Raw genomic sequence first — 113,242 nt, 5'->3', positions numbered from 1 at the left:
TCTCCGGCACTGGTGTTTCCACCCTTGCCCTCATGTTTCTCGTCCATCCTCTGCTCCTGTCACACGGGGTTTCGGGCAAGCGTGCGCCTTGGCGGACGCGGTGCCCTCCGGTCCCCGAACCGGACAGCATCGCCAGAGTTCCAGCAGATGTTCCGATCGCCCGAGGGACTTGCCAACCCTCCGCGACATCCCGATAACCACGGAATGGCTTTCACGCTTCGCCAGCTTCAGTTCTTCGTCGCCGTTGCCGAACAGGGGTCGGTCACCCGGGCAGCGCAGAACCTGTCGATTTCCCAATCGTCGATCACGGAAGCGATCAAGGAACTCGAAAGCGATCTCGGCGTCACCCTTTTCGATCGGCATCCGCGCGGCCTTCACATCACCCATAACGGCCATCAGTTCCTGCGCCACGCGACGAAGATTCTGGCCGGCGTTCAGGATGCTCGCCGCTCGTTTGCCCAAGCGCCGGAAACGGCGACCGGCAAGCTCAATCTCGGCGTGACGTCGCTGGTGGCGGGCTATGTTCTCTCCGATCTTCTGGCACGCTATCGGCGCGCCTTTCCCGCCGTCGATGTCAGCGCCATCGAAGATAACGGCTCCTATCTCGAGCATCTTCTCGTCGGCGGAGAACTCGACGTCGCCGTCATGGTCATCTCCAACCTGCGCGATCGCATGGCGCTGCAGGCGGAGATCATCGAAACCTCCCCTTACAGGCTCTGGCTGCCCCTCGGCCACCGGCTCGTCTCGGCCGACATCATCTCCATATCGGACGTCGCGCAGGAACCGTTGATCATGCTGACGGTCGATGAAATCGAGGAGAACACCGGAAAACTTCTCGCCGCCCTCGGCGCCCGCCCGCATGTGGCCTTCAGAACGCGGTCGGTCGAAGCCGTCCGCAGCCTTGTCGCCACGGGCGCCGGCATCGCCCTTCTGCCCGATCTCGTTTACCGGCCGTGGTCGCTGGAAGGCGACCGGATCGAGAGCCGCGACGTCTCAGGTGCCCTGCCGGTCGTCCAGGTCGGCATGGTCTGGCGCAAGGGTTCCAGCCTTCCGCAGTCTGCGCGCGATTTCATAGGCGTCGTGGAAAACCTGCGCAGCAGCCGTGGGCGCAACTAGCATTCGGTAAAACCGATACCGACTATCTGTTTAATGAATTTGCGAATGCGGCAGAAGCGCGGCACCTTTCCTTCCGGGAACAGACGAGCCGAACAACGGCCGAACCGGGAGACCACAGATGATCAAGATTCTGAAGTCCTGCACCACTCTTGCCTTATCGCTCGCTTTCGCCACCTCTGCTATTGCACAAGAACCTTTGAAGGCGCTTGGCACGGGCGAAGGCGAACTGTCGATCGTGGCGTGGGCCGGCTATATCGAGCGCGGCGAGACCGACAAGGCATATGACTGGGTGACCGATTTCGAGAAATCGAGCGGCTGCAAGGTCTCGGTGAAGACGGCCGCGACCTCCGATGAAATGGTCGCGCTGATGAACGAAGGCGGCTTCGACCTCGTCACCGCATCCGGCGACGCGTCGCTCCGCCTTGTGGCCGGCAAGCGTGTGCAGCCCATCAATACAGACCTCATTCCCAGCTGGAAGACGCTGGATGCGCGGATGCAGGATGCCCCCTGGCATACGGTCAAGGGCGTCCACTATGGCACCCCCTATGTCTGGGGTCCGAACGTGCTGATGTACAATACCGAAGCCTTCAAGGGTGATGCGCCGAAGAGCTGGAAGGTCGTCTTCGAGGAGATGACCCTGCCGGACGGCAAGTCCAATAAGGGCCGCGTTCAGGCCTATGACGGACCGATCCATGTGGCGGATGCCGCCAACTATCTTATGGCGCACAAGCCGGAACTGGGCATCAAGGACCCTTACGAGCTGAACGAGGAGCAGTACAAGGCGGCACTCGATATTCTTCGTGTCCAGCGCACGCTGGTCGGCCGATACTGGCACGACGCCATGATCCAGATCGACGACTTCAAGAACGAAGGCGTTGTCGCCTCCGGCTCGTGGCCGTTTCAGGTCAATCTCCTGACGGCCGAAAAGCAGCCGATCGCCGCCGTCTTCCCGGAGGAAGGCACGACCGGCTGGGCCGATACGACGATGCTGTCCTCAGAAAGCGCTCATCCGAACTGCGCCTATATGTGGATGGAGCATTCGCTTTCGCCGAAGGTGCAGGGCGATGTCTCCGCCTGGTTCGGCGCGAACCCCTCCGTCGGCGCGGCCTGCAAAGGCAACGCGCTGCTAACGGACGAAGGGTGCAAGACCAATGGCTACGAGAACTTCGAGAAGGTGAAGTTCTGGAAGACGCCGGTTGCCAAATGTGCCAGCCAGAGCGAATGCGTGCCCTACCACCGCTGGGTATCCGACTATATCGGTGTCATCGGCGGGCGGTAGGTCGCGGCGTGGTCGAACGCTGCCTCTATAAGCACGGCTCAGGTGTAGGCGGGGTCCTCTGCCCCTCACCCTAGCCCTCTCCCCGCACGCGGGGAGAGGGAACGTGCCACGCTCGTCGTCAGAGCAAGGGTTTGCCTCATATGCCCTTCTCCCCGCCCGCGGGGAGAAGGTGGCGGCAGCCGGATGAGGGGCGCCTCCGCATGCGAGCATCCCACTCCTGACTTTCCTAGCCCCAACCGGACGATCCCATGACACCAGCCATCCTCTTCCAGAACGTCTCGCGCCATTTCGGCAGCGTGCGCGCCGTCGATGGCGTCGATCTCGCGGTTGCGGAAGGCGAGTTCTTCGCCATGCTTGGCCCCTCCGGCTCCGGCAAAACGACCTGCCTGCGCCTCGTCGCCGGCTTCGAGCAGCCGACCTCCGGCCATATCGAGATCTTCGGTGAGACGGCGGAAGGCGTGCCGCCCTACCGGCGCAACGTCAACACGGTCTTTCAGGATTATGCGCTGTTTCCGCACCTCTCGATCCTCGACAACGTCGCTTACGGGCTGATGGTCAGGGGCATGGGAAGGGGCGAGCGGCGACGGGAGGCGGAGGAAGCGCTGGCAATGGTCGCCCTGCCCGGCTATGGCGCGCGCAAACCCGGCCAACTCTCCGGCGGTCAGCGCCAGCGCGTGGCTCTGGCGCGAGCTCTCGTCAACCGTCCGCGCGTGCTGTTGCTCGACGAACCCCTGGGCGCGCTGGATCTCAAGCTACGCGAGCAGATGCAGGAAGAGCTGAAGACGCTGCAGAAGACGCTTGGCCTGACCTTCATCTTCGTGACCCACGACCAGAGCGAAGCCCTGTCCATGGCCGACCGGGTGGCCGTTTTTCATGAGGGCAAAGTCCGCCAGGTGGGTACGCCCGAGGAGATCTATCGCCGTCCGAAAACCCGGTTCGTTGCGGATTTCGTCGGTTCTTCCAACGTTCTCTCCCGCGCCCAGTGCCAGCGGCTCGGCCTCGACGCGCCTGCCGCCAGTCTGCGTCCGGAGTCGATCCTATTGGGAACGCCAACCGATGGCCAACTCGGCCTCACCGGCACACCCATTGCCGCAAGCTTTCTGGGCCCCATCAACCGGGTGACGCTCGATTGTGCTGGAGAGCGCATCGTGGCCTCGCTCCCGGCCGGCACGCCCGTCCCAGCCGCTGGCGAGCCGGTGACGCTCGCCTTCAACCGGCAGGACCTCCACGTGATGGAGGAAGCCTGATGGCGATGGCGGCCCACCAGACGCATGCCCCAACGACGTCGGACGGGCATAGCCTCGGCCGCCTGTCGGATGTCTTATGGCGGCATCCGAAACTGTTTCTGGCCTTGCTTCTCTGCCTGCCACTCCTCTGGCTGGGTGTCGTCTATCTCGGGTCGCTTGCGATCTTTCTCGTCCAGAGCCTCTTTGCTATCGACGATTTCTCCGGCCTCGTGACCTACGAGCCGACGCTTGCCACATACCGGCAGCTCTTCTCGGACGCGAATTTCGACATCATCCTGCGCACGGTATTGATGGCGGCGAGCGTGACGCTGGCCTCGATCGTCATTGCCTTTCCCATCGCCTACTATGCCGCACGCTATGCCCAGGGCGTCTGGAAAGCGGTGTTCTATCTCGGCGTCATGCTGCCGCTCTGGTCGAGCTACCTCGTAAAGATCTACGCCTGGAAACTGATCCTTGCGAAGGAGGGCATCCTCACCTGGCTGTTTACAAAGCTGCACCTGCTCTGGCTTCTCGACTCTTGGCTTGCAATACCGGTCATCGGCGGCAACTCGCTGTCGGTCAGCTACACCGGCACCTTCATGGTCTTCGTTTATGTCTGGCTGCCCTTCATGATCCTGCCGATCCAGGCCGCGCTCGAACGCGTGTCCGGCAGCCTTGTCGAAGCTTCGGCCGATCTCGGCGCACATCCCCGGCAGACCTTCCGCCACGTCCTGCTGCCGCTTGCGCTGCCGGGCATCGTTGCCGGCTCCATCTTCACCTTCTCGCTGACGCTCGGCGACTACATCATCCCGCAGATCATCGGCTCCTCCCGCCTCTTCATCGGGCAGGCGGTCTACGCACAGCAGGGAACGGCCGGCAATCTGCCGCTCGCCGCCGCCTTCACGCTGGTGCCCATCGTCATCATGAGCGCCTATCTCTGGGCCGCCCGCCGCATGGGAGCTTTCGATGCGCTCTGACCGTCTCGACCGGGCACCGCTGCCCCTGAAGATCTCGGCCTGTGTCGGCCTGCTGTTCCTGCATCTGCCGATCCTGCTCATCTTCCTCTACGCGTTCACCACCGAGGAGAAGAGCTATCGCTTTCCACCGCCGGGGCTGACGCTTCAATGGTTTGCCGTGACCTGGAACCGGCCGGATGTCTGGGCGGCGCTCATGCTGTCGGTGAAGGTGGCCAGCCTGGCGACGGCCATCGCCCTCGTGCTCGGCACGCTCTGCGCCGCTGCCGTTTCCCGCTCCGCCTTCTTCGGCCGCGAGGCGGTGTCGCTGCTCGTCATCCTGCCGATCGCGCTGCCCGGCATCATCACCGGCATTGCGCTCCGGTCGGCCTTCTCGATGGCGGATATTCCGTTCTCGTTCTTCACCATCGTGCTTGGCCACGCCACGTTCTGCATCGTCGTCGTCTACAACAACGCGGTCGCTCGCTTTCGCCGCTTTTCGGGCTCGATGGTGGAAGCGTCCATGGATCTTGGCGCGGACGGCTTCCAGACGTTTCGTTACGTCATCCTGCCGAACATCGCGACAGCGCTTCTGGCCGGCGGCATGCTCGCCTTCGCGCTATCCTTCGACGAGGTCATCGTCACGACATTTACGGCCGGACAGCAATCCACATTGCCGATCTGGATGCTGGAAGAGTTGATCCGCCCCCGCCAGAGGCCGGTGACCAATGTGGTCGCCATGGTTGTTGTGCTGGTCACGCTTCTGCCCATCCTTGCCGCCTACTTCCTCACCCGCGATGGCGACCGCATTGCCGGCGCGGGCAAATGATACGAACCTGAACAGGAGATCGACCATGGACACGGACCTTTTGATCGGCGCGCGCTTCGAAGCCGGCACGGAGGCGGAAGAGCAGATCCTCAACCCGAAAACCGGTGCGAAAATCCTTGCGCTTGCCGAGGCGTCGCACGGGCAGATCGATGCGGCGGTGGACGCCGCCGAGCGCGCCTTCACGTCATGGTCGCGCACGACGCCGGCCGAGCGTTCGACCTATCTTCTGCGGATAGCCGACGCGATCGAGCGCGATGCGGATGGCTTCGCGAGCCTTGAAGCCCTGAATTGCGGCAAGCCTCTGCATGCCGTGCGCAACGACGAGATCCCGGCGATCGTCGATTGCTGGCGTTTCTTTGCCGGTGCCATTCGTATGCTGAACGGCCCGGTTGCGGGCGAATACCTGCCCGGGCACACGTCGATGATCCGGCGTGACGCTATCGGCGTCGTCGGCTCCATCGCGCCGTGGAACTACCCTTTGATGATGATGGCCTGGAAGCTCGCACCGGCACTGGCCGGCGGCAACACGGTTGTCTTCAAGCCCTCGGAGCAGACGCCGCTGACCGCCCTGAAGATGGCGCGGCTCGTTGCGGACATCCTGCCGGAGGGCGCCGTCAACATCATTCTTGGCCGCGGCGAAACCGTTGGCAATGCGCTGATCAACCACCCGAAGATCGCGATGGTTTCGATCACGGGCGACATTGCGACCGGCAAGAAGGTGCTGACGGCCGCTGCAAAGACCGTGAAGCGAACCCATCTGGAACTCGGCGGCAAGGCACCTGTCATCGTCTACGACGATGCCGATCTTGATGCCGTCGTTGCCGGCATCCGCACCTTCGGCTTCTACAATGCCGGACAGGACTGCACGGCCGCCTGCCGCATCTACGCGCAGGACGGAATCTACGAGAAACTGGTCGCCGACCTTACTTCCGCCGTCTCCAGCATCACCTTCGGATCGGAGAACGATGCCGAAAACGAGATCGGCCCGCTCATTTCGGCCCGCCAGCGCGACCGGGTATCGAGCTTCGTGGAACGCACCAACGAGGCGCGGCACATGGAAGTCACGACAGGTGGCGCGCGAGGCCCGGGCGATGGTTTCTTCTTCCAGCCGACCGTTATTGCCGGGGCGCTGCAGGACGACGAGATCGTCCGCCGCGAGGTGTTCGGCCCGGTCGTCTCCGTCACACGCTTCCAAGAGCCCGAACAAGCTGTGACCTGGGCAAACGACAGCGACTATGGCCTTGCCTCGTCCGTCTGGTCGAAGGACATTTCGCGCGCCATGCAGACAGCCGGCCGTCTGCAATATGGCTGCACCTGGATCAATACGCACTTCGCTCTCGTCAACGAGATGCCACATGGTGGCCTGAAACAGTCGGGCTACGGCAAGGACCTCTCGGTCTACGCGCTCGAGGACTACACTGCCGTGCGCCACATCATGATCGCCCACGGCTAAACGCGAGGCCGGGTGCAGAGCCCGGCCCGTCCGCCATGATCAGGGCCACGCCCCGCCGCCGAGGCGGGAGGCATCTCTTGTCAAAGACCTAGTTGAGGATCCGGGAAAGGTCGTTCCGCACCCGAAGAAGCGGTTCGAGACTGTTTTGCGCAACGGCATTCACCGTGTCCGACGATGCGGGAAAGCCGGTATTCAGCGCTGCGACCACCTGCCCGCGAGCGTTGGCGAGCGGAACCGCAATTGATCGGAGACCAAGTTCCACCTCCTCGCTGACGGTCGCATATCCCTGTGTGCGAACCGTCTTCAGTTCGCTCATCAGCCTCTCGATATCTGTCACCGTGTGCGGCGTCCGCTGGATGAGCGGCGCTGAGCCGAGGAGACGTCGTGCCGCCTCTTCCGGCAGAGCCGCCAGCAGGACCCGTCCCATGGAGGTACAATAGGCCGGCAGGCGCGAGCCCGGCATCAGCGCGATCGACATCACCTTCCGTTGCGCGGCCCGTGCGACATAGACAATTTCGCTTTCGTCGAGGATGGCGACCGATGTGCTCTGGCCGATTTCTTCGGAAAGCTTATCCAGCCATGGCTGGACGATGCGGGGCAGCGGCATGGTCGCGAGGCAGCCGGTCCCCAGCCGCAGGACGCGCGGCGTGACCGTAAAGAACTTGCCGTCATAAGCGCAGTAGCCGAGCTCGGCGAGCGTCAGCAGGCATCGCCGCGTCGTCGCCCGGTCGAGTCCGGCAATCGCAGCGGCTTCGGAAATGCTCAGGCGCGGCGTATCCACCGTAAAGGCCTCGATCACGCGCAACCCCTTGGCAAGCCCGCCCATCATATCGCTCTGCTTCGTCTCCACCATCGGCTCCATTCGTGCGATATTGCAACAACAAAACGATATCGCACATTTGCATTGCCGTCGATAGTTGCTCGCGTTACCCTTTTGGTGTTGCCGGCTTCGCAAAAGCCGGTTTCAGGCGGAGGATACAGTGGACAAGACGGTCAGCAGCACGGCGGAAGCCGTGAAGGATATCGGCGACGGCGCCACCATCATGATCGGCGGCTTTGGAGGCTCCGGCGCGCCGATCGAACTCATTCATGCGTTGATCGACAAGCGCCCGACCGGGCTGACGGTGATCAACAACAATGCTGGTAACGGCCGCATCGGCATCGCCGCCATGATCGACGCCGGCATGGTCCGGAAGATGATCTGCTCGTTTCCCCGCTCGTCGGATCCTCGCGCATTTACAGAGCGTTATCTCGCCGGGCAGATCGAGCTGGAACTGGTGCCGCAAGGCACGCTTGCCGAGCGCATCCGCGCCGGAGGAGCCGGCATCCCCGCCTTCTACACGCCGACCGCCTACGGCACCGAACTTGCCGAGGGCAAGGCGATCGCAGAGTTCGACGGCCGTCATTATGTGCAGGAGCGCTGGCTGAAAGCGGATTTCGCCATCGTCAAGGCCCATCTGGGCGACCGCCACGGCAATCTGACATACAGCAAGGCCGGCCGAAACTTCAATCCGCTGATGTGTATGGCGGCGACCACCACGATCGCGCAGGTCTCCCGGATCGTCGCGCCGGGAGAGATCGACCCGGAGCATGTGGTCACGCCAGGCATCTTCGTGAACCGCCTGACCGAGGTGGAACAGCCACAACAGGAAGAAGATCTCATCCGAGCCGGAGTATCCTACGCATGAGCACCGGCGATATCGACGACATCAAGCTTTCCAATGCGCAGATCGCGTGGCGCGCCGCGCAGGACATCGAGGACGGCGCCTATGTCAATCTCGGCATCGGCTTTCCGGAAATGGTGGCGCGCTATCAGCCTCCTGGCCGGCGGGCGATCTTCCACACGGAAAACGGCATTCTCGATTTCGGCGAGCCTCCGGCGCCGGGCGAGGAAGACTGGGACCTGATCAATGCAGGCAAACGCGCTGTCACGCTTAACCCGGGGGCAGCCTTCTTCCACCACGCCGACAGCTTCGCCATGGTGCGCGGCGGCCATCTCGACGTCGCCATTCTCGGTGCCTATCAGGTGGCCCAGACGGGTGACCTTGCCAACTGGCGGGTCGGCTCCAAGGGCGTGCCTGCCGTCGGCGGCGCGATGGATCTCGTGCATGGCGCAAAGCAGGTCTTCGTCATCACCGAACATGTGACGAAGGACGGCAAGCCGAAGCTGGTCGATGCCTGCACATTCCCGCTGACAGGCGTCGCCTGCATCACGCGGGTCTATACCAGCCACGCCGTCATCGACATTGCCGAAGGCCGCTTCGTGGTGCGCGAGAAGCTTGCCGCCGTGTCGATGGATGATCTTCAGGCCATGACCGGCGCACCACTTCATGTCGCCGCACCGGTCGTCGATCTCGTCGTACCCGAACTGTGAGGGGATTGAGCCATGCCAGACGCTTTCATCTGTGATTATATCCGCACACCCATCGGCCGCTTCGGCGGCAAGCTTGCTTCCGTTCGCCCCGACGATCTGGGCGCCGTCCCTTTGAAGGCATTGATGGCGCGCAACAGCGCGGTCGACTGGGAGGCAGTCGATGACGTCATTTTCGGATGTGCAAACCAGGCGGGCGAAGACAACCGAAACGTCGCCCGCATGTCGCTCCTGCTTGCAGGCCTGCCGGTATCCGTCAGTGGCACAACGCTCAACCGGCTTTGCGGCTCGGGTATGGATGCTGTGATAACGGCTGCGCGGGCGATCAGCGCCGGCGAAGCCGACCTGATGATAGCGGGCGGCGTGGAGAGCATGAGCCGGGCGCCCTTCGTGATGCCGAAGGCCGAAACCGCCTTCTCCCGCCAAGCCGAAATCTACGACACCACGATTGGCTGGCGCTTCGTCAATCCTCAGATGAAGGCGATGTACGGCGTCGATTCCATGCCGGAAACCGGCGATAACGTCGCCGCTGATTTCCATGTCTCGCGGGAAGATCAGGACGCGTTCTCGGTCCGCTCACAGGAACGGGCTGCGGCAGCCCAGGCCAATGGCCGCCTCGATCGGGAAATCACGCCGGTCAGCGTTCCCCAGCGTAAAGGTGAAGCTGTTGTCGTGGTGAAGGACGAGCATCCTCGTGCGACCAGCATCGAGGCGCTCTCCGGCCTCAAGCCGGTGAACAGGACCGGGAATGGCACCGTAACCGCCGGCAACGCTTCCGGCGTGAATGATGGCGCGGCAGCCCTGATCATCGCGTCCGAAGCGGGCGCGAAGCGTCATGGCCTCACTCCGATCGCAAGAATCATTGGCGGCGCTGCAGCAGGTGTGCCGCCGCGGGTCATGGGCATCGGGCCCGTGCCGGCAGCGCAGAAGCTTGCCAGGCGCCTCGGCATCTCGCCGACCCAGTTCGACGTGGTGGAAATCAACGAAGCCTTCGCCTCGCAGGCCATTGCCGTGCTGCGGGAACTCGGCATTGCGGAGGATGCCGGGCATGTGAACCGAAACGGCGGCGCTATCGCGCTCGGCCATCCGCTCGGAATGTCCGGCGCACGCATTGCCGGAACCGCAGCCCTCGAATTGTCCCTCGGCACGGGCCGCCACGCTCTCGCTGCCATGTGCATCGGCGTTGGCCAAGGTATTGCGATGGCGTTCGAACGCGTCTGAGGGCTTTCTTCCGATCACGGCCCTCTCTGAACTGTCGATGCGGAACGAATTCTCGTTTGCAGTCGCAGCGGCGTCGTCGGCTCTTCAAATAGCGATCCTGAGGACTATGTCCAAAAGCGATCGTTGATGGAGAGTGACGGATGGCGTGGATTTCAGGCGGCGCTTCGGTGTTCGGATCGGAAGCCCGTCCTTGGAAGCGCTGATCTCCGAATTCGGCATATGGGCCGTTCTCGTCGGGGCCGGGGTGGAGGGCGAGGCGGTCGCTTTTCTCGGCGGCGTCCTCGCCCATCGCCGTCTTCTCGTCTATTGGCAGGTGGCGGCCGCTGCGGCTTTCGGTTCGTTCATTGCGGACCAGCTCTTTTTCTTCATCGGCCGCCATGCTGGGCGCTTGCGGTTCGTGGAACGGCTTGAGGCGACGACGGCCATGCGCCGTGCGACCGACCTGCTGGAGCGCTACCCGGTCGGCTTCGTTCTCGCTTTCCGCTTCATATACGGCATGCGCATCATCAGCCCGCTGCTGATCAGTCGTACGGGCATTTCCGCACTCCGCTTCCTCGTCCTGAACGGACTTGCGGCCTGTCTCTGGGCCATGGTCATCACCGCCGTCGGATATCTTTTCGGGAACGCCGTCGAGATGGTGTTCGGACATCTGCGCCTGCACATCCACCTTCTCATTGCAGTTGCCGTTCTGGTTGCGGGGATCGTTGCGACCGCAATGTTCGCTCGCTCCCGATATCCGTGATTTTCCTGCTGTGGTTCCGCACCACCGCCAACCCCAGCGCACACGATGGAACAGAACATGCCCGAAGCCCTGGAAGCGCCGCCCCTCGACCGCGCCACCCTGCAGGAACTCCTCGGTGGGCTCAGCGAGGGGGTGATATTCCTCGACAGTCAGGCCCGCATCATCTGGGCGAATGAAGCGGCAATCGCAATGCATCGTGTGGAGTCGATCGAGGAACTCGGCGGTGATGTGAAGGGATATAGGCGGGCCTTCACGCTGCGCTATCGCAACAACCATCCGCTCGAAGAAGGGCAGTATCCGATCGAGCGTCTTCTGGCGGGAGAAACGGTCGAGGACGTCACGGTCGAAATCTCGCCGGCAACGGACCTGGATACGGTCTGGGTGCATACGAGCCGGAGCATGAGGATCTCCGGCAAGGCCAAAGGCGACGAGGTTCTGGCGCTGGTCCTTCGCGATGAGACGCCCCGCTTCGAAGCCGAGGAGCGGTTCGAGCGCTCCTTCAATGCCAATCCTGCCCCCGGTCTTATCTGTCGGCTGGACGATCAACGGTTCATCCGCGTCAATCAGGGATTCCTTGAGATGACGGGTTTCATGAAGGAAGACATCATAGGGCGGACCGTGGAGGCCATCGGTCTCTTCTCCCATTGCGAAAGCGGCGAGGATGCCTTGGCGAAGCTTGGCGAGGGCCGCGTCATTCGTCATCGCGAGGCGCTGGTTCCCCTGCCCGCCGGCGGTGATCGTCTGGTGATCGTGGCCGGGGAGCCGATAGCCGTCGTAGAAGAACCTTGCATGCTCTTCACCTTCGCCGATCTGGATGCGCGTCGAAAAGCGCAGAACGCGCTCCGGCAGAGCGAGGAACGCTTCTCGAAGTCCTTCCGTCTTTCGCCGGCACCCGCCGCCATCTCGCGGCTGGACGATTTCGTCTTCACCGAGGCGAACGATGCGTTCTTGCAGATCTCCGGCTACGGCCTGCCGGACGTCGTCGGCCGGACGGCGGGCGAGTTGCACCTGTGGGACGATATCGCTGCCCGCAAAGGACTTGAGCAGAAGCTACGCGACAACACTTTCGTGCGCGACGAGCCGATGCGGATGAAGCAAAAGGACGGTGCTTTCGCCGAGTGCCTCGTGTCCGCCGAGCGTGTCGAGATCAACGACGAGCAATGCGTCATCTGGGCCCTGCAGGACGTGACCGAGCGTCGGCGAAGCGAGGCGCAACTGGTGGAGGCGATCGAGAGCGTGATGGCCGACACCTCCTGGCTCAGCCGCTCGATCGTCGATCGTCTCGCGACGTTGAAGCAAACCTCGACCGCGGCTCCGACGGCACAGCTCGTAGCCCTGAGCGACCGTGAGCGGGAAATCCTTGGCCTGATCTGCAGCGGGCAGAGCGATGCGGATATGAGCGATACCCTCCATCTTTCCAAGAACACGATCCGCAACCACGTCGCCTCGCTTTACGGAAAGATCGGCGTCAACCGCCGCGCCGCCGCGGTCATCTGGGCGCGGGAACGCGGCTTTACCGGCCTGCCGGATGCAAAGCTGAGCAAACAGCCGCCGCGGCAGAAAAACAGCACAAAGCCTGCGAAGACCTGAAAAAAGGTCATTTGCTACTAGGCTGACTGGTAGTTTCCGATCTGAAATACATCAGCCATTCTGCTTATCTCCCGTCTCATGACAGCGAAACGGTCGCTGCCATTTGAACCTGTGTTGAAGGAGAACCGGAATGGACAAGAACCGTATCGAAGGTGGAGCAAAAGAAGTGAAGGGCACCGTGAAGGAGGCTATCGGCAAACTGGTCGGCAACGAGCGTCTCGAAGCAGAAGGCAAGATCGACAAGGCGGAAGGCGAAGCGCAAGGCGCGATCGGCAAGGGTAAGGACGCCATCAAGAGCGTTCTGAAATAGGCACAGACAGCTTCCAGCTCTCGACCACGGGATGCTGGACGCTGGCAAGAGAAACCCCTTGAGAACCCGACCTGGAGGCAGAGCCATCATGTTGTTTCCCGTGCTTTCAAATACCGTCCTCACACCTGATCTGGGGTCGACGGAAGCAACGATCGCTTGCGTGCTTGCCTACACCTACGGACTGGAAGATTGCCGGATCGACGTTTCGGTGACGGACGATCACGTCCTGCTCTCCGGGACGGCCCCGAGCAGCGAGGCGATCGAGATGGCCATCGGCATCGCCGCCGATCTCTCGCCACGCCGGGTTATCAGCGACGTCGAGATCGTTCCGCCCGTTGCACCTTGCTGAATACGCGCACGTCGAGCGGAACGCACCGAACAACATATAAACGTTTGGAGTATCCTTATGAAGAAGACCATCACGCTTGCTCTGGCTGCAGTCCTTGCACTTGGCACCACCGCATCGGCAGCCGACATGACGCCGTCGAGGAAGCATCATGCACGGCAGCAGGTTGCTGACGAGCCCCGCGAGCGGCTGGGCACGCTGTCCTGTGAGGTTGCCGGGGGCATCGGCCTGCTGATCGGGTCGAGCAAAGCTGTGGACTGCACGTTCAGGCAACGCGGCGGAAAGACCGAGCGCTATACCGGGACCATCGGCAAGCTCGGCATCGATGTCGGCGTGACGGGGAAATCCTACCTCAGCTGGATCGTCGTCAACACGGTCCCGACGACGATCGGTGAGGGCAGCCTCGCGGGCACATATGTCGGCGCTTCCGCCAGTGCTGCGGTGGGCCTTGGCCTCGGCGCAAACGCGCTTGTTGGCGGCAATGCCAGGAACTTTGGCCTCCAGCCGCTTAGCACGCAGGCGGGCACCGGCCTGAATGTCGCTGCCGGCGTATCGCGACTGCAGCTCCGGTCCGCAAACTGATCCGTACAAACGTTCTCTGAAGATAGAAGAGGCGGCACCGAAAAGTGCCGCCTCTTCTGCATGTGAGGCAGCAGGCCGATCCTCGTCAGCGCTTGAGATGATCGATGAGGGCCCTGAGCTTTGGCGCCATGTTGCGTCGGTTCGGATAATAGAGATAGAAGCCCGGAAAGCGTGGGCAGAAGTCTTCCAGCAACGGCACCAGTTCGCCGCGCGCGACCGGCAGGCGAAAGCTTTCCTCAAGACCGAACGTGATGCCTGCGCCGGCCATAGCCAGTCGGATCATCAGCGCCATGTCCGTCGAAGTGATGGCATCATCGACCGCTACCGAGAAAGCCTTTCCGTTTTCCTCGAATTCCCACCGATAGGGCGCAACGCTCAGCCCCGGGCGCCAGCCGATACAGCGTCTCTCGGCCAGCTCGCGCGGATGTCTCGGCGCACCGTTTGCGCGCAGATAATCCGGTGACGCAAAAGGAAGCTGTCGCTGGTCGGCGGATACCGGCACCGCGATCATGTCCTGCGCGATGACCTCGCCCAGCCTTACGCCTGCGTCATAGCCTTCCGCCACGATATCGAACTCCTCGTCCGTCACGGTGACATGCAATTTCACCTGCGGATGGGCCTGCGCGAAATCTGCGAGCAAAGGTCCGCTGAGAAAGCTTTCGGCTATGGAGGAGACCGCGAGGCGCAACTGCCCACGTGCAGGGCCGGCCATGTTGCCGGCATTCTCCGCGGCGGCACGCATGTCCGCCACCGGCGATGCAGAACGTCGATAAAGATCCTCGCCCGCTTCCGTCAGCGTCACGCTCCGCGTCGTTCGCGTCACCAGAGCGATCCCGAGTGTCGCCTCGAGCTTGCTTATCGTTTGGCTCACTGCCGACCGGGTAACGCCGATGCGGTCTGCGGCCGCACGGAAACTTCGCTCTTCGGCGACGATAACAAAGAGCGCGAGGGCATTCAGGTCCAGGTTCATTGGTTAGCTATCCTAACGGGTGAGGAAATGAATGAGCGGCTTATCGATACAATTCAGCAGCCGTATATTGAACGCATCCAAACCTGCAACAGGAAAGGCAGACAAATGGAAAAGATCGTTCTTATCACTGGCGCATCCAGTGGCATCGGCGCCGGCATTGCACGTGAGCTTGCCAGGACGGGCGCAACCCTCGCTCTCGGCGCCCGGCGTCTCGACCGGTTGGAGAGCCTTGCCGAAGAGCTTCGCGCAGAAGGCGCGACCGTCATGACCCGGTCCCTCGACGTTACCGACCGTGCCGATGTGGCAGCCTTCGCCGATGCAGCGCGCGAGGCTTTCGGTCGCGTCGATGTCATCGTCAACAATGCCGGCATCATGCCGCTCTCGCTGATGGCGTCGCTGAAGGTAGACGAGTGGGATCGCATGATCGATGTCAACATCAAGGGCGTTCTCTACGGCGTCGCCGCCGTCCTGCCGGAAATGGCGACGCGGGGTTCGGGCCACATCATCAACATCGCCTCGATCGGCGCCCTGAGCGTATCGCCCACCGCAGCCGTCTACTGCGCCACCAAATTTGCTGTGAGGGCGATTTCGGACGGGCTGCGGCAGGAGCACGACAATCTCCGCGTCACCTGCATCCATCCGGGCGTCGTGGAAAGCGAACTGGCGGGAACGATTACCGATCCTGTCGCCGTGGATGCCATGAAGGCCTATCGAGCCGTTGCCCTGACCCCGGACGCCATCGGCCGAGCCGTTCGCTTCGCAATCGAGCAGCCAGAGGATGTCGACATCAACGAGATCGTCGTCCGCCCGACGCGCTCGCCCAACTAAGGAAGGCCAGAGCAATGGAACACGAGAGCCACCCCTATGTCGGCCTTTGGCAAACGGAGGACGGCCACATTCGCCATCGGCTGCTGCCGAACGGCCGATATGACGAAGCCCGGGGCAAACGCGAGAGTGCCTATCAGGGACGATACGTCCTGACCGGTACGCACATCGATTATAGAGACGACACGGGCTTCACTGCCGATGGCGACTTCGTCGATGGCGTTCTCTACCACGCCGGCATGGTGCTGCGCCGCCGGGATGCCGGTTCGGATAGGTAGGACGTCTCGTTCTTCAGAACAGGTTGGCGGCGAACTACGACCATGGCGATGCCGCCAATCCACCCTCCTTCGCTGTCATCCGGCAGAAAGTCGAAAGATTCGATTTGACGGGCAGCACAAATAATGGAATGAAAATTCCAAGAAAGCCTTATATAGTATGTTTGTGACGTTAACTGCTCATCCCTGATTCCTTGACGTCGGGCTCTACCTTTTTCACGGTCCGAGCTGCTACCAGGATGAATCAATGAACCTATCTTCGTTACCGCCATCGCGATCAATGTATACCGCCAGAATAGACGTTCCAAAGAATGATACGCCACGCCCAACCGTTCCGATAAAGGCTGCGCGGCGCTTGTCCGCAACCAGCTTCCCAACAATCATCACCACGACTGCGAATAAACTGATCGGGAGACAAATATGAAAGCTTTAGGTGTCGGCCTGATCGGAACAGGATACATGGGGAAGTGCCACGCGCTTGCGTGGAACGGCGTTCGGCAGATCTTCGGAGACGTGCCTTCTCCCCAGGTCGTCTACCTTGCCGAGGCCAATGCCGACATGGCGGCAAGCCGCGCCAGCGCATTCGGTTTCCGCAAATCCACCGGGAACTGGCGCGACCTTCTGGCCGATCCCGACGTCGATGTCATCTCGATCACGACGCCCAATGCATTCCACCCGGAGATGGCAATCGCGGCGCTCGAAGCGGGCAAACATGTCTGGTGCGAAAAGCCGATGGCTCCCGCCCTTGCCGACGCCGAAGCCATGCTGACGGCTGCCCGCAAATCGGGCAAGACCGCCATTCTCGGCTACAATTACATCCAGAACCCCGCCATCGCCCAGATCCGCCGCCTGATCGAGGATGGGGCGATCGGCGCGGTGAACCATGTTCGCGTCGAGATGGACGAGGATTTCATGGCCGACCCGGAAGCGCTCTTCTACTGGAAGAGCGAGGCTGCATCCGGCTATGGCGCTCTCGACGATTTCGCCGTTCATCCTCTATCGCTGCTCTGGCATCTCTTCGGCCATGTGCAGGAGGTCATTGCCGACCTCGGCAAGCCGTATGCCGACCGTCCTGCCAAAGATGGCACGCGCCGCGAGGTCGAGAACCACGACATCGCGAGCGTGCTCCTCAAACTCGAAGGCAACATCTCTGCCGTGCTGATGGCCAATCGCTCAGCCTGGGGCCGGAAGGGCCGGATCGCGCTTCAGATCTTCGGGTCCAAGGGATCGATCCTCTACGATCAGGAGCGCATGAACGAATTCGAACTCTATACGACCAGTGGCCCGGAAGCGACGCGCGGCTTCGCTCGTGTTCTCACAGCCCCGATCCATGCGCCCTACGACCGCTTCATCCCCGCTCCCGGCCATGGCCTTGGCTTCAACGACCTCAAGATTATCGAGTGCCACCAGCTCATCAACGCCATCGCCGGCAACCCGTCTACCGCCGTTACCTTCGAAGATGGTCTGCAAATAGAACGAAGTGTGCACGCAATGGCGCAATCCTATCGGGAGCGTCGGTGGGTCACGGTTTAGGGCCAACCGCCCGGACCTTCCGAGCAAAGCAGCAAAGGATGTTCGACGAAGCGCGTTCCAACACCGTGTCGGCGTTGCAGCGGGCCGCATCCGAACGCATCGTTCAATAGCGCATATTACGTTTTCGCTCCAAGATGAGCGATCGAGTCCAGCGTCTGAAGCGACAGACGCAGCGATGCCGCCGTTGCCATGACGATCTGGGGAAGGACCAGCCATTCGAGTGTCCAGGCAGCGCCGGAGCGCTCCTGCTCATGCACCAGAGACTGGTGAAGGGCGGAGACCTGAACCGCATTGAACCGGGCGAGCGCGACCAGCGTTTCCGCGGCAATCGGGTTCTGCTTGTGCGGCATGGCAGAGGATGTGCCGCCACCGGAAAGAGCGATCTCGTCGCCGCCCTGCGCAAGCAGGGCAATGTCCTGTCCCATCTTTCCGGCGGCCCCTGTCACGAGGGACAGGAGATGACCGATATCGGCGATATATCCGCGCTGGCTCTGCCATTGCAGCGTGTCTGTCAGCCCCATCTCCTGCGCGATCAAGGCACGCACGGCCTCCGCTTCCGTACCCAGCTTTTCCAGCGTGCCCGCAGCACCTCCGAACTGGAGCGGAAAGACTTGGCACGCCAGTCTGTCCCTCGCGTGTGCGAAGGGCGTACGCCAACTGTGCAAACGATCGGAAACCGTCATCGGGATCGCCGCCTGCATTCGGGTACGGCCCATGAATGCCCGGTGGCCGTAAGCTTCGTCCAGAACATGAAGTTTGCGAACAAGACCATCCAAGCGGTTGACGAATATCGAGAAAGCAGCTTTCAGGCGAAAGACCAAGCTGCTGTCGATGACATCTTGGCTCGTCGCGCCGACATGCACATGAGCTGCCGCTTCACCACCAACCGCCTCGCGAAGCTGCCGCACGAGTTCGGGAACGACGACGCCGTCGGTCGCCGTCGCCTGCTTCAGCCGGACGATATCCGGGTTGAAGGTCCCGCAGATCTCGCCGATCCTCCGAGCGGCAACAAGCGGCACGAGCCCCCGCCCCGCCTGCGCCCGTACCAACGCAGCTTCGAAAGCCAGCATTGCCCGGATGTCCGCCTCGACCGAGAGCAGAGCCCCGACCTCGTCATCGCCGAGAAGACCGGAAAGGAGGGGATGGTCGAAGGCGGCGATGCTCATGTGTCAGCTTTCCCCAGGTTCCCGAAGACGCATCCTGTCGCTATGCAAACAACAGGCATACGATATCTCCGGCGTATGCTCGTCATCAGATATCGAGGAACACCGTCTCCGACGACCCTTGCAGGTGGATATCGAAAATATAGTCGTTACCGCTCCGCTTCGCGATCATCGTCTCGACACGAGCCCTATGTTCGATCCGAAGCAGAAGCGGATCGGCCGCATTCGCCTCTGCGTCCTCCGGGAAATAGAGCCGTGTGTGCAGGCCGATATTGATCCCACGCGCCACGATCCACACCGTCAGATGCGGCGCCATCAGGCGTCCGTCCTTGAAGGGCACGCGACCGGGCTTGATCGTTTCGAAACGGAAGACGCCGTCTTCCGAGGACGTTGCGCTGCGTCCCCATCCGGTGAAGTTCGGGTCTGCGGTCCCCCGTCGTTCACCTGGACTGTTATAAAGCCCCGCACTGTCGGCCTGCCAGATCTCCACGATGGCATCGCGCACTGGCGCGTCCGCTCCGTCGAAGATGCGACCGCTGACGGTGATCCGCTCGCCGAGCGTCTTTTCGTTGACCATCGTCGTTCCGAGATCGCCCGCATAAACCCCCTCGATACCGCAGCTGTTGGGCATGAGGCCGATATGGACGTAGGGGCCGGCCGTCTGAGAGGGCGTTTCCCTCAGCACATCGCGTGACCGAAGCATCAGTTTCCCTCCAGCCGGTTTTCGAACAGTGTAGAGCGGCGGCCCCGCAGGATGATATCGAAGCGATACGCCCGCGCATCCATGGGGATCGTGTTGTTCCAGTCGAGCGGCGCGATCAGCTGCTCGACGGCGGCCCTGTCGGGGATGGTGTTGACGATCGGACATTTCCAGATCATCGGATCGCCCTCGAAATACATCTGCGTGATCAGCCGCTGCGCAAAGCCATGACCGAACACGGAAAAATGGATATGCGCCGGGCGCCAGTCGTTGACGCCATTCGGCCAGGGATAGGCGCCGGGCCTGACCGTGCGAAAGGCATAATATCCGTCATCGTCGCAGATCGTGCGGCCGCAACCACCGAAATTGGGATCGAGAGCCGCGAGATAGGTTTCCTTCTTGTGCCTGTAGCGCCCCCCGGCATTGGCCTGCCAGAACTCGAGCAGAGCGCCGCGCACCGGCTTGCCGCGTTCATCCAGCACGCGGCCGTGCACCACGATCCGCTCGCCGATCGCGCTTTCGCCGGGTTTTGCGAAATTATGGATGAGATCGTTGTCCTGCTCTCCGATGATCCCGTGGCCGAAGACAGGCCCGGTCGTTTCCGACAGCGTCCCATCAAGCGACAGAAGCGCCCGCTGCGGCGAGCGCAGCACGGATGTCTTGTAGCCCGGGGTCAGCGCCGGAGCGTGCCATGTCCGGTCACGTCCGAAGAAAGCGCCGGTTTCCGGCTCCTCACGAGATGGCATCGGCATCTTATCCTCTTTCCGCATGCGCCGCTTCTGCATCCATTTCGGCATACGTGCGCTTGGCAATCTTGATGGCGTGGTTGGCGGCGGGTACGCCGGCATAGATCGCGACATGCAACAGCGCCTCGCCGATATCCTCACGCGATGCACCGGTGTTCAGGGTTGCCCGGATATGCATGGCGACCTCCTCGTCCTGACCGAGCGCGGCCAGCAGCGCGATGGTAACAATCGATCGTTCCCGCTTCGTCAGCGTATCGCGCGACCAGACATGGCCCCATGCCGCCTCCGTAATGAGGGCCTGAAACGGCCGGTCCATCTCCGTGGCCGCGGCCTCTGCACGGTCGACATGCGCGTCTCCCAGCACCGCGCGGCGCGTGGCCATGCCCTGCCGGTATCGCTCCGAATTCGTTGCGGACATCATCAGGCCTTTTGATCGAGAGAATGGAGGAAAGAGCGTAGGATTTCGCACAATGCGTCCGGCTGCTCGACACAGGGGATATGCCCGGCATCGGCGATGATCTCGAACCGGGCACCCTGGATCAGGTTTGACGTAAGGCGCACGAGGTCCGGCGGCGTGGAGCCATCCTGATCGCCGACGATGCAGATCGTGGGCACCGCGATGCCGGCGGCAGCATCGGTGTAATCCGCATCACGGATCGCCGCGCAGGCGGCCACGTAACCTGCCGCCGGTTGGCGGGCCAGCATGGCGCGATAGCCGGCATAGGCGGCGTTTTCCGGATTTCGGAAGGCAGGCGTGAACCAGCGCTCCATGACGGCATCAAGGATACTCTCGATCCCGCCCTCCGCGACGGCCTGGATCCGCGCGTTCCACATATCGGGCGTGCCGATCTTGTGGGCGGTTGCGCAGAGTATAAGCGCCCGAACCAGATCCGGGCGGCGCTGGTAAAGCGCCTGCGCAACCAGCCCACCGACGGACAGGCCGCAGATGACGGTGCGCGTGATGGAGAGACGATCGAGAAGGCCGGACAGGTCGGCTGCATGATCCTCGATGGTCGCGGCCCCGCCACCGTTGCCCGAAAGTCCATGTCCCCGCATGTCGTAGAGGAGTACGGCGAACGCATCTTTCAGACGATCCGTGACGTCGTTCCAGATGCGGAAATCGGTGCCGAGCGAATTGATGAAGACGAGCACGGGTTTCGTCGCGGGATCGCCGACGACCTCGTGGTGGATCGTTACATCGTTGACGTTCATAAATCGCATAGGCACCTCCCAGGTTCAGAATGGTGCCTTGCTCCGCATCTGTAAAATGATAATTCAGATGGGATCGATAACCAATGAGTTATGCGTCCATGAATGAATCCGGCATCAAGGTTCGCCACCTGCAGACATTCGTCGAGGTCGCCCGACAGAAAAGCGTGGTGAAGGCGGCGACCGGCCTGCACATCACCCAGCCGGCCGTGACCAAGACCATCCGCGAACTCGAACAGATCCTCGGCGTTGCCGTGATCGAGCGCGAGGGACGCGGTATCCGCATCACGCGGCACGGCGAGGTCTTCCTCCGGCATGCCGGAGCGGCGTTGACGGCCCTGCGGCAAGGCATTGACTCCGTCTCCCGTGAACGCTCCGGCGAAGCCCCGATGATCCGCATCGGCGCCCTGCCCACGGTATCGACCCATATCATGCCGCGCGCGATGCAGCTCTTCATGAACGAGAAGACCTGGAGCCGCGTCAAGATTGTCACAGGCGAAAATGCCGTGCTTCTCGAGCAGCTTCGTGTCGGCGATCTGGAACTGGTGATCGGACGTCTGGCGGCAGCCGAGAAGATGACCGGATTTACCTTCGAGCATCTCTATTCCGAGCAGGTCGTCTTCGCCGTCCGGGCCGGACATCCGCTGCTGTCCCACAAGGGATCGCCGCTTTCCCGTCTCAGCGATTACACGATCCTGATGCCCACGCGGACCGCGATCATCCGCCCCTTTGTCGATAATCTCCTCATCGCAAACGGGACGGGACACCTTCCCGACCAGGTCGAGACCGTCTCGGACGCTTTCGGGCGGGCGTTCATCCAGATGAGCGATGCCGTCTGGATCATCTCCGAAGGCGTGGTCGCCAACGACATCGAGAACGGGCTGCTGGCAAAGCTCCCGATCGACACCCGCGAGACGCGCGGACCCGTGGGTCTGACGATGCGCGCCGACGCGATAGCGTCCTTGCCTCTTTCGATCCTGTTGCAGACGATCCGAGAAGCGGCTTCGGTCCTGCACCCCTCGGAGCGCTTTCCGAACGGAGGCGTGCAAGACCGGACACCATGAGGCCCTTCAGCGGACTCGTCTTCATGATCGGCGCGGTCGCGAGAAAATCGGAACCGCGTCGATTTGGCTACCGCATCGCCACCCGCCGCGCCGGAGCCTCCGTGCGCTGATAGGACGAGGCAGACTGTGACGAAGAGAGGGACGTCCTCGTCGCATCCTGTCCGAGTTCGAAATGCTGGATCAGGTCTCGCAGCGTGGCGGTCTCCTGCGCCAATGTGGCGCTGGCCGCATTCGTTTCCTCGACCATAGCCGCGTTCTGCTGTGTTACCTGGTCCATCTGGTTGACGGCGGCGTTCACCTCGGAGAGACCCGTCGCCTGCTCGCGCGCGGAGCTGGTAATGGCCTCCATATGTTCGTTGACCACAACGATGTTGCCGCGGATGGTCTGCAATGCTTCCCCGGTCTCGCTTACCAGTTTGACGCCGGTGCTGACCTCGTTCGAGGAGTTGCGGATAAGCTCCTTGATCTCCTTGGCCGCCTGCGCGGACCTCTGAGCAAGTTCGCGCACCTCTTGGGCGACGACGGCAAATCCCTTGCCTGCTTCGCCCGCACGCGCGGCTTCGACGCCCGCATTCAAAGCGAGAAGGTTGGTCTGAAACGCAATCTCGTCGATAACACCGATGATGTTGGAAATCTGGTTGGAGGATGCCTCGATGCGAGACATGGCGCCGACCGCATCGGCGACGACATTGCCCGAGCGTTCGGCATTCTCGCTGGCTGTCGAGGCGGAACGACGCGCCTCTTCCGCACGTTTGGCGGCGTTGGAGACATTGACCGTGATCTCATCGAGCGCTGCCGCCGTTTCTTCGAGAGAGGCTGCCTGCTGCTCCGTGCGCCTCGACAGATCCTCGGCGCTGCGGCTGATTTCCCGCGTTCCCGTGTCGATCTGTGCAGTCGATCGGGCAACGGCCCCAAGCGTGTTCCGCATCTGGCTCAGAGCGACGTTCATCGTGCTGCGGAGGCTCTCGAAATCGGATGCGAACGGCTTATCGAGGCTGAACGAGAGATCTCCGTCCGCAAGTTTGGTCAGGGCCTCGCGGATGGCACTGACGGCTTCCACGCGTTCGGTCACATCCGTCGCGAATTTGACGATCTTGGTTACCTTGCCCTTCGCATCCAGGATCGGATTATAGGACGCGTTGATAAAAATGGTCTTGCCGTTCTTGCCATAGCGGGTGAACTCGGCAGCCTGCACCTCGCCTCGCCGCAGCGCATCCCAGAAGGCCTTGTATTCCGGCGATTGCGCGTAACAGGGCTCCACCAGCATGCTGTGCGAACGTCCCTTGATCTCATCCATGCTGTAATTGAGGGCGTTCAGAAAATTGGCGTTCGCCGAGACGATCTCTCCCTGAGTGGTAAACTCGATGATGCCCTGGGAACGGCTGATGGCGACCATCTGCGCCTGGTAGTCCAGATTCTGAAGACGTTCTTTGGCGTTGCCCCACTCGACGACGAAGCCTGTCGTCTTCGCGCCGTTCAGGAGCGGCGTGACAATCAAGTCGAACGCTCGCTGGCCGATCCAGATCGTCGCGCGATGCTGCGTCTTGAGGGCCGCAAGCATGTTGCGCTGGTGAGACGGGTTCTTGTGGAAAATATCGATATTGCTGCCGATCAACTTGTCGAAATCGAACCGTGGCAGCTCCTTCTTCAGGTCCGGCCCGGCCTCCTTGAGCAAGTCCATGACGGCGTCGTTCATATAACGGATGTTGAGGTCCACATCCGCGATCATGATGTTCGCCGTAATCGACTTCATCGATTGCTGCTGCATCTTCGAAATATCGTACTTCTTGAACATGACCTCTGCCGCCCCCAGATCTTTGCATCCCGTCAAGCTATTTTAGACCGGATAATGTATGAATATAAATGAAGATGATTAAAATTTAGTTTTAGTCTTACCGATGGCACGATACGTTTGCTGCGTCCCCAGAAACGCTGCCGCTTCCGGGAGTAAAACTTGATAGTTTTTGTTAGCTAACCCGATTTTTGGGATGGTTTCGAGCAACCCGGCGTTCATCACAGTCCTACGGAATGTGGATATGCTCTCTACATGAGGAGACCGATTATCCGGTCAGCACAACACAGTATCTGGCAAGGTGGCCTGACGCTGGAAGCGGAAGAAGGCGGCCGGTCTCCAAATTTATCTACTCGCCCCAGGGAAGCGTTCTCTTTGGCAGCCATCCTCCAAGGGCTGAAACGATGACGACCAGAACCAATACCAGAAGCATGGACAGAAGTGCCACCGCCGCGGCCGCTGTGGAATTGCCTTCGTATTGCAGGGCGAAGACCATGACGCCGATCGTTTCGTTGCCGGAGGACCAGAGGAGGGACGAGACCGTCAACTCGTTGAGCGCCGTCATGACGATGACGACAGCACCCGCCACCGCCGCCGGCAGAACGCCGGGGAAGAAGACCGACAGGATGCGACGAGCGAGCCCCGCACCTGCGACGCGCGCCGCCTCGTCGAGCGAGGGGTCGGCCGACTGCGCAGCTGCGACGATCGGTCTGAGGACCAGCGGCAGGAAGCGCGCGAGATAGGCAACGACCAGAATGGTCATCGTTCCATAGATCGAAACGCCGATCAGCGGCAGAGGTCTGAGGAACGCGAGGATCATGCCCAGCCCTACGACCGTGCCAGGGACAACCCAGGGCACCTCGATCGCCGTGTCGAGAATTTTCAGCACGGGATTTGTCCGGCGGATGCAGAGAAAGGCGAAAGGAACGGAGACGAGCCCGCAGAGAAGAGCGGTCACACAGGAGAGCAGGAGTGAATTGGCAAAAGCGCGCCGTACGGCATCGTTGCCGAGCACGGCACGGAACTGGTCGAGGCTGACGGTGTCCGCGCCAAAGGGGACACCGACGGCTGGCAGAAGCGCCGTCATCGCGAGGGCTGCAAGCGGTACCAGCGACAGCGCGAGCACCGCCAGCCAGAGCAGGACCTCGATAGCGGGCGCCGCCCGGTTTGGCACGAAAGGCGCGCCTGCCGGAAGCGGAACGGCAAAACGTTTCGTAACGAGATTGCGCGAGAAAATGGCAAGCGCTGCCATCAGCGTCAGGATAAGGGCCAGCGTCGCCACCTGACCGGCGGCGGCCGGGCCGAAGCCATTCAGACGCTGATAGATTTGCGTCGTCAACACGGGAATTCGACCGGGAATGCCAAGCAGGGCCGGCACCCCGAAATTGCCGATAGCGGCGGTAAACGCGATCAGACTGCCAGCCAGTACCGCCGGCATGACGATCGGCAGCACGATATTACGACCAATCCGGCCTGCTGGAATGCCGATGATGCGGGCTGCCTCGACCAGATCCGCCGGCAACGCCCTGAGCGCCGCGCGTACCGCAATGAAGACGAGCGGCATATGCTCGATCCCCATCACAAGTGCGATACCGCCTGTCGAGTACAGCGGATTGGCGGCGCCCGGCGGCGGTGCCAGCCCAAGCGGCTTCAGGATCGGCGACTGCGCTCCCAGAAGCTCGATCCAGGCGAGCGCCATCGTTTGCGATGGAACGATCAGCGGCATCAGGATGAGGAAGGTCAGGGCCGATCGCGCCCGCAGCTTCAAAAGGCTGACGGCAAAGGCGAGGATAACGCCGAGCAGGGTCGAGATGACAACGGATAGGACCGACGTCTGCAGGGTGCCGGACAGGGCGCGCAGCGTCGAGCGGCTGGAGAGCGTCGTCAGCATCAATCCCAGCCACGCGCCGTCTTCTCCCGGCTGCAAGGCATTGGCAAAGAGCCGCGCGAGAGGCCAGAGCGTCGTGATGGCAACGTAGACGACGAGAAGGGAGACGAGCATGCGCTCGCCTCCCGTTGGCCTCGGACGGATCATCGAGCGGATCAGCCGCCGAAGAGTTCGGCAAATGTCTCCTTGCTCTCGGCGTCCGCCTTGAGCATGGCGGCGCTATCGGCCGGCAGGATCTTCAACGTGTCGAGAGCAGGATACCCCTTCGGCTGGGTTATGCCCGGCACAACCGGGAAATAGCCTTGCGCGCTTGCCTGTTCCTGAGCCGTCTTGGAAAGCTGCCAGGCGACAAAAGTCTTGGCGGCTTCCACCGTGTCGGATGCCTTCAGGACGGCGACCGGCTGCGTGATCGAGCTCACTCCCTCGCTCGGGAACACGAAATCGACAGGCGATCCCTTCTTCTTGGCGTTTAGGGCCATGTATTCGATGATGATGCCATAGGCTTTCTCGCCACGGGCGACGGCTTCGATCACGGTGCCATTGCCCTGCCCGGCAACCGCGCCCGCCTTAGCAAGCTTTTCGTAGTAGCCCCAGCCGAATTGCGGCTGTTGCGTCATCGTGCCCACATGAATCACGGCAGCGCCGGAATAGAGCGGGCTCGGCATGATCAGGCTCTTCGCGACGTCGGTGGCCAGCAGGTCGTTCCAGCTCTTCGGCGCCGTCTTCACGAGGTCCGTGTTGTAGACGATGCCGGTGGTGATGACCTTGGTGCCGAAGTAGGTCTTGTCGGTGTCGATGAAAGCGGGATCGATGCCCGTCACCGGCGCATCGGGGATGGCGAGCAGACGGTCATCGTTCTTCAGCTGCGTCATGGCAACCGTATCGGCGATCAGGACAACGTCTGCCGGGCTCTTGCCGGCTGCATATTCAGCCTGCAACTTGGCCATGATCTCCGTCGTGCCCGACCGGAAGAGTTCGACCTTGATATCGGGATGCTCCGCGTTGAATGCCTTGACGACCTCGGTCATCTGGTCCTGCGGTTGCGAGGTGTAGACAGTGATCGTCTCCTCGGCTTGTGCGTGGAAAGCAAGGCCAGCAGCGATTGTGGTGGCGAGAAGCGTGCGGATGAACATGTGGACCTCGCGGAAAGGCGCGCGTGGCGGACAGGGCCCGCCCGGACGGCAGAGTACCTGCAGGGCTGCAAGCGTGTTTCCGGGTAGCGCGGGCAGATGACAGCGAGACGACAGTTTCTTGATCTTCGTGTGACATGCGCCGGGCACGCGGACATCCGCAGACGGCGCCTGACGATGCCGGCGGTGGCCTTGCCCTGTCAGGTCGCCCGGACCATCCTCGCAGGCACGTCAACGACCCTGTCTGTAGTCGTTGAGCCGTCGCGTTCTATGACCCAGCCGCCGGAAATCGCGAGGTTGATCGGCGTGCCCGACGCAAGGCGTTCGGGCAGCGGCAAACCAAGAACGTTGCCATCGATTTCGGTCGGCAGGCAATGGCTGAGCCACGCGCCGTTCTGAAACACCTGACTGACAAGCTCCGTCCTGAGATGGCCGCGACCGGACACCCGTTGGAGATCCGATGCATGGAGGCAGAGCCACCCATCGCCAACGGGAGCGGAGCCTTGCAGCTCCAGCATCTCCTCACCCAGCATGACCTTGTTCATCCCTTCCTGAGCGCCAACCACACGCACGGGAAGCGTTCTACCGCGTCCGATGAAGCGGGCCACCATCGGCGAGGCAGGGCGATGGTAGAGGTCTTCAGGCGTCCCCAGCTGTTGCAGGCATCCTTTGTCCAGGACGGCGACATGCGTCGCCACGGCCATCGCCTCGTCCTGATCATGCGTGACGAAAACGAAGGTCGCATCGGTCAGGCTGTGAATACGACGGAACTCGGCCAGCATCGCCTCTCGCAGATGCGCGTCGAGATTGGCAAGCGGCTCATCGAGAAGGATCAGTTTCGGCCGCATCGCAAGAGACCGCGCCAAGGCCACGCGTTGCCGCTGACCTCCTGAAAGCTCATGCGGCCGCCTGTCTTTCAAACCGTGTAGCCCGACGACCTCCAGAACGTCGTCGATCCGCCGCTCTCGTTCCCGTGCGCCAAGGCCCGCCACCTTCAATCCGAATTCGACGTTGCCGCGAACGGTCATGGTGGGCCAGAGTGCATAGGACTGGAACACCATGCCGATGCCCCGTTTTTCCGGAGGCACGAAAGCTCCGTCACCGGCCACCACCTGATCGTCGAAGAGTATCTTCCCCTGATCCGGTATCTCCAAGCCGGCGATCAGCCGGAGCAGCGTCGTCTTTCCGCAGCCGGACGGGCCGAGAAGGGCAAGGAAAGCCGTGTCGGGAATGGCAAGCGAGACACGGTTCAGCGCCCACAGACTATCGAAACGCTTGCTGATGGCGCTCAAGCTCAGGCGGGGCAACGACATGATCTCCCGTTCATGTCCTCCCATGCCACCGCGAGATGACAAGAGCGTGACATTTATTCAGCGCCCTCGCGCACCATAATCAAGGGACGACGTTTGTGCGTATGCGGACGACGAAAGACTTATCGAAAGAGCGGCATGGACAGAAGCAGCGCTGGAATCGCCGGATCGTCTGCGTCCGTCACCAGCAGCAGCTCGGACTGTCCGCCGACAGATGCGACGGTGATACCTTCGACCTTGTAAGGCCGCTCCAGTTGCTCGAGCAAAACCAGATGCCCGCTTGCATCGACGATGCCGATGGCGGCGCCAACGCACATGCCGTCCCGATAGGCATCTTCGGTGTCCTCTGCGACGGCGCTGACCGCCATCCGGCCGTCCGGCAGCATGGTCGCATCCGTCAGACCGAGGGCCACGCCGTCGATCGTGCCAAGATCGAGCCGGGTGATAGCGGAGGGTAAGAGCGCGCTCCCGTTCTCGCCGAAAAGGCAGTGAAGCGCTTGTGCGAGGGAATAATGGACAACGGCATTGTCGCGCCGGCCTTTGTTCCCCCGCTGTATCAAGCGAAGTTCATCGCCCGCGATCACCGCGCCTTCGATGTTCAGGTCGGGAAACATCCCGGACAAAGGCGCAAGAAACGGTGCTAGATCGAGGACACGCGGTGCGCCGGATACGGCTCCGCCCGCATCGAGACCCAAAAAGACCCCGCGCTGCCGGTTCTTCCGAGAGCCGGAGCCAAGAGCAAGCAGCGCGCCGTAAGGATAGGCCCCGAAAGCCGGGAGATGCACGAGCGCTTCGAGATCGGGCTTCCGACGCTTCCGCTCCGCCTTTTCCTCCGGCAGGACGCCATCGAACAAACGGACCAGACGGCCGGGCTCCGGCATGGTGAGCGGGAAGATGCCGAGGTGCAGCGCATCATCCGCCACGACGTAGAGCGTCGTACCCAGGCACACGAGCCCACTCGCGGCACTCAGATACGTGCTCCCCTGCCCTGGCTCCGGCTGGTCGATCGTCAATTCGCGAATTTCGGTCAAGGCGATCATGGCCGCTTTCTCTCAGGAAGGGGCAGGCCATGGCTGCCTGGCGTGAGGCGTTTTCAGCCGACCGTTTCCGACAGGAAGGCCAGCGTGCGCTCAAGGGCCTTCGCGGCGCTCGGCTCATCGAACGAAGCTCTTGCGTCGCAGTTGAAGCCGTGCCCGGCATCATAGGTGTAGATCGGGATATCGGGCAGCGCAGCCTTGATGGCGTCCACATCGCTCATCGGAATGTGGTCGTCATGTTCGCCGAAATGCAGGATCACCGGCACCTTGGGCTTGGTGCCGAGCGACTTGGCGATGTTACCGCCGTAATAGCCGACAGCCGAGGCTATGCCATCGATGGAGCAGGCTGCATTGTAGGCGAGCGACCCACCCCAGCAGTAGCCGACGACACCCACCCTGCCGCCTTCGGCCGCTGCGGAGACGGCCGCTGCAACGTCGAGCGGGGTCTTTCCATGATCGACGCGCTGGACGAGAGCGACGGCGGATGGAAATTCTTCAGCGGAATAGCCAAGTTCGACGCCCGGCTCGACGCGATCGAACAAGGCCGGCGCGATGACGAGGTAACCTTCTCTCGCAAACCGGTCGGCGACCCGTTTGATGTGCGCATTCACGCCGAAGATCTCCTGCAGGACGACCAGACCGCCGCGTGGCTTGCCCGCAGGCTCTGCCCTGTAGGCCTCGATTGTCACACCGTCGGCGGCAGTCAGCTTGATCATCTGGCCCATGCGGAACACTCCTGTTGTCGGGATCATGTCGATTGTCTACCGAGCCATGTGGTGCGTCCGTCCAGAAGCTCAAGAGGCCTCATGATCCGTGACGGCGGGACGCACCTGACGAGACCCGCAGGAAGAAACTTGGCAGCCGGTATCGATCGGAACTTGCGCAATAAGCACAGCTGGCTCGATCCACCTCGTCCATGACAAGGGGGGTGCGTATTAGGGAACGTCTACAATCTCGATCCAGTTCGCCCCGGCGCTCACCGGATAGCGGCCGTGTTCCGTCAGCGCACCGGTTTTCTTGTCGATGGAGTAGACCGAAAGCTTGTCGGATTTTTCGCCCGATGCGATGAGGAATCGACCAGCAGGGTCGATCCGGATGCCGCGCGGTTGCTTTTCCGTGCCGATGCTGTTCAGCCGCGTCAACGAGCCGGTCTCTGGGGTTACCGCAAACGCGGTAATGATGCTGGTCGAACGCTCCGTGGCATAGACGAAACGGCCATCCGGAGTGATTGCGATATCCGCAGCCCAGATCCGCGCCGGTGGCGTCGCCGTGCTGACTGCGGCCGGCTTCAAGGGCGCACTGAACGGCGGAGGTGGCGGGGGCGCGACGCCTGGCTCAAGCGTCGATTCCGGCGGGAGGATCTTCGCGGTATCGCGTTCGGTGAGGGTTCCCGTCGACGCATCCAGAGCATAGTGGATCACCTCGCCGCTGAGCTCTGTGAGGATGTAGACGGAGCGATTGTCGGGCGAGACGATAATATGCCGAGGCCCCTGCCCCGGCTTGGTCTGCACAGAAGCCGGATTGTTCTGTTCCAGCAAGCCTGTCTCGGCATTGAGCTTGTACTGAAGCACCACGTCAGAACCGAGATTGGTAACAAAGACGTATTGCCCGGTTTTATCGCTGACAATGGAATGTGCATTTCGCCCGGTCGAAAGGACCTGCTTCGCCCCGTCAGTGACCACACCCTCCAGCCCGACAGGCAGCGAGGCAATTTTGTTGCCGCCATAGGAGGCAAAAAACAAAAGCCGACCGGATGGATCGATCGAGACATATGGCATGCTGTCCGGGAGGGCTGCCGATGCCTTTTCGGTCAGACGCCCACTCGAAGGATCAATCGCATAGGTCAACACGCGAAACGGCTGGGAGCGGACGACGGCATAGAGGCGCGTCCGGTCCGGGCTGACGGTCATGGGCATGACCGATTTGCCGGCAACGACACCGCTCAGCGGCGTCAGCGTGCCGCTTTCCTCGTCCATTCTGAACGCGTCGATCTTCCCCTCCGTTGCAGCCGAGACGTACACGAAGGTCTCGGCGGATGCGATCGTCGCCGAGGCGGTCGAAGCGACGGCCATCGTCAGGCAAAGAAATGAAATCAGGCTGGTTCTTGGCATGGGCAATCCTCAACGCTGGAATGAAACGATTATGGTGCCGTCCGGGCGATCATCCTGTCGCTTGCGACAATACCGAAGTCACACAGGCCTTGCCGGTGGTTAGCGTCCAGCTTTCAGCATAGCCTGAAAGTCGAAGTAGCTCTGCTTGGGTTGACGGTCGCGCGTAGCCGGATCCATGCCCACGATGCCGAATTTCGGGTCATAGCCTTCCGCCCACTCGAAATTGTCGATGAGCGTCCAGGCGATGTGTCCGCGAACGTCCGCGCCCTGCCGTTGAGCCTCGCGAATTGCGGAGAAATGCTTGTCGAAGAAGGCGGTCCGCTTCGTCTCGTCGGTTTCCGATATACCGTTTTCGGTGACGTATATCGGCAGGCCCGGATAATCGCCGGCGGCGCGCAGAAGGAACTCGGTGAGCGCCTGCGGATAGATCTCCCAGCCGACATTGCTTTTTTCAAGGTCGCCGCGCACCTGGGTGAACGGAAACACCGGCACGCTGGCATCGTGCTTATAGAGAAAGCGCGTGTAGTAGTTGATCCCGATCCAGTCGAGCGGCGGGCTGATCGCTTGCATGTCGTCCTGCCAGTGGGTCGGCAGGTATGGTTCGAGAATGTCCGTGACGCGCTTGGGATAGCGCCCCTTGATGGCGCCATCGAGAAAGAACCGGTTGAAGATATCGTCTCCGAGAGCGGCCGCCTCGACGTCTTCCGGCGCCTGGCTGTACGGCTCCGCCTTTTCCATGTTCACGACGATGCCAAGCTTGTTTCCGACGTTCTCATCGCGCATGGCGGAAATGCCCAAGCCGTGCGCGAGCAGAACATGATGCATAGCGCGAGCGGTCCCACGAACATCCCTGTAGCCGGGCGCATGGACACCCATGAAATGGCTGAGCACGGTGATGCACCATGGTTCATTGAACGTGGCAATGCTCTCCAGCCGGTCGCCGAAATGCCGGCTGACCTCGCCCGCATAATCCGCAAAGGCCTTGGCGGTGTCGCGGTTCATCCAGCCGCCCCGATCCTGCAGGGCGCTCGGCAGATCCCAATGATAGAGGGTGGCGAACGGCTTTATCCCCCGCTCCAGCATTCCGTCGATCAGCTTGTCGTAAAAATCGAAGCCGGCACGATTGGTGGCGCCGACGCCGTCAGGAATAAGGCGCGACCATGCAAAGGAGAAGCGATAGGCATCGAAGCCGGCGTCGCGGATCAGGTCCAGATCTTCAGGCCACCGGTTGTAATGGTCGCAGGCGATGACGCCGGTATCTGCATTCCTGGTATTGCCCGGTGTCGCGGCAAACGTGTCCCAGATCGACGATCCCCGTCCATCGCTCTGCCCGCCCTCGATCTGATGTGCGGCCATGGCAACGCCGAAGACGAAATCCGGGCCGAAGTCGGCTCGCTGGTGAGAAAACATGGAGGACTCCCAAGGCTAGTTCAGCCGTTTGGCATTGGCTTCACAACCGGTTGTCCCAGTCGATCAGGCAGGCCGTATCGAGATAACGAACCGCATCGGCGCGGCCTCTGGCAGGAGGCCGCGCGACACTCTATCACGCTCCAAAAGCGTCCAGCGCCTGCAGCAGCCCGGCGGTATAACCGTAGCAATAGGCGAAGGCGACGCCCTGCGGATCGCGTCCGGAAATGGTCGGCACATGGTCAGGCATGATCATGTAGGGATAGCCGACCTCTTTGTAGACCTTGAGCGAACGGGCCATGTCCATGTCGCCCTCGTCCGGAAACGTCTCCATGAACGAAAGCTTCCGGCCGCGAATGTTGCGGAAGTGAAGGTTGAAGATTTTCTGACGGCTGCCGAACCAGCGAATGACGTCCTCGATCTCTTCGCGCGGATTGTCGAGCATCTCGCCGACCGTGCCCTGGCAGAAATTGAGACCGTGATAGGCGCTCTCGCGCATCGTGACGAATTTCTTGAGCCCGTCGACCGTGCCGAGGACGCGGGTCACGCCCTTGTAACCGGGGGGCGTGTACGGATCGTGCGGGTGGCAAGCCAGGCGAACACGGTTTGATTCGGCCACAGGAACGACACGTTCCAGAAAATAGTCGATGCGCTCCCAGTTCTCGTCTTCCGACAGAACGCCGGCAAGGCCCGGGGCCGCGTTCTGATCGGTCTTGTCCCAGCGGAAGGAGGCGTTCAGGGATCCGCCGCGGCCCTTCTCGTCCGGGGTGCGCGGAATACCGATCAGGTTCAGATTGTACTTGGCGGCCGGAATGCCGGCGGCGGCGAGATTCTCGATCAGCGTGCAGATCGCATCTATCTGACGGTCGCGGTTGGGACCGGCGAGCAGGATGTCGGGATAGGTGGCCGTTTCGATGGGGCTGGATGGCAGCGGCAGCTGGATCATGTCCAGCATCAGCCCGAAACTTTCGACTTTCTCGCGCAGCCGCTTCAGATCATCGAGCGACCATTTGTCGAGCGGACCTTCCGGATCTGCGCAGATATGATTGACCCCGAGCTGCGACCAGACCCGGTAATCATCGTCATCGCGCGCCGCAAGTTGCGTTCCTACATACATGTCATACCCTCCTAGATGTAGTATGACATAATATGAATTATTGGCCTTGTCGAGGGAGGGAGATCGCGAGGTTCATCGCGCGAGACGCCGGTATCTTTTCTGACTTGCGACCAGATGGTCCCGCATGGCAACCCGCGCCAGTTCCGGATCCTGATCGGAAATTGCGTCGAGAACACGTTCGTGCTCGGCCAGGACACCCGCAAGATACGTCTTGCTGTTGGCATCGGGAAGCGTCGGAAACTGGCCACGAGGGATGGATCTCTGGCCGTAGCGATTGAGCGCTTCGGTGAAATACCGGTTGTTGGTGGCGGTCGCGACGGCACGGTGGAAAAGAAAATCGTGTTCCACGGTCGACTCGCCGACATCGACCCGTTTTGCCATCTCCTGATGGGCCAGACGAATAGCCTCCTCTTGCGAAGCAGAGCGCCTATGTGCAGCGATTCCAGCGGCTTCGACCTCAACACCCATTCGAAACTCGATGAGTTCGAGCGTCTGCGGAACGCTTTCCAGTTCGACGGGCGTGAGAACGACCGACGTCCGGCTCATGGCATCCGTGACGAACATGCCCTTGCCCTGGATCGGCGTGACCAGACCGGCAGCGCGCAATTCGGCGATCGCTTCGCGCACCACCGTTCGGCTGACGGAGAATTGCCGTTCCAGCTGAGGTTCCGTCGGCAACTGGGAACCCGGCGACAGCACGCCCATCCCGATCTGGCGGTTCAATTCGTCGATGACGCCCTGTGCGAGGCGCGGCCTGCGGTTCGATACGATCTTCATTGTCCAGTCCCCTCGCGCCCCGCTATCTTGCAAAGCGGGTATCACATTTTACAGCTTGCTATTGCGACTTTCTAAAAAACGCCATATTCATCATACGACATATCACGCTACGTCTTAATTGACATCCGGGGAGGAATTTCGATGAAGCCATTTTGTTCAACGCTTCTGATGGGAACGACGGTCGCCGTTCTCGTCGGCAGTGCCACGGCCGCATTTGCGGAAACCCCGAACGATCAGTTGATCATCGGAACCTCCCTCGCGCAGGTCCTGTCCCTCGATCCCCAGCAGGGAACAGAGGTGAAGACGCAGGAGATCCTTGCCAACACCTATGATCGCCTCGTCTTCTCGGACCAGGCGGACGGCTACAAGATCAAGCCGCAGCTTGCCGAAAGCTGGAGCGTCGATGACAAGGGCATCACCTTCAAGCTGCGCGACGCCACCTTCACCTCCGGGAATCCCGTGACGGCGAAAGATGTGGTCTTCTCGATCGTCCGTCTCCTGAAGCTCGATCAGTCGGCTGCGACGAACTACAAGACCGCCGGCTACACGGCCGACAACATCGAAGGACTCGTGTCCGCCATCGATGACAAGACATTCCGCATCGAACTGACCGACAAGGTCATTCCCGAAGCGCTTCTCTATCGCCTCGCCATGGGTGTTTCGAGCGTCGTCGATAGCGTCGAGGTCGAAAAGCACGTGAAGAACGGCGATTACGGCAATGAATGGCTGCGCACGACGGCTGCCGGTTCAGGTCCCTACACCCTGCGCCGCTGGACGCCGAACGACATCGTCCTGCTCGAGGCCAACAAGGATTACCGCGCCGGCGCGCCGGCCATTCGTCGCATCGTCATGCGGCATGTGCCCGAAAGCCAGGCCGCCCGCCTGATGCTGGAGCGCGGCGACATCGATATCGCCAACGCGCTGACGGCCGCCGACGTCCGGACCTTCGAGACGAAGACGGGCTTCGTCATCGATCAGGTGAAGACCGGCGGATACTATGTGCTGGCGATGAACGCCGGGCGCGAGGCTCTTGCCAAGCCCGAGGTTCGCGAAGCCATCGCCTACGGCATCAACTACAAAGGCATCGCCGATACGATCCTCGGCTCCTACGGCCGGTGGAGAAACGTGCCCGTACCGGAAGACTGGGCAGGCGCCATCGCCAATCCCGACTGGTCGTTCCAGCCCGAAAAGGCCAAGAAACTCCTCGCCGATGCCGGATACCCCAACGGCCTCTCGCTGACGCTGAAGACGATTTCCCAGACGCCGCGTGTCGATATGGCGACAGCGATCCAGGCAAGTCTTGCCGAAATCGGCATCACCGTCACGATCCAGCAGGGCAACGGCGCGGATATCGTCGCGGCTCACCGGGCCCGCGATTTCGATCTCCTTCTTCCACAGACCGGCTCCTTCATGCCGACGGCGCTAGGCTCTCTCGACAATTTCGCGTCGAACCCGAACAATGCCAAGGAGGCCAACAATGCCGGCAACTTCGTCTGGCGCTCGGCCTGGGACATTCCGGACCTCAATGCGCTGCGCGAACAGGCAAACCGGGAACGCGACGATGCGAAGCGTCTCGATCTCGTCCGGCAAATCCAGGAAAAGTTCATCGCGCTGAAGCCGGCGGTTCTGCCGATGTTCGAGCGTTTCGAGCCGATTGTCGTCAGCGGGCGCGTCAAGGGATATAGCGGCCACCCCTGGTCCCTGACACGCATCGAAGCCGTCACCAAGACAGACGCCCCGTGACGAAGGCGATCGTCTCATGAAAGAGTTCACCCTCATCGAGCTTGGCAAGCGGCTCGGCCAGCTGTTGCTCAGCCTGTTCGTCCTGCTCGTCGTCACCTTCGTGATCGGTCGGATCCTTCCGACCGATCCCGTCGGGGCGATCGTCGGGGAGCTGGCCGATCCCGCCGCCTATCAGGCCATGCGCGCACGGCTCGGGCTCGACCTTCCGGTTTACCACCAGTTCTGGCTTTACCTCACCTCGCTCCTGCACGGCGATCTGGGAACCGCCATCCTGACGGGCAACCCGGTTCTGCAGGATTTGGCGCAGGCCTTTCCCGCAACGCTCGAACTGGCGACGCTTGCCGTCATCCTCTCGACGCTCGTCGGGGTGCCGCTGGGCATGACCGCGGCCTTCTTCCGCGACACCTGGATCGACAAGTTCACGCGCGTCATCTCCCTCGTCGGCCACTCGATCCCGGTCTTCTGGTTCGGCATCGTCGGCCTCGTGATCTTTTATGCGGGTCTCCAATGGGTCGGCAGTCCGGGGCGGGTAGACGTCTATCTCGAAGGTCTCGTCGAGCCACGCACCGGCCTGCTGCTGGTGGATAGTCTTCTGGCCGGCGATACGGAGGTGTTCTGGAACGCTGTCCACCACATCATCCTGCCTGCCTGCATCCTCGCCTATTCCGCCATGGCCTACATCACGCGCATGACCCGGAGCTTCACGCTGGAGCAACTCAATCAGGACTATGTGATTGCAGCCCGCGCCAAGGGCGCATCCAGCATGCGCATCGTTACCGGTCATCTCCTGCCAAATATCGCGGTCCAGCTCATCACCGTCCTTGCCATTTCCTATGGCGGACTGCTGGAAGGCGCCGTCGTGACGGAGATCGTGTTCTCCTGGCCCGGCATCGGCCAGTACATGACGAACGCACTGATGACCGGCGATATGAACGCGATCCTGGCGGGCACTCTCATCATTGGATTGATCTTCATGCTCCTCAATTTCCTGTCGGATCTGGCCTATCTGGTGTTCGATCCCCGTACCCGCGAGGTGACGGCATGAGCGCGGGTGATATTCTTGCACCTCCGCCGTCAGCGCAGGGGCCTGCCAGCCGCTTTGCCGGCAGCCTCAGGACCTTCGTCGTCAAGCTGGCAGACGAGCCGCTCGGCATGTTCGGCTTCGCGGTGCTTCTCTTCCTCGTGATCGTTGCCATCCTGGCGCCGTGGATCGCGCCCTACAGTGCGACGTCCCAGAATCTCGCGCAGGCGCTTCAACCGCCGAGTGCAGCGCACTGGGCCGGAACCGACGAGTTCGGCCGGGATATCCTGTCCCGCCTTATCTACGGCACGCGGATCACAATCCAGACGGTGCTCGCGGTCTCGCTGATCATCGGTCCCATCGGGCTTCTCATCGGCATCGTTGCCGGCTTCGTCGGCGGGCGCACCGATGCGATCCTGATGCGTGCGACGGATGTCGTCCTGAGTTTCCCGTCGCTCATTCTCGCGCTGGCCTTTGCCGCAGCGCTGGGCGCCGGGCTGAACACCGCCATCATCGCCATCTCGCTCACCGGCTGGCCGCCCATTGCGCGTCTGGCGAGGGCCGAAACATTGATCGTGCGCAACACGGACTATGTGGCTGCCGCGAGGCTCTACGGCGCGTCGCGCACGCGCCTGTTGTTGCTCTACATCGCGCCCATGTGCATTCCATCCGTGGTCGTCCGGCTCACACTCAGCATGGCCGGCATCATTCTTACGGCCGCCGCGCTTGGCTTCCTCGGCCTCGGCGCGCAGCCGCCGGCACCCGAATGGGGCGCGATGATTTCCAACGGGCGCAAGTTCATGCTGGACAACTGGTGGGTCGCGGTCATGCCCGGCCTTGCCATCCTGATCACGAGCCTTGCCTTCAATCTCGTGGGCGATACGCTCCGCGACATACTGGATCCCCGCCATGCCCGTTGATCAACCCATCCTCGAGATCCGGGATCTATCGGTCCGCTTCGGGCGCGCGAAGATCCCGGCCGTCAACAGCGTCAGCCTGACGGTGGGCGCCGAGCGGGTTGGCATCGTCGGGGAGTCCGGCTCGGGCAAATCGACGCTCGGCCGCGCGGTCATGCGCCTGCTGCCGCCCGCAGCGCGGATCGAGGCGGCGACCATGAATTTCGAAGGCGCGCCACTTCTGACGCGCAGCGAGAAGGCGATGCGCGGGCTGCGGGGCAATCGCATGGCGCTGATCATGCAGGACCCGCGCTATTCGCTTAATCCGGTCCTGACCGTCGGCAAGCAGGTGGCCGAAGCCGCAACGCTGCACCAGAAGATCAGCCGGAAAGATGCCTACGCGCTTGCCGCCGATATGCTCGGCCGCGTCCGCATCGCCGATGTCGAGCGGACGATGGCGCTCTACCCGCACCAGATCTCCGGCGGCATGGGCCAGCGCGTCATGATTGCCATGATGCTCCTCTCCAAACCCCGGCTCGTGATCGCGGACGAACCGACCTCGGCCCTCGATGTCAGCGTGCGCGGCGATGTGCTGCGGCTGCTCGACGAGCTTGTGCGGGAAAACAACTCCGCGCTGCTGCTCATCAGTCACGATATCCGCATGGTCGCCACGTTCTGCGAGCGGGTGCTGGTGATGTATCAGGGGCGCGTCGTGGAAACGCTGACGAAGCTCGAAGACGCGAAGCACCCCTATACGAGGGGGCTGATCGCCGCCATGCCGGACCCGAAACATCCCGTTTCCCGTTTGCAGGTTCTCGATCGTCAAGCCATCAACCAAGCCGGAAGCACGCTATGATCGATGTCGAAAATCTTTCCGTCTCCTTCGGGCAGGGCCCGGCCCGCACGCAGGTCGTCAAATCGGTATCGTTCTCGGTGGGCAAAGGCGAAACGCTCGGGATCGTCGGGGAGTCCGGTTGCGGAAAGTCGACCGTCCTGCGCTCGCTTGCGGGTCTCGACCGCCATTGGGAAGGATCGATCCGTCTCGCTGGCGAAGCTGTCGATCCCGACCGCCGGCGCGAACAGCTGCTGCTGGCCCAGATGGTCTTCCAGGATCCCTATGGCTCCATCCATCCGCGCCATCGCATCCAGCGCGTTCTGGCCGAACCGATCAGAGCCATGAACAAGGGGCCGGGTTGGGATCGTGTCGGCCCGGCGCTCCGCCAGGTCGGCCTGCCCGAAACGTTTGCGGACCGTTTCCCGCACCAGCTCTCCGGCGGGCAGCGCCAGCGCGTCGCCATCGCCCGCGCCCTGATGCTCGAGCCGGATATCCTCCTTCTCGATGAACCGACGTCCGCTCTCGACGTTTCCGTCCAGGCCGAGGTTCTCAACCTTCTCTGCGACCTGCGCGACGAGCGCAATCTTACCTATGTGCTCGTCAGCCACGACCTGTCCGTGATCGCACATATGTGCGACCGCGTTCTCGTCATGCAGCGCGGCACCTTTGTTGACGAGCTGACCAGGGACGACCTGCAGCGCGGCGTCACGCACCATGCTTATTCCCAGATGCTCTTCGAGGAAGCGGTCAACGGCCTGAGAGACGTGCACGAGGTCGCGCCCGTCCTCAATTAGCACACGCGGGGCGCTTCGCCGAACGGCCACAAGTGACATGATCCGACCGGCATGAGTTTCGGCGGACGTCGTTCGACGCCCGCCGCGCAGTTTCTACTTGATCGTCTTGATCGGGTCTTTGGGAGTGGGATCGAAGCCAACGAGATCGGTCGTCAATTTTGCATAGGTGCCATCGGATACCATGTCGGCGAGCGCCTTGTTCACGGCCTCGACGAGATGGGGCTTGCCCATCTTGAAAGCGAAGCCCTTCTGGACATGGCTGACATAGTCGTCGGTCATTTTCAGCGGCATCTTCGCGGTCTTGATGGCATAGGCCGCCGCAATCGCATCCGTGATGACGGCATCGACGTTGCCGTTGACGAGATCCTGCATCGCGTCCGATTCCGCCTTGTAACCCTTGACGGCCGCACCCTTGTCTTCCGCGATCTTCGTCCAGCTGGAGGCGACGAGCGCGCCAACCGTTTTTCCCTTCAGGTCGGCAGCGCTCTTCACATCGGACTGGTCGGCGACGACGATGCGTCCGCCGGATTCCAGCCAGCCGTTCGAGAACGTCACCTGCTTCTGCCGCGCTTCGGTGATGTCCATTGCCGCGCTGATGACGTCATACTGGTCTGCCTGCAGCCCGACCAGCAGCGAATCCCACTTGATGAGAACGGGCGTGTATTCGAGGTTAAGCCGCTTTGCGACCTCCGACATGACGCGGATCTCAAGGCCGTCGAGCGTGCCGTCGGGTGCGCGCATGCTGAAGGGTGCGTAGGTGCCTTCCGTGGCGACCATCAGCTTGCCCGGCTCCAGCAGTTCGAGGTCGGCGGCATGGGCCAGCGATCCCATCGCAAGAGTGGCGACCGTCGCGGTGACGGCAATAAGCGTTTTGAAAAGCATGTCGAGTTCCCTTGTTTTCTTTGATGTATCGGTCTGCAATGCGCCGGCGAAGCAAGAGGCTCGCCGGAAAAACGCCTGAACCGGCTTCAGCTCAAACGGGCGTAATGACGCTCCAGCCAAGACGCGAGAAGCGTGAGAACGGTTGTCAGGACGAGATAGATGACGGCGACCGCGATATAGAATTCGAAGGGGCGGAAGGTCGCGGCGATGAGGGTCTGGGCGTAAAGCGTCAGCTCGACGACGGTGATGGTCGACAGGAGCGACGTATTCTTCAATGTCGAGATGGCTTCGTTGGTCACGGCCGGCAGGATGATGCGGAAGACCTGCGGCAGGATGATTGTGCGCATCGTCTCGGATCGGCTGAAGCCGAGCGCGAGGGCAGACTCGCTCTGCCCCGACGGGATCGCGGTCAGGCCGCCGCGGACGATTTCCGCAATATAGGCGCCGCTGTTGATGCCGAGCGCGAGAACGCCTGCCGTGAACGGCGACAGCCGGATGCCGAACTGCGGCAAACCGAAATAGATGATGAAGATTTGAATGAGCGTCGGCGTGCCGCGAATGAACCAGATGTAGAAGCCGGCAACGGCACGCACGGATTTCAGACGCGAGCGCTGGGCGAGCGCGGCCAGCAGCCCGCAGGCCCAGCTGACGACGATTGTCAGGATCGTCAGTGCGAACACCGTCCAGGCGGCTTGCAGGAAGCCCGGGCCGTAGAGCTGGAATTCTTCGAGAACGAACGTCATGACAGGCGTCCTTCCTGCGTGCTGAGGGCGGCGGACGCCTGAACGACCTCGTTATGGAGAATGCGGTGCAGGAACTGCTTCAGGCGGTCGCTTTCGGGATGGCGCAGAATGTCGGGCGGGCCAGCCTCGGCGATGACGCCCTGGTCGAAAAACAGCACCCGGGACGAGACATCGCGTGCGAATGCGATCTCGTGCGTGACCAGCAGCATCGTCATGCCCTCGGAGGCGAGCGAGGCCATGAGGACGAGGACCTCGTGGACGAGTTCGGGGTCAAGCGCCGACGTGACCTCGTCGAACAGCATCAGCCGCGGCTTCATGGCGAGCGCGCGAGCGATTGCGACGCGCTGTTGCTGTCCACCCGAGAGCCGGGATGGATAGCTGCCGCGTTTCTCGTAGAGACCGATGCGCGAAAGCAGGGCATCCGCCTCTTCGATGGCCTGCTTGCGCGGGATCCTGAGAAGGCGGATTGGTGCGTGGATGACGTTTTCCAGCACGGTCATATGCGGCCAGAGATGATAGCTCTGGAACACCATGCCAGCACGGGTCCGCAGCGATTGAAGCTGTGCCGCCGTCGGGAAGAAGCGCGACTCCGGGCGAAAGTCGAAGGACAGATCCTCGAAATTCATGAAGCCGGACTGCGGGACCTCCAGTGCATTGATCGACCGCAGAAAGGTGCTCTTTCCCGAGCCGCTGGCCCCGATGATCGAGACCACCTCCCCTGCATCCACCGTCAGGGAGACACCCTTGAGGACCTCGTTCTCTCCGAAGCTCTTGCGGATCTCGCGGAGCGACAGCAATGGCGGGGTCATGATGTCACCTCGGCAGGGTTCGTGTCGTGAAGACGGACCGCGATGTCCCGAGGCGTGCGGGCTGTGCCATTGATCGGCGTGACATCCTGCGGACAGGCGGAGAGGACGAGCACCAGATCCATCTCGGCCCGCAGCACGACGGTATCGCCGGCGACCGTTGCCGGCGGAAGCCGATCGACCGAACCGTCAGGCGCTACGGGTACGTTCATGAACAGATTGAGCGAGGCCGGCGTGAATGGCAGCGCAAGATCGAGCGTCGACAGGGCCTCGTGGAAATTGTCGCTGCAACTGCGATGATCCTCCGCGCAGCCGAGTTCCCGGTAGAGCTCGCGGCTGCAGGGGCACAGGAGTGTGTCATGGCGCACCGCACCGCTATCGGCCACCATCGTCAGCATCGGGCGACGCCGGGAACTCATGAGCGTCATTCCGTTCGCAAAGAAGATGTTGCTGTTCACCGAGCGCGTATGGTCGAGCGACGAGGTCTCGAACACGTCTGCCGCGGCCAGCGCCCAGAGATCCGTAACCTGGTTTCCGTAGGTGTTTTCGATGAGGACGTGCTGTCCCGCACGCATGCGGAAAGCTCCGCCATGACTTGCCGGCACGGTCATCTGTTCTTGGCTCATGGACATCGCTGACATCGATCTTTTCGGCCGCAGGAAGCGGGTGGGATGTGTGCTCACCGTTGTCAGCACTCTCTTACCTCAAACCTATTCCAGTATACCACTGGAGTTCAAGATGAAAAATCAACTATTTAGTGGATCGCAAACGTGCATCCTGATGAAGAGATAGGCACGACTGAGCGAAGAATATGCAGATTGCAGGCATTCGAACCATTCCGCCGATGAAGACGTATCACACATGAAGCTCTGAATTGACGACCGGATACAGCCGGTGTACCGAAATTGCGCAGCGCGCCTGAGGAATGAGGATGACGGGATGAACCGCTACTTTCCACTCGACGAATATCGCATCCGTTGGGAGCGTCTCCTGGCGGAAATGAAGCGTCGAGGCTTCGAGACGGCCGTGGTGTTCGGTCGTGGCGGCGGGACGACTGACAATTGCGGCGATGTCCTCTACCTCTCCAACCAGTACTCGATCAGCGGCGGCATGGACTCCCTCATCTGGACCGCCCGTTCGTTTGCAGGTGTCATCCTGCAGACCGGTCGCGACCCGCAACTGCATATCGACGAACCGGAAGTCCGGCGCGATCTGGTCTCTATCGAGGACGTGCGTTCCAGCAATCATCCCTTCGAAAGCGTGGCGCGTTCCCTTGTCGAGCGCGGTGTCTCCGGTCGGGTGGCGCTCGTCGGAACCAACCTTATTCCCGTGAAATACTACAGGCAGCTGGAAGCCACCGCGCCCGATATCGAGTGGGTGCCGGTCGATGACCTCGTCCGCTCCGTGCGCCGGATCAAGAGCACGCGCGAGCTGGATGCCTACCGGACGGCCGGGGAGACGGCGACCGCCGGCATGACGGTCCTGATGGAGAGCCTCGTCAGCGGCATGTCCGAGAGGGAGGCGGCGGGAGAATGCGCGCGCGAAGTCGTGCGACGCGGAGGACGCGTCCAGATGATCGGCACCAATCACGGCGACACGCTCGGCTTTGACCAGCGCTTTCCGCTGACGGGGTACAGCGACGATGTGCCCGCAGTCGGCGATGTCGTGACGGGCACGCTACACGGGCCGCTGTTCCAGGGCTATTATCTCGATCCCGGTCGAACAGCCGTGCGGGGACATGCGAATGCCGACCAGCGCCGCCTGATCGAGGCCGCAGGAGATCTCGTCCACCGGCTGACCGACATGCTGAGGCCGGGCGCAAGACTGCTTGACGTCGCCGCGGAAGGCGACCGGCTCACAGCGGCCTTCGGCGGGTCGATCTCGCCCATCATGAAGAATTTCCCGTTCTACGGTCACGGCATCGGCCTCGGCTTCGAACTGCCGCGCATCTCCACCAGCATGTCGCTGCCCGATGATGTCGTCGAGCAGAACATGGTCTTCGGCATCGAGGCTTTCCTGTCGCTCGACGGCGTCGGTGCCGCATTCTTCGAGGACATCGTCATCGTGGGACAGGACGGCAACGAGGTGCTCACCAAATCCCCAAGTCTCTTCTGAGGGGGAACATCGGAGGGGATGCCGGGGCCTTCAACCCTCCCCGGCATCGCTTTCCATCTACGGCCCGTTGCCGGGCGTATCGATCGTCGAGCGTCAGTGCGCGAAAACGCTGTCGAAATCCTTGAAGCCCTTGACCTCGATGGGGTTGCCGCTCGGATCGAAGAAGAACATCGTGCGCTGCTCGCCGGGCTCACCTTCAAAGCGGATGACCGGGGGGATATCGAAGGCAATACCCGCCTTTTCCAGACGTTCGGCGAGTGACAGCCACGCATCGAGCGGCAGGACGACGCCCAGATGCGGCATCATGACCATGTGGTTTCCAACCTTGCCCGTCCGCGTGACCTCGAACGGCTTGCCGAGGTGAAGCGAGATCTGATGGCCGAAAAAGTCGAAATCGACCCAGGTGTCCGTCGATCGGCCTTCTGCACATCCAAGGATGTCGCCGTAGAAGCGACGCGCTTCATCGAGATCCGTGATGTGGTAGGCGAGATGAAAGAGTGAGCGCATGGATAGGTCTCCTTGATAAGGCTGTTTTCTAGCGAGAGGTGAGTGCGCGGGGCAGGTTCGACAGCGGTTCCGCGCCGGTCTCTGTCACGATGACGGTTTCAGACGCTCCGACGGTCCAGTGACCGAAGCTGCGCAACGTCGCCGGGATGTGAAAGACCATGCCGGGCTCGATCAGGCGCTGCACGCCCGAAAACAGGCTGAGAATTCCGCCCTCGCCCCAATCCGGTGCGAAAGCGATCCCCATAGAATAGCCGATGCGCTTTCGGAAGGCGGAGGTGAAGCCAGCGGCGTCGATGATCCTTTGCGCGGCCTCATGCGGCGCGGCGCATGAGGCGCCCGGCCGGATCTGCGAGATCGCGGCGTCGAGTGCGAAAAGCGCGCAGTCCATCATCCGCTGCGCCTCCGCTGGCGGCTTGCCGAGCCAGACGGTGCGCATCAGGGCCGCGTGATAGCGGGCATGGCTTCCGGCAAGCTCCAGAAAGACGGGGTCGCCTTCGCTCAAGGCACGGCGACGCCATGTCATATGCGGCAGCCCGCTGCGCGGTCCCGAAGAGACGAGCGGCTCCATGGCCATGGCTTCCGATCCCGCGCGCGTCGCAGCACCGAGCATGGCGGCCGCAATCGCGTTCTCGTCGGCCCCGACGGTACAGGCCTCGATGGCGGCCACCATTCCGGCTTCCGCGTAACGTGCCGCGGCGCGGATCGCATCGCGCTCGGCATCGCTCTTCACCATGCGCAACGGCGGCAGAATGTCGGAACCGTCGGTCAGTTCCGCGACACCAAGACGGTGGGCGATCTCGCTGACGAGCCGCGACGGAAGAAACCAGCCGGACAGTTCGATCGCGGGCATGGCCACGCCGCGTTCGCGCAGCAGGGAAACCAGCGCGCCAGCGGGATCATCCCCATCCTGATAGGTAACGATGTCGCTCAACCAGGTGTTTGCGACAGCACCGAAGAATTCCAGTTGCCTCACGAGAAGCGTCATCGGGCCGGACGACGGGAGAAGCAGCGCCTGGAACGCGAAGTAGCCGGCCGTCTGTCGGCCTGTCAGCCAGTAGATCGTCTCCGGGCCGGTGACGACCAGTGCCGCGTGTCCACTCGCCCGAAGTGCCGTCTGCGCGCGGGCCTGCCGGTCGGCATATTCCTCCTGCGAGAACGCAGCCTCGCTGCCACGCATGGCGGGATCGTTCAGGAATGCAGCGTTGTCCATCAACCCAGCCTCACGTGCGCGACAACCAGGCGAGAAAGCGCTGCCGAACGCTGTCGAAGTGGCGCTCCATCGCGGCCCGCGCCGCCGCCCCGTCTTGCGCCTCGATGGCGTCGATAACGTCGAGATGTTCGCGCGCCTGCTGGTCGAAGCGGTCGTGCGTGCGGGTGATGGTGCAGCGGCGGGCAACCCCGCGCATCTCGGTCAGCATCGTTGCCAATAGCGGCAGGCCGGCCGCGTGCGCGACCGCGTCGTGAAAGGCATCATCATCCAGCCAGAACCGGTCGAACGCGATATCGCCACCACCCGCATAGGCGCGCATCGCGTCGCGGGACGCCAGAAGCGCCGGCGTCATCGCGCAGGTGGCAGCCTTCCCGGCGGCGGCTCCTTCGAGCAGGCGGCGGATCTGGACGATCTCCAGCAATTGCTCGACCGTGACGTCGCGAACGATGAGAGCACCGTTCGGCAGCCGCGAGATCACGTCTTCCTTTTCCAGCCGAGAGATCGCCGCGCGTAGCGGGGTACGCGAGATACCCGACTCCAGCGCCAGCGTGCGCTCCGTCAGCATGTCTTCGGACGAGAACCTTCCCTCCAGAATCCGCTGCTTCAGATCCCGGTAGATCTGCTGGGTCAGTGTTTCCTTGTCAGCCATGCCGCGCACCGCCTTCCATGATCGCGATCTTCAGGGGTTTGGCGGTCGCTCCGATATCGGCCGGGTCCGTGGCCTTTTCGAACACCGTCATGTCACCTGCTCCACAGGCGGGTCGATCGTCGTTGCCGGCCTTTGGCCGGAAAGGGCCGTCAGCACATGGCCTGCCGCACCGGTCGCCACACGCTGAAGGGCCTCCGGCGTCGTGCCGCCGAGATGCGGCGTGAAGATGACCCGCTGCGATGCGGAAAGCCGGCCTTGCGGGGCGTCTGGCGTGTAGACGTCGAGACCGGCAGCGGCGATCGTTCCCCGCTCCAGCGCATCCGCCAGCGCAGCTTCATCGACCAGCCCTGCGCGTGCCGTGTTGATCAGAATGGCGCCCGGCTTCGTCACGGCAAGAGCGGCCGCACCCATCAGCCCGCGCGTTTCCTCCCGCAGAGGTGTGTGAAGCGAGATCAGGTCGGCGCGGCCAAGACCGTCTGCAAGTGTCGTAACGCGTTCGAAAGGCCCGGTATCCTCGCTTCTGGGAGAATAGACCAGAACCTCCATGCCGAGTGCGGCATGCAGCATGCGCCCGAGGCCGGCGCCTGTTGCTCCCCATCCGACGATCATCGCGGTCTTTCCCGAGAGTTCGTGGAACATGCCGGCTTCGCGAAAGCCGGATGCGCCGTCGCGCACGGCGCGATCAGCAGCTGGGATCAGGCGCGCCGCGGCAATTGCTAGACCGAGCGCAAGCTCGGACACGGATTGCGCATTGGCGCCCGGTGTATTGCAGACGAGGATGGACTTCGCCGCAGCCTGCGCCTTGTCGACGCTATCGTGCCCTGCCCCGTGAATAACGATGACCTTCAGAGTGTCGCTCGCAAGGATCGCCCGGGCCGAAAGACCGGCATCCCGCGTGATCACGGCATGACATCCCTTGATCCGGCTGGCGACCGTTTCCATGTCGGCATCCGGGCAAAGTTCGACCTCCATGCCGGCGTCCCGGAGCATGGCGATGCCGTCCGCATGGATGGGCTGAACGAGAAGACATTTCATCGCGGCATTCCCCCGGCGGAGGCAGCGAGTTTTTCCAGAATGGCGTCACGAGCATTCAGCACATGCCGGCTCATCAGGTGTCCCGCAGCATCGGCATCGCGTGCGCGCAAAGCATCGATAATCTCAAGGTGCTCCCGGCACCCTTTGAGGAAGCGTTCGGGAACAAGGCTATGGTCGAACATGCAGGTACGCCGCCGCAGATCGCTGATCGTCTGCATCATCGTCCGGTTCCCCGACACATTGGCCAGCCAGAAGTGGAAATCATCATCGACGTCGCGCGCTTCTTCGTCATCGCCTGGACCCGTCTCGATCAGCGCCCGGATGCGGCGTTCGAGATCGTCGAGGACGTCGGCCGGCGCCGCGACCGCGATACGCGCGCAGTAGCTCTCGATCACGCTGCGCAGATAGAAGATCTCCTCGACCTCCGCCGCCGCCAGCCGGCGGACCCTGAGAAACCGTCCCTCCTGCACCGCAAGCCCTTCGGCCTCGATGCGCTTGATCGCCTCGCGCACCGGCGTGCGGGACATGGAGAATATTTCACCGAGCTTGGCTTCCTGCAACACATCGCCCGGCATCAGGGTGCCGGAAAGGATCATCTCGATGATCTTGCCATAGGCCTTCTTCGCAAGGGGCTGGCTCACGCGTTCGACCTCCCGGACATCGCCGTCGTTTCTTTGATCCCTGTCGTCTCGCGTTTTTCCTCAAGACCGGCAAGGGCCGAGGTGAGCGCGCGCGACTGGTCCATCAGCAGATCCTCAGCCTCGTCGCGGGAGACCACCCGGAAGCGGACGGAGCTTCCGGTCATCGCCTGCGCGAGACGCGGCAGATCGATGGTGGCCACTGTGGCGATCTTCGGATAGCCGCCCGTGGTCTGTCGCTCGGCCATCAGCACGATCGGCCGGCCGGAAGATGGCACCTGAATGGAGCCTGCGACCGTCCCGTCGGAAATGATGTCATGGCCGGCAAAGGCTGAAATCGCCGGTCCGTCCAGCATCTGCGCCATCCGGTCGCGATGGGTGGCGATACGAAACGGCTCTTCGAGAAAGAGCTTCCAGGCCGCCGCATCGAAATGCCCGGCCTGCGGCCCCGGCACGATACGAAACGGGCCGCGCGGCCGGGCCAGAGGCTGGCGCATGGCGAGGAGCGGCGCGCTTGACCCGGTGCCGAGCGGCAAACGATCGCCGGCGGCGAGCCGCCGCCCGTCGAGACCGCCAAGCCCGGTGCGCAGATGGGTCGTTCGCGCACCGAGGACAGGAGGCGTATCGATGCCACCGGATATTGCAAGGTAACCCCAGACGGCGTTGATAACGGCGCCGATGCGAAGTGTCTGCCCCGGCAGTAAATGGTGGCTTTCCCAGGCGTGGAGGGGTTTGCCGTCGATCGTCATACCGACGGCCGCACCTGTGACGGCAATACGCACTGGGGTGTCCACGACGAACGTTCCCCCGACCTGCGCGAATTCGAGCCCGGCATCCGTCTCCGCATTTCCAACGAGGCGGTTGGCGATCCGCAGCGACGGCGTGTCCATGGGTCCCGCCCCTGAAACGCCGAAGCGAGAGAGCCCGGCCCGGCCGAGATCCTGCACCGTCATCATCGGACCGGCATCCTTGACATGGAGGACGCTCATGCCGCCTCCCATTGCTCGACAGGCTCACCTCTGGCCACAGCCGCATCGAGATCCGCGGCCTCGGCCGCCTCGATAGGGCGGAAACGAATGCGGTCGCCGGCGCGCAGCAAACATGGCTCCGCGCGGTAAGGGTCGAACAGCTTCAACGGCGTCCGCGCGATAAACCGCCATCCGCTCGGCCCGGGAACCGAGTTGATGCTTGCCTGCTGACCGCCGATGCCGATCGCGCCGGCTTCGATCCTCTGCCGCGGCACGGCTAGCCGGGGCGTATGCAACCGTTCGGGCAGCCCGCCGAGATAGGCGAAGCCGGGAGCAAAACCGATCATATAGACACGATATTGGGCGGAAGCATGCAGCGCGATTAGGTCGCTGCGCGTCATCTCCTTCAATGCGGCGAGAGCATCGAGATCCGCACCGGTTTCGCCGCCATACAGGACCGGCACGATCATATGGCGCGCGCCGCTTTCCGCTTCCGGCTGGCGCTCCAGCAGATCAAGGAGCTGCGATGTCAGGTCGCGACCGCGAACGAGAGCCGGATCGTACTGCACGAGGAGCGACCTGTAGGTGGGCACGAGGTCCCTGATGCCGATGATCGTCCCATTCGCCAGAAGGTCGGCCAAGGCAACGACGCGCCCGCTGGTCGCCTCGTCTATTCCGTCGGCGAATTCGATCGTGAGGGCGCTGTCTCCACAAGCGGCAATGCGGGGAAAATGCGCCGGAGCATCTTTCGTCACAGCCATGCCGTTCCCTTGTTCCATCATGCCGCGCCGACCGTTTCGGAAAGAAGCCTTTCTTCGCGTCAGGACCGCTAAAATCGTTCGCGCCGGTCGGCTGTTTCCGCCGTCGCGACAGCGCAGCGAGCCCTTGTCATTTCAGTACACCATCTGTATGTCAAGCCCGTGGTGCTCGTGCGGGCATCGTTTTGCCGACCTATCCAGCGGGGATTTTCCGTGGCGACCATCGACCTGAACTGCGATATGGGCGAGAGCTTTGGCGCCTATACGATCGGCGATGATCGCGCCCTGATGGACATTGTCACGACAGCCAATATCGCATGCGGCTTCCATGCGGGCGACCCCTCCGTCATGCGCGACACGATCCTGCTGGCCAAGGCACGCGGCGTCGCCATCGGCGCGCACCCGTCTTTCATGGATCTCTACGGCTTCGGCCGGCGGCGCATTTCGGGCGAGCGTCCGGAGGATATCGAGGCGCAACTGATCTACCAGATTTCCGCGATACAGGGCATGGCGTCAGCGCTCGGCTGGCCGATCACCCATGTGAAGACGCACGGGTCTCTCGGCAATATGGCAGCCGAAGACGCCACGCTTGCGAAGGTCTGCGTCGATGCCATCCGGGCGGTCGATCCTGGCCTCGTCTTCATCACCCTGCCCTTTTCCGAAACGATGAAGGCGGCGGAGACAGCCGGGCTGCAGGTCGCCTGCGAGGTCTATGCCGACCGCCGCTACACCGACAACGGCATGCTCGCCTCCCGCCAGATGGACGGCGCCGTCATTCACGATCCTCAGGAGAGCGTCGATCAGGTCCTGTCGATGCTCTGCGACAAGAGGATGCCCACCATCGGCGGAAAGCGCCTTCCCGTCGAGCCGGCAACCGTCTGCATCCATGGCGATACGCCGGGCGCCGCAGCGACCGCGCGCGCCCTTCGCACGCAACTGACGGACGCGGGCATCGCGATCGCCCCTTTTTGCAAACCCGGATGCCTCAACGAGGAGACGACCCTTTGAACCGTACCGTATATCTCAACGGCGCCTGGCTGGACGAAGCCGACGCGCACGTCTCCATCTTTGATCGTGGATTTCTCTTTGCGGATGCCATCTACGAGGTGACCGGCGTCGTGAACGGCAAGCTATTGGAATATGAAGGCCATTCGGCCCGGCTGCAGCGCTCCATGGCGGAGCTTGGCCTCGCCTGCCCTCTCTCGCCCGAAGAGCTGCTTGGCGTTCACCGCGAGATCGTCAAGCGCAACGGGCTGAACGAAGGTTTGATCTATCTCCAGATCAGCCGCGGTCCTGCCGATCGCGATTTCGCCTTCCCGGCAAACCCCGTGCCGACGCTCGTGTTGTTCACGCAAAGCAAAGCCGTGCTTGACAATCCCAAGGCCCAAACCGGCATTTCGGTCGCGCTGCTTCCGGATCTCCGATGGGCGCGCCGCGATATCAAGACGGTGCAGCTGCTCTATCCCTCCATGGCCAAGATGGAGGCGGCGAGCCAGGGCGCAGACGATGCATGGCTGGTCGAAGACGGGTTCGTGACGGAAGCGAGTTCGGCGAGCGCCCATATCATCACCAGCAATGGCGTTCTCGTCACCCGCCCCCTGTCGCAAGCGATCCTTCACGGGATCACGCGCCACAGCACCCTCGATATCGCCGCCGCCATCGGCATCCCTGTCGAAGAGCGCCCCTTTAGTGTCGAAGAGGCAAAAACGGCGGCCGAGGCCTTCATCACGTCCGCCACGAACTTCGTGCTTCCCGTCACGAAGATCGACGGGCTGCCTATTGGCGACGGCATTCCCGGTCCGCTCACGTTGAAGCTTCGCGAACTCTATATCGCCCAAAAAACGACCTCCGCCATTTGATCGATCGCGCGATGCGCCGCTATTCAGCGGCCATCGCCTGATGTCGATGCATGCCGCTGCCGTCGGTTGTCTGGATATCCTCTGTCTCCTTCGGCGGCTTGATCCGGAACCAGACGGCATAGAGTGCCGGCAGGAAGAGAAGGATCATTGCCGTTCCCGCCGCCGTTCCGCCGATCAGGGTATAGGCCATGGACCCCCAGAACACCGAGTGCGTCAGCGGGATGAAGGCGAGGATCGCTGCGAGCGCCGTCAGGATGACGGGTCGCGTCCGCTGCACCGTGGCTTCGATTACGGCGTGATAGTCGTCAAGGCCGGCGTGCTGGTTCTCCTTGATCTGTTCCGTCAGGATCAGCGTGTTGCGCATGAGGATGCCGGCAAGGCCGATCAAACCGAGGATGGCGTTGAAGCCGAACGGCTGGTTGAACAGGAGGAGCGTCGGAACGACCCCCGCAAGCCCGAGCGGCGCCGTCAGCATGACCATCGTCATGGTGGAAAGACTGCGCACCTGAAGGATGATGACGATCAGTGTCGCCGCAATCATGAGCGGAAACACCTGCACCAGCGCGGCATTGGCCTTGAGTGACTCCTCGATGTTCCCGCCCATCTCGATCCGGTAGCCGACCGGCAAGATCGCGATGAGGGGCTGAAGCGCCTTCATCACCTGCCGGGAAACCTCCGGCGGCTGGGTCGCCTCGTCGATATCCGAGCGTATCGTGATCACGGGCGTCCGGTCGCGACGCTTCAGGATAGGTTCCTCGAAGCGGATCTCCGACCGGCCCACCTGATCGAGCGGGATCTGGCGGCCATCTCTGCTCATCAGTGCGAAGTCGGAAAGGCGCGAAGGATCGAGGCGGTTCTCCCCGGCACTCCTGGCAATAACGGGCACGTTCCGGATGTTGTCGCGCACCTGCGTCACCGGAATGCCGCTCAGAAGCAACTGCATCTGCTGGGCTGCCTCCGATGGTGACAGGCCGATCAGGTTCAGCCTTTCCTGATCGGGGACGAACCGCAGCACAGGTGTCCGGTTGCCCCAGTCGCGATTGGCCTGCCGGACGTCGGGGACCCCTTTCATGATTGCGAGAGCCTGATCGGAGATCTTGTAGAGTTCGTTCTGATCCGGGCCCATGATGCGGAATTCCACGGGGAACGGCGTGTAGGGACCGAAGACCAGCTGCGTGACGCGCACCGATGCTTCCGGAGCGAGGCCTTCCGATATGGCCATGCGAAGGCGATGCTTCAGGTCTTCCCGAGTGCCTGCGTCGGGTGTGAGCACGACGATCTTGGCGAAGGCGGGATCGGGCAGTTCCGGCGACATGGCAAAGAAGAAGCGCGGTGCGCCCTGCCCGATGTAGCTGGTGACGATGTTCGCCTCCGGCTGTGTCTTTAACCACGCCTCGACCTTTTTGACAGCCGATGTCGTCGCGTCGATGCTGGTTCCCTCCGGCATGCGCACTTCGACCAGCACTTCCGGTCTGTCCGATGTCGGAAAGAACTGCTGCTTGACGCCTCCCATGCCGACGACGGACACAGCCATCATGATGCCAACGACCGAGCAGGTCACGAATTTATGGCGCACCGCGAACGCGATGATGGACCGCAGGCGGCGGTAGTTCGGCGTATCGTAGATCGCCTCGTGGCCACCCTCCACGGGCTTGATGTCGGGCAGCATCTTGACCCCGAGATAGGGCGTGAAGGTCACGGCGATGATCCACGAAACAATCAGAGCGAAGCCGACGACCCAGAAGATGTTGCCCGCATATTCTCCGGCCGCAGATTGCGCGAAGCCAACAGGCATAAGGCCGATGATCGTGACGAGCGTTCCCGACAGCATGGGTGCCGCGGTATGGCTCCAGGCATAGGCTGCTGCCTCGATGCGGCCCATGCCCTCTTCCATCTTCACGACCATGACCTCGATGGCGATGATTGCGTCGTCCACGAGCAGCCCGAGAGCGAGGATCAGCGCGCCCAACGTGATCCGGTCGAAGAAGCGGCCGGTTTCCAGCATGATGAGGAAGACGACGGCAAGTGTCAGAGGGACGGCAAGCGCGACGACGATGCCGACCCGCCAGCCGAGCGCGACGAGGCTGACGAACAGAACGACGCCCAGAGCCATGGCGAATTTCAGCATGAACTCGCCGACAGCTTCGTCGATGTTGACGGCCTGATCGCTGACCTTGGTCAGCGTCATTCCGAGGGGAAGTGTCTGCGCGATCGCGGACGACCGCGCTTCCAGCGCCTTGCCGAGCTCAAGGCCGTTCCAGCCCGCCTGCATGACGGCGCCGAGCATGACGACCGGCTCGCCATTGTGCCGGATGATATAGGTGGCCGGGTCTTCGTAGCCGCGTCTGACGCTGGCCAGATCGGAGATCTTCAGCGAGCGGCCGGAGGCGACGATCGGCGTGTCGGCGATGGCCTGCTCGCTGTTATAGGCTCCGTCGAACCGGATGATGACCTGCGGACCGCGCGTGTCGATCGAGCCCGCCGGCGTTACGGTGTTCTGCCGTTGCAGCGCGGCAGCAATATCCTGCGCGGAGATGCCGAGGGTCGCGAGCTTGGCATAAGAGAATTCCACGAAGATCTGCTCCGGGCGTTCCCCGAGGATGTTGATCTTCTTGACGCCGGGCACATGGAGCAGATCCTGACGGATGATCTCTGCCTGCCGCACAAGGTCGCGCATCGGCAGGCCTTTGGCCTTGAGGGCATAAAGACCGAAGCTGACATCCGAATACTCGTCGTTCACGAACGGACCAATGACCCCCTGTGGGAGGCTGCTCGCCTCGTCGCCAAGCTTCTTGCGGGCCTGATAGAACTCCCCCTCAACGGCGGAAGCGGGCGTATTATCCTTGAGCGTGACCGTCAGAAAGGCGTAGCCGGGCCGCGTGGTCGTCTCCACGCGGTCGTACCAGGTCAGCTCCTGAATGCGCTTCTCCAACGGTTCGGCGACCAGATCCTGCATCTCGCGCGCCGTGGCGCCAGGCCAGACGGATGTGACCGTCAGCGTCTTGATGGTGAAGGACGGATCTTCGGCGCGGCCGAGCTTGACGAAGGCATAGACGCCCGCAACAGCGAGCAGAACAATGAAGAACAGGGTTATGGCGCGCTCGCGCACCGCGATGGCGGAGAGGTTGAAGCTCATTGCTTTGCCGCCTCTTCCTGGAGGCCCGTTCGGACGATCGTGCCGCTGACCAACAGATGCGCACCGAGCGCCACCACCTGCTCGTCAATGCCGAGACCGGTCACATAGGCAGTTTCTTCGCCGATACGCTTCACCGCGACGGGCTTGAAGGTCACGGTCGAATTGGCAGCGTTGACGATCCAGACACCCGTCCGGTTGCCGTCGTCCAGTATCGCGCCAACGGGCAAGGAAACCTCTTCTTGCTCGTCTTTATTCGCGATCCTGATGGTGACGGTCGAACCGAGGGGCGCGGACGCAGCATTACCATCGAGCACATAGCGTGCCTCATATGTCCGCGTCTGCCGGTCGGCCGCGTCGGAGATCTGCCGCAACGTGGCGAGATCTTTCACGTTGCCGTCACCGTAGACATCGGCGGTGGCCGTCGATCCGATCTCGGGGCGCACGGTCTCCGGAAGCGATACCACCGCCTCGCGTGGTCCCGCATGAGCCAGCTGAACGACCGTCTGTCCGGCTGTGACGACCTGGCCAGGTTCGCCGAGCGTATCGACAACCGTGCCATCGGCATCTGCAAGAAGAACGGTATAGGTTGCCTGGTTTTCCGCGACCGTCGCATCGGCCTCGGCGGCAGCAAGCTGCGCGGTCGCAGTGTCGAGAGCCGCTTTTGCCTGCTCGTATCTCTGCGGGGTGGCCGCCAGCCCGTTCTTGACCAATGCCGCATACCGCCGCTCGTCCGCCAGCGCCTGACTGACGACGGCACGCGCAGCGATCACCGTGTTGCGCTTTGCTGTCAGGGCCAGTTGAAGGTCCGTTTCATCGATGCGCATCAGCGCCTGTCCCTGCCGGACCTGCTGGCCGGCATCGACCATGCGCTCGATGATCTTGCCGGGAACGCGAAAGCCGAGATTGCTCTGAACCCGTGACGCCACCGTGCCGGTGAAGGATCGCTCGGCCGTCGCCGATTTCTTCGTGTGCGCCACCATGACCAGAGGTGCTGCCGCCCTCGGATCGGCGGCGACGGGCTCAGCCCCCGGCGTCCGTTCGACAAGCAGGAACACAGCCGCCGCCGCTACTGTTGCCGCGAGACCTGCGGATATAAGGACATGCTTGCGTTTCATTCTCGACATTCTCTTCTTGACCACGGGTCTTCCTGAATTAGATTGCGATCTAACTCTAAAAAGATTATAGATGTCAAATGAAATCTAAATGGAGGGTCACATGAGAGTGAGCCGTGCGCAAGCCGAGGAAAACCGGGACAAGGTGATCACCGTAGCCAGCCGACTGTTCAGAGAGCATGGCTTCGATGGAATCGGACTGAAGGATCTGATGAAGGGCGCGGGCCTGACGCAGGGAGGATTCTACAAGCAGTTCGCGTCGAAGGACGATCTGGCAGCGCTGGCGTCGCAGCGGGCGCTCGAAAGCGCCACCATGCGATGGTCGACTGCGGCTGTAAACAACTCCGATCCGCTCGAAGCGGTCATGGCATTCTATCTATCGAAGGATCACAGGGGCGAGAAAGCCGAAGGTTGCCCTCTTGTGGCACTGGGTTCGGATGCCGCCCGTCAAAGTGCAGATGTCAGAAGACCTTTCGAAGAGGGCATTCGCGCCCATTTCGATATCCTCGATGGCCTGATGGACAGGGAGACGGGGACGAAGCCCAGCAACAATGCGATGGTGATCCTCGCCCTCATGGTCGGCGCCGTCACGCTTTCACGGATCATCGACGACGACGATCTCTCCGGAGGCGTTCTGGATGCGGCCGCTACCGAGGTCAGGCGGATTGCAGGCTCCGACAGGCCTGCCTGAAGCTTGGGTTTGCTGCTGTCCATGATCCGGCGCCAATGACATGGCCATCTGTTTTATCGCTCTTTATTGATATGGGTTACACCAGAATCAAGTGATTGCTGAGAAAACAGAGGAAGCGGATATGGAAGCCCTGCCGAGTCATGCAGAGTATTTCGGCCATGTCCGCACGATCGTCGGCATGGTGCTGGGCCTGAGCCTGGCGAGGATGGTCAATGGTCTGACCCGCTTCGTTCAGCATCCGGGAACCATCAAGATCTATCCGATCCATCTTGGCTGGGTGATCTTCATCTTCATCACCATCGTGCATTTCTGGTGGTACGAGTTCCACTTGTCCCGCGTGTCCGTCTGGACATTTCCACTCTATGGCTTCCTCATCTTCTACACGATGGTGTTTGCCGCACTGACGGCATTGTTGTTTCCTGACCAGATGGCAGACTACAAGGGGTTCGAGGACTACTTCGAACAGCGAAAACGCTGGTTCTTCGGCCTCCTCGCTTTGGCATCGCTCCTCGACGTTGCGGATACGCTGATCAAGGGCACCGACTATCTGCGATCCCTCGGGGCCGAGTATCCGATCCGCCAGGTCGCGTTCGTTGCCATGTCCATCGTCGCAACATTCATCACGTCGAAACGGGCGCAGCTGGTGCTGGTCTTCGCCGCGATCCTCTATCAGATCAGCTGGATCATCAGGCTTTATGACATTCTCTAGCCGGAAGCGACATCGGCATTTGATGAGGTAATTTCGTCATCGGAGATCGAAAAGATGTGCGATTTTCATAGCCGAGACAGGGCCGCATGAGGCCCTCTTCCCATTAATGCCTATTCTGTGACCCTGATTATTTTTTGGGCATACTAGATCGCTATCGATCAATGAAACTGTTTGCTCCTGCTTTCCAGAGGAACCGCGGAGCTGATCCGACGCGGGGCAGCCGAAGAGACAGTGGCAATGCAGGCTCCGCAGGATCTGGCACGAAACCTGCTTTCTCTCCTTCGACCGGGCACGTGCTCGGGATCGCAAACGAGGGAATAGAATGACGCCGATATCCAGATCCATCTTCCGCAGCCCTCCGATCCTCAGAATCGCGCGAAGCGCGCTGATCGCCGGATCCGCCGCGCTGGCGCTGGTTGCAGCATCGGCCGGTGGGGCCTGGGCCGCAGGTACCCTGCGCATCGGCATGACGGCGTCCGACATTCCGCTGACGACAGGGCAGACGGACCAGGGCGGCGAAGGCCAGCGCGTCATGGGCTATACGCTCTACAATGCATTGATCGAATGGGACCTCTCCAGCGCCGACAAGGCTGCAACCCTGATCCCCAGCCTTGCGACCTCCTGGGACATCGATGCGACCGACAAGACCAAGTGGACGTTCAAACTGCGTGAAGGCGTCAAATTCCACGATGGCAGCAGCTTCGACGCGAATGCCGTCGTCTGGAACCTCGACAAGCTGCTGAAGACGGATGCGCCGCAGTTCGACAAGCGTCAGTCCGCGCAGGGGAAATCGCGCATTCCCGCCGTCGCCTCCTACAAGGTCATCGATCCTCTGACGGTCGAGATCATCACGAAGACGCCGGATGCGACCCTACCCTACCAGATCAGCTGGATCCTCATGTCCTCACCGGCCAACTGGGAGGCACAGGGCAAGAACTGGGACGCGGTGGCGCAGAAGCCATCGGGCACCGGTCCTTGGAAGCTCGAAAGCGGCTTCACCCCGCGCGAACGCGCCGAACTCACGCCGAATGCAGATTATTGGGACAAGGCGCGCATCCCGAAGCTCGACAAGCTCGTCCTCATTCCGCTGCCCGAGCCGAACACGCGCGTCGCGGCGTTGCGGTCGGGTCAAGTCGACTGGATCGAGGCGCCCGCACCCGACTCCGTCGCATCCCTGCGCGATGCAGGTTTCAAGATCGTCACCAATTCCTATCCGCATAACTGGACGTGGCACCTCTCACGCGTCGAGGGTTCGCCCTGGAACGACATCCGCGTCCGCAAGGCGGCGAACCTTGCTGTCGATCGCGAGGGGCTGAACGAGCTTCTCGGCGGCTTGTCGATTCCGGCGCAAGGTTATCTGCCACCCGGCAGCCCGTGGTTCGGCAATCCGACCTTCAAGCTGAGCTACAATGTCGAGGAAGCCAAGAAGCTGATGGCCGAGGCCGGCTACGGTCCCGACAAGCCGATCACGACAAAGGTCGTCATCTCGTCGTCAGGCTCCGGGCAGATGCTGCCGCTTCAGATGAACGAGTACATCCAGCAAACGCTGGCCGAGATCGGCATCAATATCGAGTTCGAGGTTGCCGACTGGAACACGGTCATCAACATCTGGCGCGCCGGCGCCAAAGATCCGAGCGCCAAAGGCGCGACGGCCGTGAACTACAGCTACTTCATCCAGGACCCCTTCACGGCTCTCATCCGTCAGTCGCAGTGCAACCTCGCACCGCCGGCCGGCACCAACTGGGGTTATTATTGCGATCTCGAGATGGACGAGCTGTTCGCCAAGGTTCGTACCGCGTTCGATCCTGCCGAGCAGAACAAGGTGCTTCAGCAGATCCACGAGAAATACGTCAACGAAGCCCTGTTTCTCATGGTGACGCACGACGTCAACCCGCGCGCAATGACGGAGAAGGTCAAGGGCTTCGTTCAGGCGCAGAACTGGTTCCAGGACTTTTCGACCATCAGTATGGATCCCTGACATTCGTCATGCAAGCCCGGCTGCGCGACCGATCGTGTCGCGCAGCCGGATGTCACGAGACTCCGGAGCGTGTGGCGAGTTTTCAGGTTGGCTGAAAACGCTTCGGGTCTTGGTATCCACGCATGTCGCCGTCGCGAAACCGCCGCACGCGCTTGCGCGACATGCTCTAGCCTCACGAGAACCGCATGCTGGCTTATGCCCTGAAGAGACTGCTGCACGTCATTCCCGTTGCGATCGGCGTGAGCATCGTCTGCTTCCTCCTGATCCATATCGCGCCGGGCGATCCGCTGGCCGCCATCCTGCCCTCCGATGCCTCGGCCGAGCAGCAGATGCAGATGCGGGTGTTTTACGGGCTCGATCAGCCTTTGCCCGTGCAGTACGGACTATGGGCGTGGCGCACGCTCCACGGCGATCTCGGCGTTTCCATCGCGTCCGGGCGTCCGGTGCTCAGCGAAATTCTCGATGCCTCGGTGAATTCGATCATCCTCGCCGTTGCCGCGACGCTGATCGGTTTTACCATCGGCTCGGTGCTCGGGTTCGTGGCCGGCATCTTCCGCGGTGGGTGGATCGACCGGCTGGCCTCCGCCGTGGCCATGCTCGGCGTCAGCGTTCCCCATTACTGGCTCGGCATGGTGCTCGTCATCGCCTTTTCGGTCACGCTCGGCTGGCTGCCGGCAATGGGTGGTGGGCCCGGTGGCTCCGACGGGCGGGCCTTCAGCTGGGAGTATGTGCAATATCTCATCCTCCCGGCCGTCACCATGTCGGTCATCCCCATGGGCATCATCGCCCGAACCATCCGCTCTCTGGTGGCCGATATCCTGTCGCAGGATTTCACCCAGGCGCTTGCCGCCAAGGGCCTGATGTCGCGCCAGATCCTGCGCCACGTCATCCGCAACGCGGCACCCACCGCGATCTCGGTCATGGGCCTGCAACTCGGCTATCTCCTCGGCGGATCGATCCTGATTGAAACGGTGTTTTCCTGGCCGGGGACCGGCTTTCTCCTCAACGGGGCAATCTTCACCCGCGACCTGCCCATTCTGCAGGGCACGATCCTGGTGCTCGCTCTGTTCTTCGTCTTCCTGAACCTCATCGTCGATGTGCTGCAAAGCGCGATCGACCCGCGCATCCAGAGGAGCTGATCCATGGCCGTCATCACCGCAGACATGGTCGCGCCAACGCCCGTCATCCTCAAATCGCCCGGCTTCTGGAGCGGCGTCATCCGGCGGCTCTGTCGTGATCCGGTGGCACTCTGCGCGCTTGGCGTCGTCGTGCTCCTCGTCCTCATCGCGATCTTCGCACCCTATATCGCGCCCTACGATCCCTCCAAGGGCAGCGTCATCCGCCGCCTGAAGCCCATCGGCACACCCGGTTACATCCTGGGCACGGACGAGCTTGGCCGCGACATGCTCTCGCGGCTGATCTATGGCGCGCGCCTGTCGCTCACCATGGGCGTCATCCCCGTTCCCATAGCCTTCGTCATCGGCTCGGCCATCGGCATTATTGCCGGTTATGCCGGCGGCATCGTCAACACGCTGATCATGCGCACGATCGATGTCTTCTACGCCTTCCCCTCCGTCCTCCTCGCCGTCGCACTGTCCGGCGCGCTCGGCTCCGGTCTCACCAATGCGCTGGTCTCGCTCACCGTCGTCTTCATCCCGCAGATCGCGCGCGTTGCCGAAAGTGTGACGACACAGGTGCGCAAGCTCGATTACGTCGATGCCGCCCGCGCGTCCGGCGCGCCGGCCCGCACGATCATCCGGGTGCATATTCTCGGCAACGTCCTCAGCCCCATCTTCGTCTTTGCCACCAGCCTCATCTCCGTCTCGATGATCCTCGCGTCAGGCCTCTCCTTCCTCGGCCTCGGGGTGCGCCCGCCGGATGCGGAATGGGGATTGATGCTGAACACGCTGAGAACCGCGATCTACAACAACCCGCTCGTCGCCGCCCTGCCGGGCCTGATGATCTTCGTCACCTCCGTCTGTTTCAACCTCTTCTCGGACGGCCTTCGAACCGCCATGGACGTGAAATCATGAGCGCCGTCATATCCCCCTACAACCTGGATCCGGGCATCGGCGAGCGCGGCGGCCCAGCCCAGCCACTGATCTCCGCGAGGGGCTTGCTGAAGCATTTCCCGGTGAAAAGCAGCGGCTTCTTCGGGCCGAAGAAGGTCGTGCGCGCCGTCGATGGCGTCGATTTCGACATCCTCAAGGGTGAAACGCTTGGCGTCGTCGGCGAAAGCGGTTGCGGCAAGTCCACGACGGCGCGCCTTCTGATGAACCTCATCGTCCGCGACAAGGGCGATCTCCTGTTCGACGGCGAGACGGTGGGCGAAACCCTGCCGCTCGCGCAGTATCGCCGACAGGTGCAGATGGTCTTTCAGGACAGCTACGCCTCTCTCAACCCGCGCCTGACGATCGAGGAGTCGATCGCTTTCGCGCCGCAGGTGCATGGCGTCCCCGCGGCGAAAGCCATTTCCCGTGCACATGATCTTCTCTTCCGGGTGGGCCTTGAGCCCGGGCGCTTCGCCGGACGGTATCCCCACGAGCTTTCCGGCGGCCAGCGCCAGCGCGTGAATATTGCGCGGGCGCTGGCGCTCGAGCCAAGGCTGATCATTCTTGACGAAGCCGTCTCGGCGCTCGACAAGTCGGTGGAGGCACAGGTGCTCAACCTGCTGCTCGACCTCAAGCGCGATTTCGGGCTGACATACCTGTTCATTTCGCATGACCTCAACGTCGTGAAGTTCATGTGTGACCGGGTCATGGTCATGTATCTCGGCAAGGTGGCGGAGATCGGTACGCGTGCGGCGATCTTTGGTGAGGCCCGGCACCCCTATTCCGCGGCCCTTCTCGCGTCCATGCCAAAGATGGACCCATCCGAGCGCACGATCGAACCGCCGCTCTCGGGGGATCCGCCGAACCCGATCGACCCGCCGAGCGGCTGTCGGTTCCACACGCGCTGTCAGTTCGTGGAGGATATCTGCAGCCGCGCGATACCACCGCTCGCAAGCCTGTCCGCAGAGCAATCCGCAGCCTGCCTGATGGCGGTTCCCGGCTCCGGCCACAGCCGCGCGCCCGGCCTCGCAGGGACTTCGACATGACCGATACGATGATCGATATCGACGACCTCTCCGTCACATTCCATCGCGGCCGAAAACCGGTCAAGGCCGTTAACGGGGTGAGCTTGAAGGTGCGCGCTGGCGAAGTCGTTGCCTTGCTTGGCGAGTCCGGTTCCGGCAAGAGCGTGACCATGCGCTCGCTTCTGCGCATGCACCCGAAAGGCACCACCATCGAAGGCTCGATGTCGGTGGGGGGCCGCGACGTCACCGGTCTCACGACGCGCGAACTCGGCAATCTGCGCGGCGCTGTGGTCTCCATGGTGTTTCAGGAGCCCCGGCTCGCGCTCGATCCGGTCTACACCCTCGGCCGTCAGATCGAGGAAACGATCATGCGCCACGAGCGTGTTTCAAAGGCGCAAGCGGCCGCACGCGCACTCGCGCTGTTCGAGAAGGTCCGCATTCCCTCGCCGCAGCGACGCCTGCAAAACTACCCGCACGAAATGTCCGGCGGAATGTTGCAGCGTGCGATGATTGCCATGGCGCTGGCCTGCAATCCGAAGGTGCTTCTGGCTGACGAACCGACGACGGCCCTCGACGCAACCGTACAGATCCAGATCCTGCTGCTTATCCGCGAGTTACAGAAGGAATATGGTCTGTCGGTCATCTTCGTCACCCACGATATCGGCGTTGCCGCCGAGGTCGCCGACAGAATCGCGGTGATGTATGCCGGCCGGATCGTTGAGGAGGGCACGGCGAGCGATATCATACGCAATCCGAGGCATCCCTATACCAAGGGCCTGCTCGGCGCCCGCGTTGAACTTGCCGACGGTCGCGACCGGCTCATCACCATCCCCGGCGCCCCGCCGGATCTCGCCGACATGCCCCCCGGCTGCGCCTTCGCGCCGCGATGCGCGGACGTCATGGCCCCTTGCCGGGCGGTCGTGCCACCGCTGGTGGGCGCTGCGGGTCCGTCCGAGAGAAACGGTCAGGTCGCCTGCCTGCTCTATCAATGAAGCGATAAGCGGCACCTTCGGGAAACGCTCATCTCCCAGAGCATCTCCAGCCGGAGCGAAATCGCTCCGGTATCGGACAATATTGCAGAACCTTTCCGGCGGAACGTATTTTACCGTGAAGGCACTAACCGCTATCGCCATCGATCCTTCCGGCCGGAAGCCCAGCGGTCATGCCTCGCGGAGCTGCCAGAAACCGATCTATTGTCCACGCTCACCGTCTCCATCAACGTCTTGTTAAATCTTCGTTGACCATAATCTCTGCCAGACGAACGTGCCGGCAACCTCATGCCGGCCATCCTTGTTTCTCTCGGAGATCGGAAACGCCGTGTTCGAACGATCTGTGGCCGCTTATCTTGCCGGCCTGCTTCCGTCCGTCGCCCGAAAGGCTTTCACGACGATGGCCCGCGGTGTAGCCCGTGCCTCGACCATTGCCGCCATCGCCGTATCGGCGCTAACGCTCGGCGCGTTCGAGGCAGCAGCCGAAGAGCGCGCTCTGAAACTGTTCTTCACGCACACGGGCGAGCGGGCGACGATCACCTTCAAGCGGAACGGGCAGTACGATGCGAAGGGACTGGCGCAGGTGAACCAGCTGCTGCGCGACTGGCGCCGGAACGAGCCGGCGCGCATGGATCCCCGCCTGCTCGACCTCGTCTGGGAAGTCTACGCGCGCAGCGGCGCCAAGAGCTACATCAACATCGTTTCCGCCTACCGCTCGCCTGCGACCAACAACATGCTGCGTGGCCGCTCCCGCAGCACGGGCGTCGCCAAGAACAGCCAGCACACGCTGGGCAAGGCCATGGACTTCTTCATTCCCGGCGTGAGCCTGGCGAAGCTTCGCACCATCGCCATGCAGCTGCAGGCGGGCGGCGTCGGCTACTATCCAACATCCGGTTCGCCCTTCGTGCATCTCGACGTCGGCAATGTCCGGGCATGGCCTCGAATGTCGCGACGGGAACTCGTGCGCATCTTTCCCAACGGAAAGACGCTGCATCTGCCGTCCGACGGACGGGCGCTGCCTGGCTACGACAGCGCCATGGCGGACTACAAACGCCGGGGCAGCGCCAAACCGATCGTCATGGCGACGAGCGCTGGCGCACGCAGTCCTTCCAGCACAATGTCGAAGAATGGTGCGAGCCTCGTGACGGCCCTTCTGCCGACACCCACGAGCCGTGCGCAGGAAGCGCTCGACCTCCAGACAAGGCCGATACCGGACACACGCCCGGCGATCTTCCCCGACCTCGCCGCTCTCAGCGTGCCTGTTCCCACCTTCCGAAGCCCCGCGCTAGATGCGACCACTCCACAGATGACGGAAAGCGACAGCGCTCCCGCGCACCACGGCACATCGGCATTCCTTCCCTCCCCGATGTTCGCGGCGAAGTCCGGCCTTGCGCTCGCCGGGCGTGCTCTGCGCCAGCCGACATCAGGCGAAACCACGCTTGCTTCAAGGCGGCCCACGGTCCAGCCAGCCTGGGCCATTTCCGATCAAGCGCTTCTCGGCTGGGCCCTTGCAGGCACCGACACGCTCCCCCGCCTTGCGCTCCCCTCCGGCCTGCGCCGCCCTCTCGCGACCACGGTTACGGCCGGAACGGACGCGCCCCACGGACAGCGGCGGGGCACATCCGTCCCGTCGATCCCTTTCGACGCGAACCGCTTCGGGCGAGATGGCTGACGCATTGCGTGTATTAGCTCCCGGGAGGCCCGGACATGAGCCGATTGTTTGCAGCCATGGCTGCGCGCGTCATCGGCACCTCGCCGTCCGTGATCGCCTGCATGATGGCGTCTCGATTAGCCGGTGAGCGGTCCTTGCTCGCATTCGAGAGAGCAGCCTCGAGTTCCGAAATCGTCAATTCGGTGCAATATGCCGGCGAGCCGGGCTGGAACCGCCATGAGTCCACCAATTCACCCGCGTCCACCGTATCGAAACCGGTTGCGCTGACCAGTTCCGCCACGACGCGCTTGGCAGCCAGATCGTCGCCTGCGATCGGAATGGCAATCCGGCCTGATGTGCCAGGAGCGACACCCGCCTCGACAAGGGTCTGCGAGAGAATGGCATTCCATGCCTTTATCAAAGACCGTCCGACCTGTTCGCTGGCCCAGACGGTTTCCGGCTTGCCGCTCTCGACGTCATCGATCCGCCCGTCGCGCATGGGATAATAGTTCGAGGTATCGACCAAGATGGCGCCGGCGGGCGCATGAGCCACCAAGGAGGCGGCTTCCCCATTACGGGCGAAGGGCATCGACAGGATCACGACATCCGCGTCCGTTGCCACATCTTCCCTTGCGACAGCGGATATGGTTGTGCCCTCAACAATGTCCTTCAGACTTTCGGGTCCCCGGGAATTTGCGAGTTTGACGCTATGCCCGGCCGCTGAGAGCTTCCTGGCCAGTTCTGCGCCGATATTCCCGGCGCCGATGATTCCGATGTTCATGATGTTTCCTTTCCTATTCAACTGCCGGGCGGGCGAAATCGTTCAACGTGTCACGCAGGGCGATCAGGCCGGCCTCGTCGATCTTGCAGGCGCTCTTGATCTTGTCGGTGATGCCCCAGACTTCGTCCTTGATGGCTTCTGCGGCTGGCGTGAGGTTGATCAGCACACACCGCTCGTCTTTGGGGTCACGCATCCGCGTGATCATTCCGGACGCCTCAAGGCGCTTGAGCAGAGGCGTTATGGTGCCGGTATCCATGCCAAGGCTATTGCCGAGATCGCCAACATAGCGAGGTGTTCCGACATAGAGTTCGAGCATCACGAGGTATTGCGGGAAGGTCAGTCCCAGCGGCGCCAGAAACGGCTTGTGCAGGCGTGCCATCCTGGCGGCGACGCCGTAGATGGCGAACGATAACTGGGTACCGAGGCGATGCGACATGACAACTCTCAAGCGAAGGCAGTAGCGCATTGTCTAGCACAACATTATCTAGCGCACTAGACATAATTCCGACTGTCATGTTTGAGGCGGCGGCAATGGACCAGATTATCAGGGCAGAGGGCGTCTGACGGTCCGGGAGAAAGCACTCGTGGGACGACTAGGCGGCTTCACGCATACCAATTCGCCCGAGTTCCGCGGATAGCCATGGATCGACCGACAGATCCTTTCGGATCAGGCCATGGCTCCAGCGGTTCCGGGCGTTCGGTGAATGCCACGGCGGACAATCAACAATCGGGTACCAGCAGATGCCAACGACGTCGGCGCCATGAAACCTGGCGATATCGACCTGCTCGACCACATGCCGCAACCATGTCCCCTTGTTCAGCCCGGGATAACGGCGGTGATGGACGGGATGGCCGTCATGCCAGCTGGTTTCCGACACCATGATCGGCTTGCGATAACGCCGCCAGGTCGCCATCAGCACCTTCACGAGCGACGTTCGAGCGGTATGCGGATAATAGTTGATGCCGATAACATCGACGTGAATGGCAGAGACAATTGCATCCGTCGCTTCGAACTGACGGTCGCCGACACCCGTGATGGGATCGTTCGTCAGGATGCCGACATCGGGATGATGATCACGCGCGACGCGGGCCATGGTGATCGCCATGCTGGTTGCCTCGTGCCGAGGCATACCGGCTATTTTTGGATAGAGTGACGGTTCGTTGACGGGACAAAGCCACAGCCTGTCCCGGCCATTCACGGCGACCGACGCCTCGGCAGCGATCCTGGCGCAGCGAACCGGATCCTCGTTGCGATGATAATGCGACAGATCCCAAATGGCCTCGACGCCCGCACGTCGGGCAGCGGCAAGACGCTCGGAGACATGATGCCCGGGTACGAGCCCGTCGCGCACGGTCGTCATCCGGTGGTCACGCACGATCCGGTAATGATCGAGCATACGGGACTTTGGCGTGTGCCGTGTTGTCACGAGGAGGTCGTGGCTTCCGCCGTGCACCATGCCGCACTCGAACCCCGCAATGGTCGAACTCTGAAAGAGCGGTTTTGCCTGAAGAGGAAGAGAATGCTGCAGCGACGTACGACCTTGCCTGATCTTTCATGTTCCGGCGCCGGAATGATCAGGAGTTCAACATAACGGCTTCGCATAAACAAGCCGTCGTTGCGGCGGAGACATGGATCTTCATCTGAAACGACGCATGGCCCCGGGGCATTCCAGGGCCATGCTTTTGTTTCCTGCAATTGCTTCAGGGGTCCGACTATTTGCGCAGTTCGCCGAGCTTTGCCAGGATGCCGTCGACGACTTCCGGGCCGATCTCGGCCTTGTGCTTCTCATAGACCACCAGCGACTTCTCGCGAATACGGGCCTGCTCTTCGGGACTCAGCACGTTCGCCTCGATACCAGCCGCCTTGATCTTCTCGAGCGATTTCGCGTTCAGTTCGCGAATGACCTTGCGCTCGACGTCACGGCCGACGACGGCGCATTTCTTCAGGGCAGCCTGTTCTTCCGGCGAATAGGTATCGAAGATCGCCTTGGAGAAGAGGAACAGGAACGGTGTGTAGGCGTGCTTGGTCTCCGTGACGTATTTCTGCACCTCGTAGAACTTGGAGGTGTCGATCGTCACATAGGGGTTTTCCTGCGCATCGATCGCCTTCGTCTCGAGGCCCGAGAAGATCTCGCCGAAGGCCATCGGCGTCGCGTTCGCGCCGAGGTTCTGGAACGTGTCGAGGAAGATGTTGTTCTGCATCACGCGGACCTTGAGGCCGCTCACATCTTCCCATTTGGTCACCGGTCGGACGGAGTTCGTCAGGTTCCGGAAGCCGTTTTCCCAGTAAGCGAGGTTGACGAGACCGGCTTCCGCGAGCTTCGCGTTGAGCATCTCGCCGAACTCGCCGTCCATGACGGCATCGGCTTCCTTGTCGGTTGCAAAAAGGAACGGCAGGTCGAACACGCCGAGCGCCGGCACCAGTCCGACCAGCGGCGACGAGGACGAGATCACGGCTTCCTGTACGCCGGAGCGCAGGGCCTGGGTTGCCTGGAGATCTCCTCCCAGAGCTCCACCCCAGAACGCGGTGATCTTCATTTGCCCGTTCGACGTCTGCTGCAGGCATTCGTCGACGGCCTTCAGGCCGTTTCCGACCGGATGGTCCTGATTGATGCCGTTGGACACCTTGATGTTGCGGGACTGGAACTCAGCGGAGGCCGGGGCGGCAAAGCCCATGGCCATGGCGAGCGCGGTTGTGGTCAGAAGCAGCTTTCTCATTGAATATCCTCCCGGGATGGTTGTTTGAGATGGTTGTTCGGAACGGTGAAAGGCAGCGCGAAGAGTGAGGACACCCTCAGTGCAGGAACCGCATCGGCACGAGGACGATGTCGGGGAATATCACCAGAAGCAGCAGCACGATGGTTTCCGCGATCAGGAAGGGCAGCACGCCGATGGTGACCTTGCCGAGCGGAATACGCCCGACGCCGCTAACGACGTTGAGCACGACGCCGACCGGCGGCGTGATCAGGCCGATGGCATTGTTCATGATGAACAGCACGCCGAAATAGGCTGGATCGATGCCCGCCTGCTTGATGATCGGCATCAGCACCGGCGTCAGGATGAGGATGGTCGGTGTCAGGTCCAGCGCGGTGCCCACGATCAGAACCAGCACCATGATCGCGAACATGAGCAGGCGCGGGCGGTCGATGAGCGGCTCGATATAGCCCGCCACTTCGGCTGGAATGTTCGCGGACGTGATCAGCCAGGCCGACACCAGCGCCGACGCAACCAGAAACATGATGACAGACGTCGTTTTCGCGGCCCGCAGAAGAACCTGTGGCAGGTCCCGGGGTTTCAACTCGCCATAGATGACCATGCCGACGAACATCGCATAGGCCGCGGCGACCACGGCCGCCTCGGTCGGCGTCATGATACCGGCCTTGATGCCGCCGAGAATGATGACCGGCATGCCGAGCGCCCAGAGGGCCCGACCGGTGACGCGCAGACGCTCCGCGCTCGAAGGCTTCGGCAGCGGCTGTACGTTATCGTTGCGTACGGTGATCGCCCAGGCGATGCAGAGGGCAATACCCATCAACAGACCGGGAACGATTCCCGCCATGAACAGCTGAGTAATGGAGACGTTTGCCGCCACGCCGAAGACGATGAAGGCCATGGATGGCGGAATGACCGGCGCGATGATGCCGCCAGCAGCAATGAGGCCGCCCGAGCGCGGAATGTCGTACCCGGCCTTTGCCATCATCGGGATCAGAATGGAGGCGAGCGCCGCGGTGTCGGCCGCCGCCGAGCCCGAGACGCTGGCCATGATGATGGCCGCAAGCACGGTGACGAAGCCGAGGCCGCCGCGGATGTGTCCGACGCAGGCGATGGCAAAGTCGATGATGCGGCGCGAAAGGCCGCCGGAGTTCATGAGTTCGCCGGCGAGAATGAAGAAGGGGATGGCCAGCAGCGTGAAGGTATCGGCGCCGGCGATCATGTTCTGCGCGATGATCTGCGTATTGAACATGCTCATGTACCACATGAGGACGACGCCGCAGAACATCAGCGAGAAAGCGACGGGAACGCCGATCGCCATGGCGCCGAGGAGAGAGCCGATGAAAACGAGAAGTGTCATCAGCCGCGCTCCGCCAGTTGCTCGACGCTGAGGTTTTCGCCGGCAAAGGTGGCGACCTCCTCCTCCGTCGCGCGGCCGGTGGCATAGCGAAACACGCGCTCAAGCGCGATGATGCACATGAAGGAGCCTGTGAAGAGGCCGATGCCGTAGACCCAGATCATGGACAGCTTCGTCACCGGCGCATGCATGGTGGCGTTGATGTTGAACTGCTTCCACGTGCCCCAGAAGAAGATCGCGGAGCACAATGCGATGATCAGGTTGGACAGGATCATGCAGAAGATACGTCCCCGGCGGCCGAACCACATGACCAGCGTCTCGATGCCGAGATGGGAATTCTCCCGAAAGGTAACGACGGCACCCACGAACGTCACCCAGACGAAGCAGTACCGCGACAGCTCTTCCGAGACGTTCAGGCCGGAATTGAAAACGTAGCGCAGCACGACATTGCTGAAGACCATGATCGTCATGGCGGCCAGCATGACGATGAGAAAGACTTCCAGCGCCTTGTAAAAGAGATCGATTGCTCTCTGCATGTCTTCCTCCCAGAAGCCTTATAGAAGTCCGCGTTGCGCCAGGTTCTTCATGAGCGCGGAAATCCCGAACCTCCATTCGGGGCAGGCATCGCTGGTCTCGACCCAGTTGACCAGGCGTCCCAGTCGCGGGCTTGCGATCTCCACCCGGTCGCCGACCTCATGGGTAAATCCGAGACCGGCCCCGCGGCGATCCTTGACCGGCGCGAACATCGTGCCGAGAAACAGAACGGCGCCATCGGGGTACTGGTGATTGCGGTTGAGAAGCTGCGAGACGAGATCCTCCGGCGAGCGGCTGATCGCCGCCATGCGGCTTGCGCCCGTCATCGTGAAGCCATCCGCGCCCTCGACCGTCAGCGACACCTCGGCCTGCCGGACGTCCTCCAGCGTGAAGACTGCGTCGAAGAGGCGGATGAACGGGCCGAGCGAACAGGACGCGTTGTTATCCTTCGCCTTGCTGAGCAGCAGCGCCGACCGCCCCTCGAAGTCTCGCAGATTGACGTCGTTGCCCAGCGTGGCGCCGACGATTTTCCCGGTCGACGTCACTGCAAGGACAACCTCCGGCTCGGGGTTGTTCCAGTCCGACTTCGGGTGAATGCCGACCAGCGCGCCGCAGCCGACGGACGACATTGGCTGGGCCTTGGTGAAAATCTCCGCATCAGGGCCGATGCCGACCTCGAGATATTGCGACCAGAGGCCGAGCTCCTGCAAAAGTTTCTTGACCTCGGCAGCCTTGGCGGAGCCTGCGACGAGGCCCTTCAGATTATCGCCGAGAACAGGTGCCAGCCGTCCACGGATCGCTTCGGCGGCGAGTGCATCGCCCTTTGCCCGCTCCTCGATCACGCGCTCCAGCATGCTGTCGGCGAATGTCACGCCGGCGGCCTTGACGGCCTGAAGGTCCACCGGCGCCAGCAGCTCGCCCGCCGAACCGTCGAGGAAAGCCTCCAGTGGACCGAGATCGGCGAAGTGCTCACCTGACGCGAGCGTGGCAACCAGATCCTCGTGCTCCAGCAGCTCCGACATGGTCGCCGACAGCGGTGTGAGGTCGAGCAGCCTGCCATCGCGCAGGAGGCATGGGCATGGGCCTGCAACGGCGTTCACCCAGACACGGCCGACAAGCAGCGCCGCATCGGCATCGCCGGGCAAGATGTGATCTGGACGCAGTCCGGTTCTCAACGACAAAGTTCGTCCTCCCATGTCTTCCTGCAGCGGCCCGGCACAGCCGGTTCCTCTCCGCTTGTCAGGATGTCTGACAACGCATGGTTCAAAGCTTTAGTGTGAGTTTTCCAGCCTGTCCAGCCGCTTTGAAAAAGGCCGAAAACATCAGAAAAGCGGCATATATGGCGTGTTCGGCGCCATTCTTGCCGCCTTAGAAGGATTCCAGCGTCAGATCGAGGCGGCTTGCCGCGCCGGCCAGATGGCGTTCCATGGCCTCCCGCGCGGCCTGGGGATCGCGGCTGGCGATCGCGTCGCGGATCGCGACATGTTCGGCAATGGTCACCTCCACGATTTCCTCCAGAAGGGCCGTTTCCCTCGCCGCATTGATGGCAAGGCTGATACGCTCGGCGATGAAGCCGATGAACAACAGGAAATATTCGTTCTGCGTCGCCATGGCGACCGCCCTGTGGAAAACGAGATCGGCGACGATGCCCTCGTCGGTCCACTTCTTCGCGCCCGTCATATCGGCCAGCGCCTCGTCGAGCCGCACGAGATCCGCCGTTGTCGCATGCAGAGCGGCAAGCCCGGCCGCCTCGATTTCCAACGGGCGCCGCAATTGGAAAAGGCTGCGAAAGCTCGCCCGATCCGAGAGATCGTCCTGTTCGATTCGGATCGACTGGCGCCGCTCGATCTCCGTGGCAAAGGCGCCGACACCCTGACGCGTTTCGACGAGACCCTCGTTGCGCAACTGCGCAATGGCTTCCCGCACGACCGAGCGGCTGACGCCGAAGGTTTTGGCAAGCACATGCTCCGCCGGCAGCCGCCCTCCGGGCGCAATGCGCCCTTCGCTGATCTCGCGACCGATCTGCACGGCGATCCGTGCCGGCAAATGCTCGTTCCGCGTGATCTGGTTGAAACCTGCCGTGACCAAGATGCTGTCCCCCTGTTGCCTGGCGCTGGTTTCTACCTGTTTACGCTAAAGTTCAATTGGCACCCCGGGTTCATGATCATCTCGGGGTCTATGGCTTGCTTCAGGGCTGTCAGCAGCTTGCGCCGTGCGCCGGGAAGGCGCTCCTCGAAATCGGCGCGCTTCAGCCGGCCGATGCCGTGCTCGGCGCTTATGCTGCCCTGATACCGATCCACGACCGTGTTCACGATCGTCTTCGTCTCGTAAATGACGGCCTGTCTTTCGCCAGCCGAAAGACCTGCGGCCGGCAGGACGTTGAGATGGACATTGCCGTCGCCGACATGCCCGTAGGATACGCAGACACAGTCCGGGAACCGGTCCGTCACCGCCTTCTCGGCATCCGCGATGAACTGCGGGAGTTGCGACAGGGACACGGAAATATCCGTGCGCATATGCGCCCCGCGTTTCGCCTGCCCCTCGTTCATGCCCTCCCGGATCAGCCAAAGGTTCCGCGCCTGTGCCTGCGATGCGGCAACGGTGCCATCCACGACAAGGCCGTCTTCCATGACCCCTTCGAGGAAACGCTCCATCAGGCTCTCGATATCGACGAGACCAGAGCCCGAGATCTCCATCAGCACATAGGCCGGGTAATCTCCGGCGATCGGAATCGGCAAAGCCGGCATCGCCTCTTGTGCCAGCGTGAAGGCGAGCGGCGGCATGAACTCGAAGGCCGACATCAGGTCGCAACAATCGCGCCGCGCCCGGCGGAAGAGCCGAATGGCATCATCGAGTGAAGAGAGAGCCAGAAGTGCTGTCGCGACCTGATCCGGGTAGGGCGTGAGCTTCACCGAGACGGCGGTGATGATGCCGAGCGTGCCTTCCGCGCCGATGAAGATCTGCTTGAGGTCGATACCGCGATTGTCCTTCCGCAAGGTCGAAAGGCCATCGAAAATCGTGCCGTCCGGCAGCACGACCTCCAGACCCAGCACCAGTTCGCGCGTCATGCCGTAGCGCAGCACATTGATGCCACCGGCATTGGTGGACACGTTGCCCCCGATGCGGCAGGTACCTTGCGCACCGAGCGCCAGCGGGAAGAACATGCCCTTTTCGGCGACGGCGTCCTTGAAGGTCGAGAGAATGCAGCCTGCCTCGACGACGGCGGAAAAATCGTCGGGATCGATGGTTCGAATGGCGCTCATGCGCTCAAGGCTGAGGACCACCTGATGCTCCGGCGCATCAGGAATCCCGCCGAGGACAAGGCCGGTATTCCCCCCCTGTGGCACGATACCGAGCCCGAACTTCGAGCAAGCTTTCACCGCCTTCGCCACCTCTGCAGTGGAACGCGGCCTGAGGACGGCTATTGCGCCCGTCGTGACATCGCCGTGCCAATCCCGGCAATAGCGAGCGACGTCATCGGGATCGATCAGCACGGCGTCCTGCCCCAACGCCGCGATCAATCTCTCCGTCAATGACGACCCCTCGTCACGGCTTTTCGTGTTCTCCGTCAACATCTCCATGGTCTCCGGTCAGGCAATTCTCGCAGCGTTTTTGGCAATGTGGCTTGCGAAAGCATTGGATTGTTCTTTTCAACAGCGACTTATAGGGTTATCAGACAACCTTACAAGATAAAACCCGGGCAGTGCGGCGCGGAGGCAGTCGTCGGGTCAGGGAGAGGGAGGAGACCTTATGCACATCATGGTCATCGGTGCCGCCGGCATGGTCGGCCAAAAGCTTCTGTCCCGCATCGTGGCCGATGGCGGCCTCGGTGGTAAGGCTGTGGAGAAGCTGACGCTCGTCGACGTCTTCAACCCGAAGGCGCCGGCTGCTTTCACCGGCACCGTAACGGCGCTCGAAGCCGATCTCTCCTTACCGGGAACAGCCGAGACCCTGATCGCCTCGCGTCCGGACGTCATCTTCCATCTCGCGGCCATCGTGTCTGGCGAAGCGGAACTCGACTTCGAAAAAGGCTACCGCATCAACCTCGACGGGACGCGGTATCTGTTCGATGCGATCCGGCTGGCGAATGGGGAGGATGGATACAAGCCCCGACTTGTCTTCACCTCGTCCATTGCCGTCTTCGGCGCGCCCCTGCCTTTCCCGATCGGCGACGAGTATCACACCACGCCGCTGACGAGTTACGGTACGCAGAAGGCTATCTGCGAGCTGCTTCTCTCCGACTACAGCCGTCGTGGCTTTTTCGACGGCATCGGCATCCGTCTTCCCACCGTCTGCATCAGGCCCGGCAAGCCCAACAAGGCGGCATCCGGCTTCTTCTCCAATATTCTGCGCGAACCGCTCGTCGGCAAAGAGGCGGTTCTCCCCGTTTCCGAAGATGTCAGGCATTGGCATACCTCGCCCCGCTCCGCAGTCGGGTTTCTCCTTCACGGCGCAACCATCGATCTCGACCGTGTCGGACCTCGCCGTAACCTGTCCATGCCCGGTTTAAGCGCGACTGTTGGCGAACAGATCGAGGCCTTGCGCCGGATCGCGGGAGAAAAGGCCGTAGCCCTGATCCGTCGCGTGCCTGACGAAAACATCATGAACATGGTCGCAGGTTGGGCGCCAGGTTTTGACGCGACGCGCGCCACCGGCCTCGGCTTCACCGCAGAGACTTCGTTCGACGAGATCATCCGCGTCCACATCGAAGACGAACTTGGAGGCGGACGGTGACCCGGCCCCGCTCCATCGCCTTTATCGGCACCGGCCTCATGGGTGCGCCTATGGCCCGGCGGCTGGTGCACGCGGGCCATCCTGTGACCGTCTGGAACAGGGATCTCGCCAAGGCTCGCCCGCTGGAAGCGGATGGCGCCGTGGTTGCAGCATCCGTGACCGATGCCGTGCGTGGAGCCGATGTCGTCTTCACCATGCTCAGCAATGGCGACGCCGTGGCGGACGTCCTGTTCCGACAGGGGTGCATCGACGCCATGCAGGAGAGTGCCATCCTCATCGACACGAGCTCCATTGCGCCGCAGATAGCCCGTGAACATGCGCGACTGCTTGGTCTCAAAGGGATTGGTCACCTCGATGCGCCCGTATCGGGCGGCGTCGTCGGTGCCGAGGCCGGCACGCTGGCCATCATGGCAGGCGGCGACGCAGACGTTCTTGCCGCCGCAAGCGATATCCTCGGCGTCCTTGGCCGCATAACCCATGTCGGCCCCAGCGGTGCAGGACAGGTCTGCAAGCTCGCAAACCAGCAGATCGTGGCCGTCACCATCGGTGCGCTTGCTGAGGCTATGGTCCTGGTGGAGGCAGGCGGCGCTTCAAGACAGGCCTTTCGCGACGCCATACGTGGCGGATTTGCGGAAAGCCGCATTCTGGACCTGCATGGCGCGCGAATGGTTGACCGCAACTTCGTGCCGGGGGGAACGTCCCGCAACCAGTTGAAAGATCTCGAAGCGGTCATGGCGATGGCTGCATCCCTTTCGCTGTCGCTTCCGCTGACCGAACAGGTCCGGCAGGCGTTTGCAGACTTCGTCCGGAATGGTGGAGCAGAACAGGACCATAGCGGGCTGCTTCAACACCTCGAACACCTCAATCCTCGTCGTTAGGGCACACCATGAGCAACGATCAGAAACCGACCCGCCGCCTGCGCTCGCAGGACTGGTTCGACAATCCCGATCACATCGACATGACGGCGCTTTATCTGGAGCGCTTCATGAACTACGGCGTGACGCCGGAAGAACTGCGAGCGGGCAAGCCCATCATCGGCATTGCGCAGAGTGGCAGCGATCTGACACCGTGCAACCGTGTGCACGTCGAGCTCGTCAAGCGCGTGCGCGACGGTATCCGGGATGCGGGCGGCATTCCGATCGAGTTTCCCACCCACCCCATCTTCGAGAACTGCAAGCGCCCGACGGCAGCACTCGACCGCAATCTCGCCTATCTCGGCCTCGTGGAAATCCTCTACGGCTATCCGCTCGATGGCGTGGTGCTAACGACGGGCTGCGACAAGACCACGCCATCCGCGCTGATGGCTGCATCGACCGTCGATATCCCCGCCATCGTGCTGTCGGGTGGACCGATGCTGGATGGCTGGCACGAGGGAGATCTCGTCGGGTCCGGCACCGTGATCTGGCGGATGCGCCGCAAGCTTGCAGCCGGTGAGATCGATCGCGAGGAATTCCTGCAGGCCGCGCTCGATTCCGCGCCATCCGTCGGGCACTGCAACACCATGGGCACGGCCTCGACCATGAACGCTCTGGCGGAGGCGCTCGGAATGTCGCTCACCGGATGCGGCGCAATTCCTGCCGCCTACCGCGAGCGCGGCCAGATGGCCTATCGCACCGGAAAGCGCGCCGTGGAGCTTGTTTTCGAGGACATCAAACCGTCCGACATCCTGACGCGTGCCGCCTTCCTCAACGCCATTCGCGTCAATTCCGCCATCGGCGGCTCTACGAATGCCCAACCGCATCTTGCTGCCATGGCGAAACATGCGGGCGTCGACCTTGCGCCCGACGACTGGCAGGTCCACGGCTTCGATATTCCGCTGCTCGCCAATGTCCAGCCGGCCGGTGCATATCTCGGAGAGCGCTACCATCGCGCAGGCGGCACGCCGGCGATCATGTGGGAGCTGTTACAAGCCGGAAAGCTCGACGGCAACTGTCGAACGGTCACGGGCAAGTCTATGGCGGAGAATGTGGCTGGGCGGGAAACCACCGATCGCGACGTGATCTATCCCTTCCAGCAGCCGATGAAGGAGAAAGCAGGCTTCCTCGTGCTCAAGGGAAACCTGTTCGACTTCGCGATCATGAAGACCAGCGTGATCTCGCAAGGGTTCAGGGAGCGCTATCTGTCGGAGCCCGGCCGCGAGGGCGTGTTCGAGGGGAAGGCGGTCGTTTTCGACGGATCCGAGGACTATCACAGGCGGATCAACGATCCCGATCTCGCAATCGACGAGAATACCATTCTCGTGATACGTGGCGCAGGCCCTCTGGGCTGGCCCGGATCGGCCGAAGTGGTGAATATGCAGCCACCGGATCACCTGCTGAAGCGCGGCATCACCAGCCTGCCGACGATCGGCGACGGCCGGCAGTCCGGCACGGCCGACAGTCCCTCTATTCTCAATGCCTCTCCGGAAAGCGCTGCCGGTGGAGGCCTTGCCTGGCTGCGCAGCGGCGACAGGATCCGCATCGATTTCAACGAAGGGCTTTGCAATATGCTGTTGCCCGATGACGAGATCGAGCACCGCAAGACCGAAGGCCTGCCGCCCGTTCCGCCCGACGCAACACCATGGCAGCGCATCTACCGCCAGACCGTCACCCAGCTTTCGGATGGCGCTGTCATCGAGAACGCCGCCGACTTCCGCCAGATCGCCCGGACATTGCCGCGGCACAATCATTGAGGCGGAAGCAGAACCTTGCTGTCATGGGTCGTCGTCGGCTCCCGGAAAGGGTGTGGGCAAAAAACGCCGAGGGAACCTTTGCGATGGTGATCTCGTTTGCCGCGCTCACGGAGAGACCTTTCATGCCGGGCACATTCACCACCGTCTATCTCGTCGCATTCGACCTGGATGACCACGGTCACCCTGTCCAGGCGTTCCCGCCGAAGGTGGCGGCCGACGAAGGCACCGCTGTCACCGATGCCAAGGATCTCGCACGTCACCACGCTGGTGTCGTCGTGTGGAAGCGTGAGGGCGACCCCGTTGTCGGGGAAGAAGGCGTGCCGGACGTCGTCTTCAGCGCCGGAAAGATCGGGGATTTCAACTAAACCTCTTGTGCCTCTATCGAAACGCGAGTGAGATCGCGTGCTCGACGCGGTGTTGGCGAGCGCTCTACCATGCCTCGTCAACTCTCCCGGGTTGACGCCATACTCTGCCGCCGCGACCGAACGGCCATGACTTTTCCAAGCAGCAGCTCGCAGACCTTCAGCCTCTCCATGGGGGATTCCGTCGCGTATTCGTAGATAAGCCGGTCGTCGCGCAGTGTCGGCTTGTGGTGCTTGGAAAGTGCCGCAACGAGCTTCGCCGACGGTGGCTTTCTGAGGCTGATCGCAATGGCGCGGGGGCCGGCATCGATTTTTGACGCACCGATGCGGGCTGCCTTCCGCTTCAGCTTCGCGAGCCTCAGGAGTAGCGAGACTTCGTCCGGTATATCGCCAAAACGATCTTCGTATTCCTCGGCGAAATCGTTGATATCGGCCATCGTGCGGGCGCGCGCGAGCTTGGCATGCAGGTTGAGGCGGACGGTGGCATCCGGAACGGATGTGTCGGGGACAGAGCCCGACAGGCCAAGATTGAGCACGATGTCGTGGTGCGCCTTGGTACTGCTGCCGCCGAGTGCCCGCTCCAGAAGCATCTGATAGAGGCTGACGCCAATGGCGCGCATGTGTCCCGCCTGATCGTCGCCCGCGATATCGCCGCCGCCACGCTGGTCGAGGTCACCAAAGCTTATCGCGAGACCGGAACCGAGCCGGTCGTTCTCGACCAGCGTCGCGAGCCGACGTCGCGTCTCGTCTGCCATTTCGGCGTCCGGCTCCGTCAGAAGATAGGCTGTTCCCTGGATTTTCCCCCGGCCGACCCTGCCGCGCAACTGATGCAGCTGAGCCAGACCGAACCGATCGGCCCGCCAGATGAAGATCGTGTTGGCTCGGGGAACGTCCAAACCACTTTCGATGATGTTGGTCGAAAGAAGCACATCGCCATCGCCTTCCGCAAAGCCAACCATGATGTCGTCCATTTCGGCAGCAGGCAGCTTGCCATGCGCAACGCGAATGCCAAGCTCGGGCACGATGTCGGAAAGCATTGCCTGCAGGCCTTCTAGGTCGTCGATCTGAGGCGCAACGACAAAGCTCTGCCCGCCGCGACGATGCTCGCGCATCAGCGCAACGCGCATGGTCGCGCGGTCCGCCGGGCTCAGCACCGTCCTGACCGGGCGCCTGCGCATGGGAGGCGTCGTCAGAAGGCTCACATCCTGAAGCCCGACAAGAGCGGCCTGCAAGGTCCGCGGGATCGGCGTTGCAGACATCGTCAGTGTATGAAGCAGGGGTGCCAGCGACTTCAATGCCTGTTTATCGCGCGTGCCGAAACGGTGTTCCTCATCGACAATCAGCAGCCCCAGATTTGCAAACGCGATATCCTTGGCAAGCACCGCGTGGGTCGCTACGACGATGTCGATCTCGCCGCTGGCAAGACCGGCCTTCACAGCCTTGGCCTCTTTCTCCAAAACGACGCGAGATAGCATAGCGACCTTGAGACCTGTTCCGGCGAAACGCCGCTCGAATGCGCCGAAGTGCTGGCGGGTCAGCACGGTGGTCGGCGCGACCAGCACCACCTGCCGGCCCGAAAGGGCCGCAGCAGCGGCAGCGCGCAACGCGATCTCCGTTTTACCGAATCCGACGTCGCCACAGATCAGCCTGTTCATGACCGATCCCGAAGCAAGATCGCCCAGAACCGCGTCGATTGCAGCTGTCTGGTCGCTGGTAAGGGTGTAGGGGAAGCGCGCGCAAATCTTTCCGTAAGCGGCGCGGGGCGGCACGAGGATCGCGCCGGTTTTTACCTGTTGCTCGCGGGCACGCTCCTTCAGATGTTTTGCTGCCGTTCGCACATTCCGCGCGATCATGGCGCGCCTCTTTGCCCAGGCATCGGTGTGCAGCCGGTCGAGCGACACAGCTTCCGGTGTCGAGCCATAGCGCCATAACTTGCCGAATTCCTCCATCGGCACGAGGAGCGAAGCGCCATCGCGATAAACCAATCGGGCCGCATCGCGCTGTTCCCCATCGACCTCCACGGTCTCCAGTTTCTCAAGAATGCCGACGCCATGATCTTCGTGGACCACGACATCGCCGAGCGTCAGGTCCGGTTCTTCCAGGCCCCGCATTGACGCTGGATCGACGGAATGACCGAACACGTCGGTTGCAGCGATGACGATGCGGTGTGCCGAGGAATCGACGAACCCTCCCTCAAGCGGTGCGTCAAGCCTGAGGAGACGACCTGCCCCAGCCGCAAGGACTTCGCTCCAGCGCGTGACGGCGATGATGTCCAGATCCAGCGCACGCTCGACGCGACGGCAAAGACGTTCGAAGGGCTTGCCCTGGCCTGCGAGGACGACAGTGCTCGCAGCGTCTTTCTCTTCGATGAAGGTCAGAAAGGCATTTCGAGGGTAAGGTTCCGAGAGGAAGTCCGGCAACGCATCCTGTACTGATATGGGGAGGTCTGCAGACGGCAGGCTCTGGACGATGCCGATCCATTCATCCCGCTCAAGATAGAGAGATGTTTCAGCCGAGCGGCGGTTTCCCCGCAGATCCTGCTCTGCCTGTTGTGCATCGCGAATAATGTCCAGATAGCGATCGAGCCGCGCATCGATATCGGGCGCCATGACGACCGGCACGCCATCGAGGATATCGAAAATGGTGTGCATCTCACTATAGAGCTGAAAGAGGCCCCGTTCCGTTACCCCGAAGGAGGATGTGCCGTCGATGCCTGTCACTTCTCCCGAGGGTATCGCTTCACTCGCTGGACCGAAGACCATGCTGTCGCGCGTCACGACGGTGCGCTGCGTCATCGGATCATAGGTTCGCAACGCGGCAATGCGCTGATCAGCATCCAGATGAATCCGCATGGGCAGCAGCTGTCCGGCCGGAAAGATGTCGATCACATCGGCCCGAAACGCCACCTCGCCCGGCTCATCGACCAACCCGTCTTCGATATAGCCGGTCATCTCTATGAATGCCCGGAACGCGGTCTCATCGAAATGCGTGCTCGTCTGGAGCTCGAAAAAGCTGCGCTTGACGATATCGAGTGGCGGGATCTTTTGCAGGGCTGCGTCGAGCGATGTGATGAACAGCGCCGGACGGGATGATTGACACCAGACGCGCAAGGCATCCATCCGCCGCCCCATGCATTGGCGGGAGGGGGAAATGCGATCATAGGGAAGGCAATCCCAAGGCGGAAGAAAAACGACGTCGAAGTCGGGATTGAGGCTCAGGAGGGCATTGGTGATGCTCGTTGCGGCAGTCTCGCTGCGTGCAATATAAGCAAGCGGCTTCCGTGAGGATTGCACCTTCTCCATCAGTTTGACGGCGATGAGACCGGCGGGCTGCCTTTGCAGGGAGGATGAGCGGTCGGATGAGCTGGGAATGGCCGTTTCTGTATAATCTATAACGCGCAACACACACTCCCCGGCCCTTGCTTCAGGGCCTTAACGCTGGATGATCCGACGAACGCGAACGAGACGTTCACGGCTTCACAATCAGCCCGAAGGTGGTTGGTTCCCGGACGTGGCGCTGCCCCTGTCCAGAGAGAACAGAATGTCAGCTACCCTCCTTTTTCATCGTGGGGACGGAGCGTGGCCCACCCGCCGCTCGCAGAAGCGAGGCGGCGAGTTAGCCTTTCGAGACATAGCCCGCCTTGTTAATGCCCGCCGTCACGGGCCCTGCGCGCAAAGTCGTTCACGGCGGTCAGCGTCTCCTCGAACCGATTCTCCGCCTCTGCGAAGCGCAGGAAGCCGACGTTCTTGACGAGAATTTCCGAAGGTGTCGGTTGCTGCGAAAAGAGTGACATGACTTCATCCATGAAGTCACTCAATGGCATGTAGCCGGAACGCGTGGATTGGCCCGGCGTCAGTTCCGTCTGCACGGCCGGCGGTGCCAGCTCGATAACCTCGACCTTACCCCTCAGCGCGTCGCGCAGGCTGACGGTGTAGGAGTGGATCGCCGCCTTGGTGGCAGAATAGGTGGGCGTCGAGACGAGCGGAACGAAGGCAAGACCCGAGGAGACGTTGACGATGGCGGCATCCGGCTTCGTCGTGAGGTGGTCTATCAGCGCATTCGTCAGCCGGATCGGCCCCAGAAGGTTCGTCGCGATCGTCGCTTCCGCGTCCGTCAGATCATGTGATCGGGTCAGGTCCTCGAACATCATCACGCCGGCATTGTTGATGAGGACGTTCAGGTCCGGGTGGTTGCGGATGACGTTCGCCGCAAAGGCCGCAATGCTCTCGGGGCTGGCGATATCCAGGGCATAGCCGACCATGCCGTCATGGCCTGCGGCAACCTCGTCCAGTCGCTCCTGACGGCGGCCGGCGATGATGACCGTGTTGCCCTGGGCGTGGAAGCGCTCTGCCAGTTCGCGCCCGATGCCCGAAGCACCTCCGGTGATGAGAATGGTGTTTCCGCTGGTTTTCATGTGCTGCCTCGCGACGTTGAGTGGGTTCACGTTGATTGTCCGTCAGACCTAACGCTGTTACTTTCGTTTCAACAGAAGGCACCGGAAAGATTTATACGCACCGAAAGGAGAGTGTCGGATGCAGAGCCAACGTGCAAAGGCGATGGAGCGAGAGGTCCCCGAGACTGTGGACCCGCAAGTCGAGGCTCTCGTGCATCAGTTGATCGGGCGTGTGGCGGACAAGTGGACGATGCTGATCCTGGAAACGCTGGAGGAAAAAGGCGAGCTCCGGTTCACGCAGCTCAGCCGAGAGATCGGCACCATCAGCCAGAAGATGCTGACGCAGTCGCTTCGGCAGATGGAGCGCGACGGTCTGATCAAGCGCACCATCCACCCGGTCGTTCCGCCAAAGGTGGAGTATCGGCTGACAGAGCTTGGCCGGAGCCTTGGTGCGGCTTTTTGCGGCGTGTGGATCTGGGCCGAGGAGAACCTCGCGCAGGTTCATCAGGCGCGGGAAGCGTTTGAGGCAGCTGCCAAGGTGGAATGACAGGGGAGCGTGTCAGTCCGGAACGTGGATACGGCTCTTGATGTGCTTCAGGTGCGCGACGATCGTGAACGTCATGATGACCAGCAGCGACCATGAACTCCACTTGCCGATGTGGACGACGGACCAGGCACCGATCTGATCCGGATATTTCCAGATGCCGAAGAAGGTCGAGATGTTTTCGGCGAGCCACACGAAAAAGCCAATCAGGATGAAGGCGAGAAGCAGCGGCATTTTCCGGTCCCGATCATAGGGTCGGAAAATTACGGTGGCGCGCGAATAGAGGCCGATGGCGCAGGCAGCGATGTACCAGCGGTAGTCTCCGATGAAATGGTGGGTGAAGAAATTGGCATAGATGGCCAGTCCGATCAGGGTGGCCATCCAGTGGGCGGGATGGTGGCGAATACGCACATCCAGAAGGCGCCATGCCTGGATGATGTAACTGCCCACGGCGGCATACATGAAGCCGGAAAAAAGAGGGACGCCAAGCACTTTGGTGTAGGCGAAATCCGGGTAGGACCAGGACTGGATCGCACTGGAGGTCTTGAAGACTTCCAGTGCAAAGCCGACGATGTGAAACAGCAAGATGGCCTTGGCTTCGTCCACCGTCTCCAGCCTGCTCCAGATCATGAAGATCTGGATACCAAGTGCGATGACCAGCAACGCGTCATAACGCGGAATGCCGAAAAGTCCGCCATGCGGCATGACGAAGATCGAGATGAAAAACAGTCCGGCAAACAAGCAGGCGCGTGCCTCCTTGATACCGAAATACAGAAATTCGACGGCGAAACGCCGGATGCCCCTGAGTTCGCCCCAGGGATGGGTATCGCACAGCAGATGATCCAGAACGGAAAGGCGGCTTGCGGCCAAACGTGTTTCTGTGCCCATTCCCGCCCCAACCTGCATACGTCACCTTTCACACGGGAACCGAAGGAACGCCATGGGCCTGCCTCCCCGATCCACGACTTGTTTCACCCGCATCCGTTTTCTGGCGGCTGCAGCTGCTGTCATTCTCCTCGGCCTATGCCTGCGGGCATTCGGCTACGACGTGGCGCTGCCGTTCGTGGCTGTCAAATATGGCGGATCCGTGCTCTGGGGCGCGATGGTTTACCTCCTGCTGGCTGCTGTTTTTCCGTCCCGCTGGTGGGACTACGAGATCCACGCCGCTATTCTTGTCGCTATCGCCGTCGAACTCGTGCGGCTTGTTCATTTCCCGGCGCTGGACGCATTTCGCGCCACGACGGCCGGCGGCTTGTTCCTCGGCCGCGTCTTCTCGCTATGGAACATCCTGTGTTATGTCGTGGGTATTGCCGTCGCGTCTTTTACCGCCGGACGGGCCTGGCGCGCTCCGCCATCTTCACCGACATGACAGAAAAGCGGTATGATGTGTGCGTTTGGCGATGGGCGTTTCCACAAGGCTTTCGAGAGAATTCAGAGCCGGCCGTCTCACGCGATCTCTCACTCTCCATGCGCTATTTGCCAACACCATCCGGCCTGCTCGATTGCCGTACAGGATGGGACCAAAGGCCGGGAGCAACAGGCTTAGGTCGCACGGCTGGAACCGGCGGCTGTCCTCGACGGTTGCGGTGTTCGATATCGGAAAGGAGATATGGATGAACGACCAGCTCACGCCGGAAAGGAGCGAGATCCTTCTCCTTCGGGCAAGGATTGTCGCGTTGGAGCGCGCGGTGGATGCAGCCCTCGAACTCGTGCTGATGATCAAGCCCAAGGAGCTTGAAGCGTTTCTGGAAAGCCGGCGCAAGGACCTGTCTGAGGGTTATCTTGACGTCGAGTTCGCCGCAGACCTCAAGGCGCCGGAAGAAAGGGAATTCCTGGCGCGTGAGGTCGAGCGCCTGATGCGCGCTTTGCAGGCGGACATGGATTTCAAGGGCGGCATCGCCTCACCCGAGGATGGCTAGTGAGCGCCAAGGACCGATGAGCCGTTCGTACTCGCGTTCCGGAACGCCGTAACAGCCAGCGGTCCGCATCTCCAGCCGCTGGCGGTCCCGGATTTCGATGACACCCCGGTTTGCGCGGATGAGTCCCTCCCCTTCAAGCACATGGATTGCGTCCGTCACGCTCGGGCGCCGAACGCCCAGCATGACAGAGAGGAAGTCGTGTGTCAGCGAGGCCGGTGAACCAAGACGGTCGGCAGACATGAGAATCCAGCGGGCAAGCCGCTCATCCACTTTAAAGCGAGCGTTCGCATAGGCGGTCTGGCTGATCTGGATGAGAAAGACCTGCGCGTAGCGCAGGAGTAGATGTCTCAGGGCAGGTCTCTCGTCCATGAGCGTCCGGAGTTCATCGACCGGAATCCGTCGAGCCGGGCCCCCGACCTGCATGAATGTCCGGTGCGGCGTATCGGTTGCCCCGAGGATTGCGGGAACGCCGACAAGCCCCTCGTAGCCCTGAGCTCCCAGTTCCGCAACGCCCTGATCGTTATCAGGCATGACGGTGGAGCCCAGGCCGCCATCCAGAAAGTAGACAAAGGTGATCGGTCGCCCGGATTCGATGCAGACGTCGTTCCGTTCAAGCGTGAGAAACTCGAGATGTGGCGCAATCTTCTCCCGCTCGTGCGGTGGCAGCGCCTGGAGAAGCAGGTTCCGTTCCGGATATGAAGTCTGTTGTTCCATGATGTTAATGGCTGACCTGAACATGCTCTCACAAGAATGATCTTGTGAACCCTGTAGACCGAACCGTTCGCGGATCGCCCATGTTCCGAAATAACCTTGGTCAAAAGCAGACGGAAACTTTCCGAAACAATCATTGTTCGGTCAGGTTTTCGCAAAGAACTCAAGAGGAACCCGCGTGCCGAGGTACTATCTACACCTTCAACGACCCGACGAATGCATTCCCGACGAGGAAGGCCAGGAATTCAGATCTCTTGAGGAAGCTTATGCCGCAGCCAGAGCCGCGCTCTGCGAGATTGCCGGCGATCACCTGAAGGCATCGCAGAAGATCGTTCTGGAGGCTATCGACATAGCGGACGTGGAAGGCAAAGCTGTGGGAATGGTCTCGACAGTCGATGCGCTGTCTCCGCTTCTTCCGGAACAGCTTCGGCATCATCGGAGCGTTACATTTCAGGGTGATCAGCCGACGGTGCCGCGATCACCCTGAGGCCGAACACGGCAGCTTCATACGGAGGAAACCATCGTGCTGTTCGACGCTACATCTCAGGCGGCGGGGCCACGGGTTTCCGCATCCCGCAGTCCATCGAGATGCCACCGCTCCGTCTTCTCGACACGTTCGGCCGGAATGAAAAACTCGCGGTCGTAGTTGAAGGTATGCGCGATCGCGACAACCAGAATTGCCAATGCGCTCGCGATCGCCATCCACCAGATGTACCAGACGAGGCCGAAGGCGAGAGGTACGGTGAGCGCTCCGACCACAAGGCCGGTTGCCGTGTTCTTCGGCATGTGGATCGGACGGAAACCACTTGAGGGCAAATCATAGCCGCGCCGTTTCATGTCGTACCAGGCGTCCCGGTCATGAGAGATCGGCGTGAAGGCGTAGTTGTAGTCCGGCGGCGGGGATGACGTCGACCATTCCAGCGTGCGGCCGTTCCAGGGATCGCCCGTGACGTCGCGCAGTTGCTCGCGCCTCAGGAAACTCACGACCAGCTGGATGATGGTGGCGGCGATACCCGCAGCGCTGATTGCCACGCCGACCGCAGCCATGATGGTCCAGAACTGAAGCGATGGATCCTCAAGCCGGTTGAGCCTGCGTGTGACGCCCATGAGGCCCATGGCGTAGAGCGGCGTGAAGGTGACCCAGAAGCCGATCAGCGCGCACCAGAACGAAATGAGCCCCCAGAACCGCTCGAGCCTGAAACCGAAGGCTTTCGGAAACCAGTAGATAATGCCGGCCATCAGGCCGAATACGACGCCGCCGACGATGACATTGTGAAAATGCGCGACGAGAAACAGCGAGTTGTGCAGCACGAAGTCGGCCGGGGGTACGGCGAGCAGAACGCCCGTCATGCCGCCGATGACGAAGGTCACCATGAAGCCGACCGTCCAGTACATGGGCAGCTCGAAGCGGATGCGGCCGCGATACATCGTGAACAGCCAGTTGAAGATCTTGGCGCCCGTCGGGATCGAGATGATCATGGTCGTGATGCCGAAGAAGGCGTTGACGCTGGCGCCGGAGCCCATGGTGAAGAAGTGGTGGAGCCAGACGAGGTAGGAAAGAATGGTGATGACGACCGTCGCATAGACCATCGAGGCATAACCAAAGAGGCGCTTGCCGCAGAATGTGGCGACCACCTCCGAAAAGATACCAAAGGCCGGCAGCACGAGAATGTAGACTTCCGGGTGGCCCCAGATCCAGATGAGGTTCACATACATCATCGGGTTGCCGCCGAGATCGTTCGTGAAGAAGTGCGTGCCCACATAGCGGTCGAGCGACAGCAGCGCGAGCGTCGCGGTCAGGATCGGGAAGGAGGCGACGATCAGCACGTTGGTGCAGAGCGAGGTCCAGGTGAAGATCGGCATCTTCATCATGGTCATGCCGGGCGCCCGCATCTTGACGATGGTGGCGATGAGGTTGATCCCGGACAGCGTCGTGCCGACGCCGGCCACCTGCAGGCCCCAGATGTAATAATCGACGCCGACGCCGGGACTGTAGTCGGGTCCCGACAGAGGCGGATAGGCCAGCCATCCAGTGCGCGCGAACTCGCCGATGAACAGCGAGATCATGATGATGATCGCCCCGGCAACGCTCATCCAGAAGGACAGATTGTTGAGGAAGGGGAAGGAGACGTCGCGCGCGCCGATCTGAAGCGGCACGACGAAGTTCATGACCCCGGTGACGAAGGGCATGGCCATGAAGAAGATCATGATGACGCCATGTGCCGTGAACACCTGGTCGTAATGATGCTGCGGAAGGAAGCCTTCGTTGCTGCCGACGGCGATGGCCTGCTGGGTGCGCATCATCACCGCATCCGCCACGCCGCGCAGCATCATGACCACGGCGAAGATCACGTACATGATGCCGATCTTCTTGTGATCGACGCTCGTGAACCACTCCCTGAAAAGATAGCCCCAGAGCTTGAACCAGGTGATGAGGCCAAGGAGCCCAAGCCCGCCGAGCACCACGACCAAGAAGGTCACGACCAGGATTGGCTCGTGAAGCGGCAGCGCGTCCCATGTCAGCCGCCCGAAGATCAGACTTTGCAGGTTGATATCCCCGGGCATCGTGTCCCCCTTCTTCACCCTTCAGTTATCACGAGGCGAGCATCCGCGCCTCTCGCGCTGCGCGTATGAAGGCGCTTCTCGCCGCTTCGCGTGCATCCAGATAGATCAGGGCCTGGCGCGGCCCCCTGACCGGATCGGCAATGCCGTAGCCGCCCTTCACCCAGGCCGGCTCGTGCCAGCGTATGTCGAAGGACGCCTCGATGACCTCGTTCTCCATGATCCTGTCTTCCATTCTCCGCGCCCGAACCGCACTCGGCAAGGCCGGTTCCCCATGGGTACGATGCCGGACGCTGCTCAAGGCGCTGGAGTGTTTCGCGGGAGGTGCCGAAAACGTACGGGAGCGTACGTGCAGGAACAATGCGCCGGGTCCACGGTTCGTCGGGCATCGAGAGGACACCTCGACGACCGTTTCCACGCCGCTCTCCGTCAGCGTCCGCAGGGCCGCCATTCGCGTCCGGCAGGGCGGAGACTACTCGACCGCCACCAGCCAGCTGGCAGCTTCGCGTGCGCGCAATCGCATGGTCCGCACCTTCGCGCAGCTCGAAATCGAAGAACAAGCCGCCGTTGCCAAGGGTTTCGGAGCGCGTCCGGGTCAGGCCGGCATCGACCCACGCCATCAGGCGATGCTGGCAGACCTCGAGGCCGCCCGCGGCGCCGACTTCGACCAGATGTAAACTGAGGGCCAAAGGCCCTCACTCCTTCCTCGCGCCGCGAGGGTCGGCGGCGGGAGGTGAGCCGTGTAACAGCGTCTCGACGTTTGCGAGTACCCCTGCATCTGCCGTCGATAATCTGACGGACCTACGGAAACTTTCCAAGCTGCTCCGCGAGCTAGGACATGATGAGACCGCCGTCGACATTGATCGTCTGCCCTGTGATGTAGGCAGCGTCGTCGCTGGCAAGGAAAGTCACGAGACCGGCAACGTCTTCACCGGAGCCGGCGCGCTTCATGGGAATGCCCTCGACCCACTCCTTCATCAGTTCGCCGGGTGCGTAGGTGCCGAGCAGTTTGCCCCAGGCCTCGTCATTATAGGCCCACATATCGGTCTCGATGATGCCGGGGCAGAAGGCGTTGACGGTGATGCCGTCGGTCGCAACCTCCTTGGCAAGGCTCTGGGTGATGCCGACGACACCCATCTTCGAAGCCGCATAGTGGGGGGTGTAGATAAAGCCGTCGCGTGCCTGCCCGGAGGCCGTGTTGATGATGCGGCCGCCGCGTCCGTGCCGGCGCATGCGGGCGATGGCTTCCTGGGCGCAGAGGAACACACCCTTGGTGTTCACCGCCATCACCTTGTCCCAGTCATCCTCCGGCAGGTCCTCGACACGCGCGATGGTGATGACGCCGGCATTCTGTATGGACACGTCGACCGAACCGAACACTGCTTCGGCCGCATCGTAAAGGGCGATAACGCTTGCCTTGCTGGTGACGTCGCCGACGAAGGAGATCGCCTTGCCGCCGGCCTTGGCGATCTCCTCGGCGACGCCGTGAACGCGGTCTTCATTCGCCGAAACAACGAGGCTGGCGCCCTCGCGGGCGAAGCGGGCGGCAATTGCCGCACCGATGCCACGGCTGGCGCCGGTTATGACCACCGTCTTGTTGTCGAAACGCTTCATAGGATCCTCCTCCTTCGGTGCGCGCGATTGGTGCGCGCGTTTCTCCTCCCCCGTCAGTCCGCAGGCCGCTCGTCAAAGGCAGCGGATCGTGCGGCAACGTCGTTTGACGCACGATCCGCCTGCGGTCTCTTCAGGGAGGTGCCGAGACCGCAGTTGTTATCGCCTGGCCTGTCGCGCTGCGACTACCAGCAGCAGAAGCCGCCATCGACGAGCAGATCGACGCCCGTGACGAAACTTGCCGCGTCCGACAGGAGAAAGACGGCGGGCCCGACCATTTCATCCACCTTGGCCATGCGCTGCATCGGCGTCTGCTCTTCGAACAGCTTCGTCTGGTGCACCATTTCCGGCCGCGTGTTCATTGGGGTCGCGGTGTAGCCCGGCGAGATCGTATTGACGCGGATGCCGCGATCGACCCACTCCATGGCCATGGACTTCGACATGTGAATGACGCCGGCCTTCGACGCATTGTAGTGTGCCTGGCTGAGGCCGCGATTGACGATGACGCCGGACATCGAGGCGATGTTGACGATGGCGCCGCGGCCGTGCTTCAGCATCGCGCGCGCTTCTGCCTGAGAGGAGAGAAAGACGCCCTTCAGGTTGATGTCCATCAGGGTCTGGTACTGGTCCTCGTCCATGTCCTCGGCCGGGTTCGCATTGGCGATTCCGGCCGCATTCACGGCCAGCGACAGGTTGCCGAGCTCGGCTTCCGTACGGGCCACGGCGTCGGCGAGCGAGGTCTTGCTGGTGACGTCGGCGGCGATTTCAATCGAGCGGCGACCTGCCGCCTTGATGTGATGCGCCGTCATGGCGAGGCCGTCGTCCGTGCGCCGGTCGAGCAGCGCGACATCCGCGCCGCACTGGGCAAGGCCGATGGCGATGCGCTGGCCGATGCCGCTTCCCGCACCCGTGACGAGGGCGACTTGGCCGGTGAGATCGAACAGCTTGGGGGCGTTCAGAGTGATGTCGGACACCGCTCTTCCTTTCTATGGTTCATCAGATCGTTGCGAGTTCCATGACGGAGACGTCATTGGCCTGTTCGCGGTTGAGAATGCCGGCCTGGTTGCCCTGGGCGAGAACGAGAATGCGGTTGGAGACGCCGAGCACCTCCTCGAGGTCCGAGCTGACCACAATGACCGCGACGCCCTGGCGGGCGAGGTTGACGATGATGTCGTAGATGCCGGCGCGCGCGCCCACATCGATGCCGCGTGTCGGCTCGTCGAGAACCACCACCTTGGGGTCGCGCATCAGCCATTTGGCAATGACGATCTTCTGCTGGTTGCCGCCCGACAGATCGGACGCATGCTGCTCGGCGCGACCTTTGACGTTGAATTTCGCGATGGCCTTCTCGGCGAAAGCCTTCTTCACACCCGCAGTGATCCACCGGCCGCCGAGCTTGTCGAGATTGGCGTAGATCAGGTTTTCGCTGATCTTGTGAGCAACGACCAGACCCTGATCCTTGCGATCCTCCGGCACGAGGACGATGCCTTTGGCGATCGCATCGGCCGGGTCGCGCAGCTTGAGCACTTGCCCGTCGAGCCGGATCGTGCCGGCCCTGACGGGATCGGCACCGGCAATTGCCCGGACGAGCTCCGTTCGGCCGGCACCGACAAGGCCGGCGATGCCGAGAATTTCCCCGGCGCGCACCTCGAAGCTGACATCGCGGAAGGCGTTGACGGCCGAGGTGAGGTTCGACACCTGCAGCACGGGACGATCCGTCGGCGTCGGCACGGGCGGGAACAGGCGGTCGAGCGAGCGTCCGACCATGCTTTCCACCACCGTGCGAACCGGCGTCGCACTGTCGGCAAATTCCTGCACCCGCTCGCCGTCGCGCAGGACGACGATGCGGTCGGTGATCTTCTTGATCTCTTCCATGCGGTGGGAAATGTAGATGATGCCGACGCCCTCGGCGCGCAGCTTGCGGACCTGCTCGAACAGCGCCTCTGTTTCGGCACCGCCGAGAGCTGCCGTCGGCTCGTCGAGAATGAGAAGCTTCGCATCCAGCGCAAGCGCCTTGGCAATCTCGATCAGCTGCTGGTTGGCGGTGGAAAGTCCGGCCACTTTGCGGGTGGCCGGGATATGCAGGTTGAGGCGCGAAAGCTGCTCCTGCGCGCGGCGCTCCATCTGCGCCCGATCGACGACGCCATTGCGGGTCGGCCAGCGCCCGATGAAGACGTTTTCCGCGATGGAGAGCTGCGGCAGGAGTTTGAGCTCCTGGTGGATGAGGACGACGCCCTTGTCGATCGCCTCGCGTGGCGTGGCCGGGGCATAAGGCTGCCCCAGCCACGTCATCGTTCCCTCGGACGGCGCCCGCGATCCGGCGATAATGCCCGACAGCGTCGATTTTCCGGCTCCGTTCTCGCCGAGAAGTGCCACGACTTCCCCCGGATGAACGTCCAGGCTCACGGATTTGAGAACCTGGAGCGGTCCGTAGCTCTTTGAGATGCCTCTCAGTGACAGAACCGGCTGGGTCATGGCGCGCTTACTCCTACCGTCTCGACATCATCAGGGATGGTTGGCGATGAACTCGGCGACGTTTTCCTTGGTGGTCAGCGTCGCGTCGAGCAGCTGTACCGGCGGCACTTTCTCGCCGGCAACGAGCTTCACGGCGTTCTCGACGGCGTCGCGGCCCATCTTCTGGGTCTGCTGCGTCGCCGTAACGTTGAAGACGCCCTTGCCGAGCGCTTCGAGCGCTGCCGTGTCACCGTCGAAACCGCCGACCACGACCTTCTGCGAGGGGTTGGCGACCTTGATCGCCTGCGCCGCGCCAAGGGCAAGGCCGTCTGCCTGCGCAAAGACGATCGAAACGTTCGGATTGGCCTGAAGCATATTCTGCATGATCTGGAAGCCCTCGTCCTGGGCCCACATGTTGGAATACTGCTCTGCAACGATCTTGACGTCCGGGTAGGCCTTCAGCGCTTCCGCGCAGCCCTTGGAACGATCGACTTCCGGCGTGGTGCCCTTCTGGCCATGAATGATGACCATGTCGCCCTTGCCGCCGGCTTCCTTCAGGATGTACTCGCAGACACCCTTGGCTGAAGAAACGGAGTCCGTCGCGAGGAAAGTGTCGCCCGGCGCGCCGTCGGCATTGCGGTCGACGTTGATGACCGGCACGCCTGCAGCCTTGGCGAGCTTGACGGGAACCGTCGCGGCAGCCGCACCGGCGGGAATGTAGATCAGCGCATCTATGTTCTGCGTCAGAAGGTCCTGGATCTGGTTGATCTGGGTCGGGCCATCGCCCTTGGCATCGACGGTCACGACCTCGATGCCGCGCTTCTTGGCTTCGGCTTCGACGGACTGCTTGATCTGGTTGAAGAAGTTCGCCTGCAGGTTGGCGACGGCAAGGCCGATTTTCTTGACTTCGGCGGCATGAGCGGAGCCGAGCGTCAGGCCCAGAATGGCCGCCGATGTCAGAAGGGTGCGTGCGAATGTCATGGGTCGTTCCTCCGTTTTGATTGAACCCGGGGTATCCTCCACCCCTGGGGCATATGCTCCGCTCCAAACCTCTCGGAGGGGAATTTCTGTCGCCTTCTCCCCGCCCGAGCAGATCAGGCGCGTCGCCGGCGCATGGTTTCGGCACCCACCGCAAGCACGATGACGACGCCGATGATGACCTGTTGCAGGAAGGGCGAGACGTTGAGCAGGTTGAGACCGTTGCGCAGGACGCCGATGATGAGGACGCCGATCAGCGTGCCGCCGATGCCCCCTGCGCCGCCCGAAAGGGATGTGCCGCCGATGACGACCGCGGCGATCGTATCAAGTTCGTAACCGAAGCCGCTGGAGGGCTGGACCGAGTCGAGGCGGGCGGCGAGAACGATGCCGGCAAGCCCAGCAAGGACGGCGCTGACGACATAGACCGCGATTGTGACCAGCTGCACGTTGATGCCGGCGAGACGAGCGACTTCCGGATTGCCACCCACGGCATAGAGCATACGGCCTTCCGCCCGGTAGTGCAGGAACAGCCAGGCGATCAGCACCACGAAGAGCATAAGGAACACGGTGGCCGTGAGAACGCCGAAATGACGGTCGATCGCGAGCATCATGAACCAGTCGGGAAAGCCGACGATCTGCTGACCATCGGTGATCATGTTGGCGACACCACGGGCGGCCGACATCATCGCGAGTGTGGCGATGAACGCGGGGACCCGAAAGACGGTGACCAGAAGCCCGACGATGAGCCCGCTGACGGCAGAGGCGACCAGGGCAACGGCGATGGCAAGGCTCAAGGGAAGGCCCGCGATGTTGGCCATCCAGCCCATGACCATCATGGACAGCGCCAGAACCGAGCCGACCGAGAGATCGATGCCGCCGATGAGGATGACGAAGGTCATGCCGACGGCCATGATGCCGATGACGGTGATCTGGTCGAGGATATTCAGGCCGTTGCGCAGCGAGAAGAAGGCGTCCGTGCTGAAGCCGAGGAAGATGCAGAGCGCGAGAAGCCCGACGAGAGGTCCTGTCGCACCGCTGAGTTTCTTCCGCCACGTGCCGGACGGCCGGGCCTGTCCGTTGATGTCGAGCGCCACCATCATTCCTCCTCGCGAGTGCTGCCGGCCAAAACCTGCAACCAAATAGAATAAATATTCACTCCTGCCGGAAAATTCACTACCAAGGCTTGGCGACAGTGTCAACTGGATATGTCGCTGCGCTGCAGCATGGAAGTGCACGCTGCAGGGGTTGACTAATCGACTATCTATGCAAGAATATTGCCACATGCATATTTATTCACGTGAGGATGTGATGGAGATAAAAGATCTCGAGCGCGTCGCGCGCCAAATCCGGCTGCGGGACCTTCAAGCGGTATATGAGGCGGGCGCAGGCCATATCGGCGGTGAAATGTCAGTGATCGACATTCTCACCGCGCTTTATTTCCGTGTCCTGAAGATCTGGCCGGATCAACCGAAGCATCCAGACCGTGATCGCTTCGTCCTGTCGAAGGGGCACACAGCCTGTGCGCTTTATGTAACGCTTGCCAAGCGCGGCTTTATCCCCGAGGAGGAGGTCTCGACCTTCCTCAAGCCATACTCCCGCCTGAACGGCCATCCGAACTGCAACAAGGTTCCCGGCGTCGAGACCAATACGGGTCCGCTCGGCCACGGCTTGCCTGTTGCGGTCGGCATGGCGAAGGCCGCAAAGCTGTCCGGTGTATCTTACCACACCTATGTCGTCACCGGTGACGGCGAGATGCAGGAAGGCTCGAACTGGGAAGCCATCATGGCCGGCGCGCATTTCGGGCTCGAGAATCTGACGCTCCTCATCGATCATAACCGCTTCCAGCAGGGCGCCTCGATCGCCGATACGAACGGTCTTGCGCCCCTTCGCCCGAAGGTCGAAGCTTTCGGCTGGGAGGTTACCGAGATCAACGGCAACGCGATGAGCGAGGTGGTGGCCGCGCTCGAACATCGCGGCACGCGTCCCCATTGCATCGTTGCGCACACCAACAAGGGTCACGGCATCTCGTTCATGCAGGACACCGTCGATTGGCACCACAAGGTTCCCAACAAGGAACAGTACGAGATCGCCGTAAAAGAACTGTCGGAGGCCCTCTAATGAACGCGCACGTCCCATCCCAGAAGCTTCACGACTGCCGTGACGCCTTTGCAGCGACGCTGGAGCGTCTTGCAGCGGAAGACGAGACGATCGTGGTCGTCTGCAACGACTCCGTCGGCTCCTCCAAGCTCGGTGGCTTCAAGGCGAAATTCCCCGAGCGGCTGATCAATGTCGGCATCGCCGAGCAGAACATGATCGGTGTGGCCGCCGGCCTCGCCAATGGCGGGCGCATACCCTATGTCTGCGCGGCCGCACCCTTCCTGACGGGCCGTGCTCTTGAGCAGATCAAGGCCGACATCGCCTATTCCAACGCCAATGTGAAGCTCGTGGGCATTTCCTCCGGAATGGCCTATGGCGATCTGGGTCCGACGCACCATTCGATCGAGGATTTCGCCTGGACGCGTGTCCTTCCCAATCTTCCCGTTATCGCGCCGTGCGACCACATCGAGACGGCAGCAGCCGTTGCATGGGCCGCGCATTATCAGGGCCCCTGCTTCCTGCGTCTGTCGCGCGTCGGCGTTCCCGATCTCCTTCCCGAGGATCATCTCTTCGAGGTGGGTAAAGCCAATCTGCTGCGCGAGGGATCCGACGTCACGCTGATTGCGAACGGCACGCTGACGCACCGCATGGTCAAGGCCGCAGAGATACTGGCCTCCCGTGGCATCAACGCGCGCGTTCTCAACCTCGCGACCGTTCGTCCGATGGACGAAGACGCCATCATTGCCGCCGCTCGCGAAACCGGCGCGATCGTCACCGCCGAGGAGCACTCGACCTTCGGCGGGCTCGGCTCGGCCGTGGCGGAGGTCGTCGTCGACTTCGCGCCGGTCCCGATGAAGCGTCTCGGTGTGCCCGGTATCTTCGCGCCAACAGGCTCCGCCGAGTTTCTGCTGAACGAATTCGGCATGGCGCCGGAAGCCATCGCCGATGCGGCAGAAGCCGTGATCAAGCGGAAATAGGACCGGGTGAATGTCCAGCCGGGGCGCGTTTCATCGCCGCCCCGGCATTTTCTTGGGTTGAGGAGAGACGGAATGCAGGCAATACTGGCAATTGACCAGGGCACCACAAATTCGAAGGCGGTGCTCGTGTCCTTGAAAGGCGAGGTCCTCGCCCGTGGCTCCTCTCCTGTCGGCATCAGCTACCCGAAGCCCGGCTGGGTCGAGCAGGATCCGGCGCGCCTCTGGGCATCGGTCTGCGAAGCGATTGCAGCCTGCCTGAGCGAAGCACCGGCCGTGACCGTCGAAGCCCTTGCCATTTCCAACCAGCGCGAGTCCGTCACCGTCTGGGACGCAGAGACCGGCGAGCCGCTGGGGCCTGTGCTGAGCTGGCAGTGCCGGCGCACGGCGCCCGACTGCGAGCGGCTGACGCGGGAAGGCCATCTGGAACGCGTGCAGCAGATCACCGGGCTGCCGCTCGACCCTATGTTTCCGGGCGCCAAATTCCGTTGGCTGCTGGACCGCGTGCCAAAAGGCCGGCGCGTGCGGGCCGGCACCATCGACAGCTGGCTCATCCACTGCATGACCGGCGGACGCGAGCATGCCTGCGACGCATCCAACGCGGCGCGGAGCCAGCTTTTCGACCTGAATGCGCAGGTCTGGAGCACGGAACTCTGCGACATTTTCGGCGTCGATCCGGACGTCCTGCCGGAGGTGCGCGACAGCGCCGCCGATTTCGGTACGACATCCGGCGTGCCCGGCATCGCCGACGGCACGCCGATCCGCGCCGCCATCGGCGACAGTCATGCCGCCCTCTTTGGCCATGGCGCCTTTCAGCCCGGCGATGGCAAGGTCACCTTCGGAACCGGGTCGTCCATCATGACGACTCTTGCCGACTATATCCCGCCGCGCAACGGCATCACCACCACGGTCGCATGGCGGATCGGCGGCAAGCCGACATTCGCATTCGAAGGCAATATCCTCGTTTCCGCCGCGAGCCTTCCCTGGATGACCGGCATTCTCGGTCTGGCCGACGTCGCAGCGCTGATCGACCTCGCCGCCACCGCCGAACCGGGCGTTCCCGGCTTTGTGCCGGCCTTTGTGGGCCTCGGCGCTCCCTATTGGGATTCGAACGCTCGCGCTTTGTTCTCGCAGATCAATTTCAACACCAGCCGGGCGCAGATGGCTCGCGCCGTCACCGATTCCATCGCCTTCCAGGTGCATGATGTCGTCTCCGCCATGAAGGCGCAGAGCGGCGGCGTTATCGGCGCGCTTTATGTGGACGGTGGTCCGAGCCAGAACCGGTTCCTCATGCAATGCGTTGCCGACACGCTGCGCCACACGGTTATTCAATGCGAGGCTCCCGAAGTGTCAGCGCTCGGCGCTGCCTATCTCGCGGGCCTCTCGCTCGGCGTTTTTCCGGATCTTGGCGCCATTGCCGCCCTGCCTCGACAGACGACGCCCATTGCGCCGGTCGGCAATGACGGTGCGGAACGGCTCAAAACGTGGAATGATGCGCTCGCCCGCTCGACGCTGGAACCGGCAACCGCTAAGAGTGAATAAAAATTCACGACGGGAACGCCTATGGGACGCCTCAACGAACTCCGCCTGATCTCGCGGGTTGCTCAGATGTATCACATCGAGCGGCGTCGGCAGGCAGAGATCGCGGATCACCTGAGGCTTTCGCAGGCGACCGTCTCGCGCATGCTGAAGCGGGCGGAAACGGAAGGCATCGTGCGGACCAGCGTTATTCCTCCGGTGGGAACCTACGGCGATCTGGAGACGGCACTCCGCGAGAGATATCATGTGCCGGAAGCCGTCGTCGTCGAGTGCACGGAAGACCGCGATGGGGCCATTATGGCACGGATCGGGGAGGCAGCGGCCCATCTCCTCGAAATCACGCTCGCACCCGGCGAAACGATCGGTGTCTCCAGCTGGAGCCAGACCATCTTCAGGATGGTGGAAAATATCCATCCGCAGAAAAGCGCCCGCGCAAAGTTCGTCGTGCAAACGCTTGGCGGCATGGGTGATCCATCCGTTCAGACGCACGCAACCCAGCTGACGACGCGGCTTGCGGGCCTTACCGGTGCCGAGCCAAAGCTCCTGCCCGTTCAAGGCGTGACCTCCTCCCGCGAAGCCAAGCTTCTCATGATGGCGGACCCCTTTGTGCGCGAGACGGTCGACCTCTTTGGCAGTATCACTCTCGCCATCGTCGGCATCGGTGCCGTGGAACCATCGGAGCTCCTCGCGCGCTCCGGCAACATCTTTTCGGCCCGAGAACTCGCGGATCTCGCCGATGCCGGGGCTGTCGGCGATATCTCCCTGCGGTTTTTCGATAGCGACGGCAAGGCAGTGAAGACGCCCCTCGACGACCGCGTCATCGGCCTTCCGCTCGAAGACCTTGCCAAGGTGGATCGCGTCATCGCTCTGGCCGGTGGCGCAAAAAAGGTGACGGCGATTGCAGGCGCGCTGAAGGTCGGCGTTATCGACATTCTTGTCACCGACAAGTTCACAGCCCAGCGTTTGCTGGATATCTAGACGGTTATTGAAATAGCACCGTCGGTTGCTTCGGCTCCTCGATCAGATCGCGAAGACGCCCGCGGCATTGCTTTCTCGCAAACCCCGATTGCTGCGCTGCTCCCACGTGTCCGGGCGGCGAGCGCGGAGAAAATCAAGCGTTTCGGCATTCGATGTCTATTTTCATTATCGGATCCGCTTGCCGTCTTCCGCAAACAGCAGGGCTCGCGTCGGGTCGAAGCCTGCCTTCAGGACGTGGCCGGACGACAGGCTGCGGCCGTTGCGGGTGGTGACGACAATGGTTTCACCGCAGGTCGAGCGACCGTAAGCGAAGGTCTCGCCGCCCAGATGCTCGAACATATCGATGGTGATCGACAGGCTGTCTTCCCCCGTATCGGTGAAATGCTCGGGACGGATACCGAGGCGGATCGGCGTGCCGGCGGATGGCACGGCACCTTGCAGGGGCACCGCTATCTCCTTGTCGGCGAAGCCGTCGAGCGTGACGATAGCGGAAGCGCCGCTGGCGCCGGTGACCCGACCGGCGAACACATTCATGCGCGGCGAGCCGATGAAGCCGGCGACGAAGAGATTGGCGGGATCGTCATAGAGATCGAGCGGCGCACCGACCTGCTCAACAATGCCGGCGCGCAGCACGACGATCTTGTCGGCCAGCGTCATCGCTTCGACCTGATCGTGGGTGACATAGACGATGGTGGCGTTCAGCTCCTTGTGCAGGCGGGCGATCTCGACCCGCATGTGGACGCGAAGCTCCGCATCGAGGTTCGACAGCGGCTCGTCGAACAGGAACACGTCCGGCTCGCGCACGATCGCGCGACCGATGGCGACGCGCTGGCGCTGTCCGCCCGAGAGGGCCTTTGGCTTGCGGTCCATCAGCGGTCCGAGTTCGAGGATCTTTGCCGCAGCATCGACCCGCCGGGCGATCTCCGCCTTGTCCTGCCCCGCGAAACGGAGCGCGAAACCCATATTCTCACGCACCGTCATGTGCGGATAAAGCGCATAGGACTGGAAGACCATGGCGATCCCGCGCTTGGAGGGATCGACATCGTTCATCACCTGACCGCCGATCTCCAGCGTGCCGGACGTAATGTCCTCCAGCCCGGCGATCATGCGCAGCAGCGTGGACTTGCCGCAACCCGACGGTCCGACGAAGACGACGAACTCGCCCGCTTTGATGTCGAGATTGACGCCTTTGATGACGTCGAGTGCGCCGAATGTCTTGCGGATGTCCTTGAGGGTGACGTCAGCCATGCCGGCTCCTATGCGCTGACGGTGAAGGTGACGGTCTGGGCCGCGAACAGCCCGCACTCCGCCGTGAGCGTGATCGTGCCGGCGGCGTCGCCCGCTTCCAGCCAGAAGCCGGTCACCCCGCCCTTGAAGCTCTGGAGCGACGGCCCGATGATCCGGCCCGGCCCTTCTACCGCGAAGCGCACCGGCTCTTCATAGTACGGCAGGATATTGCCGCCCTGATCGAGCACGCGGACAATGACGCGAACGGCATCCTTTTCCCCGGCACGCAACGCCGTGTCATCGGGCGCAATCTCCAGTGTCGTCGGAAGCGGATCGGCCGGCAGGACGACGGTCTTGACCGCCTTGCCGCCGACATAGCCGGTGATGACGCCGTCCCGCCAGATGCGTCCCCAGGTGCCGAACTCGGACGGCGTGACATTGCGCATGTCGAGAATGACGGGGGGGTGCGGGAGGTGTGGATAGGTCTCGCGATCCGGCTCGATGCGCTTCGGCTCGAAGTCTCCGAACGTGATCTCGAGATAGTCGCAGTTCGTCAGAATGATCAGCGGCAGCACGCCGCCGATGTTACGCTCGCCGCGCGCCCAGTACGTCACCGGCTGCAGCACCACGCCGCCTTCCGGATCGCCCTGGGATGAATAGGCATAGGCTGCCAGCTTCGGCTCGCGGAACGTATCGAGCACGCCATGATAGCAGACGCGATCGCCGGAGCCGAAATCCTTGTGCGTGTTGTAGTCGAACATGCACCAGCCCGTCGAACCCGAGATGTCGTCCCGACCGGCAACCGCATCGAGGATGAGCAGGTGGCGCGTGACGTGCTCGGCCTGCCGCTGCTCCTGATCGAAGCGCTTGGTCGGGTACATGTGGCCATTATATTCGGTGATCATGTAGGGGATAGGCCTGGTGATCCCCGTCGTTTCCACCCGGTCGCGCAGCACCACGCGGCCGCGATTGTTGCCCGGCATCTCCTCCTGGCCGAGGATGAAGTCGTTCATGGTGTAGACGTCTTCCAGCAGCTCCGAATTGGTGATGAACCGCACGCCGCCGGTCTGGCGCGTGGTGTCGAGTTCGCGGGCCAGCCGGTTGGTCTCGGCGTAGAAATCGTGGTCGTCTTGGCTCTCGTTGATGCGAACGCCCCAGATGATGATCGACGGATGGTTCCAGTCCCGCTCGATCATGCGGCGAACGTTCTCGACGGACTCCTTCTTCCAGGCCTCGCCACCGATATGCTGCCAGCCGGGAATTTCCTCGAACACGAGAAGGCCAATATCGTCGCAGCGCTCGATGAAGCTCTTTGCCTGCGGATAGTGCGAGGTGCGCACGATGTTGCAGCGAAGGTCGAATTTCAGGATATCCGCATCTTTTTCCTGCGCCCGCCGCCCCATGGCATAGCCCGAATACGGCCAGGCCTGATGACGGTTGAGCCCGCGCAGCTTCAGCGGCTTGCCGTTGAGCAGAAACCCGTCCGGCGTAAACTCCGCGGTGCGGAAACCGAAGCGTGACGACAGGGCATCGGCCCCGGCGGCGGTCTCCAGCTCTGCCGTCAGCGTGTAGAGCACGGGATTGTCGATATCCCAGAGGGCAAGGCCTGTGAGCCCATCGATCGTGAGCGTCGTGCTTGCTCCCGCGACATCCGCCGTGGCCTTGCCGACCACAGTGCCCGCCTTGTCGGCGATAGAAACGCGGATCGTGCCGGCTAGCGGCTGGCTCCGTGGATTGGCAAGATCGACGCGAACCGTGACTTTGCTCGCCGAGAGGGCTTCGGGCGTTTCGATCTTCATATTGCGGATCGAGACCGGCCTTGTGACCTTCAGCCAGACATCGCGATAGATGCCGGCATAGCAGAGGTAGTCGATCATGCCGCCGAAAGGGGGAATTTCCGGGTTCTCGGAGCCATCGATCTTGACGGTGACGAGGTTGTCTCCCGGCTTCAGCCGGTCGGTCAGCCGCGCTTCGAAGGGTGTGTAGCCGTCGCGGTGGAAGGCGATCTTCTCACCGTTCAGATAGACCTCGCTATCGGCCATCGCGCCGTCGAAAACGAGGGACACTTCGCGGCCTTCGAAGCCCTCCTCCCACGCAACCACCTTCTGATAGGTGAATGCCTTCTGGTAGCTCGTCTCGTCGAAGTAGTTATACGGCAGCTCAACGGCGGTATGCGGCAGACGCACTGTCTCGCCGCTCAGAGGCTGACCGGCTCTGGCGGCGTCGAAGCCCTCGCTGAAGGTCCAGTTGCCGTTGAAGCTTTCATATCTGCGCATTGTCGATATCCTATTTCACAGAACCGAGCATGCCGGCCACGAACTGGCGCTGCATGACGAAGAAGACGAGAAGAGTTGGAAGCGTAGCGAGGATCGTGCCGATCATGACCACGCCGAAATCGGGATAGTAAGCCGAGGCCAGCGACGAGACGACGAGGGTGATCGTCTTCGTATCGTTCGACTGGAGAACGATCAGCGGCCACAGATAGTTGTTCCAGTTCATCATGAAGACGATGACGAAGGCAGCGGCATAGGTCGAGCGCATCACGGGAACGTAGATGTAGAGGAAGATCTGCCACTCCTTCAGCCCGTCCACCTTCGCCGCGTCCCGCAGTTCGGTCGGAAAGGCCTTCGTGGCCTGGCGGAAGTAGAAGATGATGAAAGCGGAGGCGACCGTCGGCAGCAGGATCGCGATATGCGTGTTGATGAGCCCGGCCTTGCCCATCATCATGAACAGCGGGATCATCAGTGCTGCAAACGGCACCATCAGCGTCAGCAGCACCAGCGAATAGAGACGGTCGCGCATCTTCGAGCGGAACATCTCGAAGCCGTATCCGGCGAGAGAAGATACGGCGATCGTCAGCAGCGTGGCGAGGATCGCCACCTTGGCCGAATTCCAGAAAACGAGGGGCACATCGACCTGCGCGAAGAAGTTCGCGACATTGTTGGAAAAAGCGCTGCCGAACGTGGCCTTGCCCTTGATGATGTCAATCGACGTGTTGGTGGAGGAAATCACCATCCAGATGAAGGGAAAGACGGAGACGAAGGCTGCGACCGACAGGGCGACATAGGTCGCAACACGCGGCACGGCACGGCCTGTCCTGGAAGCGGGAATGGCGGTCATGAGCGCTCCCTCGCGGCGTAGAATTGCAGGAAGGACAGAACCGCCACCATGAAGACGATCACGTAGGAGATCGTCGCGGCATAGCCGAAGCTCGGCATGTAGCGGAAAGTGAGATTGTAGATGTAGAGCGACAGGGTGATCGTCGCATCCGCCGGTCCGCCCTTGCCTTCGGTCAGGTTATAGACCTCGTCGAACAGCTGGATCGTACCGATGGTGGAAATGATGGTGGTGAACAGGATCACCGGCTTCAGCATGGGAACGGTCAGGTGCACGAAACGCGCCCAGGCCGGCACGCCGTCGATACGGGCGGCCTCGTAGATCGACCGGTCGATGTTCTGCAAGGCGGCAAGGTAGAAGATCATGTTGTAGCCGGTCCAACGCCAGGTAATGGCGAGGATGACGAGCACCTTCGCCCAGAAGGGCTCCGTCAACCAGCCGATAGGCGTGCCGATGATGCCGACCGCGAGAAGCGCCTGGTTGATGACGCCATCGAACGAAAACATGCTCTTGAACAGGACGGAATAGGCAACCAGCGACGCGACGCAGGGCAGGAAGATCGCCGTGCGGAAGACGCCCGCGAACCTCAGCCGGTCGGTGTTGAGCAGCGAGGCGAGCATCAGCGCGAGCACGATCATGATCGGTACCTGCACCACGAAGAAGATCGTCGTGTTCGTCAGCGCCTTCAGAAACACCGGATCGCCACTCAGCCGCGTGATGTTTCCGAAGCCCGCGAACTTCATCATCATGCCTCGGCCCGAGAAGAACGAGAGATAGAGCGAGCGAAAGATGGGATAGATGAGGAACAGGCTGATAAGGCCGATGGCAGGTGCGATGAAGAGCCAGCCGTTGACGTCGTAATATCGCTTCAGCCCGCTTGTTCGCGCGCCGCCTGTTTTCGCGTGAGCCATGGTTTGGACCTGGACCTTCTGGATGAAGAGTGTGCTGGAGGCCGCAGAGGGCGCCGGGCATTTGGCCTCCTGGCCTCAGGGATCAGGCGGTGCCGCGCCCGGAGGGAGGCGCGACACCGCGGCGCGGCTGGGAGGGGGCCGCTTACTGGATCTGACCTTCGGCCTGAGACTGGATTTCCTTCAACACCGTGGCGATGTCTGCACCCTGCGCGAGGGAGGGCAGATGCGCCGTCACGGCGGTGTCGACCTCATTGGTGAAAATGCCGTAATTGACCGGAGGCACCTTCGAGAGCCAATCCGAGAAATTCTGCCAGACCTTCTCGCCGCCGAAGAACGGGTCTGCCAGCATATAGGCATCGCCCGTGCGGGCCGCCATCAGCGAACCCACGGCGCCGCGTGTGGTCAGGATGTCCTGATAGAACGGGACATCTTTCGCATAGACCTCGTTCAGAAAGTCGATGGCTTCCTTTTTCTCGGGCGAAGATTCGACGACATACCAGCTCGATCCACCGAGGTTGGAAGCATGGGTCGCCCCTTCGATGCCGAGGCTTGGCAGCGGCGCCACACCCCATTTTCCAGATTGGTCGGCCTGAGCCTTCACCGTTCCGGTGATCCAGACGCCGCTCGTGACGGTCGCGACATCGCCGGACGTGAACGTGCCGACCCAGTCCGTCCAGCCAGCGGCTGGCTTATGGATGTTCGCCTTGAGGATTTTCTGCTGCGTCTCCAGCGCCGCCTTCAGCGCCGTGTTGTTTTCGATACTCAGATTACCCTCGGCATCGAAATACCATTGGCCAGCCGACTGCATCAGGATGCGGGTGAAACCCGCGTCCGTCATATCGAGCCCGAGCATCTTCTTGCCCGTCTTTTCCTCGACCACCTTGCCGATCTCGATAAAGCGATCCCAGGTGATGTCCTGCATGTCGGAGGGTTTGAAGCCGGCCTGCTCCAGATAATCCTTGCGGTAGTAGAGGCCCGTCACGCCGCTATCGAATGGCATGCCGTAAACCTGGTCGTCCACCGTCATCAGCTTCACTTTATAGGGGGCAAAACCGGAGTAATCGACCGTGTCGGACATGGACGCAAAGGCGCCGGGGAACGACTGAAGGTATTTCTGCGCACCGTAATCCTCGATCAGGACGATATCCGGAAGCGCATCCGTGGTGCCGGAGGTCAGCGCTGTCTGCAATTTCTGCTCGACATCGGCCTTGGCGAAATCAACGATGTTGAGCGTGGTTTCCGGGTGCTTCGCCGTATAGCGCGCGCCGGCTTCCTTCATGATCGCGACGTTGAAATTGGGGTCCCAGCACCAGACGGTGATCTCCCCGGCAAACGCCGCGGTAGCCGCAAAAAAACTCGTTCCCGCCAGAGCCACAGCCGCGAAGCTCTTGGACATACGCTGAAAATGCATGGTCTTCCTCCCTGAAGTCCAGATAGCTGAGACAGCTCCACCTCTCTTGAGAGGGAGTATTTCCTAAATTTTGCGCAAGGGCAACAGAAATTTAGTAAATATTTATCGCACTGCAAACTCACTTTGCTGCGCGTGCGATGACGAAGCCTCCGGGTGCCGGCAACTTCCCCGCCAGATCGTCTCGGTCGGGATCGTCACCATCTTGGCATAGCTGCGTCCGCCGAGGCGCTCCAGCAAAAGGTCGACCGCAGTCTCCCCGATATGCTCCCCGTGGATCTTCACGGTCGAGAGAGGCGGCGTAAGGAATTGCGCGACGGGGATGTCGTTGAAGGAGACGATCGCCACGTCGTCCGGAATCGACAGGCCGGCCTCCCGCGCGGCGCGGTAGGTGCCGATGGCCATATTGTCGTTCGCGGTCAGGATGATATCGGGCAGCGGGCGCCGGGCGAGGAGTTGCCGCGCGAGTTCGTAACCGGTTTCGAGACGCAGGTTCTGACCGGAATCACAGCTCTCGCCGAGGACCAGCAAGTCCGCATCGAACGTGTCGCGCGCCTTTTGCCAGTCTATGTAGGCCTTGCACCGCCGCTCGCCGAAGCGCTGGGTTTCGCCATTCAAATGCTCGTAGCTGCCAATGAAGGCAATCCGTTCATAGTTGAGTTCATGTAACGTATTCAGAATCTTGTGCGTGGCCGCGACGAGATCGCTGTGCACGCAGTCGAAGCGGTCGGACGACGGCACGAAATCGGCGAAGACGAGATGGCGACAATGTTCGTCAAGCCAGGCGATCTCATTGTCCGAATGCTTGCCGATGACGATGACGCCCGCGACATCAGCCAGAAGCGCCGCCTCCGGCAGGGTGTCGGAGTGGAAAACCTTGACGATCTCGGTCCGCAGGTCGCGACAGCGGTTCTCGATGCCAAGCCGCACGCCGACATAATAGGGGTCGGCCACCTCGTCCGACGGCTCGAGAAAATGGACGATGGCAAGGCGCGGAAGGATGCCGGGCTCTGCGCCGCCACGATGACCCACTCCGTTCTGTGCGGCCTCCCGCTCCAGCGCCTCGCTCTGGCGGGCGCGGTTGCGCGGCGTCGCGTAGTTCAGTGCTTCCGCCGTCTCGATGATCGCCTGCCGCTTGGCTGCCGAGATCGAGAGGGCGGGATCGTAGTTCAGGACGCGAGAGACCGTCGCGGAGGACACGCCGACAGCCTTTGCAATTTCCTTGATAGTAACCATGAGATGCTGAAGCTCGACGCTGAATGCCGGTGATAGGACGAGGCAATCTGCCCCATTGGCAGCCCGGTGTCAGTAAATATTTACTACCTGCAAGGACAAAGCGGACGTTTTTTACCGTATCCTCGCTGCGTCCTCGTATCCCAGTTCAAGGCGGGCTCATCAGGCATTTTCAGACAACCTTGACGATCTCCAGCTCGTGTCCGGCCACGGTCGCGACATCGCCCACAGCTTTGCCGATCAATGCGGCTGCCACAGGCGAGACGTGCGAAATCGTGCCGGCCTTCGGATCTGCCTCATCCTCGCCGACGATCCGGTACGTTTGAACGCGGCCATCATCGCGCGCGAACGTCACGGTGCTGCCAAAGGCGACGATCTCGGAAGACGTCGGCGCCGACATGACCTGCGCGGTGCGGATGCGGGCCTGGAGATAGCGCAGATCCCGCAGAGGCGTCGCCGCCTGCCGGCGCTTCTCGTTGACATCCTCGATCAGGTTCGCTGCCGTATAAGCGGCGCGGGCCTGCTCCAGCTGCGCCTCCAGTGACGCAAGCCCCTCTTGCGTCACGAGGTTCGGATGCGACGAGACGGGACGATCGGGAAGGAGCGTTTCCGATGCCGTCTCGAAGCTTTCTTCCTTGGTGAAGGCGACACTCATTCCGAACCTCTCTGCGCGGAGCCGCCGTCAGGCAACGACCGCGACGTCTGCCCGCTCGGCAAGAGCCTCGGCAACGGCAATCCCGGCGAGAGCGAGTGCGGCTTCACGCGTACGGGCCGCAGCGATGAAGCGTCCCTTGTGGCAGAAGCTTGCGCCGGCCACGCCGCTGGCCGCTTCAAGATCGGCATTCGTCAACCCGCCCCAGGCGGCCGGCAGATCGGCACGAAGCTCGAACCCCTCGTCTGCGCGGCGAATGCCTGTGACGCACCAGTCCTTGTCACGTGGATGCACGACGAAAAGGAGCTGATCGGCACCCGCCTTCACAACGGCGGATCGGAACGGCATGCCGAGCGGAAGCTCCAGGATGTGCCCCTGCCCTGCCGCTTCGATCGCGCTCATGACCAGCGCCTCCGCCCGCAGCTTGGCCGCGGCCTTCCCGATACTGGCTTCCACGAAGCTGCGCGCGATAGCGAGCGCTGTGTGAAAACTGCGGTTCTCGGCGTCAGGGTCGGTCTCGTCGAAGACAGGCTTCAGTGTTTCGAGAAGAGCCGGAAGCGTCAGCCCTGCGAGAACGCCGGCGGTCGAGGGGCTGAGCGCGCCATTATCGACCAGATCGACCGGCAGTACGAAATGACCATCGAAAGCGGCATGGATAGCCGCGACATGCGCCTCGGGAACGCCGTACGCACGGAGATAATCCTGCCCGAAATGTCGCCAGATCAGGCCGAACGAGCTGTAGGGCTGGCCATCGTCACGAACCGGCGCGCCGCGCTGGTGATGGTCGAAGATGCGCGCTTCCGCGTCATAGGCACCGCCGACATCATAGACGACCCTGTCCGCGCCGGCCGTGATCCACTCCGGCGCCCGGCTGCGGACGATCCGCGCGTCGGGATAAAGCCTTGTCAGAATGACGCTCGAGAGAAGTTCATCGGCATGGAAGCCACCGGAATGGGTGACGAGATAGGTAGGGGTCATGCCGGATGCCTTGTTCTATAGGGACGGTCGCGCCTGCGCGTTGGCACCAGATAGCCGTTACGCCCCCTGACCTCAACCGGTTTCGCAGCGCCCTGCCTCACGCCGCCGCGCTATCTGCGGGCGTTTCCTCATCGAGACCTGCGATCTTCGGCTTGCCATAGAGGCCAAGATTGGCGTCGCCCCACTGCTTCAGCGCCAGCATCACCGGTTCCATCGAACGGCCAAGTGGCGACAGGCTGTACTCCACCTTCGGCGGAACCTGCGCATAGACCTTGCGAGAGATCAGGCCGTCCTCCTCCAACTCCCGCAACTGGTTGGTCAGCATGCGCGGTGTGACGTTGGGAATGGTCTTGCGGATCTCGTTGAAGCGCAGCGTGCCCGAAAGGAGATGGTACAGGATGACGGATTTCCACTTGCCGTCGATCAAGCCGATCGCCGCCTCCACAGAACAGCCTGGGCTGCAATCGAACCGGGAATGCCGGACCTTGGCCATGACAGTATCCTTTTCGACACTATGTACGATCGTTGTGCGTATTCCATTTCGCTGAGCCTATGCGCATATCAGCCATGAAGCAACCGGAGATCCCGGTGGCAGTTGGATCAGGAGTTCGATCATGAAAGCAGTTGCCTACACGAAGGCTGGCACCATCGAGCGCGACGACGCGCTCGTCGACGTCGACATCGCAACGCCTTCGCCCGGCCCGCGCGATCTTCTGGTTGCCGTGGAGGCGATCTCTGTGAACCCCGTGGACACGAAGATCCGCAAAAACGTGTCGCCCGACGCGGGCGCACAGAAAGTGCTCGGTTGGGATGCCGTCGGCCGGGTCGTGGAGGTGGGCGAAGCCGTCACGGCATTCAGGTCCGGCGACGCTGTCTACTATGCCGGTTCGCTGCTGCGGCCGGGCGCAAACAGCGCATTTCATCTGGTCGATGAGCGGCTGGTGGCGAAGAAGCCCGCATCGATATCGAACGCCGAAGCGGCCGCTCTGCCGCTGACGGCCATCACGGCATGGGAGATGCTGTTCGATCGTCTCGATATCCGCAAGCCGGTCGCGGGTGCGGCAAACGCCATTCTCATCATCGGCGGAGCGGGCGGTGTCGGGTCGATCACGATCCAGCTCGTCCGCGCCCTGACGGACCTGACCGTCATCGCGACGGCATCCCGGCCGGAAACGCAGGAATGGGTCAGCGAACTCGGCGCGCATCACGTCATCGACCACAGCAAGCCCCTCGCCGAACAGATCGCTGCGCTTGGCATCGGCGCCCCGGCTTTCGTGTTCTCCACGACGGAAACGCACCGTCATCTCGGCGAGATCATCAGCCTGATCGCTCCGCAAGGACGCTTCGGCCTGATCGATGACCCGGAAAGCCTCGATATCACCGGCTTCAAGCGCAAGGCCGTGTCCATCCACTGGGAGCTGATGTTCACCCGATCGATCTTCGAAACACCCGACATGGACGAGCAGGGCAAGCTGCTGGCTGAAGTTGCAGCCCTGATCGACGCCGGCAAAATCCGTACGACGGTGACGGACGTGTTGCGACCGATCAATGCCGAAAACCTGAGACACGCTCATGCCGTTATCGAAAGTGGCAAAGCGCGCGGCAAGATTGTCCTCGAAGGCTTCTGATCAAAAGCCCCTGCCGAACTTCGGCAGGGGCTAAAGTTGTTCCGGGATGAGCAGCTCGCGCAATGACGCAAGGCGCTGATCTCTCACGAAAGATCGCGGATCCGGACCTTGAGGTCCGGCCACATACCGTCGTCCACATCGGCATCGCCGAAGAAGCGGCGTTCCTCGTGGAGAAACAGACCGGGTTTCCAGATCATCGCGCAGGCTCTCCAGCCGCAGGACGTGCCCTACTCCGGCCATAACAGTTCCTCCGACGGGATAGATCTTTCAGATTTGTCACGGCCGCGGCTCAGAATGCGACGGCGGGGATCTCGTCGTGATCGCGCTCGGCGCGCTGGCGCTGACTACGGTGTCGCCCGAACCCGGGCATGAAACGTCTGCTCCAAAAACGATATTGCCGGACGACGCATGTGCATCGGCCGGCAATATCTTGATCGTGAAGGCTTCACGGCCACCCGGAGCAAGCCCGAGTGGCCGTGTGTCTTATATTGCCTGGTAGGCTTGGACGATGGCGTTCATCTGCTCCGTATCGAGCGCGGCGACCTGGGTCGTCGTGAAGGCCCGTACCTGCGTGCTCGTCAGGTTGCCGATATCCGCCGTCGAGAGACCTGCCAGCGCCTTGAGGCTGATGGCGGCGATGTCGTTCGTCGAGAATGCCAGCAGATCCTGCGAGGACAGAGCAGCAATCGCTGCCGAGCCAAGCACGGCCACCTGGTTAGCGGTCAGGGCACCGATCTGATCAGATGACATGGCATCCAGCTGCGCTGTCGAGAGCGAAGCGACAGCAACCGTGCTCAGCGCTGCGACCTGATCGGTCGAGAGCGAAGCCAGACCCTCTGTGGACAGAGCGCCCACCTGTGCCGCCGTCAGGACCTTGACCTGCGCCGTCGTCAGGCCGTCGATCTGCGCCGTCGAAAGCGCCTTGATCTGGGCTGTGCCGAGGGCACTGGCCTGGGTGGTCGTGAGACCGCTCAGCTGCGTGGACGTCAGGGCCGCGATGTTCGCCGTCGAGAGGCTCGAGAGCACCTTGGCACTGAGTGCCGAGATCTCTGTCGAGGAGATCGCAGCCATGTCGGCGGTTTCAAGGCCGGCAGCCGCTGCCGACGACAGTGCCGCCAGCTGCTTGGTGTCGAGGGCGCCCAGCTGAACGCTGCTCAGAGCACCGATCTGCGCGGAGGACAGGGAGGCGATGACCGTCGTGCTCAGCGCTGCGACCTGATCGGTCGAGAGCGAAGCCAGACCATCCGTGGTGATCGCACCGACCTGTGCCACCGTCAGCACCTTGACCTGTGCCGTCGTCAGGCCATCGATCTGCGCCGTCGAAAGCGCCTTGATCTGGGCCGTCGAAAGGGCACTGGCCTGCGTCGATGTCAGACCGCTCAGCTGCGTGGACGTCAGGGCCGCAATGTTGGCTGTCGAGAGGTTCGACAGCACCTTGGCGCCGAGAGCGGAGATCTCCGTTGAGGAAATCGTCGCCATGTCGACGGTTTCGAGGCCTGCGACCGCTGCCGACGACAGTGCCGCCAGCTGCTTGGTGTCGAGGGCGCCCAGCTGAACGCTGCTCAGAGCACCGATCTGCGCGGAGGACAGCGAGGCAATGGCAGCTGTGCTCAGGACTGCGACCTGATCGGTCGAGAGCGAAGCCAGACCGTCCGTGGTGATCGCGCCGACCTGTGCCGCCGTCAGGACCTTGACCTGCGCCGTCGTCAGGCCGTCGATCTGCGCCGTCGAAAGCACCTTGATCTGGGCCGTCGAAAGGGCGTTGGCCTGCGTCGTCGTCAGACCGCTCAGCTGCGTGGATGTCAGAGCCGCGATGTTGGCTGTCGAGAGGCTCGACAGGACCCTGGCGCTGAGGGCCGCGATATCCGTCGAGGAGATCGTCGCCATGTCCGCCGTCTCAAGGCCTGCAACCGCGGTCGCCGACAGAGCCGCGAGCTGCTTGGTGTCGAGGGCGCCGAGTTGGACGCTGCTCAGGGCACCGATCTGCGCGGAGGACAGCGAGGCGATCGCGGATGTGCTCAGCGCTGCGACCTGATCGGTCGAGAGCGAAGCCAGACCATCCGTGGTAATCGCGCCGACCTGTGCCGCCGTCAGCACCTTGACCTGCGCCGTCGTCAGGCCGTCGATCTGCGCCGTCGAAAGCACCTTGAGCTGGGCTGTGCCGAGGGCACTGGCCTGCGTCGTCGTCAGACCGCTCAGCTGCGTGGATGTCAGGGCCGCGATGTTGGCTGTCGAGAGGCTCGACAGAACCTTGGCGCCGAGGGCCGAGATTTCCGTCGAGGAGATCGCAGCCATGTCCACCGT

The 113,242-nt window shown here is 62.1% G+C and carries 107 protein-coding genes and 2 pseudogenes (1 of these 109 cut by a window edge); 48 read left to right on the top strand and 61 right to left on the bottom strand.

The genetic code is table 11. The features are described 5' to 3' along the window. On the bottom strand, positions 1-47 hold the beginning of the coding sequence (locus BSG19_RS23070; protein WP_092990355.1) for a catalase. Its footprint begins 1,675 nt before the window's first position; the window shows 47 of its 1,722 coding nt (coding positions 1-47); its start codon is at positions 45-47; the stop codon falls past the left edge of the window. 157 nt (positions 48-204) lie between these two features. Here BSG19_RS23070 and BSG19_RS23065 point away from each other — a divergent pair, with 157 nt between their 5' ends. From BSG19_RS23065 to BSG19_RS23040, 6 genes are all read left to right on the top strand, one after another. Then, entirely contained in the window at positions 205-1,116 is a 912-nt protein-coding gene (locus BSG19_RS23065) for a LysR family transcriptional regulator (RefSeq protein ID WP_092990354.1), read from the top strand. A gap of 118 nt (positions 1,117-1,234) precedes the next feature. Continuing rightward, positions 1,235-2,395, top strand: coding sequence for an ABC transporter substrate-binding protein (locus BSG19_RS23060; RefSeq protein WP_092990353.1), 1,161 nt, complete (start codon positions 1,235-1,237; stop codon positions 2,393-2,395). Positions 2,396-2,643: 248 nt separating this feature from the next. Next, complete coding sequence (locus tag BSG19_RS23055) at positions 2,644-3,642, top strand: ABC transporter ATP-binding protein (RefSeq protein ID WP_092990352.1); 999 nt, start codon at positions 2,644-2,646, stop codon at positions 3,640-3,642. Next, positions 3,642-4,598 (top strand): ABC transporter permease, encoded by a 957-nt coding sequence (locus BSG19_RS23050; protein WP_092990351.1) that lies wholly within the window; start codon positions 3,642-3,644, stop codon positions 4,596-4,598. Before BSG19_RS23055 ends, BSG19_RS23050 begins: the two co-directional genes overlap by 1 nt. After that, entirely contained in the window at positions 4,588-5,403 is an 816-nt protein-coding gene (locus BSG19_RS23045) for an ABC transporter permease (RefSeq protein WP_092990350.1), read from the top strand. Before BSG19_RS23050 ends, BSG19_RS23045 begins: the two co-directional genes overlap by 11 nt. A gap of 25 nt (positions 5,404-5,428) precedes the next feature. Next, positions 5,429-6,856: a gamma-aminobutyraldehyde dehydrogenase gene (locus BSG19_RS23040; protein WP_092990349.1), complete on the top strand. Its 1,428-nt coding sequence runs from the start codon at positions 5,429-5,431 to the stop codon at positions 6,854-6,856. Positions 6,857-6,944: 88 nt separating this feature from the next. Here BSG19_RS23040 and BSG19_RS23035 read toward each other — a convergent pair whose 3' ends face one another. Continuing rightward, complete coding sequence (locus tag BSG19_RS23035; protein ID WP_244529394.1) at positions 6,945-7,709, bottom strand: IclR family transcriptional regulator domain-containing protein; 765 nt, start codon at positions 7,707-7,709, stop codon at positions 6,945-6,947. Between the two features lie 127 nt (positions 7,710-7,836). Here BSG19_RS23035 and BSG19_RS23030 point away from each other — a divergent pair, with 127 nt between their 5' ends. The 8 genes from BSG19_RS23030 (at position 7,837) to BSG19_RS22995 (ending at position 14,018) form a co-directional block, all read left to right on the top strand. Further along, complete coding sequence (locus tag BSG19_RS23030) at positions 7,837-8,544, top strand: 3-oxoacid CoA-transferase subunit A (RefSeq protein ID WP_092990348.1); 708 nt, start codon at positions 7,837-7,839, stop codon at positions 8,542-8,544. Next, entirely contained in the window at positions 8,541-9,230 is a 690-nt protein-coding gene (locus BSG19_RS23025) for a 3-oxoacid CoA-transferase subunit B (RefSeq protein ID WP_092990347.1), read from the top strand. Before BSG19_RS23030 ends, BSG19_RS23025 begins: the two co-directional genes overlap by 4 nt. 12 nt (positions 9,231-9,242) lie before the next feature. After that, positions 9,243-10,448: a 3-oxoadipyl-CoA thiolase gene (gene pcaF, locus BSG19_RS23020; RefSeq protein WP_092990346.1), complete on the top strand. Its 1,206-nt coding sequence runs from the start codon at positions 9,243-9,245 to the stop codon at positions 10,446-10,448. 190 nt (positions 10,449-10,638) lie between these two features. Beyond that, positions 10,639-11,190, top strand: coding sequence for a DedA family protein (locus BSG19_RS23015; protein WP_244529393.1), 552 nt, complete (start codon positions 10,639-10,641; stop codon positions 11,188-11,190). A 57-nt stretch (positions 11,191-11,247) separates the two neighbouring features. Continuing rightward, positions 11,248-12,780, top strand: a complete 1,533-nt coding sequence (locus tag BSG19_RS23010) for a helix-turn-helix transcriptional regulator (protein WP_092990345.1) — start codon at positions 11,248-11,250, stop codon at positions 12,778-12,780. Between the two features lie 130 nt (positions 12,781-12,910). Then, positions 12,911-13,090, top strand: coding sequence for a CsbD family protein (locus BSG19_RS23005; protein ID WP_092990344.1), 180 nt, complete (start codon positions 12,911-12,913; stop codon positions 13,088-13,090). An 88-nt stretch (positions 13,091-13,178) separates the two neighbouring features. Further along, entirely contained in the window at positions 13,179-13,439 is a 261-nt protein-coding gene (locus BSG19_RS23000) for a BON domain-containing protein (RefSeq protein WP_170866084.1), read from the top strand. A 57-nt stretch (positions 13,440-13,496) separates the two neighbouring features. Beyond that, the gene (locus tag BSG19_RS22995) at positions 13,497-14,018 is read left to right on the top strand and encodes a DUF992 domain-containing protein (protein WP_092990342.1); all 522 of its coding nucleotides are present in this window, start codon (positions 13,497-13,499) and stop codon (positions 14,016-14,018) included. Positions 14,019-14,103: 85 nt separating this feature from the next. On the opposite strand, the gene BSG19_RS22990 is transcribed toward BSG19_RS22995, so the two are convergent. Continuing rightward, a complete protein-coding gene (locus BSG19_RS22990) occupies positions 14,104-14,988 on the bottom strand; it encodes a LysR family transcriptional regulator (protein WP_092990341.1) in 885 nt (294 codons plus the stop codon). A 105-nt stretch (positions 14,989-15,093) separates the two neighbouring features. Here BSG19_RS22990 and BSG19_RS22985 point away from each other — a divergent pair, with 105 nt between their 5' ends. From BSG19_RS22985 to BSG19_RS22975, 3 genes are all read left to right on the top strand, one after another. Next, the gene (locus BSG19_RS22985) at positions 15,094-15,816 is read left to right on the top strand and encodes an SDR family oxidoreductase (RefSeq protein WP_092990340.1); all 723 of its coding nucleotides are present in this window, start codon (positions 15,094-15,096) and stop codon (positions 15,814-15,816) included. 14 nt (positions 15,817-15,830) lie between these two features. Next, positions 15,831-16,091 (top strand): Atu4866 domain-containing protein, encoded by a 261-nt coding sequence (locus BSG19_RS22980; protein WP_092990339.1) that lies wholly within the window; start codon positions 15,831-15,833, stop codon positions 16,089-16,091. Between the two features lie 417 nt (positions 16,092-16,508). Further along, positions 16,509-17,621 (top strand): Gfo/Idh/MocA family protein, encoded by a 1,113-nt coding sequence (locus tag BSG19_RS22975; protein WP_092990338.1) that lies wholly within the window; start codon positions 16,509-16,511, stop codon positions 17,619-17,621. A 116-nt stretch (positions 17,622-17,737) separates the two neighbouring features. Here BSG19_RS22975 and BSG19_RS22970 read toward each other — a convergent pair whose 3' ends face one another. The 5 genes from BSG19_RS22970 to pcaD form a co-directional block, all read right to left on the bottom strand. After that, positions 17,738-18,787 (bottom strand): 3-carboxy-cis,cis-muconate cycloisomerase, encoded by a 1,050-nt coding sequence (locus BSG19_RS22970; protein ID WP_092990337.1) that lies wholly within the window; start codon positions 18,785-18,787, stop codon positions 17,738-17,740. Between the two features lie 85 nt (positions 18,788-18,872). Beyond that, a complete protein-coding gene (pcaG, locus tag BSG19_RS22965; RefSeq protein WP_092990336.1) occupies positions 18,873-19,487 on the bottom strand; it encodes a protocatechuate 3,4-dioxygenase subunit alpha in 615 nt (204 codons plus the stop codon). Next, on the bottom strand, positions 19,487-20,236 hold the full coding sequence (pcaH, locus tag BSG19_RS22960; RefSeq protein WP_092990335.1) for a protocatechuate 3,4-dioxygenase subunit beta: 750 nt from the start codon (positions 20,234-20,236) through the stop codon (positions 19,487-19,489). The genes pcaG and pcaH overlap by 1 nt, the downstream gene beginning before the upstream one ends. 1 nt (position 20,237) lies before the next feature. After that, complete coding sequence (gene pcaC, locus BSG19_RS22955; protein ID WP_092990395.1) at positions 20,238-20,648, bottom strand: 4-carboxymuconolactone decarboxylase; 411 nt, start codon at positions 20,646-20,648, stop codon at positions 20,238-20,240. Positions 20,649-20,650: 2 nt separating this feature from the next. Continuing rightward, positions 20,651-21,451, bottom strand: a complete 801-nt coding sequence (gene pcaD, locus BSG19_RS22950) for a 3-oxoadipate enol-lactonase (protein ID WP_092990334.1) — start codon at positions 21,449-21,451, stop codon at positions 20,651-20,653. A gap of 89 nt (positions 21,452-21,540) precedes the next feature. Here pcaD and pcaQ point away from each other — a divergent pair, with 89 nt between their 5' ends. Next, positions 21,541-22,503, top strand: coding sequence for a pca operon transcription factor PcaQ (gene pcaQ, locus BSG19_RS22945; protein WP_092990394.1), 963 nt, complete (start codon positions 21,541-21,543; stop codon positions 22,501-22,503). Between the two features lie 67 nt (positions 22,504-22,570). Here pcaQ and BSG19_RS22940 read toward each other — a convergent pair whose 3' ends face one another. The 10 genes from BSG19_RS22940 to BSG19_RS22895 all read right to left on the bottom strand — a co-directional run bounded on the left by BSG19_RS22940 (position 22,571) and on the right by BSG19_RS22895 (position 35,072). Beyond that, the gene (locus BSG19_RS22940; RefSeq protein WP_092990333.1) at positions 22,571-24,298 is read right to left on the bottom strand and encodes a methyl-accepting chemotaxis protein; all 1,728 of its coding nucleotides are present in this window, start codon (positions 24,296-24,298) and stop codon (positions 22,571-22,573) included. 346 nt (positions 24,299-24,644) lie between these two features. Next, positions 24,645-26,297 carry an ABC transporter permease gene (locus tag BSG19_RS22935; protein ID WP_170866083.1) on the bottom strand — a complete coding sequence of 551 codons (1,653 nt, stop codon included), beginning with the start codon at positions 26,295-26,297 and terminating at the stop codon, positions 24,645-24,647. Positions 26,298-26,338: 41 nt separating this feature from the next. Further along, a complete protein-coding gene (locus tag BSG19_RS22930; protein ID WP_092990331.1) occupies positions 26,339-27,316 on the bottom strand; it encodes an ABC transporter substrate-binding protein in 978 nt (325 codons plus the stop codon). A gap of 197 nt (positions 27,317-27,513) precedes the next feature. Next, positions 27,514-28,626, bottom strand: a complete 1,113-nt coding sequence (locus BSG19_RS22925; RefSeq protein ID WP_210185412.1) for an ABC transporter ATP-binding protein — start codon at positions 28,624-28,626, stop codon at positions 27,514-27,516. A gap of 119 nt (positions 28,627-28,745) precedes the next feature. Beyond that, a complete protein-coding gene (locus BSG19_RS22920) occupies positions 28,746-29,663 on the bottom strand; it encodes a DUF6929 family protein (RefSeq protein ID WP_092990330.1) in 918 nt (305 codons plus the stop codon). 53 nt (positions 29,664-29,716) lie between these two features. After that, entirely contained in the window at positions 29,717-30,385 is a 669-nt protein-coding gene (locus tag BSG19_RS22915; RefSeq protein WP_092990329.1) for a dienelactone hydrolase family protein, read from the bottom strand. A 210-nt stretch (positions 30,386-30,595) separates the two neighbouring features. Then, on the bottom strand, positions 30,596-31,771 hold the full coding sequence (locus BSG19_RS22910) for a lactonase family protein (RefSeq protein ID WP_092990328.1): 1,176 nt from the start codon (positions 31,769-31,771) through the stop codon (positions 30,596-30,598). Positions 31,772-31,870: 99 nt separating this feature from the next. Then, positions 31,871-33,181, bottom strand: coding sequence for a GH1 family beta-glucosidase (locus BSG19_RS22905; RefSeq protein WP_092990327.1), 1,311 nt, complete (start codon positions 33,179-33,181; stop codon positions 31,871-31,873). A gap of 133 nt (positions 33,182-33,314) precedes the next feature. Next, positions 33,315-34,295, bottom strand: a complete 981-nt coding sequence (locus BSG19_RS22900; RefSeq protein WP_092990326.1) for a mannonate dehydratase — start codon at positions 34,293-34,295, stop codon at positions 33,315-33,317. 72 nt (positions 34,296-34,367) lie between these two features. After that, positions 34,368-35,072 (bottom strand): FadR/GntR family transcriptional regulator, encoded by a 705-nt coding sequence (locus BSG19_RS22895; RefSeq protein ID WP_092990325.1) that lies wholly within the window; start codon positions 35,070-35,072, stop codon positions 34,368-34,370. Positions 35,073-35,240: 168 nt separating this feature from the next. Here BSG19_RS22895 and BSG19_RS22890 point away from each other — a divergent pair, with 168 nt between their 5' ends. The 5 genes and pseudogenes from BSG19_RS22890 (at position 35,241) to BSG19_RS22870 (ending at position 40,361) form a co-directional block, all read left to right on the top strand. Further along, positions 35,241-36,815 (top strand): ABC transporter substrate-binding protein, encoded by a 1,575-nt coding sequence (locus BSG19_RS22890; protein WP_244529398.1) that lies wholly within the window; start codon positions 35,241-35,243, stop codon positions 36,813-36,815. Positions 36,816-36,831: 16 nt separating this feature from the next. Next, positions 36,832-37,860 carry an ABC transporter permease gene (locus BSG19_RS22885; RefSeq protein WP_092990323.1) on the top strand — a complete coding sequence of 343 codons (1,029 nt, stop codon included), beginning with the start codon at positions 36,832-36,834 and terminating at the stop codon, positions 37,858-37,860. 83 nt (positions 37,861-37,943) lie between these two features. Further along, positions 37,944-38,756, top strand: a pseudogene (locus tag BSG19_RS22880) (ABC transporter permease); the annotation flags it as partial. Beyond that, a complete protein-coding gene (locus tag BSG19_RS22875; RefSeq protein ID WP_092990321.1) occupies positions 38,746-39,588 on the top strand; it encodes an ABC transporter ATP-binding protein in 843 nt (280 codons plus the stop codon). The pseudogene BSG19_RS22880 and the gene BSG19_RS22875, both read left to right, overlap by 11 nt. Beyond that, on the top strand, positions 39,585-40,361 hold the full coding sequence (locus BSG19_RS22870) for an ABC transporter ATP-binding protein (RefSeq protein ID WP_092990320.1): 777 nt from the start codon (positions 39,585-39,587) through the stop codon (positions 40,359-40,361). The genes BSG19_RS22875 and BSG19_RS22870 overlap by 4 nt, the downstream gene beginning before the upstream one ends. A 93-nt stretch (positions 40,362-40,454) precedes the next feature. Here BSG19_RS22870 and BSG19_RS22865 read toward each other — a convergent pair whose 3' ends face one another. From BSG19_RS22865 to BSG19_RS22850, 4 genes are all read right to left on the bottom strand, one after another. Next, complete coding sequence (locus tag BSG19_RS22865) at positions 40,455-41,243, bottom strand: transporter substrate-binding domain-containing protein (protein WP_092990319.1); 789 nt, start codon at positions 41,241-41,243, stop codon at positions 40,455-40,457. 86 nt (positions 41,244-41,329) lie between these two features. Further along, on the bottom strand, positions 41,330-41,986 hold the full coding sequence (locus BSG19_RS22860) for an amino acid ABC transporter permease (RefSeq protein WP_092990318.1): 657 nt from the start codon (positions 41,984-41,986) through the stop codon (positions 41,330-41,332). After that, complete coding sequence (locus BSG19_RS22855; RefSeq protein WP_092990317.1) at positions 41,983-42,795, bottom strand: amino acid ABC transporter ATP-binding protein; 813 nt, start codon at positions 42,793-42,795, stop codon at positions 41,983-41,985. The genes BSG19_RS22860 and BSG19_RS22855 overlap by 4 nt, the downstream gene beginning before the upstream one ends. Then, positions 42,792-43,418: a DUF1989 domain-containing protein gene (locus BSG19_RS22850; protein ID WP_092990392.1), complete on the bottom strand. Its 627-nt coding sequence runs from the start codon at positions 43,416-43,418 to the stop codon at positions 42,792-42,794. Before BSG19_RS22850 ends, BSG19_RS22855 begins: the two co-directional genes overlap by 4 nt. Positions 43,419-43,731: 313 nt before the next feature. On the opposite strand from BSG19_RS22850, the gene BSG19_RS22845 reads away from it, so the two are divergent. After that, entirely contained in the window at positions 43,732-44,907 is a 1,176-nt protein-coding gene (locus BSG19_RS22845; protein ID WP_092990316.1) for a M24 family metallopeptidase, read from the top strand. A 93-nt stretch (positions 44,908-45,000) separates the two neighbouring features. On the opposite strand, the gene BSG19_RS22840 is transcribed toward BSG19_RS22845, so the two are convergent. The 7 genes from BSG19_RS22840 to pxpB all read right to left on the bottom strand — a co-directional run bounded on the left by BSG19_RS22840 (position 45,001) and on the right by pxpB (position 50,675). Then, the gene (locus tag BSG19_RS22840; protein ID WP_092990315.1) at positions 45,001-45,414 is read right to left on the bottom strand and encodes a VOC family protein; all 414 of its coding nucleotides are present in this window, start codon (positions 45,412-45,414) and stop codon (positions 45,001-45,003) included. Between the two features lie 28 nt (positions 45,415-45,442). Continuing rightward, complete coding sequence (locus BSG19_RS22835; protein WP_092990314.1) at positions 45,443-46,624, bottom strand: M24 family metallopeptidase; 1,182 nt, start codon at positions 46,622-46,624, stop codon at positions 45,443-45,445. A 10-nt stretch (positions 46,625-46,634) separates the two neighbouring features. After that, positions 46,635-47,273, bottom strand: a complete 639-nt coding sequence (locus BSG19_RS22830; RefSeq protein WP_092990313.1) for a GntR family transcriptional regulator — start codon at positions 47,271-47,273, stop codon at positions 46,635-46,637. Positions 47,274-47,360: 87 nt separating this feature from the next. Beyond that, positions 47,361-48,308: an NAD(P)-dependent oxidoreductase gene (locus tag BSG19_RS22825; RefSeq protein ID WP_092990312.1), complete on the bottom strand. Its 948-nt coding sequence runs from the start codon at positions 48,306-48,308 to the stop codon at positions 47,361-47,363. Next, the gene (locus BSG19_RS22820) at positions 48,305-48,949 is read right to left on the bottom strand and encodes a GntR family transcriptional regulator (protein WP_092990311.1); all 645 of its coding nucleotides are present in this window, start codon (positions 48,947-48,949) and stop codon (positions 48,305-48,307) included. The genes BSG19_RS22825 and BSG19_RS22820 overlap by 4 nt, the downstream gene beginning before the upstream one ends. Next, positions 48,946-49,935 carry a 5-oxoprolinase subunit C family protein gene (locus BSG19_RS22815; RefSeq protein ID WP_092990310.1) on the bottom strand — a complete coding sequence of 330 codons (990 nt, stop codon included), beginning with the start codon at positions 49,933-49,935 and terminating at the stop codon, positions 48,946-48,948. The genes BSG19_RS22820 and BSG19_RS22815 overlap by 4 nt, the downstream gene beginning before the upstream one ends. After that, positions 49,932-50,675 (bottom strand): 5-oxoprolinase subunit PxpB, encoded by a 744-nt coding sequence (pxpB, locus tag BSG19_RS22810; protein ID WP_092990391.1) that lies wholly within the window; start codon positions 50,673-50,675, stop codon positions 49,932-49,934. Before pxpB ends, BSG19_RS22815 begins: the two co-directional genes overlap by 4 nt. A gap of 210 nt (positions 50,676-50,885) precedes the next feature. Between pxpB and BSG19_RS22805 the strand changes: the two genes are divergently transcribed. Further along, complete coding sequence (locus BSG19_RS22805) at positions 50,886-51,680, top strand: LamB/YcsF family protein (protein WP_092990309.1); 795 nt, start codon at positions 50,886-50,888, stop codon at positions 51,678-51,680. Beyond that, positions 51,677-52,531 (top strand): D-amino-acid transaminase, encoded by an 855-nt coding sequence (locus BSG19_RS22800; RefSeq protein ID WP_092990308.1) that lies wholly within the window; start codon positions 51,677-51,679, stop codon positions 52,529-52,531. The genes BSG19_RS22805 and BSG19_RS22800 overlap by 4 nt, the downstream gene beginning before the upstream one ends. A gap of 19 nt (positions 52,532-52,550) precedes the next feature. On the opposite strand, the gene BSG19_RS22795 is transcribed toward BSG19_RS22800, so the two are convergent. Beyond that, positions 52,551-55,667, bottom strand: coding sequence for an efflux RND transporter permease subunit (locus tag BSG19_RS22795; RefSeq protein WP_092990307.1), 3,117 nt, complete (start codon positions 55,665-55,667; stop codon positions 52,551-52,553). Further along, complete coding sequence (locus BSG19_RS22790) at positions 55,664-56,782, bottom strand: efflux RND transporter periplasmic adaptor subunit (protein ID WP_092990306.1); 1,119 nt, start codon at positions 56,780-56,782, stop codon at positions 55,664-55,666. Before BSG19_RS22790 ends, BSG19_RS22795 begins: the two co-directional genes overlap by 4 nt. Before the next feature lie 100 nt (positions 56,783-56,882). Between BSG19_RS22790 and BSG19_RS22785 the strand changes: the two genes are divergently transcribed. The 8 genes from BSG19_RS22785 to BSG19_RS22750 all read left to right on the top strand — a co-directional run bounded on the left by BSG19_RS22785 (position 56,883) and on the right by BSG19_RS22750 (position 65,894). After that, the gene (locus BSG19_RS22785) at positions 56,883-57,470 is read left to right on the top strand and encodes a TetR/AcrR family transcriptional regulator (protein WP_092990390.1); all 588 of its coding nucleotides are present in this window, start codon (positions 56,883-56,885) and stop codon (positions 57,468-57,470) included. Between the two features lie 121 nt (positions 57,471-57,591). Continuing rightward, entirely contained in the window at positions 57,592-58,179 is a 588-nt protein-coding gene (locus BSG19_RS22780; RefSeq protein ID WP_092990305.1) for a hypothetical protein, read from the top strand. 322 nt (positions 58,180-58,501) lie between these two features. After that, positions 58,502-60,157 carry an ABC transporter substrate-binding protein gene (locus BSG19_RS22775; RefSeq protein ID WP_092990304.1) on the top strand — a complete coding sequence of 552 codons (1,656 nt, stop codon included), beginning with the start codon at positions 58,502-58,504 and terminating at the stop codon, positions 60,155-60,157. Positions 60,158-60,342: 185 nt separating this feature from the next. Beyond that, entirely contained in the window at positions 60,343-61,296 is a 954-nt protein-coding gene (locus tag BSG19_RS22770; protein WP_092990303.1) for an ABC transporter permease, read from the top strand. A gap of 3 nt (positions 61,297-61,299) precedes the next feature. Beyond that, positions 61,300-62,190 carry an ABC transporter permease gene (locus BSG19_RS22765; protein ID WP_092990302.1) on the top strand — a complete coding sequence of 297 codons (891 nt, stop codon included), beginning with the start codon at positions 61,300-61,302 and terminating at the stop codon, positions 62,188-62,190. After that, a complete protein-coding gene (locus BSG19_RS22760) occupies positions 62,187-63,254 on the top strand; it encodes an ABC transporter ATP-binding protein (RefSeq protein WP_092990301.1) in 1,068 nt (355 codons plus the stop codon). The genes BSG19_RS22765 and BSG19_RS22760 overlap by 4 nt, the downstream gene beginning before the upstream one ends. Then, positions 63,251-64,225, top strand: coding sequence for an ABC transporter ATP-binding protein (locus BSG19_RS22755; protein ID WP_092990300.1), 975 nt, complete (start codon positions 63,251-63,253; stop codon positions 64,223-64,225). The genes BSG19_RS22760 and BSG19_RS22755 overlap by 4 nt, the downstream gene beginning before the upstream one ends. Positions 64,226-64,550: 325 nt before the next feature. Then, positions 64,551-65,894: a peptidoglycan L,D-endopeptidase MepK gene (locus BSG19_RS22750; protein ID WP_244529392.1), complete on the top strand. Its 1,344-nt coding sequence runs from the start codon at positions 64,551-64,553 to the stop codon at positions 65,892-65,894. Positions 65,895-65,907: 13 nt separating this feature from the next. On the opposite strand, the gene BSG19_RS22745 is transcribed toward BSG19_RS22750, so the two are convergent. The 9 genes from BSG19_RS22745 to BSG19_RS22705 all read right to left on the bottom strand — a co-directional run bounded on the left by BSG19_RS22745 (position 65,908) and on the right by BSG19_RS22705 (position 74,832). Continuing rightward, positions 65,908-66,654: an NADPH-dependent F420 reductase gene (locus BSG19_RS22745; RefSeq protein WP_092990299.1), complete on the bottom strand. Its 747-nt coding sequence runs from the start codon at positions 66,652-66,654 to the stop codon at positions 65,908-65,910. 13 nt (positions 66,655-66,667) lie between these two features. Beyond that, the gene (locus tag BSG19_RS22740) at positions 66,668-67,090 is read right to left on the bottom strand and encodes a MarR family winged helix-turn-helix transcriptional regulator (RefSeq protein ID WP_092990298.1); all 423 of its coding nucleotides are present in this window, start codon (positions 67,088-67,090) and stop codon (positions 66,668-66,670) included. Between the two features lie 157 nt (positions 67,091-67,247). Next, positions 67,248-68,111, bottom strand: coding sequence for a glycoside hydrolase family protein (locus BSG19_RS22735; RefSeq protein WP_092990297.1), 864 nt, complete (start codon positions 68,109-68,111; stop codon positions 67,248-67,250). Positions 68,112-68,367: 256 nt separating this feature from the next. Next, positions 68,368-69,372, bottom strand: coding sequence for a TRAP transporter substrate-binding protein (locus BSG19_RS22730; RefSeq protein WP_092990296.1), 1,005 nt, complete (start codon positions 69,370-69,372; stop codon positions 68,368-68,370). A 76-nt stretch (positions 69,373-69,448) separates the two neighbouring features. Continuing rightward, a complete protein-coding gene (locus BSG19_RS22725) occupies positions 69,449-70,726 on the bottom strand; it encodes a TRAP transporter large permease (protein WP_092990295.1) in 1,278 nt (425 codons plus the stop codon). Beyond that, positions 70,726-71,259, bottom strand: coding sequence for a TRAP transporter small permease (locus tag BSG19_RS22720; RefSeq protein WP_092990294.1), 534 nt, complete (start codon positions 71,257-71,259; stop codon positions 70,726-70,728). Before BSG19_RS22720 ends, BSG19_RS22725 begins: the two co-directional genes overlap by 1 nt. Before the next feature lie 18 nt (positions 71,260-71,277). Continuing rightward, a complete protein-coding gene (locus tag BSG19_RS22715; protein ID WP_244529391.1) occupies positions 71,278-72,438 on the bottom strand; it encodes a fumarylacetoacetate hydrolase family protein in 1,161 nt (386 codons plus the stop codon). 187 nt (positions 72,439-72,625) lie between these two features. Further along, positions 72,626-73,345 carry a FadR/GntR family transcriptional regulator gene (locus BSG19_RS22710; RefSeq protein WP_092990292.1) on the bottom strand — a complete coding sequence of 240 codons (720 nt, stop codon included), beginning with the start codon at positions 73,343-73,345 and terminating at the stop codon, positions 72,626-72,628. Between the two features lie 32 nt (positions 73,346-73,377). Further along, entirely contained in the window at positions 73,378-74,832 is a 1,455-nt protein-coding gene (locus BSG19_RS22705) for an FAD-binding oxidoreductase (RefSeq protein WP_092990291.1), read from the bottom strand. 175 nt (positions 74,833-75,007) lie between these two features. On the opposite strand from BSG19_RS22705, the gene denD reads away from it, so the two are divergent. The 4 genes from denD (at position 75,008) to BSG19_RS22685 (ending at position 79,027) form a co-directional block, all read left to right on the top strand. Continuing rightward, positions 75,008-75,991, top strand: coding sequence for a D-erythronate dehydrogenase (denD, locus tag BSG19_RS22700; RefSeq protein ID WP_092990290.1), 984 nt, complete (start codon positions 75,008-75,010; stop codon positions 75,989-75,991). Continuing rightward, positions 75,988-76,869 (top strand): NAD(P)-dependent oxidoreductase, encoded by an 882-nt coding sequence (locus BSG19_RS22695; RefSeq protein ID WP_280142430.1) that lies wholly within the window; start codon positions 75,988-75,990, stop codon positions 76,867-76,869. The genes denD and BSG19_RS22695 overlap by 4 nt, the downstream gene beginning before the upstream one ends. Positions 76,870-76,877: 8 nt before the next feature. Further along, positions 76,878-78,662: an IlvD/Edd family dehydratase gene (locus BSG19_RS22690; protein WP_092990289.1), complete on the top strand. Its 1,785-nt coding sequence runs from the start codon at positions 76,878-76,880 to the stop codon at positions 78,660-78,662. Between the two features lie 122 nt (positions 78,663-78,784). After that, the gene (locus BSG19_RS22685; RefSeq protein WP_092990387.1) at positions 78,785-79,027 is read left to right on the top strand and encodes a hypothetical protein; all 243 of its coding nucleotides are present in this window, start codon (positions 78,785-78,787) and stop codon (positions 79,025-79,027) included. 77 nt (positions 79,028-79,104) lie between these two features. Here BSG19_RS22685 and BSG19_RS22680 read toward each other — a convergent pair whose 3' ends face one another. Continuing rightward, positions 79,105-82,326: a DEAD/DEAH box helicase gene (locus BSG19_RS22680; protein WP_092990386.1), complete on the bottom strand. Its 3,222-nt coding sequence runs from the start codon at positions 82,324-82,326 to the stop codon at positions 79,105-79,107. A 341-nt stretch (positions 82,327-82,667) separates the two neighbouring features. After that, positions 82,668-83,438, bottom strand: coding sequence for an SDR family oxidoreductase (locus BSG19_RS22675; protein WP_092990288.1), 771 nt, complete (start codon positions 83,436-83,438; stop codon positions 82,668-82,670). 118 nt (positions 83,439-83,556) lie between these two features. Here BSG19_RS22675 and BSG19_RS22670 point away from each other — a divergent pair, with 118 nt between their 5' ends. Beyond that, the gene (locus BSG19_RS22670; protein WP_092990287.1) at positions 83,557-83,964 is read left to right on the top strand and encodes a winged helix-turn-helix transcriptional regulator; all 408 of its coding nucleotides are present in this window, start codon (positions 83,557-83,559) and stop codon (positions 83,962-83,964) included. Positions 83,965-83,976: 12 nt separating this feature from the next. On the opposite strand, the gene BSG19_RS22665 is transcribed toward BSG19_RS22670, so the two are convergent. Beyond that, positions 83,977-84,849, bottom strand: a complete 873-nt coding sequence (locus tag BSG19_RS22665) for a DUF817 domain-containing protein (protein WP_092990286.1) — start codon at positions 84,847-84,849, stop codon at positions 83,977-83,979. Between the two features lie 52 nt (positions 84,850-84,901). On the opposite strand from BSG19_RS22665, the gene BSG19_RS22660 reads away from it, so the two are divergent. Together BSG19_RS22660 and BSG19_RS22655 are read left to right on the top strand one after the other, a co-directional pair. Further along, complete coding sequence (locus BSG19_RS22660) at positions 84,902-85,330, top strand: ribosomal maturation YjgA family protein (RefSeq protein ID WP_092990285.1); 429 nt, start codon at positions 84,902-84,904, stop codon at positions 85,328-85,330. Between the two features lie 244 nt (positions 85,331-85,574). After that, positions 85,575-85,880, top strand: coding sequence for a hypothetical protein (locus tag BSG19_RS22655; protein ID WP_092990284.1), 306 nt, complete (start codon positions 85,575-85,577; stop codon positions 85,878-85,880). On the opposite strand, the gene BSG19_RS22650 is transcribed toward BSG19_RS22655, so the two are convergent. Beyond that, complete coding sequence (locus tag BSG19_RS22650; RefSeq protein WP_244529390.1) at positions 85,863-86,594, bottom strand: Crp/Fnr family transcriptional regulator; 732 nt, start codon at positions 86,592-86,594, stop codon at positions 85,863-85,865. The two genes, BSG19_RS22655 and BSG19_RS22650, sit on opposite strands and share 18 nt — an antisense overlap. A 175-nt stretch (positions 86,595-86,769) precedes the next feature. Here BSG19_RS22650 and BSG19_RS25850 point away from each other — a divergent pair, with 175 nt between their 5' ends. Continuing rightward, a complete protein-coding gene (locus tag BSG19_RS25850; RefSeq protein WP_139274812.1) occupies positions 86,770-87,078 on the top strand; it encodes a DUF6894 family protein in 309 nt (102 codons plus the stop codon). Between the two features lie 56 nt (positions 87,079-87,134). Here BSG19_RS25850 and cyoB read toward each other — a convergent pair whose 3' ends face one another. Continuing rightward, entirely contained in the window at positions 87,135-89,156 is a 2,022-nt protein-coding gene (gene cyoB / locus BSG19_RS22640; protein WP_092990281.1) for a cytochrome o ubiquinol oxidase subunit I, read from the bottom strand. A 28-nt stretch (positions 89,157-89,184) separates the two neighbouring features. After that, a complete protein-coding gene (locus BSG19_RS25845; RefSeq protein WP_139274811.1) occupies positions 89,185-89,373 on the bottom strand; it encodes a hypothetical protein in 189 nt (62 codons plus the stop codon). Between BSG19_RS25845 and BSG19_RS22635 the strand changes: the two genes are divergently transcribed. Continuing rightward, positions 89,357-89,830: a DUF4142 domain-containing protein gene (locus BSG19_RS22635; protein ID WP_170866082.1), complete on the top strand. Its 474-nt coding sequence runs from the start codon at positions 89,357-89,359 to the stop codon at positions 89,828-89,830. The two genes, BSG19_RS25845 and BSG19_RS22635, sit on opposite strands and share 17 nt — an antisense overlap. Before the next feature lie 154 nt (positions 89,831-89,984). Here BSG19_RS22635 and BSG19_RS22630 read toward each other — a convergent pair whose 3' ends face one another. The 5 genes from BSG19_RS22630 to BSG19_RS22610 all read right to left on the bottom strand — a co-directional run bounded on the left by BSG19_RS22630 (position 89,985) and on the right by BSG19_RS22610 (position 95,293). Beyond that, positions 89,985-90,767 (bottom strand): SDR family oxidoreductase, encoded by a 783-nt coding sequence (locus tag BSG19_RS22630; RefSeq protein WP_092990279.1) that lies wholly within the window; start codon positions 90,765-90,767, stop codon positions 89,985-89,987. A 182-nt stretch (positions 90,768-90,949) separates the two neighbouring features. Continuing rightward, positions 90,950-91,738, bottom strand: a complete 789-nt coding sequence (locus BSG19_RS22625; protein WP_092990278.1) for an SDR family oxidoreductase — start codon at positions 91,736-91,738, stop codon at positions 90,950-90,952. Positions 91,739-91,760: 22 nt separating this feature from the next. Next, on the bottom strand, positions 91,761-93,239 hold the full coding sequence (locus tag BSG19_RS22620) for a sugar ABC transporter ATP-binding protein (protein ID WP_092990277.1): 1,479 nt from the start codon (positions 93,237-93,239) through the stop codon (positions 91,761-91,763). A gap of 30 nt (positions 93,240-93,269) precedes the next feature. Beyond that, positions 93,270-94,199: a sugar ABC transporter substrate-binding protein gene (locus BSG19_RS22615; RefSeq protein ID WP_092990276.1), complete on the bottom strand. Its 930-nt coding sequence runs from the start codon at positions 94,197-94,199 to the stop codon at positions 93,270-93,272. Positions 94,200-94,312: 113 nt separating this feature from the next. Then, on the bottom strand, positions 94,313-95,293 hold the full coding sequence (locus BSG19_RS22610; RefSeq protein WP_092990275.1) for an ABC transporter permease: 981 nt from the start codon (positions 95,291-95,293) through the stop codon (positions 94,313-94,315). 211 nt (positions 95,294-95,504) lie between these two features. Here BSG19_RS22610 and BSG19_RS22605 point away from each other — a divergent pair, with 211 nt between their 5' ends. The 4 genes from BSG19_RS22605 (at position 95,505) to BSG19_RS22590 (ending at position 99,784) form a co-directional block, all read left to right on the top strand. After that, a complete protein-coding gene (locus BSG19_RS22605; RefSeq protein WP_092990274.1) occupies positions 95,505-96,314 on the top strand; it encodes a transketolase in 810 nt (269 codons plus the stop codon). After that, a complete protein-coding gene (locus BSG19_RS22600; RefSeq protein WP_092990273.1) occupies positions 96,314-97,270 on the top strand; it encodes a transketolase family protein in 957 nt (318 codons plus the stop codon). The genes BSG19_RS22605 and BSG19_RS22600 overlap by 1 nt, the downstream gene beginning before the upstream one ends. Positions 97,271-97,342: 72 nt before the next feature. After that, entirely contained in the window at positions 97,343-98,809 is a 1,467-nt protein-coding gene (locus tag BSG19_RS22595) for an FGGY family carbohydrate kinase (protein WP_092990272.1), read from the top strand. 21 nt (positions 98,810-98,830) lie between these two features. Continuing rightward, a complete protein-coding gene (locus BSG19_RS22590; protein ID WP_092990271.1) occupies positions 98,831-99,784 on the top strand; it encodes a sugar-binding transcriptional regulator in 954 nt (317 codons plus the stop codon). Positions 99,785-99,949: 165 nt separating this feature from the next. Here the strand turns inward: BSG19_RS22590 and ugpC are convergent, their stop codons facing one another. The 9 genes from ugpC to BSG19_RS22545 all read right to left on the bottom strand — a co-directional run bounded on the left by ugpC (position 99,950) and on the right by BSG19_RS22545 (position 109,803). After that, a complete protein-coding gene (gene ugpC / locus BSG19_RS22585; protein ID WP_092990270.1) occupies positions 99,950-101,032 on the bottom strand; it encodes an ABC transporter ATP-binding protein in 1,083 nt (360 codons plus the stop codon). An 8-nt stretch (positions 101,033-101,040) separates the two neighbouring features. Then, on the bottom strand, positions 101,041-103,287 hold the full coding sequence (locus BSG19_RS22580; RefSeq protein ID WP_092990269.1) for a glycoside hydrolase family 2 protein: 2,247 nt from the start codon (positions 103,285-103,287) through the stop codon (positions 101,041-101,043). Between the two features lie 10 nt (positions 103,288-103,297). Next, positions 103,298-104,131, bottom strand: coding sequence for a carbohydrate ABC transporter permease (locus BSG19_RS22575; protein ID WP_092990268.1), 834 nt, complete (start codon positions 104,129-104,131; stop codon positions 103,298-103,300). After that, positions 104,128-105,039, bottom strand: coding sequence for a carbohydrate ABC transporter permease (locus tag BSG19_RS22570; protein ID WP_092990267.1), 912 nt, complete (start codon positions 105,037-105,039; stop codon positions 104,128-104,130). The genes BSG19_RS22575 and BSG19_RS22570 overlap by 4 nt, the downstream gene beginning before the upstream one ends. A 142-nt stretch (positions 105,040-105,181) precedes the next feature. Further along, the gene (locus BSG19_RS22565; protein WP_092990266.1) at positions 105,182-106,450 is read right to left on the bottom strand and encodes an ABC transporter substrate-binding protein; all 1,269 of its coding nucleotides are present in this window, start codon (positions 106,448-106,450) and stop codon (positions 105,182-105,184) included. Positions 106,451-106,552: 102 nt separating this feature from the next. After that, entirely contained in the window at positions 106,553-107,683 is a 1,131-nt protein-coding gene (locus BSG19_RS22560; protein ID WP_092990265.1) for a LacI family DNA-binding transcriptional regulator, read from the bottom strand. Positions 107,684-107,852: 169 nt separating this feature from the next. Continuing rightward, the gene (gene greA / locus BSG19_RS22555; RefSeq protein WP_092990264.1) at positions 107,853-108,335 is read right to left on the bottom strand and encodes a transcription elongation factor GreA; all 483 of its coding nucleotides are present in this window, start codon (positions 108,333-108,335) and stop codon (positions 107,853-107,855) included. 27 nt (positions 108,336-108,362) lie between these two features. Further along, positions 108,363-109,310, bottom strand: a complete 948-nt coding sequence (locus BSG19_RS22550; protein ID WP_092990263.1) for an MYG1 family protein — start codon at positions 109,308-109,310, stop codon at positions 108,363-108,365. Positions 109,311-109,407: 97 nt separating this feature from the next. After that, a complete protein-coding gene (locus BSG19_RS22545) occupies positions 109,408-109,803 on the bottom strand; it encodes a winged helix-turn-helix transcriptional regulator (protein WP_092990262.1) in 396 nt (131 codons plus the stop codon). Between the two features lie 121 nt (positions 109,804-109,924). On the opposite strand from BSG19_RS22545, the gene BSG19_RS22540 reads away from it, so the two are divergent. Beyond that, on the top strand, positions 109,925-110,938 hold the full coding sequence (locus tag BSG19_RS22540; protein WP_092990261.1) for a zinc-binding alcohol dehydrogenase family protein: 1,014 nt from the start codon (positions 109,925-109,927) through the stop codon (positions 110,936-110,938). A gap of 483 nt (positions 110,939-111,421) precedes the next feature. On the opposite strand, the pseudogene BSG19_RS26205 reads toward BSG19_RS22540, so the two are convergent. Further along, positions 111,422-113,242 (bottom strand): annotated as a pseudogene (locus tag BSG19_RS26205) (hypothetical protein); the annotation flags it as partial.

The sequence above is a fragment of the Rhizobium sp. NFR03 genome, from assembly GCF_900111275.1.
GTDB lineage: Bacteria > Pseudomonadota > Alphaproteobacteria > Rhizobiales > Rhizobiaceae > Ferranicluibacter.
The sequence above is the reverse complement of the archived record's forward strand: the minus strand, read 5'-3'. Positions and strand labels throughout refer to the sequence as shown.

What these genes read in the sequence shown, in the direction of transcription:
- BSG19_RS23065 (WP_092990354.1), top strand. Translation starts at nt 205, where the DNA reads ATGGCTTTCACGCTTCGCCAGCTTCAGTTCTTCGTCGCCGTTGCCGAA.
- BSG19_RS23060 (WP_092990353.1), top strand. Translation starts at nt 1,235, where the DNA reads ATGATCAAGATTCTGAAGTCCTGCACCACTCTTGCCTTATCGCTCGCT.
- BSG19_RS23055 (WP_092990352.1), top strand. Translation starts at nt 2,644, where the DNA reads ATGACACCAGCCATCCTCTTCCAGAACGTCTCGCGCCATTTCGGCAGC.
- BSG19_RS23050 (WP_092990351.1), top strand. Translation starts at nt 3,642, where the DNA reads ATGGCGATGGCGGCCCACCAGACGCATGCCCCAACGACGTCGGACGGG.
- BSG19_RS23045 (WP_092990350.1), top strand. Translation starts at nt 4,588, where the DNA reads ATGCGCTCTGACCGTCTCGACCGGGCACCGCTGCCCCTGAAGATCTCG.
- BSG19_RS23040 (WP_092990349.1), top strand. Translation starts at nt 5,429, where the DNA reads ATGGACACGGACCTTTTGATCGGCGCGCGCTTCGAAGCCGGCACGGAG.
- BSG19_RS23035 (WP_244529394.1), bottom strand. Translation starts at nt 7,709, where the DNA reads ATGGTGGAGACGAAGCAGAGCGATATGATGGGCGGGCTTGCCAAGGGG.
- BSG19_RS23025 (WP_092990347.1), top strand. Translation starts at nt 8,541, where the DNA reads ATGAGCACCGGCGATATCGACGACATCAAGCTTTCCAATGCGCAGATC.
- pcaF (WP_092990346.1), top strand. Translation starts at nt 9,243, where the DNA reads ATGCCAGACGCTTTCATCTGTGATTATATCCGCACACCCATCGGCCGC.
- BSG19_RS23010 (WP_092990345.1), top strand. Translation starts at nt 11,248, where the DNA reads ATGCCCGAAGCCCTGGAAGCGCCGCCCCTCGACCGCGCCACCCTGCAG.
- BSG19_RS23005 (WP_092990344.1), top strand. Translation starts at nt 12,911, where the DNA reads ATGGACAAGAACCGTATCGAAGGTGGAGCAAAAGAAGTGAAGGGCACC.
- BSG19_RS23000 (WP_170866084.1), top strand. Translation starts at nt 13,179, where the DNA reads ATGTTGTTTCCCGTGCTTTCAAATACCGTCCTCACACCTGATCTGGGG.
- BSG19_RS22995 (WP_092990342.1), top strand. Translation starts at nt 13,497, where the DNA reads ATGAAGAAGACCATCACGCTTGCTCTGGCTGCAGTCCTTGCACTTGGC.
- BSG19_RS22990 (WP_092990341.1), bottom strand. Translation starts at nt 14,988, where the DNA reads ATGAACCTGGACCTGAATGCCCTCGCGCTCTTTGTTATCGTCGCCGAA.
- BSG19_RS22985 (WP_092990340.1), top strand. Translation starts at nt 15,094, where the DNA reads ATGGAAAAGATCGTTCTTATCACTGGCGCATCCAGTGGCATCGGCGCC.
- BSG19_RS22980 (WP_092990339.1), top strand. Translation starts at nt 15,831, where the DNA reads ATGGAACACGAGAGCCACCCCTATGTCGGCCTTTGGCAAACGGAGGAC.
- BSG19_RS22975 (WP_092990338.1), top strand. Translation starts at nt 16,509, where the DNA reads ATGAAAGCTTTAGGTGTCGGCCTGATCGGAACAGGATACATGGGGAAG.
- BSG19_RS22970 (WP_092990337.1), bottom strand. Translation starts at nt 18,787, where the DNA reads ATGAGCATCGCCGCCTTCGACCATCCCCTCCTTTCCGGTCTTCTCGGC.
- pcaG (WP_092990336.1), bottom strand. Translation starts at nt 19,487, where the DNA reads ATGCTTCGGTCACGCGATGTGCTGAGGGAAACGCCCTCTCAGACGGCC.
- pcaH (WP_092990335.1), bottom strand. Translation starts at nt 20,236, where the DNA reads ATGCCGATGCCATCTCGTGAGGAGCCGGAAACCGGCGCTTTCTTCGGA.
- pcaC (WP_092990395.1), bottom strand. Translation starts at nt 20,648, where the DNA reads ATGTCCGCAACGAATTCGGAGCGATACCGGCAGGGCATGGCCACGCGC.
- pcaD (WP_092990334.1), bottom strand. Translation starts at nt 21,451, where the DNA reads ATGCGATTTATGAACGTCAACGATGTAACGATCCACCACGAGGTCGTC.
- pcaQ (WP_092990394.1), top strand. Translation starts at nt 21,541, where the DNA reads ATGAATGAATCCGGCATCAAGGTTCGCCACCTGCAGACATTCGTCGAG.
- BSG19_RS22940 (WP_092990333.1), bottom strand. Translation starts at nt 24,298, where the DNA reads ATGTTCAAGAAGTACGATATTTCGAAGATGCAGCAGCAATCGATGAAG.
- BSG19_RS22935 (WP_170866083.1), bottom strand. Translation starts at nt 26,297, where the DNA reads ATGCTCGTCTCCCTTCTCGTCGTCTACGTTGCCATCACGACGCTCTGG.
- BSG19_RS22930 (WP_092990331.1), bottom strand. Translation starts at nt 27,316, where the DNA reads ATGTTCATCCGCACGCTTCTCGCCACCACAATCGCTGCTGGCCTTGCT.
- BSG19_RS22925 (WP_210185412.1), bottom strand. Translation starts at nt 28,626, where the DNA reads ATGTCGTTGCCCCGCCTGAGCTTGAGCGCCATCAGCAAGCGTTTCGAT.
- BSG19_RS22920 (WP_092990330.1), bottom strand. Translation starts at nt 29,663, where the DNA reads ATGATCGCCTTGACCGAAATTCGCGAATTGACGATCGACCAGCCGGAG.
- BSG19_RS22915 (WP_092990329.1), bottom strand. Translation starts at nt 30,385, where the DNA reads ATGGGCCAGATGATCAAGCTGACTGCCGCCGACGGTGTGACAATCGAG.
- BSG19_RS22910 (WP_092990328.1), bottom strand. Translation starts at nt 31,771, where the DNA reads ATGCCAAGAACCAGCCTGATTTCATTTCTTTGCCTGACGATGGCCGTC.
- BSG19_RS22905 (WP_092990327.1), bottom strand. Translation starts at nt 33,181, where the DNA reads ATGTTTTCTCACCAGCGAGCCGACTTCGGCCCGGATTTCGTCTTCGGC.
- BSG19_RS22900 (WP_092990326.1), bottom strand. Translation starts at nt 34,295, where the DNA reads ATGTATGTAGGAACGCAACTTGCGGCGCGCGATGACGATGATTACCGG.
- BSG19_RS22895 (WP_092990325.1), bottom strand. Translation starts at nt 35,072, where the DNA reads ATGAAGATCGTATCGAACCGCAGGCCGCGCCTCGCACAGGGCGTCATC.
- BSG19_RS22890 (WP_244529398.1), top strand. Translation starts at nt 35,241, where the DNA reads ATGGGAACGACGGTCGCCGTTCTCGTCGGCAGTGCCACGGCCGCATTT.
- BSG19_RS22885 (WP_092990323.1), top strand. Translation starts at nt 36,832, where the DNA reads ATGAAAGAGTTCACCCTCATCGAGCTTGGCAAGCGGCTCGGCCAGCTG.
- BSG19_RS22875 (WP_092990321.1), top strand. Translation starts at nt 38,746, where the DNA reads ATGCCCGTTGATCAACCCATCCTCGAGATCCGGGATCTATCGGTCCGC.
- BSG19_RS22870 (WP_092990320.1), top strand. Translation starts at nt 39,585, where the DNA reads ATGATCGATGTCGAAAATCTTTCCGTCTCCTTCGGGCAGGGCCCGGCC.
- BSG19_RS22865 (WP_092990319.1), bottom strand. Translation starts at nt 41,243, where the DNA reads ATGCTTTTCAAAACGCTTATTGCCGTCACCGCGACGGTCGCCACTCTT.
- BSG19_RS22860 (WP_092990318.1), bottom strand. Translation starts at nt 41,986, where the DNA reads ATGACGTTCGTTCTCGAAGAATTCCAGCTCTACGGCCCGGGCTTCCTG.
- BSG19_RS22855 (WP_092990317.1), bottom strand. Translation starts at nt 42,795, where the DNA reads ATGACCCCGCCATTGCTGTCGCTCCGCGAGATCCGCAAGAGCTTCGGA.
- BSG19_RS22850 (WP_092990392.1), bottom strand. Translation starts at nt 43,418, where the DNA reads ATGAGCCAAGAACAGATGACCGTGCCGGCAAGTCATGGCGGAGCTTTC.
- BSG19_RS22845 (WP_092990316.1), top strand. Translation starts at nt 43,732, where the DNA reads ATGAACCGCTACTTTCCACTCGACGAATATCGCATCCGTTGGGAGCGT.
- BSG19_RS22840 (WP_092990315.1), bottom strand. Translation starts at nt 45,414, where the DNA reads ATGCGCTCACTCTTTCATCTCGCCTACCACATCACGGATCTCGATGAA.
- BSG19_RS22835 (WP_092990314.1), bottom strand. Translation starts at nt 46,624, where the DNA reads ATGGACAACGCTGCATTCCTGAACGATCCCGCCATGCGTGGCAGCGAG.
- BSG19_RS22830 (WP_092990313.1), bottom strand. Translation starts at nt 47,273, where the DNA reads ATGGCTGACAAGGAAACACTGACCCAGCAGATCTACCGGGATCTGAAG.
- BSG19_RS22825 (WP_092990312.1), bottom strand. Translation starts at nt 48,308, where the DNA reads ATGAAATGTCTTCTCGTTCAGCCCATCCATGCGGACGGCATCGCCATG.
- BSG19_RS22815 (WP_092990310.1), bottom strand. Translation starts at nt 49,935, where the DNA reads ATGAGCGTCCTCCATGTCAAGGATGCCGGTCCGATGATGACGGTGCAG.
- pxpB (WP_092990391.1), bottom strand. Translation starts at nt 50,675, where the DNA reads ATGGCTGTGACGAAAGATGCTCCGGCGCATTTTCCCCGCATTGCCGCT.
- BSG19_RS22795 (WP_092990307.1), bottom strand. Translation starts at nt 55,667, where the DNA reads ATGAGCTTCAACCTCTCCGCCATCGCGGTGCGCGAGCGCGCCATAACC.
- BSG19_RS22790 (WP_092990306.1), bottom strand. Translation starts at nt 56,782, where the DNA reads ATGAAACGCAAGCATGTCCTTATATCCGCAGGTCTCGCGGCAACAGTA.
- BSG19_RS22785 (WP_092990390.1), top strand. Translation starts at nt 56,883, where the DNA reads ATGAGAGTGAGCCGTGCGCAAGCCGAGGAAAACCGGGACAAGGTGATC.
- BSG19_RS22780 (WP_092990305.1), top strand. Translation starts at nt 57,592, where the DNA reads ATGGAAGCCCTGCCGAGTCATGCAGAGTATTTCGGCCATGTCCGCACG.
- BSG19_RS22775 (WP_092990304.1), top strand. Translation starts at nt 58,502, where the DNA reads ATGACGCCGATATCCAGATCCATCTTCCGCAGCCCTCCGATCCTCAGA.
- BSG19_RS22770 (WP_092990303.1), top strand. Translation starts at nt 60,343, where the DNA reads ATGCTGGCTTATGCCCTGAAGAGACTGCTGCACGTCATTCCCGTTGCG.
- BSG19_RS22765 (WP_092990302.1), top strand. Translation starts at nt 61,300, where the DNA reads ATGGCCGTCATCACCGCAGACATGGTCGCGCCAACGCCCGTCATCCTC.
- BSG19_RS22760 (WP_092990301.1), top strand. Translation starts at nt 62,187, where the DNA reads ATGAGCGCCGTCATATCCCCCTACAACCTGGATCCGGGCATCGGCGAG.
- BSG19_RS22755 (WP_092990300.1), top strand. Translation starts at nt 63,251, where the DNA reads ATGACCGATACGATGATCGATATCGACGACCTCTCCGTCACATTCCAT.
- BSG19_RS22745 (WP_092990299.1), bottom strand. Translation starts at nt 66,654, where the DNA reads ATGAACATCGGAATCATCGGCGCCGGGAATATCGGCGCAGAACTGGCC.
- BSG19_RS22740 (WP_092990298.1), bottom strand. Translation starts at nt 67,090, where the DNA reads ATGTCGCATCGCCTCGGTACCCAGTTATCGTTCGCCATCTACGGCGTC.
- BSG19_RS22735 (WP_092990297.1), bottom strand. Translation starts at nt 68,111, where the DNA reads ATGGTGCACGGCGGAAGCCACGACCTCCTCGTGACAACACGGCACACG.
- BSG19_RS22730 (WP_092990296.1), bottom strand. Translation starts at nt 69,372, where the DNA reads ATGAGAAAGCTGCTTCTGACCACAACCGCGCTCGCCATGGCCATGGGC.
- BSG19_RS22725 (WP_092990295.1), bottom strand. Translation starts at nt 70,726, where the DNA reads ATGACACTTCTCGTTTTCATCGGCTCTCTCCTCGGCGCCATGGCGATC.
- BSG19_RS22720 (WP_092990294.1), bottom strand. Translation starts at nt 71,259, where the DNA reads ATGCAGAGAGCAATCGATCTCTTTTACAAGGCGCTGGAAGTCTTTCTC.
- BSG19_RS22705 (WP_092990291.1), bottom strand. Translation starts at nt 74,832, where the DNA reads ATGTTGACGGAGAACACGAAAAGCCGTGACGAGGGGTCGTCATTGACG.
- denD (WP_092990290.1), top strand. Translation starts at nt 75,008, where the DNA reads ATGCACATCATGGTCATCGGTGCCGCCGGCATGGTCGGCCAAAAGCTT.
- BSG19_RS22690 (WP_092990289.1), top strand. Translation starts at nt 76,878, where the DNA reads ATGAGCAACGATCAGAAACCGACCCGCCGCCTGCGCTCGCAGGACTGG.
- BSG19_RS22685 (WP_092990387.1), top strand. Translation starts at nt 78,785, where the DNA reads ATGCCGGGCACATTCACCACCGTCTATCTCGTCGCATTCGACCTGGAT.
- BSG19_RS22680 (WP_092990386.1), bottom strand. Translation starts at nt 82,326, where the DNA reads ATGGAGAAGGTGCAATCCTCACGGAAGCCGCTTGCTTATATTGCACGC.
- BSG19_RS22675 (WP_092990288.1), bottom strand. Translation starts at nt 83,438, where the DNA reads ATGAAAACCAGCGGAAACACCATTCTCATCACCGGAGGTGCTTCGGGC.
- BSG19_RS22670 (WP_092990287.1), top strand. Translation starts at nt 83,557, where the DNA reads ATGCAGAGCCAACGTGCAAAGGCGATGGAGCGAGAGGTCCCCGAGACT.
- BSG19_RS22665 (WP_092990286.1), bottom strand. Translation starts at nt 84,849, where the DNA reads ATGGGCACAGAAACACGTTTGGCCGCAAGCCGCCTTTCCGTTCTGGAT.
- BSG19_RS22660 (WP_092990285.1), top strand. Translation starts at nt 84,902, where the DNA reads ATGGGCCTGCCTCCCCGATCCACGACTTGTTTCACCCGCATCCGTTTT.
- BSG19_RS22655 (WP_092990284.1), top strand. Translation starts at nt 85,575, where the DNA reads ATGAACGACCAGCTCACGCCGGAAAGGAGCGAGATCCTTCTCCTTCGG.
- BSG19_RS22650 (WP_244529390.1), bottom strand. Translation starts at nt 86,594, where the DNA reads ATGGAACAACAGACTTCATATCCGGAACGGAACCTGCTTCTCCAGGCG.
- cyoB (WP_092990281.1), bottom strand. Translation starts at nt 89,156, where the DNA reads ATGCCCGGGGATATCAACCTGCAAAGTCTGATCTTCGGGCGGCTGACA.
- BSG19_RS22635 (WP_170866082.1), top strand. Translation starts at nt 89,357, where the DNA reads ATGACCTCGTTCTCCATGATCCTGTCTTCCATTCTCCGCGCCCGAACC.
- BSG19_RS25845 (WP_139274811.1), bottom strand. Translation starts at nt 89,373, where the DNA reads ATGGAGAACGAGGTCATCGAGGCGTCCTTCGACATACGCTGGCACGAG.
- BSG19_RS22630 (WP_092990279.1), bottom strand. Translation starts at nt 90,767, where the DNA reads ATGAAGCGTTTCGACAACAAGACGGTGGTCATAACCGGCGCCAGCCGT.
- BSG19_RS22620 (WP_092990277.1), bottom strand. Translation starts at nt 93,239, where the DNA reads ATGACCCAGCCGGTTCTGTCACTGAGAGGCATCTCAAAGAGCTACGGA.
- BSG19_RS22615 (WP_092990276.1), bottom strand. Translation starts at nt 94,199, where the DNA reads ATGACATTCGCACGCACCCTTCTGACATCGGCGGCCATTCTGGGCCTG.
- BSG19_RS22610 (WP_092990275.1), bottom strand. Translation starts at nt 95,293, where the DNA reads ATGGTGGCGCTCGACATCAACGGACAGGCCCGGCCGTCCGGCACGTGG.
- BSG19_RS22605 (WP_092990274.1), top strand. Translation starts at nt 95,505, where the DNA reads ATGGAGATAAAAGATCTCGAGCGCGTCGCGCGCCAAATCCGGCTGCGG.
- BSG19_RS22600 (WP_092990273.1), top strand. Translation starts at nt 96,314, where the DNA reads ATGAACGCGCACGTCCCATCCCAGAAGCTTCACGACTGCCGTGACGCC.
- BSG19_RS22595 (WP_092990272.1), top strand. Translation starts at nt 97,343, where the DNA reads ATGCAGGCAATACTGGCAATTGACCAGGGCACCACAAATTCGAAGGCG.
- BSG19_RS22590 (WP_092990271.1), top strand. Translation starts at nt 98,831, where the DNA reads ATGGGACGCCTCAACGAACTCCGCCTGATCTCGCGGGTTGCTCAGATG.
- ugpC (WP_092990270.1), bottom strand. Translation starts at nt 101,032, where the DNA reads ATGGCTGACGTCACCCTCAAGGACATCCGCAAGACATTCGGCGCACTC.
- BSG19_RS22580 (WP_092990269.1), bottom strand. Translation starts at nt 103,287, where the DNA reads ATGCGCAGATATGAAAGCTTCAACGGCAACTGGACCTTCAGCGAGGGC.
- BSG19_RS22575 (WP_092990268.1), bottom strand. Translation starts at nt 104,131, where the DNA reads ATGACCGCCATTCCCGCTTCCAGGACAGGCCGTGCCGTGCCGCGTGTT.
- BSG19_RS22570 (WP_092990267.1), bottom strand. Translation starts at nt 105,039, where the DNA reads ATGGCTCACGCGAAAACAGGCGGCGCGCGAACAAGCGGGCTGAAGCGA.
- BSG19_RS22565 (WP_092990266.1), bottom strand. Translation starts at nt 106,450, where the DNA reads ATGCATTTTCAGCGTATGTCCAAGAGCTTCGCGGCTGTGGCTCTGGCG.
- BSG19_RS22560 (WP_092990265.1), bottom strand. Translation starts at nt 107,683, where the DNA reads ATGGTTACTATCAAGGAAATTGCAAAGGCTGTCGGCGTGTCCTCCGCG.
- greA (WP_092990264.1), bottom strand. Translation starts at nt 108,335, where the DNA reads ATGAGTGTCGCCTTCACCAAGGAAGAAAGCTTCGAGACGGCATCGGAA.
- BSG19_RS22550 (WP_092990263.1), bottom strand. Translation starts at nt 109,310, where the DNA reads ATGACCCCTACCTATCTCGTCACCCATTCCGGTGGCTTCCATGCCGAT.
- BSG19_RS22545 (WP_092990262.1), bottom strand. Translation starts at nt 109,803, where the DNA reads ATGGCCAAGGTCCGGCATTCCCGGTTCGATTGCAGCCCAGGCTGTTCT.
- BSG19_RS22540 (WP_092990261.1), top strand. Translation starts at nt 109,925, where the DNA reads ATGAAAGCAGTTGCCTACACGAAGGCTGGCACCATCGAGCGCGACGAC.